The organism is Kitasatospora sp. NPDC101176 (genome assembly GCF_044768035.1).
Lineage (GTDB): Bacteria > Actinomycetota > Actinomycetes > Streptomycetales > Streptomycetaceae > Kitasatospora.
The window spans coordinates 110,837-198,708 of sequence record NZ_JBIWPA010000013.1; the positions used below are offsets into that span (position 1 = coordinate 110,837).

Here is an 87,872-nt window from a genome sequence, read left to right on the forward strand (position 1 = left end):
AAGGGCACCGTCAGCACGGCGAAGAAGCCGCCCTCGGGGCGGTTCCAGGAGACCCCGAGCCGGCGCCGCTCGGAGGCCGGGAAGTGCCGGTCCAGCTCCCGTAGCAGGGTGTCCATGCCGGCCGCGTAGTGGGCCGTGGCGGGGGCGTTGGCGGCGCGCAGCCGGCAGTCGTGGCGCAGCAGCATGCCGGCCACGACGGCCTGGCTGAGCGCGGGCGTGTTGACCGTCGTCATGCTCTTGAGCTTGGCCAGCTCGTCGGCGAGCAGGGTGCGGCGCCCGCCGGGCCCCGCCACCTCCTGGTCCGCGACCACGTAGCCGAGCCGGGCGCCGGGGAAGCAGGTCTTGGCGAAGGAGCCCAGGTAGACGACCTGGCGGCGGCGGTCGAGCGCCTTGAGGGTCGGCCGCCCCCCCGGGTCGCGGGCGAAGAAGCCGTACGGGTTGTCCTCGACGACCAGCAGGCCCTCCGCCGCGGCGGCGTCCAGCAGGGCGGTGCGGGCGGCCACCGGCATGCTGGTGCCGGAGGGGTTGGCGAAGTCGGGGACGACGTAGAGGGCGCGCGGACGCCGGCCGTCGGCCCGCACGGCCCGCGCGGCGGCCCGGACGGCCTGCGGGTCGGGCCCGCCGCCCGGGCCCTCGGGCACCGGCAGGGTGGTCAGGTCGAGCAGCCGGGCGGCGCCGGTGACGCCGACGTAGCAGGGCGAGCTGACCAGCAGGACGTCGTCCGGGGTGGCGCACAGGGCGCGCAGCACGAGCAGCATGCCCTCCTGGGCACCGACGGTGAGCACCAGGGCCTCGGGGTCCACGCTCAGGCCCTCGTCGTGGGCGAGGGTGCGGGCGACCAGGTCGTTGACGACGCCCTTGGTGGGCCCGTACTGGAAGAGCCGGGTGCGCACGGCGTCCCGGTCCAGGCCGCGTTCGGCGAGGTGGGCCAGGTAGGCGTCCAGGTGGGCGGTGACGTCCTCGGGTTCGAAGAAGCCCTCGTACGGGCGGCCGGGGGCGAAGGAGACGGCGTCGGGGTAGCGCGTGGTGACCTCGTTGAGGAAGGTCATCGCGTCCAGCAGCGGGTCGGCGAGCGAGGCGTGCAACTCGCCGAGCGGCAGCGGGACGGGCCGGTCGGCGGCGCTCACCGCAGGGCCTCGCGCAGCCGGCCGGCGGCGTAGTGCTGGGCGTCGGCGGCGGCGTCCAGGGTGCCGGTCATGGCGAAGAAGCCGTGCGGCATGCCCGCGTAGCGGCGCTCGTCCACCGGGACGCCGGCCGCGCGCAGCGCCCGGGCGTACTGCTCGCCCTCGTCGCGCAGCGGGTCGTACTCGGCGGTGATGACGGTCGCGGGCGGCAGCCCGGCCAGGTCGGGGGCGCGCAGCGGGGAGGCGTGCGGGTGGGCGCCGTCGGCCGGGTCGGCCAGGTAGTGGCCCCAGTACCAGGCGACCGAGCGGCGGTTGAAGAGCAGCGGGTCGTCGTGCTCGGCCAGCGACGGGGTGTCGGCGGCGTGGTCGGTGTTGGGGTAGACGAGCAGCTGGTGGCGCAGGGTCGGGCCGCCCTCGTCGCGGGCGAGGAGGGTGACGGCCGCGGTGAGGTTGCCTCCGGCGCTGTCTCCGCCGACGGCGAGCCGGTCGGGGTCGACGCCGAGCCGCCCGGCGTTCCCTGCGAGCCAGGCCAGCGCGGCGCGGCAGTCGTGGACGGCGGCGGGGAAGGGGTGTTCGGGGGCCAGCCGGTAGCCGACGGAGGCGGTGACGCAGCCGACCTCGGCGGTCAGCCGGCGGCAGATCGCGTCGCTGGTGTCGGGCGAGCCGAGCGTCCAGCCGCCGCCGAACAGGTAGAGCAGGGCGGGCAGCGGCCGGCCGGGCGGTTCGGGGCGGTAGAGCCGCAGGGCGAGCTCGCCGCCGGGGCCGGGGATGCGGTGCTCCTCCACGGCGGCGACCGGTTCGGGGGTGCCGGCGGCGGCGCGGATGTCGGCGAGGTCGGCGGCGCGGGCCTCGGCGAGGGTGAGGGTGTAGAGCGGCGGTGCGCCGCTGCTCGCGCGCCGGGCGCGCAGGGCCTCGGCCTGGGGGTGCAGGGGCATGGGGGTGGGTCCCGTTCGGTGCGGAGTCGGTACGGGTTCGGGGCGCTGCCGGGGCCGCCGGCGGGCGGCGTCGCCGCGGACGGCCTGCCGGCGACGTCGGGCCGCCGCTCGGCCGGCGGCCAGCGGTCGGCTTCCAGCGGTCGCGGGAGGCGGCCGGCGATCAGCGGCTGCCGGTCAGCGGTCGGCCTCGACGTAGACGGTCTCGTCGGTGCGGAACGCGGTGTCGAGGTCGGCGACGTCGGGCCGCACGCCCTGGCGGTAGGCGCAGGGGCGGATCCGTCCGGCCTCGAAGCCGGCCAGGGTGAGGACGTGGCGCAGCTCGTCGAGGTCGTAGATCCACTGGTGCCCGTAGTGGCGGAAGATCTGGTTGACCAGGAAGGCCGGGCGGGCGGGCATCGGCGGGCCGAAGCCGAGGGTGGTGAGGCGGCGGCGGTGTTTGGCGAGGAAGCCGTCACCGGTGGCGTAGCCGACCAGGTAGCGGGCCAGGTCGGGGGTGGTGAGGCGGAGCACCCCGCCGGGGCGCAGCACGCGGTGGACCTCTCGCAGCCAGCCGACGGCGACGGGCATGGTGACGTGCTCGATGAGGTGCTCGGCGTACACCCAGTCGACGCTGGCGTCGGCGAGGGGCAGCGGGCGGCCGATGTCGAGCTGGGTGAACCAGCGGTCGCCGTCGACCCGGTAGAGGGTGCCGGGTTCGGTGGCCGCCGAGGGGCTGCGCAGGGTGGCGAGGTCGGTGCCCAGGCCCTCCGGGTGGTCGGTCCGGAAGGCGGCGAACTCGATCCCGGTGATGCCGAGTTCACGCAGTCCGGCGTGGTCGCGGGGCAGCCCGCCGGGGTGCGCCGCGAGCTTGTCGCAGGTGGCGACCTGCGCGCTGAAGGCGTCCAGGCGGGTGGCGAGGTCGTCGGGGTCGTCCCAGTCCCAGCCGGGGAAGGGGTCGGGTCGGGCGGTGGTCGGGCGCGGTTCGGTCATGGCTCTCTTCCTTTGACGACGTGGTGCGGGTGGTGCGCGGTTCAGCCGACCGGACAGGGCCAGGGGGCGAGGACGGTGCGGTCCAGGTCGGCGAGCCGGGGGCGCCCCAACAGGGCCATGGTGTGCTCGAGTTCCTCGCGCAGCAGGTCGAGGACGTGGTGCACGCCTGCTTCGCCTCCGGTGGCCAGGCCCCAGAACACCGGCCGGCCGACCAGGACGGCGCGGGCGCCGAGGGCGAGGGCGAGGGCGACGTCGGTGCCGGTGCGCACGCCGCCGTCGAGCAGCACCGGCAGGTCGGCCGGCACCGCGTCGACGACCTCGGGCAGTGCGGCCAGGGCGGGCAGGGCGCCGTCGAGTTGTCGGCCGCCGTGGTTGGAGACCAGGACGGCGTCGGCGCCGTGTTCGGCGGCGAGCCGGGCGTCCTCGGCGGTCAGCACGCCCTTCAGGACCAGTGGCAGCCGGGTGCGCTCGCGCAGCCAGGCCAGGTCGGCCCAGGTCAGGGTGGGGTCGAACTGCTGGCGGGCGTGCTCGGCGATGCCCGAACTGCCGCCACTCGCACGGTGGCTGGCGGACATCAGGGCCGGGTCCAGGTTGACGGCGCGCACGCCCGGCGGGATGGCGAAGCCGTTGCGCAGGTCGCGCAGCCGGCGGCCGATCCGGGGGGCGTCGACGGTGAGGACGAGCGCCCGGTAGCCGGCCGCCTCGGCGCGTTCGACCAGGGCGGCGAGCGCGGCGCGTTCACGCAACCAGTACAGCTGGAGCCAGAGCGGGCCGGTGGCGGCGGCGGCGATCTCCTCCAGGGTACGGCTGGCGAACATCGCGGCGACCAGCAGGGCGCCGGCGCGGCCGGCGGCGCGGGCGGTGGCGGTCTCGCCCGCGGGATCGACCAGCCGGTGGTAGGCCATCGGGGCGATCCCGACCGGGAGGGCGAGCGGGGTGCCGAGCAAGGTCAGCGCGGGCGAGCAGGACGAGACGTCGACCATCGTGCGCGGGCGCAGCGCATAGCGTGCGAACATTTCCCGGTTCGCCGCCAGGGTGCGTTCCGCTCCGCTGCCGCCTTCGATGAAGTCCCAGATTTCCGGGGGAAGGTGCGTGCGCGCGGCGCGCTCGATCCCGGCCAGCGTGAGTTCTCCCACGGGCATCCTCGATTCCCGGACGGCCACGCGCGGGCCGGTCCCGGTCGGCAGCGTAGGAGCAACCGGCACATTGGTATAGACCTTGATTTGACCAATCGTCTGTGCAATGGTCTGGCAACGGAATTGACCGTTTTGGTTGTGAACGGCGTTCATGTCAAATCCCCTCACTTGCGTGGAGTGGTGTTGACCCGCTTTTCCCCCTCCTCACTTCCGCCCTCCGAACCGCCGCACGCCGACGCCCCGGACTCCTGGGTCGACCGGCTGCTGCTGGCCGGCCCCGGGGGCGAGGAGTGCCTGCACCTCGGAGCACCGATCGACCGGGACGCCCTGCGCGCCCTGGTCGACGACCAGGCCGAGCGGCTCGCCGCGGCCGGGCTCGCACCGGGCGGCACCGCCGCACTGCGGCTGCCGCCCTCGGTGGCGTTCGTCGCCGCGCTGCTGGCATGCTGGCGGCTCGGCGCCCAAGTCGCCCTGCTCGACCACCGGTTGACCGACCACGAGGTCGACTCGGCGGTGGCGCGGCTGGCCCCGCAGGTGCTGCTAGGCTCCGCTCACCGGCCCGCGGCGGCGCTGCGCGGCTTCTCCGAGGTGGAGCCGGTGGCCGTCCGCCTGCCGGACGGGCTCCCGGCCCGCAGCGGGCACGCGCTGATCCAGCTGAGCTCCGGATCCACCGGACCGGCCAAGGTCATCGCCCGCACCGCCGGCGACCTGCTTCGCGAACTCGACTGCTACCGCAGGCTGGAGGAGTTCCCCGGCGAAGGTGAACGGGTCGTCCTGCTGTCCTCGGTGGTGCACGTGCTCGGCCTGGTCGGCGGACTGCTCAACGGTCTGCACGCCCGCGCCGCGGTCACCGTGCCGGAACGGATGACGGCGGCGGGCATCCTCGCGGCCGTCGCCGCCGGCGACCGGCCGACCACCCTCGTCGGAGTGCCCTTCCACGCCGAGCTGCTGGCCGGCGCGGTCGCTCCGCCGAGGCTGCCGCAGCTGCGCCGGATGATCGTGGCGGGCGAGCTGGTCCGACCGGGCCTGCCCGCGCTGTTCACCGGCCGCTACGGCGTCCCGCTCGGCACCATGTACGGGATGACCGAGACCGGGGTCATCGCCACCGACCTGTCCGGCACGCTCCACCCCGCCAAGCAGCCCGTCCACGGGATGCGGCTGCGGATGGTCGCGGGCGAGCTGCAGATCGGCGCGCCGGCCTCGCCGTACCCGGGGCTGGACGACCCGACCCGCTGGTCGGAGGGCTGGCTGCACACCCGGGACGCGGCCGAGCTGGACCGGGCCACCGGCCGGGTCACCGTGCTCGGCCGGCTGGACTCCCAGGTCTCGATCGGCGGGCTCAAGGTCGACCTCACCGAGGTCGAGCAGACCCTCACCGCACTGCCCGAGGTCCGCGAGGCCGTGGTGGTCTTCGAGGACGGCGCGATCGAGGCCTACCTCGCCACCGAACCCGACGCCGACCTCGCCCTCGTCCAGGACGGGCTGGCCCGCCGGCTCGCCGCCTACAAGCGGCCGCGGCGGATCGCCCTGCTGGCGCAACTGCCCCGCACCGCCACCGGAAAGCTGCTGCGCGACCCGGCCGCGCTGCGCACCACCGCCACGGCCGCGGCCACCGCCGCACGCTGAACCACCCCGGCGCCGCGCACCGCACCGACGCTGCACGAACGCCGACGTTTCACGAACCCCGACGCCGCACACCGCACACCGCACACCGCACACCGCACCGACGCTGCACCACCCCGACAAGGAGCCACACCATGCAGGACCGCATCCGCGAGTTCGTCCTCGCCTCCCTGACCGAGATGCAGTACGACGTCACCGACGTCACCGGGGACACCGACCTCGGGCCGGCCGGGCTGGACCTCGAGTCGCTCGCGCTGGCCGAACTGTCGGTGCAGGTCGAGGACGAGTTCGGGATCAAGTTCGACCTGGACGAGATGGAGACCACCGCGCTGATGACGCTCGACGAGTTCACCGCCGACGTCGTCAAGCGGATCGCCGCCACCGCCGCCGCCACCACCGGCAGCGCGGCGTGAGCGACTCCGGCCTCCCCGACCGGGCCGAGGTCCGCACGATGCTGGCGGCGTTCGGGCAGCGCGCCGCCGACGATGTGCCGGAGGATCTCGGATCCCTCGAACTCACTTGGCTGATAGCAGAGTTCGAGCAGCGCTACGGCATCCAGCTGGACCTCGACGACGACCGCTTCGGCGCCGTCCGGACGGTCGACGAGGCCACCGAACTGCTGCGCGCGGCCGTCCTGGCCGAACGCTCGGCCGCACGGCCATGACCGGTACCCCGACCGCCGGCACCCGGCCGGTGGTCACCGGGCTCGGGGTGCTCAGCGCCGCCGGGCGCGGACCCGACCCGCTGACCGAGGCCGCCGTCCACGGCAAGGCCGCGTTCGGCCCGGTCACCCGCTTCGACGTGAGCGCCCGCCGCACCACCCGGGCGGCCCTGCTGCCACCGGGCGTCCCGCTCGCGCACACCTTCCCGCTGGCCCGGGCCGTCCTCGACGCCATCGGCCAGGCCTGCCGGCAGGCCGGACTGACCGGTGACGACGGCGGGCGGATGCCCCTCCTGCTCGCCCTGCACAGCGACGAACGGACCCGCAGCACGGCCGACGCGGTGGCGGCCGGCGTCAGTGCCGTCTGGGGCACCCGGGGCCTCACCCGGGTGTACACCGGCGCCTGCGTGGCGGCCTCCACCGCCGTCGCGGACGCCGCCGCACTGGTCGCCGCAGGACGGCACGAACGGGTCCTGGTCGCGGCCGGGCACCTGGTCGAACCCGGTGTGTTCGCCGTCTTCGACGCCGGGCGGGCGCTGGCCCGCGACGGCGAACTGCGACCGTTCAGCGCCGGCCGCACCGGCACCCTGCTCGCCGACGCGACCGCCGCCGTGGTGGTCGAGGCCGCTCCGGCCGCCGAACGGCGCGGCGCACCCGCGCTCGCCCGGCTGGCCGGCTGGGGGCGGGCCGGTGACGCCCACCACGTCTGCCGCCCCGAGCCCGCGGGCGACGGAGCCGTCCGGGCGATCGAGGCCGCGCTCACCCGCGGCGGCGTCGCCCCGGAGGAGGTCGGCTACGTCAACGCCAACGGGACCGGCTCCACCCTCGCCGACCAGGCCGAGGCGAGCGCGCTGCGCCGGGTGTTCGGCCGCCACACCGCCGAACTGCCGGTCAGCTCCAGCAAGTCCGTGCACGGGCACGCCCTCGAGGCTTCCGCCCTGCTCGAACTCGTCGTCACCATCGGCGCGTTGGGCCGCGGCCTGCTGCCGGTCAACGCCGGCTGGCTGGGCCCCGACCCGGACGTCGGCCTCGACCTCGTCCTGGACGGCCCGCGCGCCGCCGGCCCCCGCTACGCGCTCAACCTCAACTCCGCCTTCGGCGGCGCCAACACCGCCCTGCTGGTGGCCGCCGCATGAACCGCACGAGCCCAACGCGCCGCCCGTACCCGCCCCCCTCCCCGGCTCCGACACCGACACCGACACCGACACCATGATCACCGACCGCACCCCCGACCCGGCCGCCCGCGCCCTGCGCGTCCTCGCCGAGGCCCGCCGACCCGGCCCCGGTCTGACCGGCCCGCCGCCGCCCCTGCCCGGCTTCGCCGGATCCGGCTTCGGCCCGCTCGTCGCCGACACCGCCGACCGTTGTCTGCAGGCGCACCACGGACCACCGCCCGCCCCCGGGCGGACCGCCCTGCTGCTGGCGAGCGCCGGCGGCGACCGCGCCACCGCGCGGGCCATCGACCGCACGGCCGAACCCGGGCGACGACCGGCCCCGCTGCTGTTCTTCCAGTCCAACCCCAACGCCGTGCTCGGGCACATCGCCGCCCGCTGGGGCCTGACCGGCCCCGTCCTGGCGATCAGCCCCGCCGAGGCCGCCCCCGGAACCGTACCCGCGGACGCCCTCGACCTCGCCGCGCTGCTCCTCGCGGACGGCGACGCCGACCTGGTCCTGGTCGTCGCCGCCGAGCAGACGGACGACGGCGACCACGCGGTGGCCGTCCTGGTCACCGGCTGAACCGCCGGGCCACCACCAGCGGTAGCCCCCGGGGGTAGCCGGCGACGAGGCCGGCACCCGCGCGGGCCGCACCCGGCCGGACCGGCTCCGCCGCACCGGAGGCCCACGGCCCGCGGCCGGCCGCCGCACCGGCCGGTCCCCGCGGGCCGCCCGCCGAAGCCCCGCCGCCACCCAGCCGCCACCCGCCGAAGCCCCCGCCGCCCGGGCGGCCGCACCGCCCCGACACCCGATCAGCCGCCCGGGCCGCCCCCGGCCCCGGCCCCGAGGGAGGGATCCACCCCCGTGACCATCCGCAGTCTCCGCACCCTGCTGGCGGACGACCCCGACGTCGGCGCCGGCAACGTCCTGACCACCCGGCTCGCCCTCGGCCTCGGCCTCGACGAGCCGCTGCTGACCTTCGACACCGCGGTGGACGGCCACCCCGCCTGGCAGCCCTTCACGCTGCGCGAGCTCGACCGCGCCGTCCGGGCCCGCGCCGCCGCCCTGCACGGCCTCGGCATCACCCGCCGCGACCCGGTCGTCGTCTACGCGGGCGACGCCGCCGACCACGTGCTCGCCTTCCTCGCCCTGGCCCGGCTTGGCGCCGTCCCCGCGCTGCTCAACCCCAACCTCGACGGCGAGCGGGCCGCCCGCTACATCGCCCGGCTCGGCGCGGTCGGCGTGCTCGCCGACCCCGCGCACCTGGCCGCCCTCGCCGACCACGACCCCGGCGCGCCGCTGCTCCCCGAGATCGGCACGCTCGGCACCGCCGACCCGGACGACGCCCCGGCGCCCTACCGGCACTGGTCCGGCGACCCGGTCGCGATCACCCACTCCTCCGGCACCACCGGCATGCCGAAGGCCGTCGTCCACTCGCACGCGAGCCTGTACGCGGCGATCCGCCACCGGCTGCGGCTGCCCCGCCCGCAGGGGCAGGAGCGGATGCTGAGCGCACTGCCCGCGCCGCACGCCGCCACCCTGATCGCGCTCAACCTCGCGCTCAGCTCGCACACCCGGCTCGCCGTGCTGTCCGGGCAATCCGGCGCCGGGGTGCTGGACGCCGTCGAGCAGTGGCGGCCCACCGGCGTCGTCGGCTTCGCCGCCACCTGGGCCGACCTCGCCCACCACGACCTCGCCGCCCGTGACCTCTCCTCCGTCGCCCTCTGGTGGAACACCGGCGACTGCGCGCACGAGGTGCACATCCGCCGCCTGATCGCCACCGGCAGCCGGGAGTCCGTCACCCGCGCCGGCCGCACCCGCACACCCGGATCGCTGTTCGTGGACGGGCTCGGCTCCACCGAGATGGGCCACTCGCACTTCTTCATCACCCACGGCCCCGGCACCGAGCGCTACGGGCGCTGCGTGGGCCGCCCGCACGCCTTCGTCGACTGCGAGGTGGTCGGCCCGGACGGCGAACCGCTCGGCCCCGGCGAGGTCGGCGAACTCGCCACCGCCTCACCGACCCTGGCCCTCGGCTACTGGAACGACTCGGCCACCACCTTCCGCACCAGGATCCGCGGCCGCTTCCTCACCGGCGACCTGATGTACCGGGACGAGGAGGGCTACTACTACCACGTCGACCGGGCCGTCGACTCGGTCGAACTCGGCGACGGCAGGCGCCTGTTCACCGCCATGTCGGAGGAGCGGGTGCTGGCCGCCTGCCCCGACGCGGCGGACTGCACGGTGGTGGCCGTCCGCGACGGCGAACGGGTCGTCACCGACGTGCTGCTGATCCTGGCCGAGGGCGCCGACCGGGACGCCGACCGCACCGAGGCGGTCGTCGCCGCCCTCGACGAGGCCGCCGCCGCCACCGTCCGCCAGGTACTGGTGGTCTCCGGGAGCGACATCCCGCTCGGCCCGACCGGCAAGGTCCGCAAGGTGCTGCTGCGCGAGCGCTACCTGGCCGCGGTGCAGGCATGAGCGCCCGCCCGGGAGCCGTCGTCACCGGCATCGGCCTGGTCTCACCGCTCGGCCGCAAGCCCGCCGAGGTGTTCGAGGCGCTGACGGCCGGCCGCTCCGGCCTGCGCGCCGTCCCCGAGGGCCACCCCGCCCACGGCTGGCTGCCCGCCGCCGGGATCGCCCCCGCCGTGGACGGCCGGGAGGTGCTGCCGCCGACCGAGACCCGCTGCGTGGACCGCTTCGTCCTGCTCGCCCTGGCCGCCGCCGACGACGCGCTCGCCGACGCCGGCCTGGTGGTCGGCGAGGGCGTCGACCCGCACCGCACCGCCGTGGTGCTGGCCACCGGCGGCGGCGGGCTGGAGACCTTCGAGCAGCAGTCGCACCGCCGCCTGGAGCGCGGCCGCCCCGGCGTCAGCCCGTACCTGCTGCCGGGCATGCTCTCCAACATGGCCACCGCCCGGATCGCCATCAAGCACGGCATCCGCGGCTACAGTTCGGCCGTGGTGACGGCCTGTGCGGCCGGCGCCCAGGCCGTCGCCGAAGGGCTGCGGCTGATCCGCTCCGGCGACGCGGACGTCGTGGTCTGCGGCGGCACCGAGTCCTCGCTGCACCCGACCATCGCCGCCGCCTTCACCAACGCCCGGGCGCTCGCCCAGGGCTGGGAGCAGCCCGAGCAGGCCAGCCGCCCGTTCGACGCCCGGCGCAACGGCTTCGTGCTCGGCGAGGGCAGTGCCGTCCTCGTCCTGGAACGCGCCGCGCACGCCGACGCCCGCGGCGCCGCCGGGTACGCCGACGTCATCGGCTGGGGCGCCTCCACCGACGCCCACCACCCCACCATGCCCCGCCCGGACGGCGCCGGCGCCGCCGACGCGATGCGCGCCGCGCTCGCGAACGCCGGTCTGGCCCCGGGCGACATCGACTACGTGAACGCACACGGCACCGGCACCAAGCTCGGTGACGTGGCCGAGACCGCCGCGCTGCACGCCGTCTTCGCCGGCCGGCCGCCCGCGGTCAGCTCCACCAAGGGCTCCACCGGCCACCTCCTGGGCGCTGCGGGCGCCCTGGAGGCGGCGGTGACCGCCCTGGCGGTGGCGAGGGGGACGCTGCCGCCGACGCTCAACCTGCACGACCCCGACCCGGCCTGCGACCTGGACCACGTCCGGGGCGCGGCCAGGACCGCACCGGTGCGCGCCGCGCTGAGCAACGCCTTCGCCTTCGGGGGCCACAACCTCAGCCTGATCCTCGGCCCGGCGTCCACCCGGGCCGCCCGCTAGGGCTTGTCCGGCGGACCGGACCGGCGTCCACCCGGACCGCCCGCCGGGGCCCGTCCGACCAGCCCGAGCCCGCCCTTCCCATCCCTCCGGGGGGAGATCCCGTTGTCCATCCAGACCATCACCCACGTCGAGTACCACTGCTCCGACGCCGACAAGACCGCCGCCGGCCTCTGCGCCGACTTCGACTTCACCGCCGACCCGCCGGTGACCGGGCCGGACGGCACCCGCACCGTCCGGCTGCACCAGGGCTCGATCCGCGTGCACCTGGCCTCCGCCGCCGACCCAGGCCACCCGGTGGCCGAGTTCGTCGCCCGGCACGGTGACGGCGTCGCCGTCCTCGCCCTGTCCTGCACCGACCCGCAGGCCGCGCTCGAGCGCGCCGAGCGGCACGGCGCCCGCGTGCTGGACCGGGCCGGCGGGCTGATCGCCGGTTTCGGCGACACCGCCCTGCGCCTCGTCCCGGAGCGCCCGGCCGACGCCGGAGAGGCACCGGGCCTGCTGGACGCCCTCGACCACGTCGCGATCTGCGTCCCGGCGGGCGAACTCGCCGACGCCGTACGGTTCTGCGAGGCCGCGCTCGGCTTCCACCGGATCTTCGGCGAGTACATCGAGGTCGGCGAGCAGGCCATGGACTCCAGCGTGGTGCAGAGCGCCTCCGGCGAGGTCACCTTCACCCTGATCGAGCCGGACACCAGCCGCCGGCCCGGCCAGATCGACGAGTTCCTGTCCTCCCACGACGGCGCCGGCGTGCAGCACCTCGCCTTCCGCACCCGCGACATCACCACCGCCGTGCGCACCGCCCGGGCCCGCGGCGTGGAGTTCCTGAGCACCCCGGGCGCCTACTTCGACGCCCTCGCCGAGCGGTTCGGCACCACCGCCATCCCGGTGGAGACCCTGCGCGACCTGCACGTGCTGGTCGACCAGGACCACGGCGGCCAGCTGTTCCAGATCTTCGTCCGCTCCACCCACCCGCGGCGGACGTACTTCCTGGAGCTGATCGAGCGTCAGGGCGCCGGCACCTTCGGCACCGCGAACATCAAGGCCCTCTACGAGGCCGTCGAACGGCAGAGCTCCGCCGCCTCCGTCTGACCGCCGGATCCCGAAGAAGGAGGCACCACCCGTGACCACCGTCACCGAGTTCCACCTCACCGACGCCGAACGCGACCTGCTGCCCACGCCCGAGGAGGTCGCCCACTACCGTGAGCACGGCTGGTACCTGTCCCGCCGGCTGTTCTCCGACGAGGAGCTGGACACCCTCCAGGCCGCCACCGAGCTGTACTACGCCGGCGCACGCGACCGCGAACTGCCCGTCCGCCCGCCCAGACTGGCCTCATGGGAGCCCTCGCACGGCCCCGTCCAGCGGCACAACGACTACGTGCACTACGAGAGCGACGCCATCGGCGCGATCCTGCGCAAGCCCCTGGTCGGCGCGGTGGCCGCGCTGCTCGCCGGGGCCGAGGAGATCCGGATCTTCCAGGCGACCCTGATCTACAAGCCCCCGGTGCCCGGGGAGCCGAGCAACCGGGTGCCCTGGCACTTCGACAAGCACTACTGGCAGACCTCCACCTCCGAGGAGATGCTCACCGCCTTCATCCCGTTCCACGACTGCGGGGAGGAGAACGGCACCATCACCATGGTCGACGGCAGCCACCGCTGGCGTGAGCTGGACTCCGGCGAGGACTCCACCCGGCACTTCGCCGACCGCGACCGCGGCGAGCTGGACGGCATCCTGGCCGCCAACGCCGCCCACAACGGGCAGCAGGTGCGCACCGTCCCGATGGAGATCCCGCGCGGCCACATGTCCTTCCACCACTGCCGCACCTACCACGGCAGCGGCCCCAACCTGGCCGCGTTCCCGCGCCGGGCCGTCTCGCTGCACCTGCAGGACGGTGCCAACGCGTACCGCCGGCACGCCAGGGCCGACGGCGAGCCGGTGGTGTACAACCACGACGTGCTGGTGCGCCGCACCGCGGACGGCCGACCCGACTACGCCGACCCGCGGTTCTGCCCGACGGTCTGGCGGGGCACCCGGTGACGGCCTCCCCCGGTCCGGCCGCCGGGGCGGCCGGACCCCGCAGGACGGCGCCGCTCGGGACGCCCGCCGAGCGCTACCGGATGCTGCGGCTGATCCGCGGCTTCGAGGAGCTGGCGCTCGGCCTGGTCCGGGCCGGCGCGATCCCCGGCGGCATCCACCCGTACATCGGCCAGGAGGCCGTCGCGGTCGGCGTCTGCGCGGCGCTCGGGCCCGGCGACCGCCTCACCAGCACCCACCGCGGTCACGGCCACGTCCTGGCCCGCGGCGCGGCGCCCGACCGGCTGCTCGCCGAACTCGCCGGCCGGGTCGACGGGTTGAACGGCGGCCGGGGCGGCTCGATGCACGCGGCCGACCTCTCGCTCGGCATCCTCGGCGCCAACGGCATCGTCGGCGCCGGCGCCCCGATCGCGGTCGGCGCCGCCTGGGCCGCCCGGCAGGCCGGCGACGGCCGGGTGGCGGTCGCCTTCTTCGGCGACGGCGCGCTCAACCAGGGCGTGCTGCTGGAGTCCTTCAACCTCGCCGCGATGTGGCGCCTTCCGGTGCTGTTCGTCTGCGAGAACAACGGCTACGCCACCACGCTGCCCGCCGCCGCCGCCGTCGCGGGCAGTGCGACCGGGCGGGCGGCCGCCTTCGGCATCCCCGCCGAGGAGGTGGACGGCATGGACACCGAGGCCGTGCGCGCCGCCGCGCTGCGCGCGGTCGACCGGGCCCGGGCCGGCGGCGGCCCCGGCTTCCTGGAGTGCCGCACCTACCGCTACGAGGGCCACCACACCATGGAACGCCGGATGAAGCTGCACTACCGCACCCCCGAGGAGGTGGCGGCCTGGCGCGCCCGGGATCCGCTCCCCCGGGCCGCCGCCCTGCTGGACGCCCGGGCCGTCGCCGGGATCGACGAGGAGGTCGCCGGCCGGCTCACCGCCGCCGAGGACTTCGCGCTGGCCTCCGCGCACCCCGACCCGGCCGGCGCCCTGGACCACCTGTACGCCGACGGGCTGCGGCCCCGGGCGGGGGCGGTGGCATGACCAGGCTCTCGTACACCAAGGCGCTCAACCGGGCGATCGCCGACGAGCTCGCCGCCGACCCGGCGGTCTGCGTGTTCGGCGAGGACATCGGAGCCGGCCTGGCCGGGCCCACGCTCGGTCTGCTGGACCGCTTCGGCCCCGGCCGGATCGTCGACACCCCGCTGTCCGAGCAGGCCTTCACCGCGATGGCGATCGGCACCGCGCTCGCCGGGCGGCGCCCGGTGCTGGAGTTCCAGATCCCTTCGCTGCTGTTCCTGGTCTTCGAGCAACTCGTCAACCAGGCACACAAGTTCTCGCTGATGACGGGAGGTCAGGCGGCCGTCCCGCTGACCTGTCTGGTGCCCGGGTCGGGCTCCCGGGACGGCTGGGCCGGGCAGCACTCCGACCACCCGTACAGCCTGTTCGCGCACGCCGGGGTGAAGACCGTGGTGCCCGCCACCCCGACCGACGCGTACGGGCTGCTGCGCTCGGCGATCCGCGACCCGGACCCGGTGGTGGTGTTCGCCCCGGCCGCCGCCCTGCCGGTGCGCGAGACCGTCACCCGGGACCTCGAAGCCGTCCCGCTCGGCAGGGCCCGGATCCACCGGCACGGCACCGACGTGACGGTCGTCGCGGTGGGGCACCTGGTGCACGACGCGCTCGCGGTGGCCGAGGAGGTTTCCGGGACGATCTCCGTCGAAGTCCTCGACCCGCGCACGCTCCACCCCCTAGATTGGGCCGCGCTCGCCGCCTCGCTGGAACGCACCGGTCGGCTGGTGGTCCTCGACGACTCGAACCGCAGCTGCGGCTTCGCCGCCGAGGTGCTGGCCACCGCCGCCGAGGAGATGCGCCTGATCGCCCCGCCCCGCCGGGTCACCCGCCCCGACGGTGCCGTCCTGCCCTTCGCCCCCGCCCTCGACCGTGCCCTGCAGCCCGGCCGCGAGCAGCTGCGCCACGCGCTGCACGCCGTCATGAAGCAGCCCTGAAGCAGCCCTGCCCCACCCCCTCTCCCCCGCATTCCCCCCGAACAGAAGGAGTCGACGTGTCCACCAACCGCTACCACTGGGACCGTTCGCACCCCGGCCTGACCAGCCTCCAGCAGGCCATCGACCCGCTGCGCCGCGAGGTGGTCGGCCACACCGTCTACGGCGGGCTGACCAGCATCGGGCGCGTCCGCACCTTCCTGGACAGCCACGTGTTCGCCGTCTGGGACTTCATGTCGCTGCTGAAGAGCCTGCAGCGCGACCTCACCTGCGTGGACGTCCCGTGGGTGCCGAACGGGCCCACCGCCAGCCGCCGGCTGATCAACGAGATCGTGCTGGTGGAGGAGAGCGACGAGCTGGGCGAGGGCTACACCAGCCACTTCGAGCTGTACGTCGAGGGCATGCGGCAGGCCGGCGCCGACCCGCGGCCGGTCGAGGAGTTCCTGGGCCTGCTGGGCACCGGCACCGCCGTCCCGGAGGCGCTGAAGGCCGCGGCCGTCCCGCAGGCCGCGGCCGACTTCACCGGCACCACCTGGTCGATCATCGAGAACGCGCCGGTGCACTGCCGGGCCGCCGCCTTCGCCTTCGGCCGCGAGGACCTGATCCCCGACATGTTCGCCCAGGTGGTCGGCATCGACGACCCGGACGGCGTGCTCACCGTCTTCAAGGACTACCTGGCGCGGCACATCGAGGTGGACGGGGAGCAGCACACCCCGATGGCGATGCAGATGCTCATCGACCTGTGCGGCGACGACCAGGCCAAGTGGGACTCCTGCGCCGAGACCGTCCGCACCGCACTGCGCGCCCGGGTCGCGCTCTGGACGGCCATCGAGGCCGCCTTCGTCTGACGCACCGCCCCCGAGGATGCCCTGACGATCCATCAGATCACTTTGGGGAACGCCGCGGCCGGCGCGGGCAGCTCGTCGGCCGCGGCGCGGAAGCGGTGCAGTGCGGCCCGCCCCTCCGCCCCCCGCACCCGGGCGGCGAGCCGGGCCGGCAGCACGACGGTGGTCAGGAAGCCTGCGCCACCGAACCCCTCGACCGTCCAGCTCACCCACGGGAGCGGGTAGTTGGCCGTCGGGCTGAAGAACACCGGGCGGTGGCCCTGGAAGCTCACCCGGTAGGCGCCGAAGCGGCTCCAGTTGGAGAAGCTGAACCGGCGCGCCTGCGGGTCGAAGCCCAGCGGGACGCAGTCGCGCAGCCGGTCACGGCCGAGCGAGGCCAGGAAGTCCAGGTTGGCCCGCAGGTTGAGGTGGGCGGTCGGGAACTCCTCGACCGCCGCCCGCAGTGCGCCGGCCAGCGCCGCCGGGCCGTCCTTGGGCTGGTGCGGCAGGTGGACGTCGCCCAGCAGGTTGCCCACCAGGGCGGGCGAGAGGCCGAGCCAGCGGCGGGCGTTGACCGGGACGGTCAGCCAGCGCTCGGCCCCGTCGCCGTCCAGCTCCCGCAGGGTGCAGACCACGTGGGCGCAGAGCACGTCCCCGGAGGAGAGCCGGCGCCCGGCCGCGGCACTGAACTCCTCGCGCATCCGCTCGACCTCGGCGTCCGTGAAGAGGATCTGGACGGTCCGGTTGGCGCGCGGCCCGGCCGCCACCTCGCGGGCCAGCAGCTGCGCCTCCTCCTCCCCCGGCACCCGGAAGCCGGGCCGCCCGCAGTCCGACTCCGGCAGCACTCCGGCCAGCAACGCGTCCTGGTCCTCGACCAGTTCGGCCTCCGGCAGCTCCTCCCCCTCGACCGCCGCCGACCAGATCCGCAGCAGCAGCATGAAGCTGTGCAGGTCGCCGACCGCGTGGTGCCAGGAGCAGCCCAGCACGGTGCCGCCGTCGCCGGTGCGGGTGACCCGCACGGTGAACAGCGGGGCGCCGCCGGTGCGGGCGGCCGGGGCGTCCACCGGGTCGGCCAGGTCGGAGCCGGGGGCCGTCACCCGGCCCATGGCCTCGGCGAGCGTGCCGTCCACGGTGTAGAGGTCCAGCGGGACGCCGGAGTCGTCGCAGACCGCCTCCAGGACGCCGTCCACGGTGCGCAGCCGCCCGGCGAAGACCGGCACCCGCTCCAGGGCGCGGGCCAGGCCGGCGGCGAGCCGCTCGTCGTCCAGCGGCCGGTCGAAGCAGAGGACCACCGAGACGGCGAGGTCGGCCAGCATGGTGTCCATCAGTCCGCAGCGCAGCACCGTGCCCGGGGCACGGCCGGCTCTGATGGTCCGGGACAGGCGCAACTGCGGCCAGATACTCATGCGTTCCGTCCCCGGTGGTTCGGCGGGTGGCTGCGGGCACGCCGAACGATAGTGCCGCGTCGTCGCAGTGGTCCAGTCCAATCCCGCGATCCGGGAGGCCCGCCCTCCGGAAGGCCGCGAGGCCGTCCCGGCGATAGAATCCGACCATGGGAGAGCGCCCCGGCGCGTCCGTCGCGCCGCCCCTCGTCCTGGTCACCGACACCGAGTCGCAGCTGATCGAACCGACCCGGGCCTACCACCTGGGCCGCGACCCGACCAGCGAGATCGTGCTGGACGACCCCCGGGTCTCCTGGCACCACGCGGTGCTGCGCGCCGACGACGGCCACTGGCTGCTGGAGGACGTCGGCAGCACCAACGGCACCTTCGACGAGGGCCACCGGGTCGACCGCGAGGACGTCGGCCCCGGGACGAGGCTGCGCTTCGGCGACCCGGCCGACGGCCCCTCCGCGACCTTCGCCGGACTGCCCCGCCCGGACCCGGGCGAACGGACCTCGCTGCTCGCCCCGCAGTCCTCCGGCACCTTCCGCAGCCCCAGCGCGGTGATCCAGCTGCCCGACCGCACCGTGCGGATCGGCCGCTCCGACGACAACGACCTCGTCCTGGACGACCTGGTGGTCTCCCGCCACCACGCCGAACTGCGCGAACTGCCCGACGGCGGGCACGAGATCGTCGACCTCGACAGCCACAACGGCACCTACCTCAACGGCCGCCCGGTGCGGCGCGCGCCGGTCGGACCGGCCGACATCGTCGGCATCGGCCACTCCGCGCTCTGCCTCGCCGACGGCCGCCTGGTCGAGTACACCGACACCGGCGAGATCTCCCTGGACGTGCAGCACCTGGTGGTCAGGGTCGGCCCCGACCACCGGGTCCTGCTGGACGACATGAGCTTCCCGCTCCCCGAGAAGGCCCTGCTCGCCGTCGCCGGACCGAGCGGCGCCGGCAAGTCCACCCTGCTCAACGCGCTCACCGGGCTGCGCCCCGCCGACGAGGGCACCGTGCTGTACGACGGCCGCGACCTCTACCGCGACTACGCGGAACTGCGCCGCCGGATCGGCCTCGTCCCGCAGGACGACATCCTGCACACCCAGCTGACCGTGCGGCGCGCGCTCTCCTACGCCGCCGAACTGCGCTTCCCCGGCGACACCGCCAAGCACGAGCGCGAGGCCCGGGTCACCGAGGTGATCCAGGAACTCGGCCTGGCCGAACGCGCCGACCAGGTGATCGCCAGCCTCTCCGGCGGCCAGCGCAAGCGGGTCAGCGTCGCGCTGGAGCTGCTGACCAAGCCCTCCCTGCTCTTCCTCGACGAGCCGACCTCCGGCCTCGACCCCGGCATGGAGCGCTCGGTGATGCACATGCTGCGCGGGCTCGCCGACGACGGCCGCACGGTGGTCGTGGTGACGCACAGCGTGCTGAGCCTCAACGTCTGCGACCGCCTGCTGGTGCTCGCGCCGGGCGGCCGCACCGCCTACTACGGCCCACCCGGCGAGGCCCTGGAGTTCTTCGGCTTCGAGGAGTGGCCGGAGGCCTTCGAGGCCTTCGAGAGCGAGGACCACGAGGCCTGGCAGCGCCGCTTCCGCGCCTCCCCGCAGTACCGGCGCTACGTGGCCGCCGAGTCCGTCCCGGCCGTTCCGGTGCCCGCCGTGCCGCCGCCCGGCGCGCAGGCACCCTCGATCGGGCGGGAGAAGCCGCAGGGCTGGTTCGCCCAGCTGGGCACCCTCGTGCGGCGGTACACCGCCGTGCTCGCCGCCGACCGGCTGTTCCTCACCATCATGGTGGTGCTGCCCTTCGTGATCGGCCTGATGTGCCGGGTGATGGCCGGCAGCCGGATCACCCCGGACAACGCGGTCAACTGCCTGCTCACGCTCTGCATCGGCGGCCTGCTCACCGGCGCCGCCAACTCGGTGCGCGAGCTGGTCAAGGAGCGGGCGATCTACCGGCGCGAACGCGTGGTCGGACTGTCCCGGTCGGCCTACCTGGTGTCCAAGGTGGTGGTGCTCGGCACGGTCACGGTCGGTCAGGCCGTGGTGCTGACCGTGGTCGGGCTGGCCGGGGTCGACCTGTCCTTCGCGGTACCGACCGGAGTGGTCATGCCGCAGCTGCCCGAGCTGATCATCGCGGTCGCACTGCTCGCCTTCTCGGCGATGATGCTCGGCCTGGTGGTCTCGGCCGTGGTGGAGAAGGAGGAGGCCACCATGCCGCTGCTGGTGCTCCTCTCCGTCGTCCAGATCGTCTTCAGCGGGCTGATGCTCAAGCTGCACGGGGTGCCCGGGCTGGAGCAGTTCGCCTGGCTGATCCCGTCCCGCTGGGGACTCTCCGCGATGGCCCGCACCATCGAGCTGCACAGCATCTTCCCGACCAACATCACCGTCGACCCGATGTTCCGGCACGAGCGCGCCGGCTGGCTCCTCAGCATGGCCGTGCTGCCCGCCCTGTCCGTCGCCTACGGCCTCGCCGTGCTGGCCCTGCTGCGGCGGCACGAGCCCGCCATCATGCGGCGGTGACGGCGGCCCCGGGCTGGACCGGACCGCCGCCGGTAGAGTGGGAGACAGACCTGTGCTGCGAATCGTGCCGCGCGCGGCCGCGGCTCGCGCGGCGGAGGAAATGTAGCCGCCCATGGACGAGTTCGCGTTCCGCCCCACCCACGTCGCCCCGCCGGCCGGGATGGCCACCTGGACGGCCCCGGACCCGGCCCGGCCCTCCGCCCGGCTGGACGCCCTGCTCCCGGTCCGCCTGCTCTCCCGGCAGGGCGACTGGGCGCAGATCCTCTGCTCCAACGGCTGGTCCGCCTGGGTGGACGGCCGGCTGCTGATCACCCTGCCCGACACCCCGCCCGCCGTCGGCGGCCCGCCCGCCCGCACCGCCGACCCGCGCCCCGCGCTCGCCGACGCCGAGTCCGCGCTGGCGCGCTACCGGACCCTGCTGGAGGACCTCGCGGCCGGTTCGCTGGACCTGGAGACGTTCCGGGACCGGGCCCGCGGCCTGCGGATCGGGCTGGTCGTCGAGGGCGAGGCGCTCTGGGTGTTCGACCCGGTGCACGACCGGTGGTGCTACTGCGACGGCCTCCAGCTGCAGACGTACGCGGCCACCGACCGGCCCGCACCGACCCCCGCGCCCACGCCGCGGCCCTCGCCCGCCCCCGGGCCCGCCCCGCAGGAGCCCGCGCAGGGCCCGTACGCGCCGACCAGGGCGGTCGACCTGTGAACCCGACCGAACCGGCCGACCGGCGGCCGCCCGACCCGTCCCCCGACCCGTCCCCCGACCCGCTGCCGGAGGGGCCCGCCGGCCGTCCGCCCGGGCCGCCCCCGGAGGGGCCGCCGGACGGGCCGACCGACCAGCTGTCCGCCCCCAGCCTGCCGGCCGGCATGGTCGGGCGCCGGATCGCCGGCTACCGGCTCGACGGGGAGATCGGCCGCGGCGGCATGGCCGTGGTGTACCGGGCCAAGGACCTGCGGCTGCGCCGGACCGTCGCCGTGAAGCTGCTCGCCCCCGAACTGGCCCGCAACGAGGTGTTCCGCCAGCGCTTCATGCACGAGTCCGAGGCCGCCGCGGCGATCGACCACCCGCACATCATCCCGGTGTTCGAGGCCGGAGAGCACGAGGGCATCCTGTTCATCGCGATGCGCTACGTCGAGGGCGGCGACCTGCGCGGCCTGCTCAACCGGGGCGGGCCCTTCCCGATCGAGCGGGCCGCCCGGCTGGCCCTGCAGATCGCCTCCGCACTGGACGCCGCGCACGACCACGACCTGGTCCACCGCGACGTCAAACCGGGCAACGTGCTGGTCGCCGCCGGGACGGACAGCGAGCACCCCGAGCACCTGTACCTGGCGGACTTCGGGCTCACCAAGAAGTCCCTCTCGCTGAGCGGGCTGACCAGCGTCGGCCAGATCGTCGGCACCCTCGACTACGCCGCGCCCGAGCAGATCTCCGGCAAACCGCTGGACGGGCGCTGCGACCAGTACAGCCTCGGCTGCGTGGTCTTCGAGATGCTCGCCGGCACCCCGCCGTTCCGCCGGGAGAGCGACCTCGCCCTGCTCTGGGCGCACCTCAACGACCCGCCGCCCGAGCTGCGCACGCACCGCCCCGACCTGCCCGCCGCCGCGGCGGCCGTGATCACCCGGGCGCTCGCCAAGGCGCCCGCGGAACGGTACGCCAGCTGCCTGCAGTTCGTCGCCGAGCTCCGCGCGGCCAGCGCCGCGGCGCCCGGCCGGGGCGACGGCGCGGAGCCCTGGAACGGGGCCGGGCCGCCCACCCAGGTCGTCCCGGTGGCCGCCGGGCCCGGCCCGGGGCCGGGCTCCGTGCCCGAGCCGCCGGCCTGGGCCGCACCGGTGGTCCACCCGCCGCCGCGGTGAGCGCTCCCGACCCCCGCCCCGGCCGTCCGCCCGCCGGGTCGCCCGCCGCCCGCACCGCCCGCCGCCGTCCCGAGGAGTCGCACCCATGAACGCCGTGAGCCAGGTCTTCGCCATGCTCGCCGCCGCGATCCACCTCATCGCGTGGCCGCTGGAGAGCTTCCTGTACGGCCACCCCCGGGTGCGGTTCCTGCTCACCGGCAGCACGGCGGACGCCCCGGAGGTGCGGCTCTGGCGCTTCAACGTCGGCTTCTACAACCTGTTCCTGGCGCTCGGCCTGGTCGCCGGACTGGTCCTCCTGCACACGGACGGCCACACCACCGCGGGGCGGGCGGTGATCAGCTACATCGGGGCCTTCCTGGTGGCCGGCGGCATCACCCTGTTCGTCTCCGAGCGCCGGCTCTGGCGGGTGGCCCTGGCCCAGGCCGTCCCGGCGGCGGTCGTCCTGCTCGCGCAGGCGTTCTGAGCCACCCCGCCCGCCGACGCCACCCCACCGGCCGGCGCCACCCCACCGGCCGGCGCCGCTGCGCCCGGCGGCCTCCCGTGCAGCGCGTTTCGCCCGCCCGCGCCGCGGCAACAATCCGCCTGCCCCCGCGACGCGCGCGGCGGCGGACTCCCGGGGGTGGCGGGCATGGCGCGGTCGTCGATCGGCGAGCGGTACGTGGTGAGCATCGGCTGCCGGGTGGCCGTGGAGCGGGGGCCGGCCACCACGACCGTCCGGTGGAGCGTGTCCCACCTGCCGCCCGGCGGATCGCCCCGGCCGGCCGCCGGGCGCCGGGACGTCGGACTGATCTGCCCCCGCTGCACGCAGGCCTTCTCGGTGCGGGTGGAGAGCGCGGGCCGGGCGCGGGGCAAGCAGCTGGTCCAGCGGGTGCTGGGCTGGCTGCTGGTCCTCTCGCTGCTGGTCACCCTCCCGATGCTGGTCCACCTCGGCGGGCAGACCGTCGAGGAGGGCGACGACCGGGCCGTCGACACCATCGGGGTCCTGGTCGCGCTGGCGGCCGCCGGGGTGGTCGTCGGGCCGTCGCTGCTGGCCACCGCGAAGCTGCACAGCGGGGTCGGCCGGCTCCGGCGGATCCGGGAGGGCGGCGGCCGCACCGTCCGGGTCCGGGGCCACCGGCTGTTCTGACGCCGGCACCGGCCGCCGGGCCGTCAGCCCGGCGGACCCGCCGCGTCCGCCGGCCGCGCCGGGTCGGCGACCTCGCCCCGGCGGCCCGTCCGGGCGGCCAGCAGCGCGCCCAGGGCGCCGGTCAGCAGGCCCCAGCCCGCGGCGAGCGGGACGGCCGTCAGCAGCACCGGTTGCAGCGTGAGGCTGCCGCTGCCCAGCCCGGACAGTGGGTTGGTGCCGCCGAGCACGCTGCCCAGCAGGTCGCCCAGACCGCCCTCGCCGACGCCCACCCCGAGGACGGACAGGCCGTAGCTCGCGTCCACCCGGGTCCAGAGGCCGACCAGGAGCATCGTCACCGCGGCGGCCAGGGCGAAGCGGACGGCGTGTTGCCAGAGCGGGACGCCACGCGGCGAGCGGTGGGCCGCCAGGAACCCGGCGGCGAGCATCAGCACCGCCGCCAGCGGCAGCAGCCACCAGCTGCGGGCGTCCTGGTCGGCGAGGGTGCCCAGGTCGACGGTGGCCGTTCCGCCGCCCGGGGCGCGCAGCACCTCGGCGAGCGGTTCGGGCACCGGCAGGCCGAGCGCGCCGTCGAGCCGCCCGTGCCACTCCGCGCCCAGCCCGACGCCGAAGGCCATCCAGACCAGATTGGGCAGCGCGAGCAGCACCACCGCCATGGTCTGCTTGGCGTTCCCGTGCACGACCGCGGTCAGCACCCCGGTCACCACCCCGATCGCCACATAGCCGAGCAGCACCGCCCAGAGCGCGAACGCGGCCGGGCGGACGGCCGGTTGATAGCGCACCAGGGAGCGCGGCAGCGGTGCCCGGCGGGACACCGCGAAGGTCCCGGCGAGGACGGCGAGCAGCCAGGCCAGACCGATCCCGATCGTGCTCGGGGCGTCCGCGTGGAAGCCGACCTCAGGGGTGAGCCCGAGCGCGCCGCCGATGGACTGCACCAGGTCGTTGCCGAGCGGGACGGTGAAGGTGTGCCGGGCGCCGAGGGTCAGCAGGACCAGGGCGACCAGCCAGAGCGCCACCGTCCGGGCGATCCGGCCGAGCAGCTCACCGCCCGCCGCCACCGCGCGGAAGCGCAGCTGACGCAGGAACACCTCGGCCATCACCACCGCGCCGGCCAGCGAGACGGACAGCGGCATCGCACTGATCCCGGCGTCCAGCGCGGCGAACTGCCCCGCACCGCCGTCGAGTTGGACGGAACCGCCGACGGCCAGGGCCAGTGTCGCGGCCAGCACCGACGGGAACCCACCGCCCGGCAGGTCGTTCGCACCGGCCAGCCAGAGGCCCAGCGCGGCCACCGCCGCCATCGCGGCGACCCCGGCCAGCACCACGGCGAGCGCGTCGAGCCAGCCGCGCAGGGCGCCGGGCGGGCCCGCGACGCGGGGCGTGGGCTGCTGCATGGGGCCTCCTCGGTGCATGGGGCTTCGCGTCCCAGAGTGGCCGACGCCCGCCGGGCACGCTCGGCGGGCGGTCCCGACGGGCGGTGCCGACCGGCGGTACCGACCGGCGGTGCCGACCGGCGACCCCCGGCGCCCCCGGCAGGCGGTTCGCGGGGCGCGACCGGCGGCGGCACCGACCCGGACGGCGGGCACGCTCGGCGACGCCGGCCGCACCTGCTGTTGCGGCCGCCGGGGAGCCGGGGGGAAATGGAACCCCAGTGGCAGGAGATCCCCTTGTCGGCGCGCCCGCCGGCCGCCTGCGAAACGGAGCCCCGATGAGTTCCCAACCGCCCCCGCCCGGCCCGCCGAGCGAGCCGCCCTTCGGCCCGCCGTCCGGGCCCCCGTCCGGCCCGCTGTCCGGGCCCCAGTCCGGCGGGGGCACGGCCGGTCCGCCGTCCGGCTCCTCCGGCTCCTCGGGGATGTCCGGGCCGCCGTCGGGGCCGGGCGGTCCGCCGTCCGGTGGCGGCCGCGGGCCGCACAGGCCGTGGTGGCGCTCCGGGAAGGGCCTCGCGCTGGCCGCGGGCACGGTGGTGGTGGCCGTGCTGGCCACGGTGCTGATCGTCAACAACCAGGGCGGCCACAACGACGCCGTGCCGGCCGCGAACGAGGTCGCCCTGCAGGCCCCGTCGGATCCCGGACCGGACCCGTTCACCCCTTCGGTGGAAACCCAGGCGGTCGCCGCGCCCGCCCCGCAGCCCGCGACCTCCCAGGGGCAGCAGCCGGCGCAGAGCGGCAAGCCGACGAGCGGCTCCCCGGCCACGCTCCACAGCGTGGAGGGCAGCTCCGCCGGGCTGTACGGCGGGACGATGAACAAGCCCAGCTGTGACACCGAACGCCTGATCACCATGGTCTCCGCCGGGGACGGCGGGCGGGCCTGGGCCTCGGCCGCGGGCATCGAGCAGTCCGCCATCCCCTCCTACCTGCGGTCGCTCACCTCGGTCTACCTGCGGGTGGACACCCGGGTGACCAACCACAGCTACAAGTCCGGCGCCGTCACCGAGTACCAGAGCGCGCTGCAGGCCGGCACCGCCGTGCTGGTCGACGCCCAGGGAGTGCCCCGGGTTCGCTGCTCCTGCGGGAACCCGCTGAAGCCGCCCGTCCTGGTGAGCAACGCCAAGTACACCGGGAAGGCCTGGACGGGCTTCCAGCCGACCACGCTGGTGGTCGTGGTGCCGGCGCCGCAGCCGGTCACCGAGATCGTCCTGGTGAACATCGAGACGGCCGGCTGGTTCGCCCGGGTGACCGGGCAGATCAAGGTCGTCGACAAGCGCGTGGAGCAGCCCAAGGGTCCGCTGGCCCCGGGGGTGCCCCCGCCGTCGAAGATGACCCCGACCACGGCGCCCGCGACGTCCTCGTCCTCCTCCGGGACGACCTCCGGGTCCGGCTCCCCCAGCACCTCGGGCGCGACGTCCTCCGGCGCCACCTCCTCGGGTGCGACGAGCTCCGGCGCCACCTCCTCGGGTGCGACCAGCTCGGGTGCGACGAGCTCCGGCGCGACCAGCTCGGGTGCCACCTCCTCCGGCGCGACCAAGTCCGGTGCGAGCAGCTCCGGTGCGACCTCCTCCGGCCCCACCTCGTCGACCTCCTCGGCCTCCAGCGTCAAGACCACCGCCACCGGCAGCACGTCCGCGGGAACCGCCGCCGGCAGCACGAAGGCCACCGCGGCGGCGACCACCGGAACCACCACGGCCCACACCCCCACGGCGACCTGCGTGACCAGCGTGCCCGCCACCGGGACGACCCTGCCGCCCTGCCCCACCACCTCGGCCGCGACACCCTGACCCGGCCCGGCCGGACCGCCCGCACCGCCGCCACCGACCCCACCGCGGGCCGGTGGCGGCCCGCGGTGGACGGAAGTTGACAGTTCGTCAGAGCCGCCACCCTGGCCCCTGCGGCGCGATGTGCGGCCGGTATCGTCCGGGCCATGAGGGAACTCTTGGCGCGGGCGTGGTCCCTTCCCCTGGCGGGCTCGGCGGTCTCGCTGCTGGTGCTGTGCTGGAGCCTGTTCGCGGCCTCCGCGCAGTGGCGGGCCGCGAGCCGCATCGACGCCGCGCCGTTGCGGGTGGACGGAACGGTCAGCGCCGTGACCCTCCGCAAGGGCGGTTGGCTCTACACCGTCACCTACACGGTCGGCGACCGCGGCTTCAGCACCACGGCGCTCGGCCTCAAGCGGGTCGAGCACCCGCAGGTCGGCACGACCGTGCCACTGGAGGCGGCGGCGGACGACCCGGCGACCGTCCGGGTGGTCGGCGACCGCTACCCGAACGAGGACATGCCGGCGACCTACGTGCTCGCCGCGGTCGCCGCGACCGCCGTCCTGCTCTGGTCGGCCGGCCGGCTCGTCCGCCGCGCCCTGACCGGGCGGGGTCCGACTCCTATCCTGTGACGGCCAGTTCGGCCACCACCGCGCGGTGGTCGGCGCCCGGCACGGTGTGCTCGGAGACCGAGACGGCCGTCAGCGCCGAGCCGTGCAGGACGTGGTCGATCTGGATCACCGGCGGCAGGTAGGGGAAGTCGGCGTTGTCCTCGGGCCAGGTGGGCCGGATGCCGCCGCCCAGCTCCTCGTGGGTGTCGGTGAGGCCGGTCGCGAGCAGCTCGCGCATCGGGGCGTGGTCCAGGGTGGCATTGAAGTCCCCCAGGAACACCGCGGTGCGGGGGGCGCCCCGGGCCGCCGCGCGCAGCCCCGCGAAGTCCTCCCCCCAGCGGCGGGCGTCGCCCAGCGGGTAGTAGGTGTGCACGGCGGTCAGCCGCACCTGCCTGCCGCCGACCGTCACCTCGGCCGCGAGCTGGGCCCGGGCGGCCGCCGGGGCCGAGGCGTCGACCGGGGCCAGCGGCAGGCGCGAGTACAGGGCGGTGTCGCCGTCGATGCTCCGGTGCGGCAACAGGTCGGCGATCCCCGCCCGGTCCATGGCCTCGGCCGTCGCGGTCCGCAACTCCTCCACCGCCAGCACGTCCACCCGCTGCTCACGCACCAGCCGCACCAGCGCGGCCGCGTCGGCCTGCCCCAGGTACGCGTTGCTGGTGGCCACCCGCAGCCGCGGCGCGTCGGCCGCCACGCTGCCCCCGTCGGCCACGAACCTGGGCGCCAGCCAGCAGAGTTGCACCACCGCGAGCAGGCCGGCCACGGCCGCCACCCACCAGGAGCGCAACGCCAGCAGCACCCCGAGCAGCAGCAGGGTGCCGAGCGCGGCGTACGGCAGGAGCACCATCGGCAGGGCCAGCACCGTCCCGTCGTCCGCCCCGGTCGCCCGCACCGCGACCAGCCCGGCCGGCAGCACGAGGGCGACCCCGCACATCCCCACGAGACCCGTCCGCCACCAGCTCCCACCGGCCACCACGTACCCCTCTCGTCACCGTTTCCTCTCAGGACGAAGGGTCTCCGGGTGCGGTTCCGGTCGCCGGCCGGCCCGGCGGGCGGCGGGGCGGAAGGCAGCGGGGCGGCGGACGGCCTTGCGGCGGACGACGGGGCGGTGTCCGCCGCACCGCCCGCCCCGCAGCCCGGTCAGTCCACGCACGGGATCCCGCCGGCCTTCACCGCCGGCCCCTGCATCGGCAGGCCGGCGGCCGGGTCCGCGGCGGGATCGGCGGGCGGCGTGGTGGCGGCGCCGGGGGCCGGGGTCCGGGTGGCGGCCAGGGTGAGGAGGACGTGGCCGGGCGCCACGCCGGTGCCCGGGGCCGCGGTGACGCCGTAGCGGGTGGCGAGCTGCTGGGCGTCGGCCTTGGCACCGGTGCCGTAGGTGACGGTGGTGGTCCTGGCGCGGGCGGCGGTGTCCCCGATCCGGCCGGCCTGGTAGCCGAGTTCGGTGAGGGCCCTGGACTCGGCGGCGGCCGCGCCGGCGCCCGCCGCGGCGTTGACGTCGACGACGGCTCTGGCGGCGGTGCCCGGCGTGGCGGCCGGTGTCGTCGGGGCGGCGGGCGGCGGGGCGGTGCTCTCGGCGGCCGGCTCGGAGGGCGCGGGCGCGGCCGGGGCGGGGCCGGGCTCGCGGGTGGAGAAGAGCTGCCGGACGATCTTCCGGATCAGGTCCGGGTTGACGGTGTTGACCTCCTGGCCGCCGACGTTCTTGAACCCGGTGATCGGCAGGGTGTTGAACTCGACGTTCCCGCCGGTCAGGTTGGGCGCCTGCTGGGCGAAGTCCAGGATGTTCCACTCGTTGTCGATGACGACGTCCTTCTTCACCACCCCGAAGAGCTTCTGCATCTGCCCGAGGTCGTTGAGGACGCCCTGCTGTTTGAGCCGGTACTCGACGGAGGAGATGAACGCCTGCTGGCGGTGGGTGCGGTCGAGGTCCCCGTTGGTGAGGTGGTGCCGCTGGCGGACGAAGGACAGGGCCTGCGCGGCGTTCAACGAGCTGATGCCGGCGGGCAGTTTGAGCCCGGTGCCGCCGCCCTCGTGGGTGGCGGTGCGAGCGGTGATCGGGTCGTCGACGGGGTGGTTGAGGCAGACCTTGATCGGCTCGACGGCCTTGGCGATGTCGTAGAAGCCGATCAGGTTGACCTCGGCGAAGTGGTCGATCGGGACGTCGAGGAGGCTCTGCACGGTCTGGATGGTGGCGGAGCGCCCGGCCTCGCGGCTCTGCCGTTCCAGGTCGGCCTTGGAGAGGCCCTTGCCGGCGAGCTTCAGTTCGGCGGCCTCCTTGGCGATGCCGTAGGCCTCCTTGATCTTGTGCATCCTGCCGTCGGCCCCCACGGTCTGCACGTAGTCGTCGCGCGGGACGGAGAGCGCGGTCACCTTGCCGCCGTCGGCGGGGATGTGCAGGACGATCAGGGCGTTGGTGTTGTAGCCGCCGATCTCGCTGGAGCCGGCGTGCAGTTCCTCCTCGACGAACTGCTTGGGCAGGTCGTTGCCGTCCATGTCCTTGCGGCTGTCGAGGCCGATCAGCAGCAGGTTCACCGACTTGTCGAGGTGCGGCGGAGCGTTCTTCTTGGCCTCGCCGAGCGCGGCGGACTTGATCATCCCGTCGTCGAGGCTGCGGTACTCGTACCAGGTGAAGCCGCTGGCGCCGAGCACGGCGATGGAGACGGTGCAGGCCAGCGTGCGGCCGGCCACGGTGAGCGGGCCGGGGCCGCGGCGCGGGGCACGGCCCCGCGGGCGGGGGCGGGGGCGCTGAGTGCGTTCAGCCACGGCGGCTCCTTCCGGTCGGGGGGTTCACGGCGCCGGTCCGGGCGCGGTCCAGGGCGACCCGGACGGCGACGGCCAGCAGGGCGGCCCCGACGGCGGCGGCCATCACCGGGAACGCCCCGACCACCCAGCGCAGCGCGCCGGTGCCCAGCCGCCGGCCCTGGTAGGCGTCCGGGTGCCACAGGTACTCGGTGCCGGACGCGCCGAGCAGCACCACCACCGGCGCGGCGGTGACGACCCACCAGCGCCCGGCGCGGCTGCACAGCGCGGCCGCCGCCCCCGTACCGGCGACGGCGCCGAGCGCGAACAGCACGCCGACGCCGGGGCCGCCGAGCTCGTCGAGGGCGCCACCGAGCAGGGGCAGGCCGACGGCGGCGAGCGGCACCGGCCAGCCGCCGCCGCGGCGGACCGGCGGGCGGCGCCGGGTCGCTCCGACGCGCCGGGCGCGGGCGGCGGCCGGGCCGGGCCCGTCCGGGTCGGCCGCCCGGGTGCGCTGCGCGGGGACGGCGGGGTCGTCGGTGCGCCGTCCCGCGTTCTGGTACGGCGTTCTCGCCCGCTGCCCGGCCATGCGCACTTCCCTCGGTCGATTCGGCTGCCACGGCGCGTGCACGCCGTCCTGCGTGCCGGGACGCGGTCGTCCCGGCGGCGACTCCCACCGGCTCCGGTCCGGTCGAGCCCGGACCGGAGCCGACCGACCCATTTCAGCAAAGTCACCCGCCGACTTCCGGGAGGGCGAAGCGCCTGGTGGGCCGTCGTGAGGACGGGCATGATCCCCGCCACGTCGGCACACCATCAGGAACGCGCCAGAGGAGCGGAGCGTCACCATGTCGGAGGGTCCGGAGGACCTCGCGGACGGGGCGGCCGGCCTCGGCCGCTGCCACGGCGGGGTGGTCGGGCGGCGCCCGGCGGAGGTCGGCGACGTGGGCGACGACCGCACGGACGGCAGGTCCGGCGGCGACTTCGACACCGTTGTCGAGCATCCGCGGGAGCTCCCGGGCGGCCTCGACCGGGGCGCACGGGCCCGCCGAGTAGCCTGCAACAGGGCACGATCACCGGTGCGAGGGCCGCACACGGGTACGGGACGACGGGGAGGGCCGGAAGCGGTGAGCGAGGAGCAGCAGGGGCCGCGCTGGGGGCGCTGGCTGGTCGTCGGCGTCCTGGTCGCGGCCGGCTGGGGCATCGTGCGCGGCGGTGGCCATCCGACCGACCCGGTGCCGTCCGGTGCCCCGTCGACGTCCGCGTCCGCCGACGCGGGCCGGGCCCCGGGGGCCGCCGACGGGCCGTCCGCGTCCGCCGCGCCGACGAAGCCCTCGAAGCCGTCCGGGCCCTACGACCCGGCCGACTACGCGGCCCCGGTGCGCCGGTTCGCCGCCGAGGCCGGGGTCAACCCCCAGCTGCTGATGGCGATCCTCTACAACGAGTCCTACAAGCCGCACGACCCCGAGCTCGAACGGGCCTGGCAGCGCGGCAAGCCGGACGCCTCCTTCGGCATCGCCAACATGCACCGCGCCGCCTTCGACGACACCAAACCGGGCCGCCCGTTCGCCTCCCGGCAGTGGGAGGAGCTGCCCGACGACCGCGGTCTGGCCGTCCAGGCCGCCGCCTGGCACCTGCACGACCTGGCCGCCCAGCTGCCGGCCCGCGTGAGTGCGCCGCTGAACCACGACGAGCTCCTCGCGCTGGGCTACAACGCCGGCGCCGGGAACATGCTGGCCTTCGCCCGCGGCGTCAAGGTGGGCGCGCAGGCGCAGTCCTACCTCGACCGCCTGCACGACAACTGGGCGAAGTCGGGCACCGCCGTGCAGTGAGGCCTGCCGGGGCCCGCGGGGCGGACCGCCCCGGGCGCCCGAACGCGGGGCCCGGGGCGGGCGGCGCGGCGGCCCCGGGCCGGGGCCGGGGCCGCCGCGGTGTCCGTCAGCTGGCGCCGAGGCGGGCGGTCCACGCGGCCCGCCAGGCGAGGGCGTCGGCGACCCCCTCGGCGATGCCGCGCTGCGGCTTCCAGCCGAGCAGCTCGCGGGCGGTGTCGACGGCGGCGTAGCAGCCGATCACGTCGCCGGGGCGCGGCCCGGCCTCGCGGACGTCCAGCTCGGCGCCGACGGCCTGCTCGAAGGCGGTGACGAGCTCCCGGACGGTGGTGCCGTCGCCCGTCCCCACGTTGACGACCCGGTAGCGGTCCGCGGCGCCGTCGGCGATCACCTCGTCGAACCGGGTGAGCGCCGCGACGTGCGCCTCGGCGAGGTCCTGGACGTGGATGTAGTCGCGGATGCCGGAGCCGTCCCTGGTCGGCCAGTCCACGCCGGTGACGGTGAACGGGGTGCCCTCGGTGTGCGCCTCGATCAGCTTGCCGAGGACGTGGGTGGGCTGCAGGTTCTGCAGGCCGGTGCGCAGCTGCGGGTCGGCGCCGATCGGGTTGAAGTACCGCAGGGCGATCACCCGCTGCCGCTCGGCGCCCTCCCCCCGGGTCCAGTCCTCGAGGACCTGCTCCATCATCTGCTTGGTGCGCGCGTAGGGGCTGCCGGCGTCGACCGGGCTGCTCTCGTCGACCCGGGCGTCCGGGGTGGGCGCGTAGATGGAGGCGGAGCTGCTGAAGACCACCCGGGTGCAGCCGTGGCGCTGGAGGGCCTCCAGCAGCTCGACGGTCTTGGCGACGTTCTCCCGGTAGTAGTACAGCGGCTTGGCCACCGACTCCGGGACGACGATCCGGGCCGCGCAGTGCACGGTGGCGTCGATGTCGGGGTGCTCGGTGAAGATCCGCTCGAGCAGCGCGGCGTCGGCGATGTCGCCCCGGTAGAAGACCCGGCCCTCGACGAACTCGGCGCGGCCCTGGGAGAGGTCGTCGAGGACGACCGGGGTGACACCCCGGTCCAGCAGGGCGGAGGCCACCGTACTGCCGATGAATCCCGCACCACCGGTGATCAGGACCTTCTTCATGCGCGGACGCTCCCTCGCGGTCGGCCGGGCGCCCGGTGGCGCCCGGTGACCACTGGGACGGTGGTTCGGGCCCGATGGTTCCCCGGCGGGCCGGCGACGGCCCGCCCGGGGTGGTGCTACGGCCGCGAGCGGGGGGTGCTACGGCCGCGAGCGGCGGCGGAGCCAGAAGCCGGTGGCGACCAGCAGGACGGCCGCGACGGCGGTGCCGATGGCGGCCCAGGTGGCGGAGTCGGGGGTGTCCGCGGAGTCGGTGCCGCGGGCCGGGTCGGTGCTCCCCGCGACCAGCGGGACGGCCGGAGCGGTCGAGCCGGTCGGGGCCGTCGAGCCGGTGGCCGAGCCGGTCGGGGCGGTCGGGGCGGTCGTCGGGGCCGTCGAGCCGGCGCCGACGGTCGGCCGGGGTATCGGCGGGGCCGGGCTCGGCGTGGTGCCCGTCGAGCCTGTCGTGCCCGTCGTGCCCGTGGTACCCGCCGGGCCCGTGCCCGGCCCGGTCGCGCCGGTGGAGCCCGTCAGCGGCGGGTCGCTGATCACCGCCTGCTCGACGTCGAGTTCGCGCTCGGCGTGCCCCAGCGAGGGGAACGCGCAGTCGACGGTCACCCGCCAGTGGCCGGCCGGGACGATCTCCCGGGTGGTGTACGTGCCCGGCTCGCCCGGGACGGCGACCAGGCGCCAGGGGCCGATCGAGCGGCCGTCCGGGGAGGTCGCGGACAGCGAGCCGGCGAACTCCTCGGTGACGAGGTCGTGGTCGTTCTCCCAGGTGGCGACGGTGGTCACGTGGCCGTTGCGCTGGCCGGAGACGTCGAGGTGGACGGTGTCGCCGTGGGCGGCGGCCGGCGCGGCTGCGGGCAGCAGGGCGGCGAGGGCGAGGGCGGGAGCCAGGGCGGCGACGAGGGGGCGGGTTCGCATGGCGGGCATTCCTCGTGGGTGGGGGCGGGGAGCGGCAGCGCCGGGCCCGGACGCCACCGTGGGGTGGTGGCGTCCGGGCCCGGCGTCCCGGGGCGGTCTCAGCTGGTCTTCAGCAGCGACCAGCTCTGGTAGGGCTTGCCGTTCGGCTGCTGCAGCTCCAACAGCCAACCACCGTAGTACCAGCGGTCGCTGAGCCCGAGCACCAGCGATCCGCCGTTCGCCGTGACGGTGAACCCGCCGTCCTTGGCGGTGAGCTGCCACTGCTGCGCGGCGTTGCCGGAGCAGGGCTGCTGCGCGACGTACTGGCCGGCGACGGGCGTGCCGCCGAGCTGGAGGCACTTCCCGGAGCGCGCGGACTTGATCCGCACGGCGCCGTTGCCGGCGTCCTCGAACTGCCACTTCTGGTTGGCGTAGCCGGTGCGCTGGTAGGCGATGGCGACGGTGCCGTCGTTCATCGAGCTGCCCCACAGGTCGGCGGCCTGGCCGGTGAGGCCGTTGACCATCGTGTAGTTGGCGCCGGGCTGCGGGCGGCCCGCGTCGGCCAGGGTGCGGAAGGTCGCGGCCCGGCCGGGCTTGCCGACGGTGCCGGCGGCGTCGCGGGCGGCGATCGCCACGGTGTACGAGGTGTCGGGCGCGAGGCGGACGACGCCGACCAGGGTGGCCTTGACGGTGCCGATGGCCTGGCCGTTCAGCAGGACGTCGTAGCCCGCGGCGGAGTTGACCGCCGGCCAGCTCAGCACGACGGAGTTCTGGGTGATCTGACTGGTCGTCACGTCAGGGCCCGCCGTCCCCGAGGTCGGGGTGGCGGTCGGCGACGGGGTGCCGGTCGGCGTGGCGGTGGGGCTGCCGGTGGGCGTCGGGGTCGGCGAGGCCGTGCGGGTGGGCGTTGCCGTCGCGGTCGGCGAGGGCGTGCCGGTCGGCGACTTGGTCGGCGTCGGGGTCGCGGTCGGCGTCGGGGTCGGGTTGGGCCCGGTGCCGTTGCCGGCGATCAGGAAGCGGTTGTTGGCGACGTTCCAGTGCGTGGCCAGGTAACTGCCCGGCTCGGGCGAGGTGTTGTAGTAGTCGTCGTGGCGGCAGTCCAGCCGGTCGTCGTGCGAGCGGTCCGGGCAGACGGTCCGCATCTGCGGGTAGTTGGGCGCGTCCGAGTAGCACATGATGTCCCACTCGTCGACGCAGTGGCCGGCCTTGCTGGAGTTGGGCGCGCTGTTGTTCACCGCGCCGAGGTTGTGGCCGAGTTCGTGCGCCGCGGTGCTCCCGCCCCAGCAGCCGGAGTCGGTGCGGCCGTAGGAGGGGCCGAAGTTGCTGATGTTGTCCTGGCCGGGGCGCTCGTCACCGGCGAAGGTGCCGATGCCGCAGTACACCTTGGCGTCGGTGAACATCATGTACTTGCGGTCCTTGCGGTTGTACCCCTGCGCGGCCAGCGCGCGGTTGCTCGCGTTGAAGTCCTGGATCTCGGAGTCGGAGATCTGGACGTTCAGGACCGAGGCGGTGCAGTCGGACTCGGTGACGAAGCGCACGTGGCGCACGCCGCCGGTCTCCTGGGCGCTGGCGTTGTAGATGGTGTCCACGTCCGCCGCCCACTTCTTGAACGAGGGCAGGTACTGGGCGAACCGGTCGTTCCCGGGAGTGTGCACGTACACCGCCTGGACGCGGTTGCCGCTGCTGCCGTCACCCTCGCAGACCAGGCCCGACCCGGCGGGCGCGGCCGCGCCCTGGGGGGAGGAGGAGGGGCCGGCCGCCGCGCCGGGCTCGCTGAGCAGCGTCTTCCCGGCGGCGTCGATGACGGGCGCGCCGCCCTTCAGCAGGTCGGCCGCGGCCGGCGCCTGGGCGTTGGCGGTGGGGGTGAGCGCGGGCGCCTGGGCGGCGGCCGCGACCGGCGGGACGTCCTTGCGGATGTCGACGTCCTTCGGCGGCACGTCCGGGCCGTGGCTGCACTGGCTGTTGTCGCCGGCGACCTCCAGGGTTCCGGCGCAGCGGTCGCTGCTGGGCAGGCTCAGACCCGTGTAGACCAGACCGCGGTCGGGCTGGTCCTTGGGTATCTCCTTGATCGGAGTGGCCTTCTGGTCGTGCTTGGGCGTGGGCGGGCGGGTGCCGCCCTCGGCCGTGCCGGTCTCGCCCGGGCGGCTGCCGTCGGCGGAGACCTCGCCGGCCTGATCCGCCCCCGCGCGGTCGGCCGATCCGCTCGCCGCGGTGACCGAGCTGCTCATACCGGCCGGCTCCAGCGCGCTGCGGATGCCGAGCGTCCCCACGACCAGTCCGGCCGCCACTGCCACGGCGACCAGGGTGCTCTTGCGGGTGAGCCGCCGACGTCGGCGCCGGCGAAGCTCCGTGCTCCGGTGTCCCATCGCGTTCCTTTCCTCGTGCGACGGTCCGGGCCCCCCGTGGTGACGGGGGCTCGGACCTTCCGACACTCCGGAGAGCGGATGGGACGGGTGGGGATAACAGAAACCTTTTTCGAAATTTCCGGACCGGTGTGCGAGGAGGCTCGACCGGGTAGAGGAAAGGGCCGCCGGGACGGCCGCGGGAACGGGCCCGGACACGACGGCGCCGGGGAGCGCGCCCCTCCGCGGGCACTCCCCGGCACGGGGCGGCGTCGGGCGCCCGCCCGGGGCGCCCGCGCGGGCGACTCCCCCACCGGACGGCCGGGCTGACGGTCCCGCAGGAACGCCCCGCCGGCCCGGCGACGGGCGGCTCCTTCCGGCCCGAACCAAGCCCGAACCAAGCTCGGACCGAGCCCCAAGCCGAGCCCGGACCGAGCCCCGCACGAGCCCGGACCGAGCTCCGGCCAACCGGGCTCCCGGGCCCGGCTCAGGCCGCCGCGTACGCCGGTTCCGACCGCGCGGCCCCCGACCGCACCACCGCGTCCCGCCCGCCCGCGCAGCCGCCGTGGATCCGGCGCAGCCCGTCGGCCAGCACGGCGCCGTCCCCGGCGAGCCACAGCCGCAGCGCGGCGGAGAGCGCCGCACTGGCCGGGCCCGCCGCCGGGCCCGCCGTGCGCGCGATCCGCTCGCCCAGCAGCGGCAGCAGGTCCGCGACCGGGGAGGGCAGCCAGAGGGTCACGGCGCAGGGGGCGGGTCTGGCCAGGACCCGCCGCAGCGGGAGGACGGAGGCGTCGTCGTGCAGCGCCGGGATGACCTCCAGCAGGCCGTCCACGGCCACCTCGGAGACGTCCCCGCCGTGGCCGCGGGCGAGCGCCCGCAGCAGCGCGCGCTCGCCGGCGGTGATCCGGACGGTCAGCATGACCTCGTCGCAGTCCATGGTCCCGGTTCCCCTGTCGTGGCAGTGGTGGAAGTCGTGGCGGCCGTGGCGGTGGTGGCCGTCAGGACCGTCGTGGTGCGTGCGTGCCGTCCGGTCTCCTGCCCGTCAACGGGCTTGCGCTACCGGCGTTATCAGGCCGTAGTGGCCGTCGTAGCGGCGGTAGATGACCCGGGTGCGGCCGACACCACCACCGGCGCCCCGTTCGTCCCGTACGCCGGGGCCGCGGCCCCCGGCCCCCCCGACGGGGGCCACCCGGGGGCGGGGGGCGCCCGCCCCCCCGCCCGGCGCCCGTTCCGCCCCTTCGCCGGGGGCCGCGGCCTCGGCCCCGGCGTACGGGACGAACGGGGCGCCGGTGAGCCAGAGCCGCCGGGCCGCCTGCGCGAGGCCGTCCGGCCGGCCGTCGTCGGCGCCGGTGGGCCACGGCTCGACGGCACCGCTCAGCGGGCAGCGCCGGACCAGGCCGTCCCGGCCGGTCGCGGCGTCCGTGAAGAGGTGGAAGCGCCGGTCCAGCGCCAGCAGTTCGCGGGCGGCCTGCTCCGGCGTGCGGCGGGTGAGGACGACGGCCTTGCGCCGGGCGATCCGCCGCTCGGCGAGCGGACGGGCGGCGTACTGCGGGCGGTAGACGCTCTCGTGGACGGCGGCGAACCCGATGTCGCCCTGCTCGCGCAGCCGGGCGGCGCGGCTGGCGAGGGTGCCCAGGGCGAGGTCGACGGCCTCCCGGGCGGCGCGGGTGGCGAGCTGCACCCGGACCGGTCCGGCACCGTCCAGGTCGACGTCGGCCTGGGCGAGCACGGGCCGGGTCACCGACGGATGCAGGGCCCGGGTGAGCCGGATGCGCAGCAGCCGGGTGCCGGGGCCGAGCGCGGCCGCCGCCTCCAGCGCCTGCGCCCGCGCGTACTCGGCGTCCTCGTGCGGGAGCTCGCCGCGGATCTCCACCCGGACGTCGAGTGCGGACGGGTGGCGCAGACGGGTCATCAGGTTCCTCCTTCTCCGCCACCATGCTGGCCTCCGCACGGCCGGGCGGCGAGGGTCCAAAGACCCTGCCCGCCGGGTCCGCTACGGGACTTCCGGACGGATCCGTCGTCGCAGGTCAGCGCCATCCCGGGGGGCGGTCCGGGGTGGTCCGGGCGCTGGCCCGTTGGAGTGATCCGCCCGCGTTCGGCGCAACGCCCGTCCAACCCGGCGCGTTTCCCATGGCGTGCGCCCTCTGGCGAAGGTGCGCGCGGGGGTCCCGCGCTGGCCGGCCCCCGCCTCCCGGCCGGCTGCCGGTGCCCCTCCCGGCACCGGTCGCACCGGCCCCTGTGGTGAGAGGTGATGTCATGACCCTGATGACCGAGACCCGGAAACCGGTCGTCCCCCCGAGAGCCGCGCCGCCCTCGCCCGGACCGGCCCGCACGGCCGTCCCCCCGCTCGCCCCGGGCGCCGTCCCCGGGCTCGGCCACGCCGGCGCGCTGCTGCGCGATCCGCTGGGCTTCCTCGGCTCGCTCGCCCGCCACGGCGGGGTCGTCCGCGTCCGTCTCGGGCCGCGCACCGTCTGCGTGGTCACCGACGCCCGGCTGGTCCACACCCTGCTCGTCGCGCTCGCCCACGACTGCCCGCGCGGCGCCGTCCAGGACACCCTCAGGACGGCCTTCGGCGACGGCCTGCTGATGTCCGAGGGCCAGGCCCACCGCGACCGGCGCCGGGTCCTGCAGCCCGCGTTCGGGCCGGACCGGATGGCCGAGTACCTCGCCGTGATGCACCAGGTCACCGAGGAGCGGGCCGGCCGCTGGCGCAGCGGGCAGGTCCTCGACGTGGCGAAGGAGATGAACCACCTCGCCCTCGAGATCGTCACCCGCTCGCTGTTCGACGCCCGGCTCAGCGAGGACGCCACCCAGGCCTTCCACCGGGCGCTTCCGGACCTGGTGAAGGGCCAGATCGTCCAGTCGCTCTACCCGCACCCGGCCCTCGCCCGACTGCCGCTTCCGGTCAACCGGCGCTTCGACGCCGCGGTCCGGGTGCTCAACCGGGTCGTCGACCAGGCCGTCCACGGGACGGAACGCGGCGAGCGGTCGGCCGCGGGCCACGGCGCCACCCTGCCCGCGCTGCTGCGCGCCGCCACCGACGCGGCCACCGGGCGCCCGCTCACCGAGGCGGACGTCCGCTCCGAGGCGATCACCATGTTCGGCGCCGGCACCGAGACCGTCTCCACCACGCTGACCTGGCTGCTCGACGAACTCCTGCGCCACCCCGAGGTGGAGACCCGGCTGCTGGCCGAACTCGACCGGCACCTGCCCGCCGGCACCGTGCCCACCCCGGAGGCGCTCGGCCGGCTCGCCTACACCCGCAGCGTCACCCAGGAGGTGGTGCGGCTGCACGCCCCCAACGCCTTCCTGATGCGCACCGCGCGGGTGCCGGTGGAGCTCGGACCGTACCGGATCCCGGCCGGCACCGAGCTGCTGTACAGCCTCACCGCCCTACACCGCGACCCGCACCTCCACCCGGACCCGCTGCGGTTCCGCCCGGAGCGCTGGCAGGAGGGCGGCGGCGCCGGGCGGCCGTCCTTCCTGCCGTTCGGGGCGGGCAAGCACAAGTGCATCGGGGAGGCCTTCGCCTGGGCCGAGCTGACCGTCGCGGCGGCCGCGATCCTGCGCCGGTGGCGGCCGCTGGCCCTGCCCGGGGCTCGGGCCCGCGAGGTGGTCTGGACGACGGTGCAGGCCCAGGGGCTGCGGGTCCGGCTGGTCCCGCGCGGCCCCGGGGGCCCGCGTCCGGACGGGGCGGCCGACGCCGGGGCGGACGCGCTGGCGACCCGACCGGCGGGCGGCGCCCGGCCGGTGGACCGGTGCCCGGTCACCGCGCCCCCGCCGCCACCCCCGTCACCACGCACCCCGGCCACCACAGCCGCCCCGGTGCCGGCGCCCGTGCCCGCCTCGCCCCTGCGGCACCGAGCCCCGCGCCGCCCCGGCGAACTGCACACCGCCGGGCTCCGGCACGCGGACTGGGTGCTCGAGCGGGGCCTGCTCACCCCGGCCGAACTGCCCCGCTACCGCGCCTACGCCCTGCACCGGCTGATCGGCCACGCCTTCCCGCGCACCCGCGGCGACGACCTCGACCTGCTGGTGGACGTCCTGGGCTGGTTCACGATCCTCGACGACCGCTTCGACGGCCGGCCCGGGCGCCGACCCGCCGAGGCCCGCGCCCTCGTCGATCCGCTGACCGCCGTGCTGCACGGCACCCCCGGCGCAGCGGAGCACCGCCCGCAGGCCGTCGGCCGGACCGGTCCGGAGCCCGACGGGGACGACCGGCTGCTCGGCGCCTGGCGGGACCTGTGGGACCGCCAGACCCGCGGAATGTCCCCCGCCTGGCGCGCCCGGGCCGCGCTGGAGTGGCAGACCTGCCTGGAGACGTTCCCCGCCGAGGCCGGGCACCGCTCCCGCGGTACCGTCCCCGCCCTCGGCCTGCCCGAGACGATGCGCCTGCGCCGCCACGGCAGCTGCCTCTACCCGTTCATGAACATACTGGAACGGGTCCACGGCGCCGACGCCCCCGCCGCACTCCACGCGGACCCGGCGCTGCACCGGCTGCGCGCCAACACCGCCGACGCCGCCACGCTGATCAACGACCTCTACTCGCTGGAGCGGGAGGAGCGCCAGAGCGCGGCCGCCTTCAACACCGTGCTCACCGTGCAGCGGGCCCGCGGCTGCACCCGTGGCCGGGCCGTCGGCGCCGTCCGGGCCCGGATCGCCCGGTTGCGGAGGCAGAACGACGCGCTGCGCGCCGAGCTGGGCCGCCGCCACCCCGCGGGGCGCTGGTACCTGGACGGCACCCGCGAGCTGGTCGAGGGCGCCCAGGCGTGGACCAGCACCAGCGACCGCTACCTGGTGGCGGAGGACGCGGGCCACTGAGGCGCACGCCCGGCGGCCGCGCAGCGGCGGTCGATCACCGGCCGTCGAGCACCGGCGGCCGCTCACCGGCCATCGCTCAGTGGCGGTCGCCGAGCGCGAACAGCAGCAGGACGAAGCCCGCGAACAGGTGCGTGGCGAAGATGTAGATGCCGGCCCGGATCAGCATGGCCCGGCGCCTGTTCCGCTCCTCGCTGGTGCCGTCGCCCGGCCGGGCGGCGGTGCCGTCGCTGCTGTCGCTCATGGGCGGGGTTCTCCTCGGGTCGGCCGGCCGGTGGGCGCGGGCTCAGCGGGCCGGCCGGCCGCCGGCGGCGCGCAGCTCGGTGAGCAGCGCGCCCTGGTCGGTGATCAGCTCGGTCAGGATCCGTCGTGCGGCGCGCAGCAGGTCGGCCACGTCCGGGGTGCTGAGCGCGTACACCACGGTGTTGCCCTCGCGGGTGGCCACGACCAGCTGGGTGCGACGCAGCACCGCGAGCTGCTGGGAGAGGTTCGACGGTTCGACCTCGATCTCGGCCAGCAGCTCGCGGACGGGGCGGGGCCCGTCCTGGAGCAGTTCCAGCACCCGGATGCGGACCGGGTGGCCGAGGGTGCGGAAGAACTCCGCCTTGGCCTGGTACAGCGGGACCGGCATCGTCCGCGTCTCTCCCCTCGGGTGCGGCTGGGTGGGCGTCCGGCCGGGCGTCCGCACCGCGGCCGGCAAGCATCATCGCGACGGATGAAGATTTCTTCAAGTCGTCACAGCGATCGCGAACGGGCGGCACCTGCGGCCGAGGAGCCCGCCGGCATGCCGTCGCCCCACCGCCAGGGCGCGCCCGGCGGAGCCCGCCGGGCGCACGACGCCGCGCGGAAACACCGGAAGCCGAGCCCGGGGCGCTGCCAACTCCCGGACTCGGCCGTCATGGTGACGTCCCGTCAGCAGACTACAGGTACATCCACCGCGACCGGGGCCGGACCCCGCCAGATCGCTTCCACACCGAAGGTCGCGTGGACGGTGGAGCCGCACGGGGCCGTGGCGGCGATGCCGTCGACCCGCAGGGCGCCGCCCGTGAACACGGCACGCCCGTGCACCGAACCGAGCTGGGCACCGCCGACGACCTCGGCCGACAGGGTGGTCAGCAGCTCCTGCGGCTTCGGCGGCCACGGGGTGTCCGGGGTGGGCGGACCGGCCAGGCCGATCTTCCCGTAGATCACGACGCCGTCACCGGTGACGTCGGCGCAGACCTTGGTGGACAGCCCGGCCTGCAGGCCGCTGTAGCCGCAGGTGGTGACCGTGGCGGTGTCGGTGGCCGCGGCGGCCGGTGCGGCGAGCGCCGGGACGGGCGCGCCGAGCAGGGCGACGGCACCGGCCGCGCCCACCGCGATCCGGGTGATGCGGTTCATGGGCTCCTCCTTCGGAGGGTGTGAGGAAACGGATCAGAACAGGTGATGTGGCACATGTGACATTTCACAGCTGCCAGAAGGAAACTTTGCCATGCGATTCCTTTGCCATGACTCGCTTTGACCCTTGGAAGTACCGAGCGGACTCAAATCCGACCTTCGATGGCGCAATCACGCCCCGGGCCCACCCGGGGCCCTCCGCCCCGGTTCACCCGGCTCAGGGCAGGGCTCGCCCGGCTCAGGACAGCGAGGCGCGCAGGTCGTCGATCCGGGCCACGGCCGCCGCGAAGGCACCGCGGTCGAGACGGCCCGAGCCCAGCGCCGCGGCGAGCGCCTCGGTGGCCTGCTCGCCCTGCTGCGGATCACGCGCCGAGCAGAGGATCAGGTCCATCCCGGCCGCCGCGGCGGCCACCGCGCGGGCGCCGGTGTCCCCGTAGGGGTCGAGGGCTCCGGCCTCCAGGGCATCCGTGACGGTGACGCCCTCGAAGCCCAGGCGCTCGCGCAGCTCGCCCTGCACCACGGTGGGCGACAGCCCCGCCGGGCGGGCCGGGTCGAGCGCCGGATAGACCGCCCAGGAGGCCATCACCAGGCGCACGCCCGCCGCGATGGCCGCCCGGTAGGGCTCCTCGCCGCGGGCGCGCAACTCCTCCAGCGGCACCGGCAGGGTGACCGGGCGCGCGTCGGTGTTCTCCTCCTGCGCGGCCGGGCCCAGCCCGGGGAAGTGCTTGGCGGTGGCGGCGACGCCCAGGCCCTGCTGGGCGGCCAGGAACGCGCTGCCCAGCCGGGCGACCACGGACGGGTCCCGCCCGAAGGAGCGCTCGTGGTGGTCGATGAAGTCGTCCGGGGCGCCGGAGACGTCGAGCACGGGGGCGAGGTTGACGTTCAGTCCGGCGTCCGTGAGGGTGGCGGCCGCGCCTGCGCCGGCCTCGGTCGCCGCGTGCAGCGGGTTCGGGGCGGTGCCGACCCGGCGGGCGGAGAGCTCGGGCGCACCGGGCAGCCGGCGCACCCTGCCACCCTCCTGGTCGGTCATCAGCAGCAGCGCCCCCGGAACGCTGGACTCGGCCGCCGCCTGACGCAACTGCCCGACCGCTTGCGCCAGTTGTTCGGGGCTCTGGACGTTCTCGCCGAACAGGATGACCCCGGCCGCCCGGCCCTCCCGAATGGTCCGCAGCACCTCGGGCGGCGGGGTCGGGCCGGCGTAGGAGAGCACGATCCGGCGCCCCGCCAGCTGTCGGTCCCGCTGCTGCGCGTCCGCTCCGGACACCGCCACCGTCCTCTCCGCAGGCGCCCGCCGCGACACCGGGGCCGACCCGGCCGGCACCGGCCCGAGCACGGCCGACAGCACCACCAGCACCGCCCCGAGTCGGACGGTGTACCGGAGCGGGTTCATCGCGCCTCCAAGGGGGCGGCGGGGGGTACGGTCCGTCAGCGTACCCAAGCCCGGCCGCCGCGGCGGCCCGCGCCACGCGCGGCCGCGGGCCCCATCCGACCCGGCCTCCTGCCGGTCGGCGCCCGGTCGGCGACCGGCAGGCGATCGACCGGCGCCCCACCGGCGACCGGCCGGCGACCCCGCGGGGCGGCGGCACCGGCCGGCCGTCGGCGCGCGGCATCAGGTGGCCAGGCTGGCCACCGGCTCCAGGCCGTAGGTGCGGGCGTAGCCGTTCTCGACACCCACCAGCAGGTCCACGACCTCGAAGTAACGGTCCCAGAAAGGGGTTTCGCGCAGTGCGTCGATCAGCAGCCGGTAGGCGTCGTGGTCGTCCGCCTCCCAGACCCAGACGTCGGTGACCCGTGCCGAGTAGAACTCCGTGTCGTAGAAGCGGGAGCGGACGCCGCGGGTACGGGCCTCGATCACCGGGACGACCCGGGCGGTGAAGGCCTCGACGCGTTCGGCCACCGTCATCGCCAGCCACTCGGGCGTGGTCTTGACCAGGATGAACGCGGTGACGGGTGCGGTGCGGTCAGTGGACATCGGTGGCCTCCGGGGCGGCGAGGACGGCGGGCTTGAGGGTCTGTGCGCACCACTGCGCGAATCCGGTGGCCGGGCCCGCCATCGGCGAGCGCTCGACGCCCGAGTCCAGGCCCTCGTCCTTGGCCCGCTTCATCTCGACGAGGGCCTCGACGAACGCCCCGTCGAGGCCGTAGCCCAGCAGGTCGGACCGCAGCTCCTCGAGCGGCTGGCGCCGGTAGCGGACCGGCCGGCCCAGCTCCTCGGTCATGATGCGGGCCAGGTCGTCGGGCGACAGGTCCTGCGGGCCGAGCACCGGGACGCTTCCGACGCCGCTCCACGAGCGGTCCAGCAGCAGCCCGGCCGCCGTCGCGGCGATGTCGGCGACGGCCACCAGCGGCACCGGGCGGTCCGCGGCGAGGGTGTCGGTGAAGACGCCGTCCGCGCGGATCGAGTCGGCCTCCTCCAGCAGGTTCTCGTAGAAGGACGGGTTGGCCAGGGCGCGGTAGGCCACGCCCGAGCCGGCGATCAGGTCGTCCATGGCCAGGGAGGCGGTGACCAGTCCGGCCCGGGCGGCCAGCGGGGTGCCGCGGCCCAGCGCCGAGACGCCGACGACGTGGCCGACGCCGAGGGCGGCGAACGCCCGGGCGGCCGGGCGGGTGAAGCCGCTGAACCCCGCCTCGGGCGTGACCGAGGCGTCCGGGGGCACCAGCCAGAAGACGGCGTCGGCCCCGGTGAAGGCGCGCTCGACGGTCGCGGGGTCGCCGTGCGAGCCGGTGACCACCTCGACCCGGCCGCGCACGGCCGCGGGGAGCCGGGCGGGATCGCGGACCACGACCCGCAGCTCCTCTCCGTGGGCGGGCGCGGCCTCGACCAGCAGCGACAGCAGTCGCCTGCCGATGTTTCCGGTGGGGGCGGTGATGACGATCATGAAAACCTCTGTGTCCGGATCGGATCTCTGGGGCCCCCTCATCGTGCGGACCGCCACCGCATTGCCACAATGGGAACCTCAGCAAGGAATCATTGCCCGAAACGGAACGATGCCGGTGAGCAGCCCAGTCCCGAACCTCGACGCCAATCTCGCCGTCGCCCTCGACGCCCTGCTGGCCGAGCAGAGCGTCACCCGTGCCGCCGCGCGGCTGCGCACCTCCCCGGCGGCGATGAGCCGCACCCTGGCCCGGCTGCGCCGGGTGCTCCAGGACCCGCTCCTGGTGCGGGCGGGGCAGGCGATGGTGCCCACGCCCCGCGCCGAGGAACTGCGGGACGAGGCCGCCGCGGTGGTCCGGCGGCTGGAGGCACTGCTCGCCCCCGGCGGCGGGACCGACCCCGCCGAGCTGCGGCGCACCTTCACCGTCCAGGCCTCTGACCTGGTCGGCGCGGCGCTGGCGCCCGGTCTGCTCGGCCTGGCCGCGCTGCAGGCGCCGGGCGTCTCGCTGCGGGTGCTGGCCGAGGAGTGGGAGGCCGGGCCGGCCCTGCGCGAGGGCCGGGTCGACCTGGAGGTCGGGGCCATCGACCACGTCGACCCGGAGACCCGGGTCGACGAGCTGGTCACGCTGCGCATGGCGGCCGGCGTCCGGGCCGGACACCCGCTCGCCGAAGGGCCCCTGACGCCCGCCCGGCTGGCCGCGGCCGAGCACGTGGCGGTCAGCCGGCGGGGGCGCTTCACCGGCCCGCTGGACGCGGCCCTGGCCGACCACGGGCTCAGCCGCCGGGTCAGCGCCGTCCTGCCCGGGCACCTGGCGGCGATGACGCTGGCCGCGGCCGGCGACGTGGTCTGCCTGGTACCGACCGCGCTGCCGGGCGAGCCCCCCACCCCGCTCAGCGACGCGGCGCACGCGCTGGGGCTGCGCCTGCTGGAGATCCCGGTACCGCTGCCGCCCCTGTCGATCGGCATGGCCTGGCACCCGCGGCACACCGCCGACGCGGGCCACCGGTGGCTGCGCGGCGCCGTGCGCCGGGTGATCCGGCCGGGCCGCGCCGCGGGGAGGGGCGGGTCCGACGCGTCCTGAGCCGCACGGCCGCGGCGCGGACCGCGGGGCCGTCCGCTGCTCACCGTCGCCCACCACCGACCGTCGGGTGACCGGCCGGGTGACCGGCTCGCGGCCGGCCCCTCGGTTCGCCGTCGCCGTCACCGGCGGGTGAGGCGCCCCAGCACCGCGATCCCCTCCTCGATCTCCCCCGGCGCACCGGCCGCGTAGCCCAGCACCAGACCCGGCGGATACGGCAACCGGGCGTGCCAGGACAACGGGTGCACCTTCACCCCGTGCGCGAGGGCCGCCGCGGCCAGCTCGGTGTCGGAGCCGTGTGCCCAGGGCGGGAGGGTGACCATCAGGTGCAGGCCGGCCGCCGCCCCGTGGACGGTGGCACCGGGCAGGTGGGTCCGGACCGCCGCGATCATCGCGTCCCGGCGGCGGCGGTGGCGGCGGCGCAACAGCCGCAGGTGGCGCTCGAGTCCGCCGGACTCCATCAGGCGGGCCAGCACCAGTTGCGGCAGTACCGGGTTGCCCAGGTCGGCGAAGCGCTTGGCCTCCAGCACCGCCGCCCGCAGCCGCGGCGGCACCAGCAGCCACCCGGTGCGCAGGGCGGGAGCGAGCAGCTTGGAGACGCTGCCCGCGTAGCAGACCTGCTCGGGCAGCACGGCGCGCAGCGCGGGCAGCGGCGGGCGGTCGTAGCGGTGCTCGGCGTCGTAGTCGTCCTCGATGACCAGGCCGCCCTCACCCGCCCAGCGCAGCAGTTCGCGCCGCCGCTCGCCGCCCAGGACGACGCCGGTCGGGTACTGGTGAGCGGGCGTGAGCAGGACGGCGGAGGCTCCGGTGGCGCGCAGCATGTCGACCCGGACGCCCTCCGCGTCGACCGGGACGGGCGGGGTCGCGTCCAGCCAGTGCGCGAGGTGCTGGCGGGCACCGAGCGAGCCCGGGTCCTCGACGGCGACCTCGGTGACGCCCGTACGGCCGAGCGCCCGCCCCAGCAGGGCGAGGGCCTGGGCCGTCCCGGCGACGACCAGCACCTCGTCCGGGTCGGCGCGCACGCCCCGGTTGCGGGCCAGCCAGCGGGTGACGGCCAGCCGCAGCTCGGGGGTGCCGCGGACGTCGCCGTAGCCGAGGTCGTGGGCGGCGAGGCCGTCCAGGACGGCGCGCTCGGCGCGCAGCCAGGCCGCGCGGGGGAAGGCGGTGAGGTCGGGGCGGCCGGGGGTGAGGTCGATCCGCGCGGGGGTGCCGCGCAGCAGGTCGAAGACCTCGGCGTCGGGCTCGCCCCGGAACAGCTCCGGCGCCACGCGGTCGGGCGGGGCGGGCGAGTGCAGGGCGGGCGAATGCGGGGCGGGCGCGGGCGTCACGGGAGCGGGCGTCACGGGAGCGGGCGGCGCCGGGTCCGCGACGACGACCGTGCCGCCCCGGCCCCGGCCGGCGAGCCGGCCCTCCTCCGTCAGCCGCCGGTAGGCATCGGTCACCACCCCGCGGGAGACGCCGAGTTCGGCCGCCAGCACGCGGGTGGCGGGCAGCCTGCCGCCGGCCGGGAGGCGGCCGTCGGCGACGGCCTCGCGGAGCCGGCCGGCCAGCCAGTCGGTGAGGCCGCCGCGCGGGGCGTCGGCGGTGTCCAGCTGGAGGAAGTCGGCACCCGGATCCGCCGTTATGGACCTCTCGGCCCGTGTGTCTTTGGACCTGTTCACCGGGCCATTGTGGCGCGAGGGTGGGGCCATGACCACGGAGACGGCAGGACGGAACGATCAGCGGGACGACGCGGCGACGGCGTACGTCCACGGGTACTCGGACACCGAGGCGCAGCGGCTCGGCGACCAGGCGGACACCCTCGCGGAACTGCTGCACGCGGGCACGGCGTACCCGGCGGGCAGCCGGGTGCTGGAGGCGGGCTGCGGGGTCGGGGCCCAGACGGTGCACCTGCTGGCCGCCAGCCCGGGCGTGCTGCTGACGGCGGCGGACATCTCGGCGGACTCGCTGGCGCAGGCCCGCGTCCGGGTCGCCGCGCAGGCGCCCGCCGCACGGGTCTCCTGGCACCACGGGGACCTGCACCGACTGCCTTTCGCGGACGACGCCTTCGACCACGTCTTCCTCTGCTTCGTGCTGGAGCACCTGGCCGATCCGGCCGCCGCGCTGACCGCGCTGCGCCGGCTGCTTCGGCCCGGCGGCACGATCACGGTGATCGAGGGCGACCACGGCTCGGCCTTCTTCCACCCGCGGAGCCGGGCGGCCGACGACGCGGTCGAGCTGCTGGTGCGGCTCCAGGCCCGGGCGGGCGGCGACGCCCTGGTGGGGCGCCGCCTGCACCCGCTGCTGGCGGACGCCGGATTCCAGGACGTGACGGTCCGGCCGCGCACGGTCTACGCCGACGGCGCCCGCCCCGCGCTGGTGGAGGGCTTCACCCGGCGCACCTTCGTCCCGATGGTCGGGGCCGTCCGCGCGGAGGCACTGGCGGCCGGGCTGACCACCCCGGAGGCCTTCGACCGGGGCGTCGCCGAGCTCGGCCGCGCCGCCGAGCCGGGCGGGACCTTCCACTACACCTTCTTCAAGGCCGTGGCGGTCAACCCGTAGCGACGCCCGGCGGGTGGAGCGGGGCGCCGCTCCGCGACGACCGGGAACGGCAGCGCTGCTCCGCGACCACCGGGAACGGCAGCGCCGCTCCCGGCGCGGGGGAACCCCGGTGCCGCCCGGCGCCCACGGGAACGTCAGCGCTGCTCCGGGCTGTCGTCGAGGGCGGCCAGCATGGCGCGCATCGCGTCGACGAGGGCGGCCGTCCGGGCCTCGTCGAGGCCCGCGAGCAGCCGGCGCTCGGTGGCCAGGTGGTCGGGCAGCGCGCGGTCGATCAGCGCGTGGCCCTCGGGGGTGAGGCCGACGACGCGGCTGCGGCCGTCCTGGTCGCTCTGGGTCCGGGTGACCAGGCCACGGGCCTCCAGCCGGTCGAGGCGCTGGGTGATCGCGCCGGAGGTGACCATCGCGGACTGCATCAGGCCGGTGGGGGTGAGGCGGTAGGGCGGGCCGCTGCGGCGCAGGGTGGCGAGGACGTCGAAGGAGGCGGCGTCCAGGCCGTGCTCGCCGAAGGTGCGGTTGAGCTCCCCGTCGACGAGCCGGTACAGCCGCTTGAGCCGGCCGAGCACCTCCATCGGGGAGACGTCCAGGTCTGGCCGCTCGGCGGCCCATTGCGCGACTACTCGGTCCACGTGATCTGCCACGGGTTCAGGGTAGGGGATGCCGCCCGAATTCCTTAGCAGTGAGATAACTGTGAGCCATGTCACGCCGGACCGGCCGTCACATGCTTTAGCGCTGAGATATGTTGGCTTAGTGCTAAGGAATCGACTCGGAATCGTGCTGGTGACCGCCATCGCCCCCGCAGTGTGGGGGTCGACCTACCTCGTCACCACCGAACTGCTCCCGCCCGGCCGCCCGCTCCTCGCCGGCGTCCTCCGCGCCCTGCCCGCCGGGCTGCTGCTGATCGCCCTCACCCGCACGCTGCCGAAGGGCAGCTGGTGGTGGCGCTCACTGGTCCTCGGCGCACTGAACATCGGCGCCTTCCTCGCCCTCCTCTTCATCGCCGCCTACCGCCTCCCCGGCGGGGTCGCCGCCACCGTCGGCGCCGTCCAGCCGCTCATCGCCGCCGGGCTCTCCGCCGCACTGCTCGGCGACCGGCTCACCCTGCGCACGGTGCTGTCCGGCATCGCCGGCATCGCGGGCGTCAGCCTGCTCGTCCTGCGGGCGAGCGCCCGGCTCGACGCCGTCGGCGTGGCCGCCGCCCTCGGCGGCGCGGTGGTGATGGCCACCGGTGTCGTCCTCGCCAAGCGCTGGACCTCGCCCGCCCCGCTGCTCGCCACCACCGGCTGGCAGCTCACCGCCGGCGGCCTGCTGCTCGTTCCCGTCGCCCTGGTCGTCGAAGGCGCCCCGCCCTCCCACCTCAGCGCCGCCAACCTGCTCGGCTACGGCTACCTGAGCCTGATCGGCGCGGCCGTCACCTACGCGCTCTGGTTCCGCGGGATCCGCGCCCTGCCACCCACCTCCGTCGCCTTCCTCGGCCTGCTCAGCCCCGTCGTCGCCACCGCGCTCGGCTGGCTGGCGCTCGGCCAGGACCTCTCCCCGCTCCAGGCCCTCGGCGCCGTCGTCGTCCTCGGCTCGCTGCTCGCCGCCCAGACCCAGCGCCCGCGCCCCGCCGCCGCCCCGGCGGCCGCCACCGCACCCGAACCGGCGGCCGCCACCGGCCCGGAGCTCCGGTCGGCCGGCGAGGCGCTCCGCGAGAACGCCTGACCCCTCGCAACACCCGCCTCACCGCAACCGCACCTTCACCCGCACCCGCACCCGCACCCGCACCCGCACCCGCACCACCAACCCGAGGAGATCCCCATGCGCATCACCGTGTTCGGCGCCACCGGCAACGTCGGCCGACGCGTGGTCGCCGAAGCGCTCGCCCGCGGCCACCGGGTCACCGCCGTCCTGCGCGACCCGGCCAAGCCGCACGGCCTCCCGCCGGCCGTCACCCTCGCCGTCGGCGACGCCCGCCGGCCCGAGGACGTCACCCGTCTCGCCGCCGGGCAGGACCTCGTCGTCAGCGCCACCCGTCCGGCCCCCGGCAACGAGCCCGAACTGGCCGCCGCCACCCGCGGCCTGCTGGCCGGACTCGCCGGGTCGGACGTCCGGCTGCTCGTCGTCGGCGGCGCCGGCAGCCTCACCCTCCCCGACGGCACCCCGCTGGCCGACGCGCCCGACTTCCCCGCCGAGATCCTGCCGATCGCCCGCGCCTGCAACGAGCAGCTGGACCTCTACCGGGCGGACACCGTCGTCGACTGGACGTACCTCAGCCCCGCCGCCCTGCTCGAACCGGGCGAGCGCACCGGCCGCTTCCGGCTCGGCCGGGACGAACTGCTCGTCGACGGCGACGGCGCCTCGACGATCTCCATGGAGGACCTCGCCGTCGCCCTGCTCGACGAGGCCGAGCAGCCCGCGCACCGCCGCGCCCGGTTCACCGCCGCCTACTGAACCGGGGGCGGGCCGCAGGTCCGGGGGTGTACCCAGCACCACCCCGGACACGGACGCGGGCATGATCGACCGTCACGAGGCGCTCGGACAGGATCGACTCCGTGAACACCACGCCGAGCATCACGCCTGACAACGCCCAGCCCAGCACCCGGTCCGGCACCCGGGCCGGCGCCAGGGCGACCGCCCCCGCACCTCGGGCGGTCGCCTCCCGCGTCCGCCGCGCCGCGGTGACCGTCGCCGCCGCCACCGCCGTGCTCACCGGCCTCGCCCTGCCGGCCGGCGCGGCCCCGACCGGCAACCCCGGCGACTCCGACCCGGCACCCGCTCGCTACACCCGGCAGACGCTCGCCTGGGCACCCTGCGCGCAGCAACCCGCCCTGGAGTGCGCCACCATGGCCGCCCCGCGCGACTGGCACCACCCCGGCACCGGGGCCGACCTGACCATCGCCGTCTCCCGGCACCGCGCCACCGACCCGGCCACGCGGAAGGGCACCCTGCTGATGGCCGCCGGCGGCCCCGGCGGCTCGGGCCTGTTGCGCCCGGCCGACCTCGCCACCGCCGCACCCGCCGTCGGCGCCGCCTACGACATCGTGGGCTTCGACCAGCGGGGCGTCGGCGCGAGCACCCGCGCGGTGTGCCAGACCCCGCAGGAGTTCCAGGACTTCCTGGCCGGCGACTACCGGGACCAGTCCCCCGCCGCGATCGACCGCGTCATCGCCAACTCCCGGAAGCTGGCCGCCGGTTGCCAGGAGCGCAGCGGCGACCTGCTGCCCTACCTGAACACCGGGCAGACCGCCCACGACATCGACCTCTTCCGCTCCCTGCTCGGCGAACGGAAGATCAGCTACTACGGCCCGTCCTACGCCTCGATGATCGGCGCCTACTACGGGACGCTCTTCCCGCGCCGCGTCGAACGGATGGTCCTGGACAGCAACATCGGCTTCGACGGCAGCTGGGAGACCTTCGAGCTGGGCCAGCCGATGAGCTTCCAGCGCCGCTTCGACGAGGACTTCGTGCCCTGGCTCGCGGCCCGCGACGCCACCTACCACTGGGGTTCCACGCCCGAGCAGGTGCAGGCGCACTGGGAGCAGCGGCGCGCCGCGTTGCACGACCGGCCCATCGTCGACGGGCCGTTGACGATCGGTCCGAACCAGCTCGACAACGGCGCGATCAGCGCGATCTACCGGGCCGACTTCTTCCCGCTGCTCGCGCAGGCACTGACCGCCGTCGACGACTGGCAGACCGCCGACCCGGCGGCCAAGGCGATGGCCCGGAAGGCCTTCGGCCAGTACCTCAGCCCGGAGTTCCTCGCCGAGTACTTCTCGGTGACCTGCTCCGACACCCCGTGGACCAGGGACCTCGACACCTGGGTCGAGCGCGGCGCGCAGAACGCCGCCCGCTGGCCACTGGCGGGTGCGCGCACCCTCGCCTTCAGCGCCGTCTGCGCGTCCTGGCCGGTCGCGCCAGCCCCCGAGGTCACCGTCACCGGCGCCCACCTGCCGCCGGTGCTGATGCTCAACTCGGTGCACGACCCGGCCACGTACTACGAGGCCGCGGTCGGCGCCCACCGGGCCCTGCGCGGCTCCCGGCTGGTCACCGTCACCGGGAACGGCGACCACGGCCAGTACCCGGGCACCAACTCCTGTGTCACGCAGACCGTCGAGCGCTACCTGCTGGACGGCCGCGCCCCGGAGCACGACCTGGTCTGCCCCTCCCCGCAGGCGGGGTGACCGGCCGGCGGCCGCTCAGGCCTGAGCTCCGGACCTCAGCCTCGTGCGGAGCCAGGCGCAGGCGGCCGCCAGTCCCGCGAATCCGCCGACGACGAGCTTGATACCGGCCTTCGCGACCATCCAGCCGATCCACGGGACCCCGAAGCCCAGCCAGTGGAACACGGCCAGCAGCACGGCCGCACCGCACACGGCCGCCAGCACCGTGGTGGCCACGGCGGCGGTCCGCGAGAGCTCCCGCGGACCGCCGTCGGGGCCGCCCGTCGGATCGGGCGTCAACTCGGCCGCCCGGTCGGCGAGTCCGTCCGCCGGACCGTGCGACTTCTCCATCGGAACGCCCACCGGGCCACCGGTCGGGCCGGCCGTCCTGTCGTTCGTGTCCCCATCACCCATGCGGGCGATCCTACTCAGCGGCCTCAGCGGCGGCCGTGATGGGTGTCGCCGAGGTGCTCGCCGGTCTCGTCGTCGGGAAAGCTGACGGCCAGGGTCACCCGGTACTCGTACACGTCGTCCCGGTGCCCGGGCACCCGCGCCCAGGCGAGCGAGTGCACCTCCGCCTCGGGGGCCTGCCGGCACCAGGAGGCGGCCTCCTCCAGCGCCCGGGCCGCCGAGCGGCCCGTGCAGACCACGGCGGTGTACGCGGCGACGGCGACGTCCCCACCACCGCGGCCGACCCTCGACACCGCCCGCACCGCGGCGGCGGCCTGGGTCAGGTCGCGGGCCAGGTCGTCGACCACCCGGCGGGGCGCGGGCAGGACGAGCGTGCCGTCGGCGGCGACGGTCTCCGGCAGGTTCGCGCTCACGGTCTGGGCCTCCATCCGCATCGTCACGGGGCACAGCATGCCGGGCGGTGATTCCTGGCATGCCCACTTTCACCAGAACGTCACCCGTCCAGGGCGGAGTTGAGGCCGCCCCCTGGCGTCCGGGCGCCCGTCCTGCTAAGGCGCGCCGATCGGGGCGCCAGGCATCGGCGCAGGTCAGCGCGGTCGCCGGCGGGCGCCGCCGGGGAGCCCGGAACGACGCGCACGTACCACCCCCGTGCCCCGGACCGCCCGTCCGGCCCCCTCCGCGCGCGGCCCTCCGTCGTTACGCTCCCGGTCAACTCCCGTTACGGAAACCGGAGATCCCGTCGACCTCCAGCCCGTAGCATCCCTGCCTGTACCGCCTCCGCGAGCCGATCGGGCCCGACGGACAGGACTTTGGGGGATTCGCATGCACCGCAACTCGGTTATCCGGTACGGCCGTCGGCTCGCCTGGGTGCCGGCCGCCGCACTCACGGCCGCCGTCCTGACCGGCTGCTCGTCGTCCTCCCCGAAGAACGACTCCGCCGCCCCGCCCGCGACGACCGCCGCCACCGCGCCCGCCACCGGCGCCACCGGGCCCGCCACCACCGCGGGCACCCCGCCGACCGGCGCGCCCACCGCGGCCACGCCCCCGACCGGCGCGCCCGGCACCCCGGCACCCGCCGGGAAGCGCCCCGCCGACGCCTGCACCCTGCTGACCTCCCCGCAGGTCGTCCAGGCCATCGGCACGACCGGCCCCTTCACCGGCACCCACCCCGACCCGGGCACCGACGGCACCCGACCCTGGGGGTGCACCTGGGGCTCCCGCGAGTCCTACGCCGCCGTCCGCGAGGTCCCGCCGTCCACCCTCGCCACCGTGCAGGCCGACCCCGACCTGACCGTCACCCCGATCAACGGCGCGGGCCGCCAGGCCGTCCTCGCGACCCGCAAGGGCGGCGGCCACCCGGTCGTCTACCTCCAGGCGGACGGGCACGTCTACTCCGTCGAAGCCGTCAAGAGTCGCGCCCCCGGCGACGAGGCGAACGCCCCGGCCGAGGTCGTCGCGGAGACCGTGCTCGCCGGGGTCCTGGCCACCCGGCTGGCCTCCTGACCCGCACTGACCTGCGGCGTCGGCCCGGCCGCCGCAACCCGTAGGCCATCCGGCGGCCTCTCCGCCGTCAGATCGTCGTGATACTAATCGTTGCGACGGTGGGAGCCGTCGGCCGACGGCGGGCACGATGACGTGTACCCGTCCGTTCCGGGGAGGAGCGGACGGCAATGGGGAGGGGCAGGGCATGACGACGAGGTTCGGCAAGGCCCGGGGCGGGCGTGCGACGCGGCTCGGCAAGCGGGTCACGGGGACGGCGGCGGCCTTCACCGCACTCGCCGCCCTGACCGGCTCTCAGGTGACGGGCCTCGGCCTCGCCTCCGTCGCGGCCGCCGACGCGGCCACGCCGCCCGGCGCCACCACCCAGGGCGGCGACCGCTACGGCACCGCCTCCGCCCCGGTCGGCACCGCCACCCCGGGCGGCACCTTCGGCACCGGCGTCCCGGCCGACGGCGGCGGCACCGTCCTGCTGCCGCAGCCCCCGAACACCCTGCCCGGCGCGCCGGCGCCCGGCCCCTTCGCCGCCACCGGGCCGGCCCTGCCCTCGACGGTGTTCGCCGCCTACCGCCAGGCCGAGGCCTCCGCCGCCCAGCGCTCCCCCGGCTGCCACCTGCCCTGGCAGCTCCTGGCGGCGATCGGCCAGGTCGAGTCCGGCCAGGCCAACGGCGGCCAGGTGGACGCGGCCGGCACCACCCTCACCCCGATCCTCGGCCCGGCCCTCGACGGCAACGGCTTCGCCGCGATAGCCGACACCGACGGCGGTCGCTTCGACGGCGACGCACGCTGGGACCGCGCCGTCGGACCGATGCAGTTCATCCCCTCCACCTGGGCGACGTGGGGCGCGGACGCCAACGGCGACGGCAAGGCCGACCCGAACAACGTCTTCGACGCCGCCGAGAGCGCCGGCCGCTACCTCTGCGCCGGCGGCCGGGACCTCGCCGACCCGGCGCAGCTGGACCGCGCGGTCCTCAGCTACAACAACTCCGGCGAGTACCTGCGGACGGTCCGCACCTGGATGGCGCACTTCGGCAGCGGCACCGTCACCACCGTGCCGAACCGGCCCTCCCCGCTGCTCCCGACCACCTCCTCGCCCTCGCCCTCGCCGCTGCTGCGCCCGACCGGGGCCGCCACCGGCACCACGGGCGGCGCCGGCACCACCGGACCGGTCGCCCCGAGCACCGTCACCCCGAGCCCGAGCGCGCAGCCGACCTCCCCGGCCCCGACCCAGCCGTCGGACCAGCCCTCGCCGCAGCAGCCGGCCCCGCAGCCGACGACCAGCCCGAGCGCCACCCCCACGGAGACGCCCACCACCGCGCCCGCGCCGACCACCTCGCCGTCGGCCACCACCTCGCCGTCGGCCACCCCGACGGGCACCCCCAGCGGCACCGCGTCCCCGACCGCCACCCCGACCGGGACGCCGAGCGGCACGCCGACCGCGACGCCCACCGGTTGCCCGAGCCCGACCGCCACGGCCACCGCCACGCCGACCGGCACGCCGTCCCCGACCGCCACCCCGAGCGGGACTCCGGCGGCCACCCCCAGCGGCACGCCCACCGGCTGCGCCACCGCGACGCCCACCGCCGCGGCCACGCCGACCGGCACCCCGAGCGGCACCCCGTCGGTCCCGTCCGCCGCGGCCGCCCCGGGAGCGGGCACGACGCCGAGCGCGTCCCTCTCCCCCTCGGCCGCTCCGACGGCCCGCTGACGGCACGACGAAGGCGGCGGCCCGCACCGGGTGGTGCGGGCCGCCGCCTTCGTCGTCCTGCGGTGGCCGTGCCGTGGCCGTCGTGTCACCGTCGCCGTACCGCGGCCGCGATTACCTCGCCTACCTCGCCGTCCGCTCGCGCCGTCCGCTCGCGCCGTCCGCCGGCGCACGGCCTGGCCGCGGCGGCCCGGTCAGAGGTGCTTGACCAGCTCCGGCATCAGGTCCTGGAAGGTCCGCCCGCTGGCCGGCTGCCCGATCGCCGTCATCTGCCAACCGGCCGGAGTGCGCTGCACCTTCGCCATGATCTGCGCGGTGTACGGACCGCCGCCGGTCAGCGTGTAGCGGGCCAGCTCGGCCCCGGTCTGCTCGTCGACCAACCGGCAGAACGCCGCCTCGACCTCCTGGAAGGTCTGGCCGGTGAAGGAGTTGACGGTGAAGACGATCTGGTCGACCTCGGCGGCCATCCGGGTCAGGTCGACGGTGATCGACTCGTCGTCGGTCGCGTCGCCGGCGCCGCCGACCAGGTTGTCGCCGCTGTGCCGGACGGATCCGTCGTTGCTGGTGAGGTGCTGGAAGAAGACCACGTCGACCGGCCGCCCCTGGGAGAACAGCACCGCCGAGGCGTCCAGGTCGATCTCCCGGCCGGCGGCCAGCAGCTTGGCGAAGAAACCCTTGGGCTGCGCGGCCTTCCAGCCGAGGCCCATCCGGACCACACCCAGCTGCCCGCCGCCCGGCTTCTCCAGGCTGATCTTCTGCCCCTTGGCCAGCGAAACGCTCATCGCGCCCTCCTCGTTCCTGCCGCCGCTCGTGCCGCGTTCCCGTCGCGCCCGGCCGCCGCTCGTGCCGTGAATCTACAGCACTGTCGAAGGCGTTCCGATCATCCGACGGGCGTACTGCGCAACCCCTACCCCGCAGCCCCGCACCCCTCACCACCTGCACTGGCCCGAACACTGTCAAGCGCCGCGAGGAGGACCCGCCCTCCGTACCCGAGCGATCCGGCTCGCCCAACCGGGGACACGGCGGTCCGACGTCTGGCGTAGCCGTCGACGCGGCCCGAACACCCGGGCGATCCGGCGTCTAGGGTCGGGGCGCGGAGGCGCCGCCCACCGGGAGCACGGCCGCCTCCGCACCGAGCGCACCGCGCACGCTCCCGGGATCCGCCGACTCACGCTGGGGGACCACCATGTCCGAACCCGAAGGAACACCGCCCGCACCCGCCACCTCCCGCCCCGGCCGCCGCCGCCTGCTGCGGGCCGGTCTCGGCACCGGCGGCGCACTCGCCGCCGTCCGCCTGCTGCCCGGCGGCCAGGCCTGGGCCGCCGCACCGGCCGCGACCCCGAGACCTGCCCCGGCCGCCCCGGCCGCCCGAGCCGCCCGAGCCGCCCGAGCCGACACGGCGGGTGCGGCTCAACCCTGGCCGGACTGGGCCCGGTTCGCCCGGATCGCCGACGGCACCTTCAACGAGCCCGCCGACATGCAGAGCGCCGTCGACGCGCTGAAGGCGCAGAACGTCAGCGTCATCGAGCTCGACACCCTGCTCTCCAACTGGCTCACCGACGCCGAGTTCGCCGCCCACATGGCCGAGGTGAAGACCTTCACCGGCCTCGCGCACGCCGCCGGCCTGAAGGTCGTCATGTACTACCCGTCGCTGGAGCTGATCTCCCCCGGCGGCGAGAAGGGCCGCTCGTTCTACAAGAACGACCAGGGCCGGAACTGGGTGCAACGCGACCTCGCCGGCCAGCCCAACGTGTTCTACGGCAGCGTGGTGGTCTGGGTCGACCCGGGCGACGAGAGCGTCTGGCTCAGCCCGAACTCGCCCTGGCGGGACTACTACCTCAAACGGATCAAGGGCGTCGCCGCGACCGGCGTGGACGGCATCTGGCCGGACGTCCCGATCTACTTCGACGGCGTGCTCTCCTGGTGCGACGCCTCCACCTGGGGCGCGGCCGCCTTCAGGACCGACACCGGCCTCGCCCTCCCCAAGGCCGCGGACTTCGCCGACCCGACGTTCCGCCGCTACGTCGAGTGGCGCCACCGCAACCTGCTCCGCTTCCAGCTCGACATCGCCGCCGCCGGCCGCTCCGTCAACCCCGACCTCGTCACCTTCGTCGAGACCGTCTCCATGGACTACCGCTACGCCACCTCGATCGGCCTCGACGGCGGCTACCTGCGCCAGGCCGAGGGCGCCGTCAGCCAGGTCTGGGAGGTGGACGTCCTCGGCAACTACGACGGCATGCGGCACGCCACCGCCACCGACTGGGTCTGCCTGATCTCGATGTACAAGTACGCGCGCGGCGCCAGCGGCACCAAGCCTGCCTGGGCCTTCTCCTACGGCTGGCAGGCCGACGACGCCTCCCTGGTGATGTCCCAGCTGATCGCCGCCGGCTGCAACCCGTACGAGGTGAAGACCCCGTTCAAGAACGACACCGTCGACGCGGCGATGCGCACCCGGATGTACGCCTTCGTCCGCGCCAACCAGGAACGCCTCTACGACGCCACCCCGATCGCCGAGGTCGGCGTCTACCACTCCAGCCCGTCCCGCGACTACGTCGCCCCGGGCGCGGGCATCGGCATGTACGCCAACGCCACCGCCCCCGCCGGGATCACCGACTGGTGGGGCGGCGACGACCCGGAACAGAGCTGCGCCGCCGTCCCCTGGCTGGGCGAGTTCCGCGGCACCGTGAAGGCCCTCGTGTACGCGCACGTCCCCTTCGACACGGTGCCCAGCCCCGGCCTCACCGCCGCCGACCTCACCCGCTTCAAGGTCCTGCTGCTGCCCGACCTGCAGGCCGTCTCCGACGCCGAGGCGGCCGCGCTGCGCGGCTTCGTCGCCGCCGGCGGCACCGTCGTCATCACCGGCCCGGCCCCCACCGCACTCGACGAACTCGGTGGCCAGAGAGCCGAGTTCGCCCTCTCCGACGTCCTCGGCCTGCGCCGCGCCGACCCGCTCCCCGCCACCCGGCAGAACACCTACGGCGCCGGCACCTGCTGGTACGTCCGCAACCGGGCCGGCCTCAGCTACCTGACCAGGACCGACCAGGCCTCCGCCGACCAACTGCTCGCCGCCGTACGGCAGTCCGCCCCGCCCGCCGTCACCCTGGCCGGCGACCGCCGGATCTACCTCGACGCCCGGCGGCTCGGCGCCGACACCGTCGTCCACCTGGTCAACTTCACCAACTTCGGCGACACCCCGGCCGCCTTCCGCACCACCCCCGCCCACTGCACCCTCTCCTACACCCTCCCGCCCGGCACCACCCCCACCGCCGTCACCGTCGCCACCCCCGACGGCACCGACCCCACCCCCAAACCCGCCCCCCACACCGTCACCGGCACCACCCTCAGCATCCCCCTCACCCTCACCCAGTACTCCGTCGTCACCATCACCACCCGCTAGAACGCCCGCGGGGCGGCGCCCCGAACCACCCGGAGCCCGCCCCACGGACGTCCTCGTTCACCTCATCCCGGCCTCACGGCCGTCCCCTTCAGGGAGTGTGCTGCTCGTACTGCAGGCTCCACTGCTGGTTGGCCTGCACGCCGGGGCAGTCCCAGACACCGAGCCGGGTGCCCTGATCGGTGGCCCACCCGGGCAACTCGAGGCACCGGCCACCCGGGTTGCCGGCGGGATCCACCGCGGCGGGCAGCACGATCCTGCCGTCGGGACGAACGCTCCACTTCTGGCCACTGCCACCGGTGCAGGTCGCGAGGACGACCCGGGTGCCGTTGCCGAGCGCGTCGTCCTTGGTGGACAGGCAGTAACTGCCCGCACGGATGGTGCCGTCCGTCGCCGGGCTGAACCGCTGGGCGGCCGTCTCCCAGCAGCTGTAGATGGCGACCTCGGCACCGTCGTGGGGCCCGCCGACGGCATCCATGCACTGCCAGCTCGCGGTGGCGGGGTGCACGGAGACACTGGCGTCGGCGTAGCCGAGGAACTGCCAGTCGCCGAACCCGTCGACCTTGTTCCTGGTGCCGTCACTGCTCTTCCCGGGGAAGACGGTGATGGCGTTGGCGCCGTTCACGGCCCAGAGGTCCGGGTAGCCGTCGTTGTTGAGATCGGCGGCACCGACCTGCGGCTGGGCCGCGGTGGTCCAGTTGGCGCCGGTCAGGATCGGCGTGCCGGCGTCGGGCCTGGTCAGCGCGGAGTAGTCGACGGTGCCGTCGGCCTTCCAGGTGAGCGGGTAGGCGTAGACGGTGCCGTTGGTGCGGTGCCGCGCCCAGATGGTGGTCTGGTACGTCGGGTCCGTGGTCCCGGGCACCGCGGTCGCGCCGTTGGCGGCACCGGGAGTGAGGAGCTCGTAGTCGTTCCAGCTGCCGCTCGTGGCGGGGATCAGCGTCGCGCTGTCGAGGTTGTCGGCGAGGCCGTTGGGCTGGAAGAGGTAGAGGTTGTTGTTCTCCACGGTCAGGAGGGATGTCTGGGTCATCATGACCTGGTGGGACGGGTTGTTGGGCTCCCCGCCGACCGACTCGCCCTCCGGGGTGCCGATGGCCACGACCTGGGAGACGTTGCTCCAGACCTTCTGCGTGTAGGCAGCGCAGCGTGCGCCGGTGCCGTAAGTGATGCAGCTGGTGGGGCGGGACAGCTGGGACGGACGCAGCGCGTCGAAGCGCCCCGTGCCGTCGTTGGGGATCAGGTAAAGGTTGTCCTTGAGTTGGGGAGCCTTGTCCTTGGTGTAGTGAGCGACGATCTGGTCAACGGCCTGGCCTACGGCAAAGGTGCCGTGGTGGCTGATCTGGAAGTCGGCCCAGGTGGCGCCGAAGTCACGGTTGCCCGGCGCCGCGGAGGCCGGGGCCACCAGCGAGTTCACCGGGTCCGTGGTGCCGCCGATGATCCGCAGGTCGCCGTTCTTGTCGGCCAGGACGATGTCCGGCTGCTGGTCGTTGGTGACGTCGCCGAACAGCGGCTGGGTGCCGGGCTTCCAGGGGACGTAGAAGTTGTAGAGCGCCGGCTGGCTGTAGTTGCCGGCGTTGTCCATGGCCCACGCGTACAGCGTGTTGGTGCCCCACTGCCGCGGCTGGTAGTCGTAGGGCTGCCCGGGTGCGAGTGTCCCGTTCTGCCCACAACGCCAACCGACGACCGGGGTCGGGTCGGTACTCACGCGCACGCAGGCGATGCCGGAGGCCTGGAGGCCCTGGCCGGGGGCCGGATCCTCGGCGTTGACGGTGAACCTGCCCCAGTCGTTCATGTACTTGGCCGGAGTCGGGTTCGGAGTGCCGGAGGGCGGGAAGTCGGTGGAGCTGATGCTCACCCGGGGGTTGGTCCGGTCGATGCGGAAGTAGCACGCGGCGCTGCCGGGCGAGCTGAGGATGCCGTCGCTGGACTGGGCGTACCAGCCGTACTGGTGGCCGTCGGACAGCGCCCCGACGTCCACCGAGGGACCGGGGTTGTTGTAGGGCACGCCCCACTTCCCCTGATCCACGACGAAGTTCGCGTCGTTGTCGTCCCACAGGTGGTATCCGGTGTACAGGTTCTGCCCGGCAGGAGAGTAGCTGTTGGCGGTCAGGTAGATGCTCTGGTTGGTGCCGATCCAGCCGGGGTTGTCCCAGGGGTGGGTACCACCGCTGGTGCACTCATTGGTGCTGTTGTTCCACGCGAAGCCGGGTGCGGGGCTGGTCCGCGGGTACCAGACGGTCGGCGTGATGTCGTACGTGGTGGTGATGAACGGGTTGTTGGCGAGGTAGTGGCGGTACGACGCGTCGAACTCGTTGTTCATCGGCGCGATCCCGACGGTCCACCAAGGCCACTGGCCGGCGACGGCCTGCTTCATCATGGCGGTGACGTCGACGGCCAGGGGGCCGGTGCCTTTGAGCCACTGGCCGTTGACCGTCGGGCAGTTCTCCATCACGACGGTCTTGCTCGTGCCGCAAGGCTGGTCGTTCCAACTGGTGTGCTCGTGGATGGGCTTGGGCGCCGAGTACACCACGAACGGCGTGTCCGTGTCAGGGCTGGAGGCACCGGTGACCTGGGCGCTGAGCGTGGAGGTGGAGATGGTGGGCGGGCTCTCCGCCCCACCGGGCTTGGTGTAGAGCGCGGGGTTGATGCCGAACTGGAAGTAGGCGCGCTGGCGTCCGGTCACGCCGCAGTCCAGCGCCGGGTCGCTGCTGTGGTAACCGCAGAACCCGGTGGCCAGGTTGGTCTTCTTGTTGAAGTTCTCGGCGGTCTTGTGGTTCTCCTGGACCTCCACCGACCCCTGGACAGAGCTGGTCGCGACCAGGGACGGGTCGAGGTACCACGGGCCGGTGCCCGACCCGAGTGCGCCCTGGTTCGGCGTCAGCTCGATCGCCGCCGGGGTGACCTTCGTCCCGATGGCGGCCACGTTCGCCCCGTCCCCCGGCGCCTCGGCGGAGGAGCGGATGCCGCCCTCCTGCACAGGCCCGGGGTCGGACGAGGGAGCCGCCGCGACAGCGGCCTTCGCGGCCTTCGCGGCCTTCGCGGCCTTCGGCGCGGTGGCGGGCGCCACGGTCGTCGACGAGTCCCACTGCAGCGCCGACGGGGAGCGGAAGCGCAGGGCGCCCTTGTCGTCCTTGACGTCGATGCGGCCCTGGTCGTCGGAGGTGACCGTCAGGCCCTGGGCGGTGATCGGGAAGCGCAGGGTCTTCAGTGCCGGGTTGACCGCCGCCTCCGGCGTGCGGACCACGATCACGTCGCGCCATCCCCCGATGGGCAACGCGGTCAACTGGAGGTCGACGCCGGGCAGGACGTCGGCGTAGGTGGCGGTGGATCCGTTCAGCGCCGGCTTGGGCAGCGGGAACGGGGCACCGACCGAGAGCTTCTTCCCGTCAGCGGTGGAGATCGTGGCCATGGGTCCGCCGCCACCGCCCGAGAGCGCCAGGGCCGTGTTCGAGACGGCGGGGCCGACGGTGCCGTCCGCGTTCGCTCGCAGGGTCGGGTCGAGGTCGGCCCAGGCACCGTTCTGCCGGGTTCGCACCGGCTGGGCGTTGTCCGTCGTGGTGAGGGTTCCGTTCGCGTTGGCGACGGTCTTCGACACCTCGTTGGTCATGGCCTCCACGACGACCGCCTTGCCGGTCGACCGGGCCTTGGCGACGGCGTCCACCATCGCCTGCTGCAGGGGTGTTCGGGCCGGGCCCGGTGTCGGGGGCACCAGCGGCGGGACAGTGCCGCTCGGGCCGTGCGGGGCGGGCGGTGCGGCATCGGCGGCGACCGCGGCAGGCGCGGTCAGCAGACCGACGCTCAGGGCACAGCTCGCCGCGAGGGCGGCGAGTCGCGCCGCTCCCCGACGCGCCGAGCGCGGTGGAGGCATGTTCGGAAATGTTCGCGAAGTGATGGACATGTCTGCTTCTGGGCTCCCCTCCCATGCGCGATCCCCCTCCGGGAGATGCGTTCGGGTCGGAACGATGCGTCCTGACCAGCGGGTAGGTCAAACGCTTTGCGGGATTAGGTTGACATGTCCGGATAAGAGTAGACCTCCAAGTCAAGACTTCATAAACATCCCCTGCGCGGCTCTCGAACAGCCTGGCGACGTGTCAGAGGCGGCACGTAGTGTCACGTCCAATCTGGCACACAGCTATGTCCATGTGACGCTGTGTCGACATCAGCGAGGGAGCGCAGGTGGGGGTCTTGTCTGCCCGGAAACGGGCTCGGACGACAGCAGCACGAGGCCGGTGGCGGTCACCCGTCATGGCCGCCATGGTCGCGCTGGCCATGACCGGGGTGGCCGTGCCACCCGCGGCGGCGTGGACCTATCCGGCGCCCGAGGGGGAGGTCTGGACACCGCCCCGCACACCGCTGGGCGGCGCCACCACCTCCGTGGAGGGACACGACGCCAAGCCGGCGGCCAAACCCGCCGCGAAGCCGGCCGACTGGAAGCCGGAGACGGCACCGCCCGTGGTGACCGGGACGGAGACCGTGACGCTCGGCCCGGACAGCCCGGGGGCGAAGTCCGCCCGGTCGGCGACCGGCGGTGCCTCCCCGGCCTCCGGCGGTGGCACCGGCTCCAAGGCCGGGGCACTCGCCGTCTCGGTCGCACCCGGAAACGGCACGGGCGAGAGCGCTCACACCGTCACCGTCCAGGTGGCCGGTCAGGACAAGGGGAAGGCCGCGGGTGTCACCGGCCCCCTCGTCGCCCTGACCGACGCCGAGGCACCCGGCAAGGGCGACGGACGTGCGGCGAGCGTCACGCTCGACCTCAAGGCGCTCCAGGCCGCAGGCTGGTCGGACCGTGCCACGCTCGTGGCACTGCCCTCGTGCGCGCTGACCACCCCGGAGCGGGAAGAGTGCCGAACCCGGACACCCGTCCCGGCGGCGCTCGACGGACACGGCAAGGTCACCGCCGACGTCAAGCTGCCCTCCGCATCCAGCCCGCAGCAGCCTTCAGGAAAGGCCAACCCGCAGGACGCCGTCAACGCGTCCTTCACATCCGCGCAGAGCCCGGCCACCGCTCCCGCACCGGCCGGGCGAGCGCTCGTGCTGGCAGCGGCTCCCGCTCCGTCCGGCCCCGGCGGGTCGTACACCGCGACACCGCTCTCGCCATCGGCGGGGTGGAAGGCAGGGTCGAACTCGGGCAACTTCACGTACAGCTACCCGATCCAGGTACCGCCGTCCCTCGGCGGCGCCGCCCCGGCCGTGGGACTCGACTACAACTCGGCCGCGGTGGACGGCAGGACGTCGGCCACCAACTCCCAGTCCTCGTGGGTCGGTGACGGCTGGGGCTACGAACCCGGCTACATCGAGCGGTCCTACCGAAGCTGCGGTAGGAACGGCATCCCCGGATCAGCCGACCAGTGCTGGGGCGGCCAGAACGCCACCCTCGCCCTCGGCAGCCACTCTGGAACGCTCGTTCGCGACGACGCCACCGGTGTCTGGCACCTGCAGAGTGACGACGGCTCCAGGATCGAGCAGCTCACCGGCGCGCCCAAGGCAGCCGGAGACACCGGCTACCAGAGCATGGAGTACTGGCGGATCACCACCACCGACGGAATTCAGTACTACTTCGGCCTCAATCACCTGCCTGGCGGCGACGGCAGCGACCCGTCCGCGAACTCGGTACTGACCACCCCGGTCTACTCGCCGAACAATGGCGACCCTTGCTTTGGCACCGTCTCCGGCAAGAACTCGTGGTGCCAGATGGCCTGGCGCTGGCAGCTCGACTACGTCGTCGACCCGCACGGCAACCTGACCACCTACAAGTACGCCACCGAGGGCAACAAATACAGCCGCGGCGGCGCCCAGAACAACGGCAACGGCAGCCTCACCGACTACCAGCGGGCCGGCTACCTCAAGGAGATCGGCTACGGCCAGCGCCTGGACGACCAGAAGGCCGCCAAGGGGGCGCTCAACCCCGCCGCCAAGGTCCTCTTCACGGTCGACGAGCGCTGCAAGGCGTCCGGCTCGATCACGTGCGCGGAGAGCCAGCGCACCACCGCCAACGCCGACGCCTGGCCCGACGTACCGATCGACCAGATCTGTACCGGTTCCGGGGCGTGCCCGAACTACGCGCCGACGTTCTTCACCACCAAGCGCCTGACCGCGATCACCACCCAGGTCCTCGTCGGCTCCGCCTACCGCGACGTCGACACCTGGGCGCTGTCCCAGTCCCTCGCCGACCCCGGTGACGGCACCAAGCGCACCCTGCAGCTGGACTCCGTCCAGCGCACCGGCTCCAACGGCCAGACGCCGATCAGCCTGCCGGCCGTCTCGTTCACCTACGTGATGATGGCCAACCGCGTCGACGGCCTGGTCCCGGCCGCGCCGATGTTCATGCGCCCGCGCATCCAGAGCGTCACGACCGAGACCGGCGGCCAGATCAGCATCAACTACTCCACGCCCGAGTGCTCCCGGGTGAACAACCACATGCCCGCCTCCGAGGACAACAACTCGATGGCTTGCATGCCGGTCAAGTGGTACCTGCCCGGCCAGTCGTCACCGGACCCCGTCAACGACTGGTTCAACAAGCCTCTCGTGACGACCATCTCCGAGCTGGACCCGGTCGCCTCCCCGTCGGTCGGCAAGACCACCGAGTACCGCTACAACGGCGGCGCCGCCTGGCACCGCAACGACGCCGAGTTCACCGACCCCAAGACCCGCACCTGGGACAACTTCCGCGGCTACCAGTCGGTGACCACCACCACCGGCAGCGGCTCGGTCAGCGAGGCACCCAAGACGCAACAGACCGTCACGTACCTGCGCGGTATGGACGGGGACTACCTCGCCAACGGCAGTCAGCGCAGCGTCCAGGTCGCCAGTCCCCTCGGTGACAATGCCACCGACAGCGACTGGCTCAGCGGACGCGCCGTCGCCACCGAGAACTACGACCAGGCCGGCGGCCGCGTCCAGGCCGTCTCGGGAAGCACCACCAACGGACAGGCGGTCACCGCTACCCACTCCCAGACCGCGGGCGCACCAAAGGTCTACGCCCGCTACCCGGACTCGCAGGTCACGACGATCTCCAAGGCCAGGCTGACCGACGGAACCTGGCGCACCGCCACGGCGGTCACCACTACCGACCCGAGCCGGGGCAACCGCATCACCCAGGTCGACGACAAGGGAGACGGTACAGCCGCCACCCCCGAGACCTGCACCACCACCGGCTACGCGACCAGTGACAACCCACTGCGAGTCATGCTGGCCTCGGAGATCATCACCGTCCAGGGGCCCTGCGGCACCGCACCATCCGCTTCCAACACGATCGCAGGCAGCCGCACCCTTTTCGACGGCAAAGCCATCGGCAAGGCCGGTGCCACCGGCGATCCGACGAGCACCCAGGTCCTCGACCATTTCGATCAGGCCGGAAACCCGGTCTACACCCTCAACGGCAGCGCGACCTTCGATGCCTACGGACGGGCACTGACGGCATCGACGACCGACGGATCCGCCTACGACCGTTCCGGAAACCTCCTGAGTGGTCCCTCGGTGACCCCTGCCGTCACCACCACCGTCCTCACCCCGGCCACAGGCGCCCTGCCCACCGAAGTCCGGACCACCGGCCCGATGGGCCCGGGCTGGACGACGAGCCTTACCCAGGACCCGGCCCGCGGCTCCCCGCTGACCAGCCTGGACCTCAACGGCCGCACCGCCACCGCGCAGTACGACGCGCTCGGTCGCATCACCGCCGCGTGGGCCGTGGACCGGCCGACCACCGGCTACCCGAGCAAGAAGTTCACCTACGCCGTCAACAGCACCGCGGGACCGTCCACCGTCAAAACCGAGACGATCACGGACGACGGCGTCACCTACGACGCGACCATCAACCTGTTCGACGGTCTCGGGCGACCGCGCCAGACGCAGAGCACCAGCGCGGCCAAGCCGACCGGACGGCTGATCACCGACACCGTCTACGACACCCACGGCTGGGTCATCAAGACCTCCAACCCGTACTACGAGAACAGCTCCTTCCCGACCGACTCCATCTTCATCCCCGTGGGCGACGGCCAGATCCCGGGCCAGACGTGGAACACCTACGACGGCAGCGGACGTGTGCTCCGCTCCGAGTTCCGGTCCTACGGCAACCTCCAGTGGGCCACCAGCACCGCCTACCCAGGCGCCGACCGGACTGATGTCACCCCGCCTGTCGGCGCAACCCCCACCTCGACCGTGAACGACGCCCGGGGTCATACCACCGCGCTCTGGCAGTACCGAACGGCAACTGCGACCGGCAACGCCGCCGACGCCGATGTCACCACCTACGGCTTCACCGCCGGCGGTGCAACCGCCCAGCGGACCGACAGCAGCGGCAACACCTGGAAGTACGGCTACGACCTCCGCGGACGTCAGGTCTCCGCCTCCGATCCTGACACCGGCGTCACGAAGACGGTCTACGACGCGAACTCGCGCATCGACCACACCACTGACGCCAAGGACTCCACCCTCTCGTACCGTTACGACCTGCTCGGCCGGAAGACCGCCCAGTACAGCGGCACCGTGGCACCGGCGAACCTGCTGGCGTCCTGGACCTACGACACGATCCTGAAGGGCCAGCCCACATCATCGTCCCGTTACGTGGGCGGTGCGGACGGCACTGCCTACACCAAGGCCGTCACCGACTACGACACCGCCTACCGCCCGCTCGGTACCTCCGTCACGATCCCGTCCGCCGAGGGAGCACTGGCCGGCACCTACACCACCACTAACACCTACAGCGACGTCATCGGCTCGCTGACCAAGGTCAGCGTCCCCGCTGCAGGAGGACTCCCGGCCGAGACGGTCAGCTACGGCCGAACCATCACCGGCCTGCTGACCTCCGCCGCGAGCCTGGGCAAGGCGGTCATCGCCAAGGTCGACTACGACGCGCTCGCAAGGCCCGTCCGCACGACCGTCGGCGAGTACGGCAAGCAGGTCGTCTCCACCCAGCAGTACGACTGGGCCACCGGACGGGTCGTCAACAACTTTGTCGACCGTCAACTCGGCACCGTCTCTGTCGACCAGACCAGCTACACCTACACCCCGTCCGGCCGGGTCACCTCGGCGACCAGCGTCCAGGACGCTGCCGCCACCGACACCCAGTGCTTCACCTACGACTACCTGGGCCGGCTGGCGAGCGCCTGGACCGACACCGGCGGGACCTCCACCACCGCCGACTGGACCGACTCCTCCGGTCAGACCCACGGCACCGGAAGCTCGTCCACCGTCCCCGGCGTCGGAAGCTGTAACAACGCCACCGGCCCGGCGTCCGTCAGTCCGGGCGGACGGACGGTCGGAGGCCCGGCCCCTTACTGGAACACCTACTCGTACGACGCGACCGGCAACCGCACCGGCCTCGTCCAGCACGACATCACGGGCAACAGCCTCAACGACACCACCACCACCCAGACCTTCGGAGCCGCCCAGAGCAGCAACACCCCCACCAACGCGCCCAACACCGGCGGCGGCACCGGCGGGCCCCACGCCCTCCTCACCTCCACCACCAGCGGCCCGGCCGGTACCAAGGCCGTCTCGTACCAGTACGACGCCAAGGGCCGGACCACCTCCATCACCGACACCGGCGGCACCAGCAGCCTGACCTGGAACGGCGAGGACCGGCTCGACAACCTCACGAGGACCGGGCAGACCGACGCCACCACCTACCTGTACGACGCGGACGGCAACCAGCTCATCCGCCGCAACCCGGGCAAGACCACGCTCAGCCTCGCCACCGACGAGCTCACGCTCGACACGGCCAGCGGCTCGATGAGCAACGTCCGCACCATCGCCGCCCCCGGAGGTCTCACCTACACCCGCGTCACCGCGACCATCGGCGGAGGAAGGGTCCTCGTTCAGGCCGCCGACCCGCACGGGACAGCCAACCTCCAGATCAACACCACCGCCGGACAACCCGTCACCCGCCGCCTGAGCGAACCGTTCGGCAACCCCCGCGGCGATCAGCCCCAGACCTCCGACTGGGCTGGTACCAAGGGCTTCATCGGCGGCAGCAAGGACGACACTACCGGCCTCACCAGCCTCGGAGCGCGCCAATACGACCCCGCGACCGGCCGCTTCATCAGCCCCGACCCGCTCCTCGTTCCGGCCAATCCGCAGCAGTGGAACGGCTATGCCTACAGCGAGAACGACCCCGTCAACCTCAGCGACCCCAGCGGGTTGAGCTCGGAGGAGTGCGGCAAACTCTACGACTGCCACGGCGGCACGATCACGATGAACAACACCGCCCAGACGGGGAACTACTTCGGCGGCTCTAGCGGCCAGCGGCGGTACTACGAGACGATCAAGGACGACACCCAGAGTGTCGAGAACCAATGGGTCAGCAAACAGATCTCGAAGAACTTGAACTCACCGTGGATCAGTGCCAGCCTCGGAAACACCCTTTCGAAGTTGTGGCAGACAGCGAAGGAGGTTTCAGGACTCGAGGACGCTGAAGACTGCGGCAAACACAGGACGATGAAAAGCTGCGTGGGCGCACTCGAAGCCGTGGGCAGCCTCCTCACAGGCACCAGGCTGGAGAGCCTCGCTCTCAAGGGACTCGCCCGTACCCTCACCAAGGAAGAGGGCGCGACGTCTGGCGGCACGACACCGCACAACGATCCCAACCCCCGTCTTCCGGGTTGCCCGCTGCCACTTTCCAGCCATAGCTTCCCCCCGGACACCCAGGTACTGATGGCTGACGGCAGCGCCAAGCCGATCGGGCAGCTCCAACCCGGCGACACTGTCACCGCCGCTGACCCGCAGACCGGTGTGACCTCCACCGAGCCGGTCACGAAGAAGATCGTCACTCCCGACGACGCCCACTTCACCGAACTCATCCTGACCGCACCGGACACGCAGGCCGACGCATCCGCGACCGCCACGCTCGTCTCAACCGCCAACCACCCTTACTGGGACGACACCGCCCACCGCTGGGTCCCTGCACAGGGCCTTCAACCGGGCCACCTCGTCGCCACCTCCGACCACTCCAGCCTGGTAGTTCTCAGCACCCGCAGCTACAACACCGCACCTCGAACGGCAATCGACCTCACCGTCGCGGCCCTTCACACGTACTATGTACTCGCCGGAAATACGCCGGTGCTCGTTCACAACACCGGGCCAGGCTGCGGTGGTATTGGGGATGTCTGGCATTCGGGTACTTTCGACTCTCCCGAGGCCAGTTTCCAGTACCACTTCAATAAGCACGGCGCACCAGTGAATGTCACGCCCGAACAGTACTTGCAGGATTCAAAGGACTGGGTGGCGCGGCTGGCTCAGCCGGGAGGCAAGGCAGGCTTGAACGCAAAAAGGATGCCTTTTGACGACGGCAAATTCGGCGTGAAGTACACGGATCCCAATGGGGGAATGGGTGGGATTATCGGGCCAGATGGGAAAGTTGTTTCCTTCTGGTATTCGGACGCCCACTAGGAGCGAGGAATAAGTGATGCTGAGCTTTATGGACTCCTACACGCTGTGGCGCCACCTGCCGTTCCCTTCGAGCGGTCCAGGTGAGGGCCTGGTTCTGACGCACAGCGATCTGGCGGAGGCCGACGAGTACGTGACAACGGTAATCCGCTATGTAGAGCGCGGGTTCTTCAAGCCGGCGCCAGTTGACGTCCTTGCAATGCTGCAAGAGCTCATGCATCGAATTGATCGGCTCGGTGGCGTCGCAACGGGTAGTGAGCAGGCGGCCGCTCGGTCGCAACACGCATACGCGGCGCTATTGCACCTCGTTTATCGGCAGTTCCTTGAGGAGGGCCGCCCGCGTGAGTAGCGGAGGCACCCTCCTCGGTGCCGGCTGACATGGGACGCAAACGCGTCTGGCAATAACCCGCGATCCTCTTGGAGCTTTCCTTGGAGGGCAGGGAATCGTGAGGTCGGGTTGAAATTCAGAGGGCCCGCCGGGTTTTGTTTCCGGCGGGCCCTCCGGGCGTTTGACGGCAGTAGTTGACGGCAACGTCAGCGGACGGGTGCTGCACAAAGCGGTGGGTCGTCGCCGTCTTCGGGGTCGGTGACGGCTTCGGAGTGCTTGCCGAGGGTGCGGCCGAGGAGGTCGATGGCGTCGCGCTGGAGGCGGAGGCGGACGTGTGCGTAGACGGTGGCGGTGACGCCGATGTGGGCGTGTCCCAGGAGTTCCTTGATGACGACGAGTTCGACGCCCTGTTCCAGGAGGAGTGTCGCGGTCGAGTGCCGGAGGTCGTGGAAGCGGATCTGGCGGAGGTGGGCGCGGCGGAGGAGCGCGTTGAAGTGGCGGGTGAGGGTGGCGGGTTCGATGGGGTGGCCGTCGGGCCGGGTGAAGACGTGGCCGTTGTCCACCCAGCTCGCGCCGGCGTTCTCCTTCTCCTGGGCCTGCTGCTGGCGGTGGGCGCGGAGTGAGAGCAGGCAGGGGGCTGGCAGGGCGATGCGGCGTTCGGAGCTGACTGTCTTGGTGGGGAGGGTGGTCAGGCCGCCGGTGCGGGTGCGCTGGAGGGTGCGGCGGATGCTGGCGGTGCCACTGTCGTGGTCGAGGTCCTCCCAGCGGAGGCCGAGGAGTTCGCCCTTGCGGAGTCCGGTGCGGAGGGCGAGTTCGAACAGCGCGTGCAGCCGGTAACCCTGGGTGGCGGTGAGGAAGGCGCGGGCCTCCTCGGCGGTGAGCGGTTCGAACCGGCGGGGCCGGGGTGTGCCGGTGCGGACGTTGCGGGCGACGTTGCGCGGGATCTCTTCCTCCCGGACGGCGTGCTCCAGCGCGGACTTGAGTACGGAGTGGATGTAGGCGAGGGTCAGCGGGGAGAGCCGCTTGCCGCAGCACGTGCCGGTCGCGCAGCAGCGGGGCTGGGTGCGGGCGGCATCGAGGCCGCGGGCGCAGCACTGGCAGGTGGTTCGGAGCTGGTTGAGCCATGTGCGCACGTCCTTGGCGGTGAGCTTGGTGAGCTTCTTCTTGCCGAGGCCGGGGATGAGGTAGCGGTTCGTGCAGGCGGTGTAGCGGGTGTGGGTGTTCTCGCGGAGTTGGTGGACGGCGACTGCCTCCAGCCAGTACGTCAGGTAGGCGGCCAGGCTGCCCTGTGCGGTGGGTACGGGGACGCCGCGGTTGCTGGTGGCGGTCTTCTCGGTGAGCTTGGCGAGGGCTTCCTTACGGGTGGTGCCGTAGACGCGGATGCGCTTGCAGGTGTCGCCGGGTGCGAGGACGTAGCTGGCGGCTTCCCAGCGGCCGTCCTTGCGCTGGTAGACGGTGCCGTCGCCGTTGGCGCGGCTGCGGCGGGAGGCGGGGGTGTCGCGGGGTGTGGTCATCAGGCGGCTTCCTGTTCGAGTCGGGTGCGGATGAAGTCGGTGAGGGCATGGGTGGGGATGCGGCGGGCTCGGCCGAGGGTGATGGAGGCGAGCTGCCGGGTGCGGAGCAGGTCGTAGACGGCGGAGCGGCCGAGTTGGAGGCGGGCCATGACCTGGGGGACCGTCAGCAGGTCGGCCGTCGGTGCCGGGAATGGAGTCATCAGTAGCCGCCTTCTGCGGTGAACTGCCGTTCCAGTTCTCTGCGGTGCCAGACGGCGGCGGCGAGGAGTTCCGCGCCGGGGCTGTAGCCCGAGCCGTGGTAGGCCCAGTGGCCGATGACGAGGGTCGTGCTCGGGTCGAGGTCGGGCAGGCCGGCGTGTGTGCGGGCCTGTTCGGTGCGCCAGGCGCGGCGGTCGTCGCGCAGTTGACCGAGGGTGACGGAGTAGCAGCGGGACTTGGTGGAGAAGTGGCCTCGGAAGCCGAGCATGTGTGCCCACTTCCAGAGCTTGAGGTCGGCGAACTCCGGGCGTTTGCCCAGTTCCCAGCAGGTGCGGATCATCTGTCGCACGTGGCGTTCGACGGCGAGGCGGGGCAGCGGCCGGGCCTGTCCGGTTCCGGTGCAGGTGGTGCACGTGAGTGGGGTTCCGTGTGTGGCCAGGGTCATGCCGCGTCCTTGGCAGGGGCGGCAGAACAGGGCGCGGTCGAGAGCGCCGGAGGAGTCGGCGGATTTGGTGGCGTACTTGGCCACGTAGGCGGCGACCGCGTGATCGGTGAGTTCGGTGTCGGTGCCGAAGGCGGCGATCTCGCGCATGTCGAGCTGTTCGCCCCGGGCGAGTTCGCGTTCCCCGACCTTGTCCGAGACGACGCTGATCGAGACGCGGGCGGCGGCCCGGATGGCGTCGGCGAGCATGGTCACGGTGGCGGGCGGGGGCGGGGCTGGGTGCTTCCGTCCGGGCTGTCGAGGCGGATCACGGCGTGGAAGTGGACCAGGCCGCGCTTCTGGTACTCGGCGACCTTGGCGAAGGAGACGCGCAGCACTGCGCGGGCCGCCTTCTGCATGAGTCCGATCCGGCCAGCGATCTCACGGCGAGGGTAGATCGCGAAGCGCGCCCAGAGGGCTCCGGCGTGGGCGTTGAACAGGACCGGGCCCGGGTGGTCGTAGGTGTTCGGGTCCAGGGGGGTGCCGAGCAACGCGTCCGCGGGTTCGTGGCGCTTGCCGCAGCGGCAGGGCCGGAGGACGCCGTCCGCGTCGGAGGGCGGTTGTGGCCAGGGCCGAAGGTGGAGGCAGTGAGCAGGATCGGGCGGTCGCCCGGGGCCGGGGTCGGGTTCGCTGCGGCTTTCGCCCGACCGCTGGGTCGGCGTCCCGGTGCCGTGAGGGGGGCGTCAGGCGTCGCCGGGGAGGAGGTGTTGGGGGAGCTGGTGGAAGGTCCAGGGGCCGGTGGTGGGGCGGGTGAGGGTCCAGATGAGGTCGAAGCGGTCGGGCCAGGTGGTGGGGGCGCCGCTGGTGGTGGCGCCGAGGGCCTCGATGATGCGGGGGATCCGGGAGTGCTCCCAGCTGATCAGCACGGGTTGGGCGCCGGCGAGGGCCGCGGTGGCCAGGGCGGTCTCCTGGGACTCGGCGTGGGTGGTGTCGACGGTCAGTCCGAGGCGGGCGGCCAACGGGGTGACGGTCTGGCGCATCCGGTGGGCCCCGGCGAGGGGGCCGCGGTCCGCGGCGGCGAGGATCCGGGCCGGGGTGCGCAGGCCGGGGGCGGGCGGGTCGAAGAGGGTGGGCAGGGCCTTGGCGCGGGCCCAGCCGCGTTCGGTGAGGGACTTGCCGTCGTGGGCGCCGTTCTCGTCGAGGCCCGGGTGGTCGCCGTCCGGTTTCTCACCGTGCCGGACGATCATCACGAAGGCGGCGCCTCCCGCGTCGCTCGCCCGGGCCGCGGCGGCCTCCCCGGCCGCCTTGTGGCCCGCGGCGGTGGAGCAGCCGACCAGCAGTGGCGGGACGGCGCCGGCGGCGGCTGCGGCGGCGAGGCCGGTGAGCAGGGTGCGGCGCCCGGGCCGCGGGGCGGGCGCGCTCACGCGGTGCCCCGTTCCAGCCGCACGAGGGCGTCGATCGCGACGCCGCGGCCCTCGCGCTCGTGCCCGGCTTCGTGCCCCGGTTCGCGACCGGCTTCGTGCCCCGGCTCGTGTCCGGCTTCGCGCCCCGGTTCGAGGCCGACCGGCCGGTGCACCCGTTCGGCGCGGATGGTGCGCAGTCCGCGGTCGGCGAGGTCGGCGAGGACGTCCTCCGGGGTGAACAGCACGGCCGGGTCCTGCGGGCCGCCGACGCCCTCGGTGAGGTTGCTCAGGTCGTGGCCGACGACCAGGAGGGTGGCGCCGGGGGCGAGCGCGTCGGCGGCGTGGCGCAGGGCGGCCCGGCGGTCCTCGGCGGGGAGCTGGAGGTAGGCGACCAGGATCAGGTCGTAGCCGCCGGCGGGGGCGTCGAAGCTGCGGGCGTCGCCGTGCCGCCAGGTGAGCCGGTCGGCGACCTCGTCGGGCAGGTCGGCGGTGAGCCGTTCGGCGCGTTCCAGGGCGACGGCGGAGAAGTCGAGGCCGGTGACCTCCCAGCCCCGGGCCGCCAGCCAGATGGCGTTGCGGCCCTCGCCGGCGGCCAGGTCGAGCGCGTGGCCGAGCGATCGGCCGGGGGCGCCGGATGGGGTGCCGGACGGGGCGTGGGCGGGCTGGTGGTCGGCCAGTTCGCGGACCACCCAGCGGTTGGGCTCGATGCCCCAGAGCAGCTCGCTCCTGGCGTAGCGGTCGTCCCAGTCCTTGCTGTCCATGGCGAGTCCTCCGTCCGGCGGGCCTGCTCGGTAGCGGTCAACCTACCCGCCCCGGGATCGGGCGGCCGGGAGCGGTCCGGCAGACGGACATCCTCGACGGCGGGAGCGGACACCCTTGACGGCGAATATTGGTCCAGTCCAATCTGTGATGTCGTGACACGAGCGGGTCAGTAGGCCCGCCGCGTCCGCGCACCGTCCGTCAGCCCGCGCCACCCTGCCCGCGCGCCCCCACCGCGCCCGGGCCGGCTCCCCCGGCCCACCCGGGCCACGCACCGCCGGAACCCCCACACATCCGGAGGACACACCGCATGCACGACCGCGTCATGCCCGCACGGCCCGCCGAGCGGGCCACCGGCCGCCGGGCCGCCTCGCGCAGACGGGCCACCGCCCTCGCCCTCGCCGCGACGCTCAGCACCAGCGGCGCCGCGCTCGCCCTGACCCTCGGCCCGGCCTCGGCCGCGACCGTCAACCTGCTGGCCAACGGTGACTTCGAGACCGGCACGCTGACCGGCTGGACCTGCACCAACGGATCCGTCGTCACCACCCCGGTGCACGGCGGCGGCCACGCGCTCAGCGGCGCGGCCTCGGCCTCCGACACCGCCCAGTGCCAGCAGACCGTCGCCGTCCAGCCGAACACCACGTACACGCTGTCCGGCTTCGTCCAGGGCAGCTACGTCTACCTCGGCGCCACCGGCACCGGCGTCAACGCCTCCACCTGGACGCCCGGCGGGACCGGCTGGAACCAGCTGAGCACCACCTTCACCACCGGCGCGGCCACCTCCTCGGTCAGCGTCTTCACGCACGGCTGGTACGGCACCGGCGCCTACTACGCCGACGACCTCACCCTGACCGGCCCGGCCGGGCCCACCTCCACCGGCAGTCCGACCGCGACCGCCAGCCCGACGGCCTCCACCAGCCCCACCTCCACCGGCAGTCCGACGGCGAGCACCAGCCCCACCGCCAGCGGCAGCCCGACGGCGACCACCAGCCCGACGGCCACCGGCAGCCCCACCGCCACCGGCAGCCCCACCGCGACGGCCACCGCGACGGCCACGGCCACCGGCCCGGCCGGGGACGGCAAGGTCACCACGCCCACCGGCCTCGCCGTGGGCAAGGTCACCTCCGGCGCCGTCGTGCTCACCTGGAAGCCGTCCACGCTGACGTCCGGCGACGGCCCGGTCGCCTACAAGGTGTGGTCCAACGGCCAGCTCGTCGCCACCTCGATGGGCACCTCCGTCGCCGTCAGCTCGCTGCTGCCCGGCCGGAGCTACACCTTCAGCGTCCAGGGCTACTCCGGCGGCCATGCCTCCGCCCAGTCCGCCGCGGTGAGCACCACGACCGCGGCCGCCCCCGCCCAGAAGCCGGTCCGCTCGGCCTACTTCGACCAGTGGGGCATCTACGAGAACGCCTACACCCCGAAGAGCGTGGACACCAGCGGGGCCGCCGCCAAGCTGGACGTCGTCCACTACGCGTTCGCCAACATCGACCCCACCAGGTTCACCTGTTTCCAGGCGGTGAAGGCCTCCGACTCGGCCAACGAGTCCAACCCCAACGCCGGTGACGGCGCGGGCGACGCGTACGCCGACTACCAGGCCGACTACAATGCGGGCACCAGCGTGGACGGCAGCGCCGACACCTGGGAGCAGCCGCTCAAGGGGAACTTCAACCAGCTGCGCCAGCTGAAGGCCAAGTACCCGAACCTGCGGTTCACCATCTCGATCGGCGGCTGGACGTACTCCAAGTACTTCTCCGACGCGGCCGCCACCGACGCCTCCCGGAAGGCCTTCGTCTCCTCCTGCGTCGACATGTTCCTCAAGGGCAACCTGCCGACCGGCGTGGCCGGTGACGCCTCCGGCGGCGCCGCCTCGGCGGCGGGCCTTTTCGACGGCGTCGACCTCGACTGGGAGTACCCGGCCTCCGCCGGCGGCCACACCGGCAACCACTACTCCCCCGCCGACAAGCAGAACTTCACCCTGCTGCTGAAGGAGTTCCGCACCCAGCTGGACGCCCTCGGCTCCGCCCAGGGCAAGCGCTACCTGCTGACCGCGGCGCTGCCCAGCGGCCAGGACAAGATCGCCCAGCTGGAGACCGACAAGATCGGGGCGTACCTCGACTACGCCGACGTGATGTCCTACGACATGCATGGCGCCTGGGACGCCAAGGGCCCGACGAACCACCAGGACCCGCTGCACGACAGCCCGGCCGACCCCACCACGCCGATCACCCCGGGCACCCGCAAGTACAACGTGGACACCATGCTCGCCGCGTACACCACCGGCCTGCCGGAGTACGGCATCCCCGGCGGGTTCCCGGCCGGCAAGATCGTCCTGGGCATCCCGTTCTACTGGCGCGGCTGGACGGGCGTCCCGGCCGGCTCCGACTTCGGGCTCTACCAGAGCGCGACGGGCCCGACGGCCGCCAAGCCGCTGAGCCAGGAGGCCGGACTGGCCGCCTGGAAGGAGCTCAACCCGACCGCCGCGAACACCCACTGGGACCCGGTCACCGAGAGCAGCTGGGTGTACGACGGCACCAACTTCTGGACGGGCGACACCCCGCAGGCCGTCCAGGCCCGCGGCGCCTACGCCAGGAGCAAGGGTCTCGGCGGCATGTTCGCCTTCTCGCTGGAGAACGACGACGCCTCCGGCACCATGCTCAACTCCCTGGACTCCAGCCTGCGCTGACGTCCGGCACCGGTGACGGCGGAGGGCCCGCGCGGATGTCGCGCGGGCCCTCCGGCCGTGGCGGGTCGGCTCCGCACACCGGGCCCGGGCGGCCCTGGCGACTCGGTTGCGCCACACCGGCACGCGGCGGTTCAGTCGCTCAGCCCGAGGGACGGGAAGAGGTCGACGAACGGCTGGGTGGTCACCGAGACGCTTCGGCCGAACGGGTCGTCGAAGTCCCAGATCATGAACAACAGGAAGGCGATCAGCGCACTGAAGCACCCCGCGAGGACCAACTCCCGTGGGGTGCGCCGGATCTGCAGCGCGAACAGCATGCCGACGGTCACCACGGCGCCGCTGATCAGGCCGAACCAGACCACGCCCGGCATGGTCGGGCCGGCGTTCTGTCCGCGGGAGTTGCGGGCGGCGTCGGCCTGGCTGATCCGGTCCATGATCGGCTGGTAGGACTGCGCCTCCAGCTCGGAGGCCGGCGTCCGGGTGGCGACGTCCGACCGCAGTTTGTCCAGCAGTTCGGTGCCCTTGTCGGAGATCTCGCCGTTCTCGCGCATGTAGTCCCACTCGACCTTCACCACGTACGAGACGTAGGCGTCCACGTCGGCGCGGACCTTGTCGCGGAACTCGGCCGGGTAGATCTGCGCCCGGTCGCTCACCTCCTGCAGGGCCTGCGCCTCCTGGAACACGTCGTCCTGGGCGGCGCCGCGCGCCTCCCAGACACCCGCGATGGCGAGACCGAGCACGATCGCGTAGACCACGCCGATCATCATCGTGATGTACTCGATGACGTCCGGGGTCTCGTCGGCGTTCTTCTCGGCTCCCACCCGGCGGTGCCGCAACAGCACCACGGCGACCACGACGGCACAGGCCGCCGCCATGGCGATGGCCAACGCCACCCATTCGGACATGGGAACTCCCTTCTCTGACTTGGCTCGTGACGGAACTGGAGGATTCGGGGACGGACCGGGCACGGGACGGCCCTGAACGGGTGGACCGGAGCGGACGGCCCTGAACGGACGGCCCCGACGGGTGGAGCGGACCGGTCCGGAGCGGCCCCGGACGGAAGGAACCGGAGCGGACCGGAACGGGCACCGACGGATCCGGACGGGCCGGCCCCGGCGGTACGCCGGTCAGGACCGCCCGGAACGGCCTCGGCCGCGACCCGGCCGCAGCGCGGCGGCCGCCAGGACGGCGGGCACGGTGACCAGCAGCATGGTGGTGGTCGGCGGCGCACTGTGGTGGGCCTGCACCGGGGCCGGGGGGGTCGCCGCCCGGACGCGGTAGACCGGCGGCGCGGCGGGGGCCGGCGCCGCCGGCGGGTCGACCCGGGGGACCACCGGTACGGGTGGGGCCGGCGGCGCGGGCGCGGGTGGCGCGGGCGGGGGCGGGGCCGGCACGGCCGGTGCGGGTGGCGGCGGGGGTGACGCGGCCGGCGGGGTGGGCACGGGCGTCGGGCTGGGCGGCGGCGTCGGAGCTGGGGGCGCCGAGGGGGTCGGGGAGGCCGTCGGGGTCCGCGTCGGAGTCGGAGTGGGCGGCGGCGAGGGCCTGGGTGTGGCGCTCGGCGACGGGGTGGGGGTCGGGCTCGGCGTCCGGGTGGGGCTCGGAGTCGGCGTGGGGGTCGGCGTGGGGGTCGGTGTCGGGCAGGGATGCGGGTGGTGATGGTGGTGGTGCCACCACCAGTCCCCGTCGTCCCCGTCGTCCCCGTCGTCCCAGTCCTCCGGTCGGCCGGGCTGGTGCCGGGATCCCGCGGTGGGCCGGGGCGAGGGCGTCCCCGGTAAGGGCGCGGCCTTCGGGGTGCGGCACGGGTGGTGCCCGTGCGGGGGCCGGTGGTCCTGGTGCCGCGCGTCGGCCGTCGGGGCTACGGTGACCCCGACCTGGACGTCGACGTCCACGCCGACGCTGACCTGTGCACCCGGCCCGACCTGTACCGAGACGTCCGTCTCGGTGCAGACGCAGGTGTCCACCACCGGGCCGTGCGGGTGCCCCCCGCCCTGGTGCTCGGCGCCGGACGCCGAGGCTCCGCCGACCAGCGCGCAGATCGCGACCACGCCGACGGCGGCGCCGACCAGTCGGGTCCGTAGCCCGGGGGCCGCTCCCCCACCGCCGTCGAGCGATATCCGTCGGGACTGCCGGCGCTGCGGCATGGGTTCCACTCACCTCTCGGGTCGCCTGGGACGGAACGGGATCCGACGCGCTCGGGCGGGGCCGGGGCCACCTGGCCCGAGCGGACGTGATCAGCCGGACGGCCCGCCACCCGGGCGGGCCGTCCGTCATCAGTTCAAACGATCTTCGAGCCGACCGGTTACGGCCCCGGCTCGTTGTGCAGCGTCCTCAGTGGCGGCGGTGGGCGATCTCGACGTTCTCCAGCACACCGACCGCGTCCGGCACCAGGATCGCGGCCGAGTAGTAGGCGCTGACCAGGTAGGAGATGATCGCCTTCTCGTCGATCCCCATGAAGCGGACCGACAGCGACGGCTGGTACTCGTCCGGCAGTCCGGTCTGGTGCAGGCCGATGACGCCCTGGTTGTCCTCGCCGGTACGGATCACCAGGATGGAGCTGGTGTTCTCCTTGGTGATCGGGATCTTGCTGCAGGGCAGGATCGGGACCCCGCGCCAGGCCGGCACCTGCTGCCCGCCGAGGTCGACGTGGTGCGGGTAGAGGCCGCGGGCGTTGAACTCGCGGCCGATCGCCGCGATGGCCTTGGGGTGGGCGAGCAGGTAGTCGGGGTCGCGGCGGCGGTTGAGCAGCTCGTCCAGGTCGTCCGGGGTGGGCGGTCCGGAGTGGGTCTGGATCCGCTGGTCGAAGTCGGCGTTGTGGAGCAGGCCGAACTCGGGGTTGTTGACCAGCTCGAACTCCTGGCGCTCGCGCAGCGCCTCGATGGTCAGCCGCAGCTGGTGCTCGGTCTGGTTCATCGGCTGGTTGTAGAGGTCGGCGACCCGGGTGTGGACCTTGAGGATGGTCTGCGCGACGCTCAGCTCGTACTCGCGCGGCCTCAGGTCGTAGTCCACGAAGGCGCCGGGCAGCTGGTACTCGCCGTGGTGGCCGGCCGACATCGCGATCTCGGCCTCGCCGCGCTCGTTCTGCGCCTGCTGCGGCAGGGCCAGGAACGACGCGAGGTGCTCCTGGAGGCTGGGCGCGTTGTCGCGGATGGCGGCGAAGGCGTCCCGCGTCAGGGTGAGGGCGACACCGGCGGTGGCGGTCGTGGCGGTGAAGTCCCAGACGGCGTCCGGGTCGAGCAGGGCGTCGTCGCCGAAGCGGTCGCCGTCACCCGCCACGCCGACCACGGTCTCGTCGCCGTACTTGCCGGTGCCGATCTTGTTGATCTTGCCGTGGGCGATCAGGAAGATCCGGTCCGCCGCGTCGCCCTGGGTGGCGAGCACCTCCCCGGGGCCGAAGTCGCGCTGCTCGCAGCGGTCGGCCAGGGCGGTGAGCACCTCCTCGTCCTCGAAGCCGCGCAGCAGGGCGAGTTCGCCCAGTTCGGCGGGGATCACCCGGACCTGGGAACCGGTCTTGATGAACTCCACCACGCCGTTGCCCACGGTGTAGGTGAGCCGGCGGTTGACGCGGTACGCACCGCCGTGGGCCTCGACCCAGGGAAGCACCTTGAGCAGCCAGCGGGAGGTGATCTCCTGCATCTGCGGGGCGGACTTGGTCGTGGTGGCGAGGTTGCGGGCAGCGGCCGTCGTGAGGCTGGACTGCTGCGGGACCTGCTGTGTCTCCGGGCTCGTGTCCACGGGCATCGGCAGGGGTCTCCATTCATCTGGTACGGATCACGCGGTCAGGGTCGTACGGGGTCAGGACCGTACCGACCGCCCTGGCGCCTCTGGGCGTGACGAATCATCAGACCCGCGTACTGGTGGGGGTGTTGGCGGCTCATCGCGATCGCGCCACCGTCTCCCCGGTGGCCCATCCGGAACCCTAGATCACCACGGCCCGGCCCGGCCCGCACGGAGGCCGACTACCCCCCGATAGGGTGAATCTGGAGCCTTCCCGTCGCGATCGGGCCCCAGGTCGCGAGAACATCCGTTCGCTGCCGGGAACCCCGTGCCGCCGGGGCCCATCGGCGGTACCCGAACCACCGGGCACCGGCTCCCCGCGGCCGTGCCGGGACGTCAACCCGACGCACCGGAGGACGGGTTGCCGTCCCCCGCCGGGCGGCCGACCGCCCCTCGCACGGGCCGGCTCACCGCTGCACAGGCCTGCCGACGGTCCTGCCGTCCGCCCCGGCGCCGCCTACCGACCGCTCCCCCGGCCGTCGCCCCGACCGTCCCGCCCGCCGCGGCCGCCGCGGGCCCGGTGGCGGCGGTACCAGAGGGCGCCGACCACCGTGGACAGCACCGTCACCACCAGGAGGAGCAGCGGCCACCGGCTGTCCCCGATCCGCAGGCCCGCCAGCAGCACCCCGAACACCGCGCCGACCGTCAGCAGCACCGAGAACACGGCCTGCACCGTGGCGCCCAGCACCCCGGGGTGGAGCCCCCGCCGCGCCGGGCGGTTGCGGCCGGCGCCGCCGAAGTGGAACGCGACCGCCCGGTCGGCCAGCCGGTCGGCGGCCTTCGCGTAGGACACCCCCATGTACGGCAGCCAGACCAGCGGGACGACCATGCCGACCAGCAGGGTCAGTCCGAGGGCCGCCCAGGAGGCGGCGACCCGCCACCGGGGCGGCGCCGGGTCGGTGCCCTCGCCGGTCAGGCCGAGCAGCCGGGCCATCCGCCACAGCAGCCCGCCGAGGCCGCTCAGCCGGCCCTTCTTCGGCGGCTCGGCCCCGGCGTCGTCGGCCGCCGGAAGGCCGGCCAGCGCCCGCTCGGCCGCCGGGACGTCCGGGTGGACCCCCTGCAGCACCAGCAGCTCGGCGGCCCGGGCCGGGGCCGCCGGGTCCTTCCCCGCCAGCGCGGCGAGCTCCAGCATCAGCTGCCCCTGCTCGAGCAGCGCCGTGCAGAAGGCGAACGGCACCAGCCAGATGAACGGCCCGCCGACGAAGGACCCCTCCCCGACGCTGACCCGCCGGGCGTGCTCGACGACCGCCTCCACCAGCTCGGCCTGCGGGGCCTGCGGGTGCCCGGCCCGGAGGCCGGCGACGTGCCGCGCCGCCCGAGGCCCCCGGTGCCGTACCGCGAACACGGCGAGCTGCTCGGCCATCCGGGACGGGTGCGTGCGGATCGACCGGAGCAGCTCCCCGACCGGGGGCTCCGAACCGTGGGTCGCCTTCGCCGCCATGGCCCGCCTGTGACCGTCCGTGACCGTGGCGCCGCCCCCGGGGGGCGGCGCCCCTGCTGTCAGCGTAGGCCCGGGGTGCCCCCGCGTCCCCTCAGGCCACCTCCACCCCGTGACGGACCCGGTCGAAGCGGCCGGCGGCCAGATCCTCCTCGGGGATCCAGAAGGAGACGTTGACGGCCTCGCCCCAGGCCGCACCGGCCGCCCAGGCGTCGACCTGGAGCAGCGGCCGGTGCCCGTCGTAACGCGCCGTGTCGGTGTCGCACCAGCCGAGGACCCTGACGTCGGGCCGGTCGAGGTGGTCGGCGAGGTCCCGGGCGAGGTCGAGGGCGACCAGGAAGTCGTCGGGGAAGAGCCGCTCCAGCTCCGGATCCTGGTAGGAGGGCGCGGACAGCGCCCAGCGCGCCCGGACCGGCGCCTCGGCCAGCACCGCAACGGCCCCCTCCGGCGGCGCGGCTCGCGTCGGCGCGGTCACGGGGACGTGCAGGACCCGGCAGTCCCGGCCGGCGAAGTCGGTGAACCCGTCGTCGTGGAAGAACAGCAGCAGCCCGTCGGCGGGCAGCGGCCGGCTCCCCCCGCCCGCCCGGAAGGCCTCGGCGAGCCCGGCGCAGTCCAGCCGGGCGACGAGCTGCATCGGACGGCCGGCGTGCTCCGGCCAGTCGACGCCGTCCGGCAGGGCGGGCAGCCCGCCCAGGCACCCGGCCACCGTGCCCTCGGCCGCGTCCGTGGTCAGCGCCAGGGACGGGCGGAGCAGCCGGTCGACCTGCGGTGCCGTCCGGGCGTCCACCCGCGCGCGGATGGCGGCGTACATGCCGTACGGCATCGGCGGCACCGGGGCGTCGGCCGGACCGGCGGGCGGCGGCGGAGGTGACGGTGACGGTGACGGTGACGGTGGTGGAGGCGGTGACGGCGGTGACGGCGGTGACGGCGGTGGCGGTTGCAGCGGTTGGGCCATGGGCGCAAGCCTGCCACCCGGGTCCGACACCGCGGACGGCCCGTCAGGTGCCGGTACGGGGGCGGCCGGCACCTGACGGGTGAACGGGGGATGCGCAGTGGGGGTGCGACGGCGGGTGCCGTCGCTGCGGGGCGGGGACGGCGCTCGCCGGGCCGCTGCGGGCGGCGGGGCGGGCGACGGCCGGGGGTCCGTCAGGAACAGGCGATCTGGCTGCCCGGGATGCCGACGATGCCGGAGTTGTTGGCCTCACCGCCCTTGTACTCGTAGTAGAGGTACGAGTAGAAGTCGATGCGGGTCCGGTCGCCGCAGGACGAGTCCGGCGCCACGCTGTAGGTGACCGTGAAGCTGCTGCTCTCGCCGGGGGCGAGCGGCACGTTGTACCGCGCGATGCCGCCGTGGACGTTGTCGCTGCAGCCGTTGGTCTGGGTGCCGCAGGCCGTCGCGGTGTACTTGAGACCGGTCTCCAGGGTGGTCTGGTAGGTCGGCTGGACGCTCTGGTAGACGAACTGGATCGGCGTGTCGTACGGGTTGCTGAGGGTCAGGGTGAGCGTGAACTCACCGCCCCGGGCGGTCGTCTGCCGATCGGAGACGGCCGTGAAGGGCAGCGGGGTGTCGGCCTGGGCGGGTGTGGCGGAGAGGAGCAGACCGACGGCGAGGGCCGGGCACGCCGCGAGGGCGGCACGGCTCAGAAGTGTTCTGCGCATGCCCAAGGAGCGTAGGGGGCGGTACCGCTTCCGATGCTCCGCTCCGCCCCGATCCGTACCGACGCAGCAGTCGGCGGCGGACGCCGGGGACCGCTCTGCCGCGTTCCGCCCCCGCCGTCCGCTGTGGGGCCCTATGCTTCGCCGGCCCGTTCGACCGGACGTCCCGACGGCTCCGCCCGACCGGATTTCCCGACGGCTCCGCCCGACCGGACTTCTCGACGGCTCCGCCCGACCGGACTTCTCGACGGCTCCCGCCCGCCGCCCGTGTCCGGAGGCGTTCCCGCGGGGGCCGGGTCGGGGTCAGGCGGGCGGCGGCAGGACGTCGCAGAGCGCGGCCAGCGCCGCCGGGTAGGCGTGGTCGGAGGGCGTGGCGTAGCCGACGACCAGCCCGTCACCGGCCGGCACGGCCTCGGCGCCGGCGCCCGGGTGCCGGTAGTCGGCGAGCCCGTCGAGGGCCAGCCCGCGGCGGGCGGCGGCCTCCAGCACCGAACGCTCGGTGCCGGGCTCCAGTCGCAGGACGGCGTGCAGACCGGCGGCGATCCCGGAGACCGCGACGTGCGGGGCGCGCGCGGCCAGGGCGGTCACCAGCCCGTCCCGGCGCTCCCGGTAGCGGCGGCGCATCCGGCGCACGTGCCGGTCGTAGCCGCCGGAGTCGATGAACTCGGCGAGGGTGAGCTGGTCCAGGACGCTGGCCCAGGCCTCGCGCTCGCCCTTGGCGGAGAGCACCCGGTCGACCAGGTGGTCCGGCAGCACCATCCAGCCGAGCCGGATCGCGGGCGAGAGGCTCTTGCTGACCGAGCCGAGGTAGACCACCCGCTCCGGGTCCAGGCCCTGGACGGCGCCGACCGGCTGCCGGTCGTAGCGGAACTCGCCGTCGTAGTCGTCCTCCAGGAGGAGCCCGCCGCGCCCGCGTGCCCAGTCGACCACGGCCGCGCGGCGCCCGGCGTGCAGCGGGCCCCCGGTCGGGAACTGGTGCGCGGGGGTGAGCAGGGCCGTCCTGACCTCCGGGTGCAGCGCCAGCTCCCCGACCTCGGCGCCGTCCTCGTCGATCGACAGCGGCACGGTGGCGACTCCGGCGGAGGCCAGCAGCCCGTGGTGGAAGGCCAGTCCGTACGCCTCGACGGCCACCGGCCCGTTCGCCCCGGGCGGGAGGACGGCCGCCGGGCCGGAGAACAGCAGCCGCAGCGCGTGGGCGAAGCCTGAGCAGACCACGATCCGGTCGGGGTCGGTGCGCACCCCGCGGGCGCGGGCCAGGTACTCGGCGAGGACGGTGCGCAGTTCCCGCCGGCCCTGCGGATCGCCGGGCCCGAAGGCCTCGTTGGGCGCCGCGGTGAGGGCACGGCGGGCCGCGGCGAGCCAGCCGGTGCGAGGGAAGGACGCGGCGTCGGGCTGCCCCTGGCGCAGGTCGTGCGCGGGGCCCGAGCGCTCCGGCGGCCGGCGGGCCCCGGCCGGCGGCACGGGAGCGGCACGGTCGGCGACGGTGGTGCCGGAGCCCTGACGGGCGGTCAACCAGCCTTCGGCGACCAGTTCGGCGTAGGCCTCGGCGGCGGTGTTGCGGGCCAGCCCCAGGTCGGCGGCGAGGGCCCGGTACGGCGGGAGTCTGGTCCCGGGCGCGAGCCGGCCGCTGCGGATCGCCTCGCGCAGGGCCGCCATCAGCGCGGCGCGGCGGCCGCCGGTGACGGGGAGGTCGAGGTGCAGGTCGCTGCCGGTCGGGTGGGCGGGCCCGGTGGGGTGCACGCCCGGCGTTTCCGTCATGGTCACGCACCCTACCCGGACCCGCCGGGGCCCCCGCGAGCGGTCCGGGCCCGCCCGTGGAGCCCCGCGGGGCATCCGCCGAAGGGCCTCAGGGGACGACGGTGACCGGCCAGCGGCCCGCCTTCACCAGGCGGACGGCGACCGAGCCGATCACCCGGTGGCCGGCCTGTTCGGAGGTGCCGACCACGACGGCGTCGGCCCGCAGCTCGTCCGCGAGCTTGGCCAGCCCCGTGTAGGGGTCGCCGCGCAGGGTGAGGAATCGCCACTCGACGCGCCACACCTCCCGCACCCGGTGCTCGGCCTCGCGCAGGGCCGCGAGCAGTTCCTCGGCGATCTCCTGGGTGGTCTCCTCCACCGCGGCGCCGGCCAGGGCGGTGGCCGCGCCGAGGACGGGCTGGACGTACGCGACCGCGAGGACGGCGCCCTGCCGGCGGGCGAGTCCGGCGGCGTAGGCGGTGGCGCGCCAGGAGGAGTCGGAGCCGTCCAGCCCCGCCAGGATCACCTTGGGGCCGTCGGTCCCCAGCTCGAAGCCGGCGGGCGCGACGGCCGCCCCTGGGTCCTCGGCGCCGCCGACGGCCTCCGCGTCCTCTGCATCGCTCTCGTTGCTCATGGATCGAGGCTATTCCGGCCACGGTGCGTCACGGCGCCGGGTGGTCCGGGTGAGGGTTGTGGTGCGGGCCACCCGGGCGGCGGGAGCCGGCGGCGGCTTCCGCACCGGGTGTGGGGCGGGTGGTCACGCGCTGTCGACGATGTGCGCGGCCTCACACGACTCCCGGGGTGACCGGGGCCACTTTCCGGCCCGATTCGATCGTGAAAAACGGGGCATTTGGCTTCAAATCATCCCAATTACTTGATCCTTACGACCGGTAATAGCACCCTGACGTGCCCAAACCTTCGAATCCTTGAAACCCCCACCACCACCCCCGTACCTTCGAACCCGTTGCACCGAGCACACAGCCCCCGGGC

69 protein-coding genes and 1 pseudogene (1 of these 70 cut by a window edge) are annotated in these 87,872 nt (G+C 74.5%); 32 read left to right on the forward strand and 38 right to left on the reverse strand.

The annotated features are described in order from the left end of the window. The 4 genes from ACIRS1_RS19920 to ACIRS1_RS19935 form a co-directional block, all read right to left on the reverse strand. Window positions 1–1,127, reverse strand: the 5' portion of a protein-coding gene (locus ACIRS1_RS19920) for a PLP-dependent aminotransferase family protein (protein WP_402841471.1). The gene continues 190 nt to the left of window position 1, outside the view; 1,127 of the gene's 1,317 nt are visible here — the first part of the coding sequence; it begins with the start codon at window positions 1,125–1,127; the stop codon falls past the left edge of the window. Beyond that, entirely contained in the window at window positions 1,124–2,059 is a 936-nt protein-coding gene (locus ACIRS1_RS19925; protein WP_402841474.1) for an alpha/beta hydrolase, read from the reverse strand. The genes ACIRS1_RS19920 and ACIRS1_RS19925 overlap by 4 nt, the downstream gene beginning before the upstream one ends. 174 nt (window positions 2,060–2,233) lie before the next feature. After that, entirely contained in the window at window positions 2,234–3,028 is a 795-nt protein-coding gene (locus ACIRS1_RS19930; protein WP_360221836.1) for a methyltransferase domain-containing protein, read from the reverse strand. 41 nt (window positions 3,029–3,069) lie between these two features. Then, window positions 3,070–4,170: an alpha-hydroxy acid oxidase gene (locus ACIRS1_RS19935; RefSeq protein WP_402841478.1), complete on the reverse strand. Its 1,101-nt coding sequence runs from the start codon at window positions 4,168–4,170 to the stop codon at window positions 3,070–3,072. 174 nt (window positions 4,171–4,344) lie between these two features. On the opposite strand from ACIRS1_RS19935, the gene ACIRS1_RS19940 reads away from it, so the two are divergent. From ACIRS1_RS19940 to ACIRS1_RS19995, 12 genes are all read left to right on the forward strand, one after another. Then, entirely contained in the window at window positions 4,345–5,790 is a 1,446-nt protein-coding gene (locus ACIRS1_RS19940; protein WP_402841481.1) for a class I adenylate-forming enzyme family protein, read from the forward strand. Between the two features lie 131 nt (window positions 5,791–5,921). After that, entirely contained in the window at window positions 5,922–6,200 is a 279-nt protein-coding gene (locus ACIRS1_RS19945; protein WP_402841484.1) for a phosphopantetheine-binding protein, read from the forward strand. Next, window positions 6,197–6,451 carry an acyl carrier protein gene (locus ACIRS1_RS19950; protein ID WP_402841487.1) on the forward strand — a complete coding sequence of 85 codons (255 nt, stop codon included), beginning with the start codon at window positions 6,197–6,199 and terminating at the stop codon, window positions 6,449–6,451. Before ACIRS1_RS19945 ends, ACIRS1_RS19950 begins: the two co-directional genes overlap by 4 nt. Further along, window positions 6,448–7,584 (forward strand): beta-ketoacyl synthase N-terminal-like domain-containing protein, encoded by a 1,137-nt coding sequence (locus ACIRS1_RS19955; RefSeq protein WP_402841490.1) that lies wholly within the window; start codon window positions 6,448–6,450, stop codon window positions 7,582–7,584. Before ACIRS1_RS19950 ends, ACIRS1_RS19955 begins: the two co-directional genes overlap by 4 nt. A gap of 73 nt (window positions 7,585–7,657) precedes the next feature. Next, window positions 7,658–8,185: a beta-ketoacyl synthase N-terminal-like domain-containing protein gene (locus tag ACIRS1_RS19960; RefSeq protein ID WP_402841492.1), complete on the forward strand. Its 528-nt coding sequence runs from the start codon at window positions 7,658–7,660 to the stop codon at window positions 8,183–8,185. A 282-nt stretch (window positions 8,186–8,467) separates the two neighbouring features. Further along, the gene (locus ACIRS1_RS19965; protein ID WP_402841494.1) at window positions 8,468–10,084 is read left to right on the forward strand and encodes a class I adenylate-forming enzyme family protein; all 1,617 of its coding nucleotides are present in this window, start codon (window positions 8,468–8,470) and stop codon (window positions 10,082–10,084) included. Beyond that, a complete protein-coding gene (locus ACIRS1_RS19970) occupies window positions 10,081–11,337 on the forward strand; it encodes a beta-ketoacyl-[acyl-carrier-protein] synthase family protein (protein ID WP_402841496.1) in 1,257 nt (418 codons plus the stop codon). The genes ACIRS1_RS19965 and ACIRS1_RS19970 overlap by 4 nt, the downstream gene beginning before the upstream one ends. A gap of 102 nt (window positions 11,338–11,439) precedes the next feature. Further along, window positions 11,440–12,426, forward strand: coding sequence for a 4-hydroxyphenylpyruvate dioxygenase (hppD, locus tag ACIRS1_RS19975; RefSeq protein WP_402841498.1), 987 nt, complete (start codon window positions 11,440–11,442; stop codon window positions 12,424–12,426). 31 nt (window positions 12,427–12,457) lie between these two features. Beyond that, window positions 12,458–13,372, forward strand: coding sequence for a phytanoyl-CoA dioxygenase family protein (locus ACIRS1_RS19980; RefSeq protein ID WP_360221866.1), 915 nt, complete (start codon window positions 12,458–12,460; stop codon window positions 13,370–13,372). Further along, window positions 13,369–14,394, forward strand: a complete 1,026-nt coding sequence (locus ACIRS1_RS19985) for a thiamine pyrophosphate-dependent dehydrogenase E1 component subunit alpha (RefSeq protein WP_402841502.1) — start codon at window positions 13,369–13,371, stop codon at window positions 14,392–14,394. The genes ACIRS1_RS19980 and ACIRS1_RS19985 overlap by 4 nt, the downstream gene beginning before the upstream one ends. Continuing rightward, window positions 14,391–15,359 carry an alpha-ketoacid dehydrogenase subunit beta gene (locus ACIRS1_RS19990; RefSeq protein WP_402841505.1) on the forward strand — a complete coding sequence of 323 codons (969 nt, stop codon included), beginning with the start codon at window positions 14,391–14,393 and terminating at the stop codon, window positions 15,357–15,359. Before ACIRS1_RS19985 ends, ACIRS1_RS19990 begins: the two co-directional genes overlap by 4 nt. Before the next feature lie 56 nt (window positions 15,360–15,415). Continuing rightward, window positions 15,416–16,204, forward strand: a complete 789-nt coding sequence (locus ACIRS1_RS19995; RefSeq protein ID WP_402841507.1) for a DUF3050 domain-containing protein — start codon at window positions 15,416–15,418, stop codon at window positions 16,202–16,204. 32 nt (window positions 16,205–16,236) lie between these two features. Here ACIRS1_RS19995 and ACIRS1_RS20000 read toward each other — a convergent pair whose 3' ends face one another. Next, window positions 16,237–17,586: an acyltransferase gene (locus ACIRS1_RS20000; RefSeq protein ID WP_402841509.1), complete on the reverse strand. Its 1,350-nt coding sequence runs from the start codon at window positions 17,584–17,586 to the stop codon at window positions 16,237–16,239. 146 nt (window positions 17,587–17,732) lie between these two features. Between ACIRS1_RS20000 and ACIRS1_RS20005 the strand changes: the two genes are divergently transcribed. The 5 genes from ACIRS1_RS20005 to ACIRS1_RS20025 all read left to right on the forward strand — a co-directional run bounded on the left by ACIRS1_RS20005 (window position 17,733) and on the right by ACIRS1_RS20025 (window position 23,061). Next, window positions 17,733–20,087 carry an FHA domain-containing protein gene (locus tag ACIRS1_RS20005; RefSeq protein ID WP_402841512.1) on the forward strand — a complete coding sequence of 785 codons (2,355 nt, stop codon included), beginning with the start codon at window positions 17,733–17,735 and terminating at the stop codon, window positions 20,085–20,087. 112 nt (window positions 20,088–20,199) lie between these two features. After that, window positions 20,200–20,787, forward strand: coding sequence for a hypothetical protein (locus tag ACIRS1_RS20010; RefSeq protein WP_360221883.1), 588 nt, complete (start codon window positions 20,200–20,202; stop codon window positions 20,785–20,787). Between the two features lie 161 nt (window positions 20,788–20,948). After that, window positions 20,949–21,935 (forward strand): serine/threonine-protein kinase, encoded by a 987-nt coding sequence (locus ACIRS1_RS20015; RefSeq protein ID WP_402841627.1) that lies wholly within the window; start codon window positions 20,949–20,951, stop codon window positions 21,933–21,935. A gap of 85 nt (window positions 21,936–22,020) precedes the next feature. After that, window positions 22,021–22,398, forward strand: coding sequence for a DUF1304 family protein (locus tag ACIRS1_RS20020; RefSeq protein WP_360221886.1), 378 nt, complete (start codon window positions 22,021–22,023; stop codon window positions 22,396–22,398). A 165-nt stretch (window positions 22,399–22,563) separates the two neighbouring features. Beyond that, the gene (locus ACIRS1_RS20025; RefSeq protein ID WP_360221889.1) at window positions 22,564–23,061 is read left to right on the forward strand and encodes a hypothetical protein; all 498 of its coding nucleotides are present in this window, start codon (window positions 22,564–22,566) and stop codon (window positions 23,059–23,061) included. A gap of 23 nt (window positions 23,062–23,084) precedes the next feature. Here ACIRS1_RS20025 and ACIRS1_RS20030 read toward each other — a convergent pair whose 3' ends face one another. Beyond that, window positions 23,085–24,452 carry a streptophobe family protein gene (locus ACIRS1_RS20030; protein ID WP_402841515.1) on the reverse strand — a complete coding sequence of 456 codons (1,368 nt, stop codon included), beginning with the start codon at window positions 24,450–24,452 and terminating at the stop codon, window positions 23,085–23,087. A 314-nt stretch (window positions 24,453–24,766) separates the two neighbouring features. Between ACIRS1_RS20030 and ACIRS1_RS20035 the strand changes: the two genes are divergently transcribed. Continuing rightward, window positions 24,767–26,272 (forward strand): DUF6777 domain-containing protein, encoded by a 1,506-nt coding sequence (locus ACIRS1_RS20035; RefSeq protein ID WP_402841518.1) that lies wholly within the window; start codon window positions 24,767–24,769, stop codon window positions 26,270–26,272. Between the two features lie 143 nt (window positions 26,273–26,415). Continuing rightward, window positions 26,416–26,877 (forward strand): hypothetical protein, encoded by a 462-nt coding sequence (locus ACIRS1_RS20040; protein ID WP_387900099.1) that lies wholly within the window; start codon window positions 26,416–26,418, stop codon window positions 26,875–26,877. On the opposite strand, the gene ACIRS1_RS20045 is transcribed toward ACIRS1_RS20040, so the two are convergent. From ACIRS1_RS20045 to ACIRS1_RS20055, 3 genes are all read right to left on the reverse strand, one after another. Beyond that, window positions 26,867–27,826 (reverse strand): endonuclease/exonuclease/phosphatase family protein, encoded by a 960-nt coding sequence (locus ACIRS1_RS20045; protein WP_402841521.1) that lies wholly within the window; start codon window positions 27,824–27,826, stop codon window positions 26,867–26,869. The two genes, ACIRS1_RS20040 and ACIRS1_RS20045, sit on opposite strands and share 11 nt — an antisense overlap. Before the next feature lie 167 nt (window positions 27,827–27,993). Beyond that, entirely contained in the window at window positions 27,994–29,613 is a 1,620-nt protein-coding gene (locus tag ACIRS1_RS20050; RefSeq protein ID WP_402841523.1) for an LCP family protein, read from the reverse strand. Beyond that, complete coding sequence (locus ACIRS1_RS20055) at window positions 29,606–30,178, reverse strand: DUF6542 domain-containing protein (RefSeq protein WP_402841525.1); 573 nt, start codon at window positions 30,176–30,178, stop codon at window positions 29,606–29,608. The genes ACIRS1_RS20050 and ACIRS1_RS20055 overlap by 8 nt, the downstream gene beginning before the upstream one ends. A gap of 535 nt (window positions 30,179–30,713) precedes the next feature. On the opposite strand from ACIRS1_RS20055, the gene ACIRS1_RS20060 reads away from it, so the two are divergent. Continuing rightward, window positions 30,714–31,418: a lytic transglycosylase domain-containing protein gene (locus tag ACIRS1_RS20060; RefSeq protein ID WP_402841527.1), complete on the forward strand. Its 705-nt coding sequence runs from the start codon at window positions 30,714–30,716 to the stop codon at window positions 31,416–31,418. A gap of 106 nt (window positions 31,419–31,524) precedes the next feature. Here the strand turns inward: ACIRS1_RS20060 and galE are convergent, their stop codons facing one another. From galE to ACIRS1_RS20085, 5 genes are all read right to left on the reverse strand, one after another. Continuing rightward, complete coding sequence (gene galE / locus ACIRS1_RS20065) at window positions 31,525–32,541, reverse strand: UDP-glucose 4-epimerase GalE (RefSeq protein WP_402841529.1); 1,017 nt, start codon at window positions 32,539–32,541, stop codon at window positions 31,525–31,527. A gap of 138 nt (window positions 32,542–32,679) precedes the next feature. Continuing rightward, window positions 32,680–33,444 (reverse strand): hypothetical protein, encoded by a 765-nt coding sequence (locus tag ACIRS1_RS20070; protein WP_402841531.1) that lies wholly within the window; start codon window positions 33,442–33,444, stop codon window positions 32,680–32,682. Between the two features lie 98 nt (window positions 33,445–33,542). Next, window positions 33,543–35,789, reverse strand: a complete 2,247-nt coding sequence (locus ACIRS1_RS20075; RefSeq protein ID WP_387900090.1) for an RICIN domain-containing protein — start codon at window positions 35,787–35,789, stop codon at window positions 33,543–33,545. A 463-nt stretch (window positions 35,790–36,252) separates the two neighbouring features. Then, window positions 36,253–36,702 carry a hypothetical protein gene (locus ACIRS1_RS20080; protein WP_402841535.1) on the reverse strand — a complete coding sequence of 150 codons (450 nt, stop codon included), beginning with the start codon at window positions 36,700–36,702 and terminating at the stop codon, window positions 36,253–36,255. Between the two features lie 105 nt (window positions 36,703–36,807). Then, complete coding sequence (locus ACIRS1_RS20085; RefSeq protein ID WP_402841538.1) at window positions 36,808–37,677, reverse strand: sigma 54 modulation/S30EA ribosomal C-terminal domain-containing protein; 870 nt, start codon at window positions 37,675–37,677, stop codon at window positions 36,808–36,810. 344 nt (window positions 37,678–38,021) lie between these two features. On the opposite strand from ACIRS1_RS20085, the gene ACIRS1_RS20090 reads away from it, so the two are divergent. After that, complete coding sequence (locus ACIRS1_RS20090) at window positions 38,022–40,586, forward strand: cytochrome P450 (protein WP_402841541.1); 2,565 nt, start codon at window positions 38,022–38,024, stop codon at window positions 40,584–40,586. Window positions 40,587–40,662: 76 nt separating this feature from the next. Here the strand turns inward: ACIRS1_RS20090 and ACIRS1_RS20095 are convergent, their stop codons facing one another. The 6 genes from ACIRS1_RS20095 to ACIRS1_RS20120 form a co-directional block, all read right to left on the reverse strand. Then, on the reverse strand, window positions 40,663–40,827 hold the full coding sequence (locus tag ACIRS1_RS20095) for a DUF6126 family protein (protein ID WP_360220611.1): 165 nt from the start codon (window positions 40,825–40,827) through the stop codon (window positions 40,663–40,665). 42 nt (window positions 40,828–40,869) lie between these two features. Continuing rightward, window positions 40,870–41,214, reverse strand: coding sequence for an ArsR/SmtB family transcription factor (locus tag ACIRS1_RS20100; protein WP_402841545.1), 345 nt, complete (start codon window positions 41,212–41,214; stop codon window positions 40,870–40,872). A 281-nt stretch (window positions 41,215–41,495) separates the two neighbouring features. Beyond that, complete coding sequence (locus tag ACIRS1_RS20105; protein WP_402841547.1) at window positions 41,496–41,963, reverse strand: hypothetical protein; 468 nt, start codon at window positions 41,961–41,963, stop codon at window positions 41,496–41,498. A gap of 235 nt (window positions 41,964–42,198) precedes the next feature. Beyond that, window positions 42,199–43,350: a glycoside hydrolase family 3 N-terminal domain-containing protein gene (locus ACIRS1_RS20110; protein ID WP_402841550.1), complete on the reverse strand. Its 1,152-nt coding sequence runs from the start codon at window positions 43,348–43,350 to the stop codon at window positions 42,199–42,201. Between the two features lie 219 nt (window positions 43,351–43,569). Next, window positions 43,570–43,932 (reverse strand): darcynin family protein, encoded by a 363-nt coding sequence (locus ACIRS1_RS20115; RefSeq protein ID WP_402841553.1) that lies wholly within the window; start codon window positions 43,930–43,932, stop codon window positions 43,570–43,572. Beyond that, window positions 43,922–44,839, reverse strand: a complete 918-nt coding sequence (locus ACIRS1_RS20120) for an NAD(P)H-binding protein (protein ID WP_402841556.1) — start codon at window positions 44,837–44,839, stop codon at window positions 43,922–43,924. The genes ACIRS1_RS20115 and ACIRS1_RS20120 overlap by 11 nt, the downstream gene beginning before the upstream one ends. Before the next feature lie 109 nt (window positions 44,840–44,948). Between ACIRS1_RS20120 and ACIRS1_RS20125 the strand changes: the two genes are divergently transcribed. Beyond that, window positions 44,949–45,917 (forward strand): LysR family transcriptional regulator, encoded by a 969-nt coding sequence (locus ACIRS1_RS20125; protein WP_402841559.1) that lies wholly within the window; start codon window positions 44,949–44,951, stop codon window positions 45,915–45,917. Window positions 45,918–46,036: 119 nt separating this feature from the next. On the opposite strand, the gene ACIRS1_RS20130 is transcribed toward ACIRS1_RS20125, so the two are convergent. Continuing rightward, window positions 46,037–47,575 carry a PLP-dependent aminotransferase family protein gene (locus ACIRS1_RS20130; protein WP_402841562.1) on the reverse strand — a complete coding sequence of 513 codons (1,539 nt, stop codon included), beginning with the start codon at window positions 47,573–47,575 and terminating at the stop codon, window positions 46,037–46,039. Between the two features lie 28 nt (window positions 47,576–47,603). Here ACIRS1_RS20130 and ACIRS1_RS20135 point away from each other — a divergent pair, with 28 nt between their 5' ends. Beyond that, entirely contained in the window at window positions 47,604–48,455 is an 852-nt protein-coding gene (locus ACIRS1_RS20135) for a methyltransferase domain-containing protein (protein ID WP_402841565.1), read from the forward strand. 134 nt (window positions 48,456–48,589) lie between these two features. On the opposite strand, the gene ACIRS1_RS20140 is transcribed toward ACIRS1_RS20135, so the two are convergent. Beyond that, window positions 48,590–49,093: a MarR family transcriptional regulator gene (locus ACIRS1_RS20140; RefSeq protein ID WP_360220638.1), complete on the reverse strand. Its 504-nt coding sequence runs from the start codon at window positions 49,091–49,093 to the stop codon at window positions 48,590–48,592. A gap of 133 nt (window positions 49,094–49,226) precedes the next feature. Between ACIRS1_RS20140 and ACIRS1_RS20145 the strand changes: the two genes are divergently transcribed. The 3 genes from ACIRS1_RS20145 to ACIRS1_RS20155 all read left to right on the forward strand — a co-directional run bounded on the left by ACIRS1_RS20145 (window position 49,227) and on the right by ACIRS1_RS20155 (window position 52,615). Next, a complete protein-coding gene (locus ACIRS1_RS20145; RefSeq protein WP_402841568.1) occupies window positions 49,227–50,156 on the forward strand; it encodes an EamA family transporter in 930 nt (309 codons plus the stop codon). 96 nt (window positions 50,157–50,252) lie between these two features. Further along, a complete protein-coding gene (locus ACIRS1_RS20150; protein ID WP_360220644.1) occupies window positions 50,253–50,885 on the forward strand; it encodes an NAD(P)H-binding protein in 633 nt (210 codons plus the stop codon). 101 nt (window positions 50,886–50,986) lie between these two features. Next, window positions 50,987–52,615 carry an alpha/beta hydrolase gene (locus ACIRS1_RS20155; protein ID WP_402841571.1) on the forward strand — a complete coding sequence of 543 codons (1,629 nt, stop codon included), beginning with the start codon at window positions 50,987–50,989 and terminating at the stop codon, window positions 52,613–52,615. Between the two features lie 15 nt (window positions 52,616–52,630). Here the strand turns inward: ACIRS1_RS20155 and ACIRS1_RS20160 are convergent, their stop codons facing one another. Together ACIRS1_RS20160 and ACIRS1_RS20165 are read right to left on the reverse strand one after the other, a co-directional pair. Continuing rightward, window positions 52,631–53,005 (reverse strand): hypothetical protein, encoded by a 375-nt coding sequence (locus ACIRS1_RS20160; RefSeq protein ID WP_402841574.1) that lies wholly within the window; start codon window positions 53,003–53,005, stop codon window positions 52,631–52,633. A gap of 23 nt (window positions 53,006–53,028) precedes the next feature. Then, complete coding sequence (locus ACIRS1_RS20165; protein ID WP_360220653.1) at window positions 53,029–53,442, reverse strand: hypothetical protein; 414 nt, start codon at window positions 53,440–53,442, stop codon at window positions 53,029–53,031. Window positions 53,443–53,824: 382 nt separating this feature from the next. Between ACIRS1_RS20165 and ACIRS1_RS20170 the strand changes: the two genes are divergently transcribed. Continuing rightward, complete coding sequence (locus tag ACIRS1_RS20170; RefSeq protein ID WP_402841577.1) at window positions 53,825–54,505, forward strand: hypothetical protein; 681 nt, start codon at window positions 53,825–53,827, stop codon at window positions 54,503–54,505. 184 nt (window positions 54,506–54,689) lie between these two features. Then, entirely contained in the window at window positions 54,690–56,207 is a 1,518-nt protein-coding gene (locus ACIRS1_RS20175; RefSeq protein ID WP_402841580.1) for a lytic transglycosylase domain-containing protein, read from the forward strand. 191 nt (window positions 56,208–56,398) lie between these two features. On the opposite strand, the gene ACIRS1_RS20180 is transcribed toward ACIRS1_RS20175, so the two are convergent. Then, a complete protein-coding gene (locus tag ACIRS1_RS20180; protein ID WP_360218934.1) occupies window positions 56,399–56,986 on the reverse strand; it encodes a TerD family protein in 588 nt (195 codons plus the stop codon). 404 nt (window positions 56,987–57,390) lie between these two features. Between ACIRS1_RS20180 and ACIRS1_RS20185 the strand changes: the two genes are divergently transcribed. Next, window positions 57,391–59,601: a hypothetical protein gene (locus ACIRS1_RS20185; RefSeq protein WP_402841585.1), complete on the forward strand. Its 2,211-nt coding sequence runs from the start codon at window positions 57,391–57,393 to the stop codon at window positions 59,599–59,601. Window positions 59,602–59,689: 88 nt separating this feature from the next. Here the strand turns inward: ACIRS1_RS20185 and ACIRS1_RS20190 are convergent, their stop codons facing one another. After that, a complete protein-coding gene (locus ACIRS1_RS20190) occupies window positions 59,690–63,463 on the reverse strand; it encodes a ricin-type beta-trefoil lectin domain protein (protein WP_402841588.1) in 3,774 nt (1,257 codons plus the stop codon). Between the two features lie 377 nt (window positions 63,464–63,840). On the opposite strand from ACIRS1_RS20190, the gene ACIRS1_RS20195 reads away from it, so the two are divergent. Both ACIRS1_RS20195 and ACIRS1_RS20200 read left to right on the forward strand, forming a co-directional pair. Then, window positions 63,841–70,980, forward strand: a complete 7,140-nt coding sequence (locus ACIRS1_RS20195) for an RHS repeat-associated core domain-containing protein (protein WP_402841590.1) — start codon at window positions 63,841–63,843, stop codon at window positions 70,978–70,980. 16 nt (window positions 70,981–70,996) lie between these two features. Then, entirely contained in the window at window positions 70,997–71,326 is a 330-nt protein-coding gene (locus tag ACIRS1_RS20200) for a hypothetical protein (protein ID WP_402841593.1), read from the forward strand. A gap of 185 nt (window positions 71,327–71,511) precedes the next feature. Here the strand turns inward: ACIRS1_RS20200 and ACIRS1_RS20205 are convergent, their stop codons facing one another. The 5 genes and pseudogenes from ACIRS1_RS20205 to ACIRS1_RS20225 all read right to left on the reverse strand — a co-directional run bounded on the left by ACIRS1_RS20205 (window position 71,512) and on the right by ACIRS1_RS20225 (window position 75,602). After that, a complete protein-coding gene (locus ACIRS1_RS20205; RefSeq protein ID WP_402841596.1) occupies window positions 71,512–72,819 on the reverse strand; it encodes a tyrosine-type recombinase/integrase in 1,308 nt (435 codons plus the stop codon). Beyond that, a complete protein-coding gene (locus ACIRS1_RS20210; RefSeq protein ID WP_402841598.1) occupies window positions 72,819–73,019 on the reverse strand; it encodes a helix-turn-helix domain-containing protein in 201 nt (66 codons plus the stop codon). Before ACIRS1_RS20210 ends, ACIRS1_RS20205 begins: the two co-directional genes overlap by 1 nt. Continuing rightward, window positions 73,019–73,989 (reverse strand): annotated as a pseudogene (locus tag ACIRS1_RS20215) (replication initiator). The gene ACIRS1_RS20210 and the pseudogene ACIRS1_RS20215 overlap by 1 nt, the downstream one beginning before the upstream one ends. A 192-nt stretch (window positions 73,990–74,181) precedes the next feature. Further along, entirely contained in the window at window positions 74,182–74,862 is a 681-nt protein-coding gene (locus ACIRS1_RS20220; RefSeq protein WP_402841601.1) for a hypothetical protein, read from the reverse strand. After that, complete coding sequence (locus ACIRS1_RS20225) at window positions 74,859–75,602, reverse strand: class I SAM-dependent methyltransferase (RefSeq protein WP_402841603.1); 744 nt, start codon at window positions 75,600–75,602, stop codon at window positions 74,859–74,861. The genes ACIRS1_RS20220 and ACIRS1_RS20225 overlap by 4 nt, the downstream gene beginning before the upstream one ends. Before the next feature lie 308 nt (window positions 75,603–75,910). Between ACIRS1_RS20225 and ACIRS1_RS20230 the strand changes: the two genes are divergently transcribed. Further along, window positions 75,911–78,283 (forward strand): glycosyl hydrolase family 18 protein, encoded by a 2,373-nt coding sequence (locus ACIRS1_RS20230; RefSeq protein ID WP_402841605.1) that lies wholly within the window; start codon window positions 75,911–75,913, stop codon window positions 78,281–78,283. 131 nt (window positions 78,284–78,414) lie between these two features. Here the strand turns inward: ACIRS1_RS20230 and ACIRS1_RS20235 are convergent, their stop codons facing one another. The 7 genes from ACIRS1_RS20235 to ACIRS1_RS20265 form a co-directional block, all read right to left on the reverse strand. Beyond that, window positions 78,415–79,185 carry a hypothetical protein gene (locus ACIRS1_RS20235; RefSeq protein WP_360218986.1) on the reverse strand — a complete coding sequence of 257 codons (771 nt, stop codon included), beginning with the start codon at window positions 79,183–79,185 and terminating at the stop codon, window positions 78,415–78,417. Window positions 79,186–80,608: 1,423 nt separating this feature from the next. Next, a complete protein-coding gene (locus tag ACIRS1_RS20240; RefSeq protein ID WP_360218989.1) occupies window positions 80,609–82,018 on the reverse strand; it encodes a family 2B encapsulin nanocompartment shell protein in 1,410 nt (469 codons plus the stop codon). 493 nt (window positions 82,019–82,511) lie between these two features. Further along, a complete protein-coding gene (locus tag ACIRS1_RS20245; protein ID WP_402841609.1) occupies window positions 82,512–83,495 on the reverse strand; it encodes a hypothetical protein in 984 nt (327 codons plus the stop codon). A gap of 91 nt (window positions 83,496–83,586) precedes the next feature. Then, a complete protein-coding gene (locus ACIRS1_RS20250) occupies window positions 83,587–84,315 on the reverse strand; it encodes a DUF1963 domain-containing protein (protein ID WP_402841611.1) in 729 nt (242 codons plus the stop codon). A gap of 323 nt (window positions 84,316–84,638) precedes the next feature. Continuing rightward, entirely contained in the window at window positions 84,639–85,151 is a 513-nt protein-coding gene (locus tag ACIRS1_RS20255; RefSeq protein WP_402841614.1) for a hypothetical protein, read from the reverse strand. 300 nt (window positions 85,152–85,451) lie between these two features. Continuing rightward, on the reverse strand, window positions 85,452–86,906 hold the full coding sequence (locus tag ACIRS1_RS20260) for a PLP-dependent aminotransferase family protein (protein ID WP_402841617.1): 1,455 nt from the start codon (window positions 86,904–86,906) through the stop codon (window positions 85,452–85,454). A gap of 88 nt (window positions 86,907–86,994) precedes the next feature. Next, window positions 86,995–87,516, reverse strand: a complete 522-nt coding sequence (locus ACIRS1_RS20265; protein WP_360219004.1) for a universal stress protein — start codon at window positions 87,514–87,516, stop codon at window positions 86,995–86,997. Between the last annotated feature and the right edge of the window lie 356 nt (window positions 87,517–87,872).

Coding starts and splice junctions, on each gene's coding strand:
- ACIRS1_RS20090 (WP_402841541.1), top strand. CDS start 38,022: ATGACCCTGATGACCGAGACCCGGAAACCGGTCGTCCCCCCGAGAGCC.
- ACIRS1_RS20185 (WP_402841585.1), top strand. CDS start 57,391: ATGTCCGAACCCGAAGGAACACCGCCCGCACCCGCCACCTCCCGCCCC.
- ACIRS1_RS20210 (WP_402841598.1), bottom strand. CDS start 73,019: ATGACTCCATTCCCGGCACCGACGGCCGACCTGCTGACGGTCCCCCAG.
- ACIRS1_RS20110 (WP_402841550.1), bottom strand. CDS start 43,350: ATGAACCCGCTCCGGTACACCGTCCGACTCGGGGCGGTGCTGGTGGTG.
- ACIRS1_RS19925 (WP_402841474.1), bottom strand. CDS start 2,059: ATGCCCCTGCACCCCCAGGCCGAGGCCCTGCGCGCCCGGCGCGCGAGC.
- ACIRS1_RS20230 (WP_402841605.1), top strand. CDS start 75,911: ATGCACGACCGCGTCATGCCCGCACGGCCCGCCGAGCGGGCCACCGGC.
- galE (WP_402841529.1), bottom strand. CDS start 32,541: ATGAAGAAGGTCCTGATCACCGGTGGTGCGGGATTCATCGGCAGTACG.
- ACIRS1_RS20010 (WP_360221883.1), top strand. CDS start 20,200: ATGGACGAGTTCGCGTTCCGCCCCACCCACGTCGCCCCGCCGGCCGGG.
- ACIRS1_RS20260 (WP_402841617.1), bottom strand. CDS start 86,906: ATGACGGAAACGCCGGGCGTGCACCCCACCGGGCCCGCCCACCCGACC.
- ACIRS1_RS20190 (WP_402841588.1), bottom strand. CDS start 63,463: ATGCCTCCACCGCGCTCGGCGCGTCGGGGAGCGGCGCGACTCGCCGCC.
- ACIRS1_RS20070 (WP_402841531.1), bottom strand. CDS start 33,444: ATGCGAACCCGCCCCCTCGTCGCCGCCCTGGCTCCCGCCCTCGCCCTC.
- ACIRS1_RS20250 (WP_402841611.1), bottom strand. CDS start 84,315: ATGCCGTACGGCATGTACGCCGCCATCCGCGCGCGGGTGGACGCCCGG.
- ACIRS1_RS20120 (WP_402841556.1), bottom strand. CDS start 44,839: ATGATCGTCATCACCGCCCCCACCGGAAACATCGGCAGGCGACTGCTG.
- ACIRS1_RS20095 (WP_360220611.1), bottom strand. CDS start 40,827: ATGAGCGACAGCAGCGACGGCACCGCCGCCCGGCCGGGCGACGGCACC.
- ACIRS1_RS20175 (WP_402841580.1), top strand. CDS start 54,690: ATGACGACGAGGTTCGGCAAGGCCCGGGGCGGGCGTGCGACGCGGCTC.
- ACIRS1_RS20235 (WP_360218986.1), bottom strand. CDS start 79,185: ATGTCCGAATGGGTGGCGTTGGCCATCGCCATGGCGGCGGCCTGTGCC.
- ACIRS1_RS20035 (WP_402841518.1), top strand. CDS start 24,767: ATGAGTTCCCAACCGCCCCCGCCCGGCCCGCCGAGCGAGCCGCCCTTC.
- ACIRS1_RS20005 (WP_402841512.1), top strand. CDS start 17,733: ATGGGAGAGCGCCCCGGCGCGTCCGTCGCGCCGCCCCTCGTCCTGGTC.
- ACIRS1_RS20160 (WP_402841574.1), bottom strand. CDS start 53,005: ATGGGTGATGGGGACACGAACGACAGGACGGCCGGCCCGACCGGTGGC.
- ACIRS1_RS20080 (WP_402841535.1), bottom strand. CDS start 36,702: ATGGACTGCGACGAGGTCATGCTGACCGTCCGGATCACCGCCGGCGAG.
- ACIRS1_RS20085 (WP_402841538.1), bottom strand. CDS start 37,677: ATGACCCGTCTGCGCCACCCGTCCGCACTCGACGTCCGGGTGGAGATC.
- ACIRS1_RS20000 (WP_402841509.1), bottom strand. CDS start 17,586: ATGAGTATCTGGCCGCAGTTGCGCCTGTCCCGGACCATCAGAGCCGGC.
- ACIRS1_RS20225 (WP_402841603.1), bottom strand. CDS start 75,602: ATGGACAGCAAGGACTGGGACGACCGCTACGCCAGGAGCGAGCTGCTC.
- ACIRS1_RS20040 (WP_387900099.1), top strand. CDS start 26,416: ATGAGGGAACTCTTGGCGCGGGCGTGGTCCCTTCCCCTGGCGGGCTCG.
- ACIRS1_RS20115 (WP_402841553.1), bottom strand. CDS start 43,932: ATGTCCACTGACCGCACCGCACCCGTCACCGCGTTCATCCTGGTCAAG.
- ACIRS1_RS20020 (WP_360221886.1), top strand. CDS start 22,021: ATGAACGCCGTGAGCCAGGTCTTCGCCATGCTCGCCGCCGCGATCCAC.
- ACIRS1_RS20030 (WP_402841515.1), bottom strand. CDS start 24,452: ATGCAGCAGCCCACGCCCCGCGTCGCGGGCCCGCCCGGCGCCCTGCGC.
- ACIRS1_RS20255 (WP_402841614.1), bottom strand. CDS start 85,151: ATGCGCAGAACACTTCTGAGCCGTGCCGCCCTCGCGGCGTGCCCGGCC.
- ACIRS1_RS20195 (WP_402841590.1), top strand. CDS start 63,841: ATGGCCGCCATGGTCGCGCTGGCCATGACCGGGGTGGCCGTGCCACCC.
- ACIRS1_RS20170 (WP_402841577.1), top strand. CDS start 53,825: ATGCACCGCAACTCGGTTATCCGGTACGGCCGTCGGCTCGCCTGGGTG.
- ACIRS1_RS20125 (WP_402841559.1), top strand. CDS start 44,949: ATGCCGGTGAGCAGCCCAGTCCCGAACCTCGACGCCAATCTCGCCGTC.
- ACIRS1_RS20100 (WP_402841545.1), bottom strand. CDS start 41,214: ATGCCGGTCCCGCTGTACCAGGCCAAGGCGGAGTTCTTCCGCACCCTC.
- ACIRS1_RS20150 (WP_360220644.1), top strand. CDS start 50,253: ATGCGCATCACCGTGTTCGGCGCCACCGGCAACGTCGGCCGACGCGTG.
- ACIRS1_RS20180 (WP_360218934.1), bottom strand. CDS start 56,986: ATGAGCGTTTCGCTGGCCAAGGGGCAGAAGATCAGCCTGGAGAAGCCG.
- ACIRS1_RS20055 (WP_402841525.1), bottom strand. CDS start 30,178: ATGGCCGGGCAGCGGGCGAGAACGCCGTACCAGAACGCGGGACGGCGC.
- ACIRS1_RS19990 (WP_402841505.1), top strand. CDS start 14,391: ATGACCAGGCTCTCGTACACCAAGGCGCTCAACCGGGCGATCGCCGAC.
- ACIRS1_RS20135 (WP_402841565.1), top strand. CDS start 47,604: ATGACCACGGAGACGGCAGGACGGAACGATCAGCGGGACGACGCGGCG.
- ACIRS1_RS20015 (WP_402841627.1), top strand. CDS start 20,949: ATGGTCGGGCGCCGGATCGCCGGCTACCGGCTCGACGGGGAGATCGGC.
- ACIRS1_RS19935 (WP_402841478.1), bottom strand. CDS start 4,170: ATGCCCGTGGGAGAACTCACGCTGGCCGGGATCGAGCGCGCCGCGCGC.
- ACIRS1_RS20245 (WP_402841609.1), bottom strand. CDS start 83,495: ATGGCGGCGAAGGCGACCCACGGTTCGGAGCCCCCGGTCGGGGAGCTG.
- ACIRS1_RS20265 (WP_360219004.1), bottom strand. CDS start 87,516: ATGAGCAACGAGAGCGATGCAGAGGACGCGGAGGCCGTCGGCGGCGCC.
- ACIRS1_RS19960 (WP_402841492.1), top strand. CDS start 7,658: ATGATCACCGACCGCACCCCCGACCCGGCCGCCCGCGCCCTGCGCGTC.
- ACIRS1_RS20075 (WP_387900090.1), bottom strand. CDS start 35,789: ATGGGACACCGGAGCACGGAGCTTCGCCGGCGCCGACGTCGGCGGCTC.
- ACIRS1_RS20205 (WP_402841596.1), bottom strand. CDS start 72,819: ATGACCACACCCCGCGACACCCCCGCCTCCCGCCGCAGCCGCGCCAAC.
- ACIRS1_RS19930 (WP_360221836.1), bottom strand. CDS start 3,028: ATGACCGAACCGCGCCCGACCACCGCCCGACCCGACCCCTTCCCCGGC.
- ACIRS1_RS19945 (WP_402841484.1), top strand. CDS start 5,922: ATGCAGGACCGCATCCGCGAGTTCGTCCTCGCCTCCCTGACCGAGATG.
- ACIRS1_RS20025 (WP_360221889.1), top strand. CDS start 22,564: ATGGCGCGGTCGTCGATCGGCGAGCGGTACGTGGTGAGCATCGGCTGC.
- ACIRS1_RS19955 (WP_402841490.1), top strand. CDS start 6,448: ATGACCGGTACCCCGACCGCCGGCACCCGGCCGGTGGTCACCGGGCTC.
- ACIRS1_RS20200 (WP_402841593.1), top strand. CDS start 70,997: ATGCTGAGCTTTATGGACTCCTACACGCTGTGGCGCCACCTGCCGTTC.
- ACIRS1_RS20240 (WP_360218989.1), bottom strand. CDS start 82,018: ATGCCCGTGGACACGAGCCCGGAGACACAGCAGGTCCCGCAGCAGTCC.
- ACIRS1_RS20105 (WP_402841547.1), bottom strand. CDS start 41,963: ATGAACCGCATCACCCGGATCGCGGTGGGCGCGGCCGGTGCCGTCGCC.
- ACIRS1_RS19970 (WP_402841496.1), top strand. CDS start 10,081: ATGAGCGCCCGCCCGGGAGCCGTCGTCACCGGCATCGGCCTGGTCTCA.